Source organism: Achromobacter sp. JUb104 (assembly GCF_024806975.1).
In the GTDB taxonomy this organism is placed as follows: domain Bacteria; phylum Pseudomonadota; class Gammaproteobacteria; order Burkholderiales; family Burkholderiaceae_B; genus Achromobacter; species Achromobacter spanius.
On sequence record NZ_JANUEY010000001.1, the window covers coordinates 619,921 to 733,525 of the forward strand.

The 113,605-nt window shown below is 64.7% G+C and carries 105 protein-coding genes (2 of these 105 running past the window's edge); 52 read left to right on the forward strand and 53 right to left on the reverse strand.

Features of this window, described 5'->3' with window-relative positions; genetic code table 11:
- Positions 1-646: the 5' portion of an AraC family transcriptional regulator gene (locus tag M2361_RS02840; RefSeq protein ID WP_259246130.1), read on the reverse strand. Its footprint begins 389 nt before the window's first position; 646 of the gene's 1,035 nt are visible here — the first part of the coding sequence; its start codon is at positions 644-646; its stop codon lies beyond the left edge, outside the window.
- Positions 647-750: 104 nt separating this feature from the next.
- Here M2361_RS02840 and M2361_RS02845 point away from each other — a divergent pair, with 104 nt between their 5' ends.
- From M2361_RS02845 to M2361_RS02885, 9 genes are all read left to right on the forward strand, one after another.
- The gene (locus M2361_RS02845) at positions 751-2,106 is read left to right on the forward strand and encodes an MFS transporter (RefSeq protein ID WP_259246131.1); all 1,356 of its coding nucleotides are present in this window, start codon (positions 751-753) and stop codon (positions 2,104-2,106) included.
- A gap of 102 nt (positions 2,107-2,208) precedes the next feature.
- Complete coding sequence (locus M2361_RS02850) at positions 2,209-3,498, forward strand: Zn-dependent hydrolase (protein ID WP_259246132.1); 1,290 nt, start codon at positions 2,209-2,211, stop codon at positions 3,496-3,498.
- Between the two features lie 414 nt (positions 3,499-3,912).
- Positions 3,913-5,580: an ABC transporter substrate-binding protein gene (locus M2361_RS02855; RefSeq protein WP_100856456.1), complete on the forward strand. Its 1,668-nt coding sequence runs from the start codon at positions 3,913-3,915 to the stop codon at positions 5,578-5,580.
- Between the two features lie 69 nt (positions 5,581-5,649).
- Positions 5,650-6,603 (forward strand): ABC transporter permease, encoded by a 954-nt coding sequence (locus tag M2361_RS02860; RefSeq protein ID WP_100856455.1) that lies wholly within the window; start codon positions 5,650-5,652, stop codon positions 6,601-6,603.
- A gap of 1 nt (position 6,604) precedes the next feature.
- A complete protein-coding gene (locus tag M2361_RS02865) occupies positions 6,605-7,501 on the forward strand; it encodes an ABC transporter permease (RefSeq protein ID WP_100856454.1) in 897 nt (298 codons plus the stop codon).
- Positions 7,498-8,553: an ABC transporter ATP-binding protein gene (locus tag M2361_RS02870; RefSeq protein ID WP_172616224.1), complete on the forward strand. Its 1,056-nt coding sequence runs from the start codon at positions 7,498-7,500 to the stop codon at positions 8,551-8,553. The genes M2361_RS02865 and M2361_RS02870 overlap by 4 nt, the downstream gene beginning before the upstream one ends.
- On the forward strand, positions 8,550-9,527 hold the full coding sequence (locus M2361_RS02875) for an ABC transporter ATP-binding protein (protein WP_259246134.1): 978 nt from the start codon (positions 8,550-8,552) through the stop codon (positions 9,525-9,527). The genes M2361_RS02870 and M2361_RS02875 overlap by 4 nt, the downstream gene beginning before the upstream one ends.
- Before the next feature lie 104 nt (positions 9,528-9,631).
- On the forward strand, positions 9,632-10,447 hold the full coding sequence (locus M2361_RS02880; RefSeq protein WP_259246135.1) for a DUF2242 domain-containing protein: 816 nt from the start codon (positions 9,632-9,634) through the stop codon (positions 10,445-10,447).
- Positions 10,444-10,869, forward strand: coding sequence for a CopD family protein (locus tag M2361_RS02885; protein ID WP_259246136.1), 426 nt, complete (start codon positions 10,444-10,446; stop codon positions 10,867-10,869). Before M2361_RS02880 ends, M2361_RS02885 begins: the two co-directional genes overlap by 4 nt.
- Positions 10,870-10,901: 32 nt before the next feature.
- On the opposite strand, the gene M2361_RS02890 is transcribed toward M2361_RS02885, so the two are convergent.
- Together M2361_RS02890 and M2361_RS02895 are read right to left on the reverse strand one after the other, a co-directional pair.
- Entirely contained in the window at positions 10,902-11,717 is an 816-nt protein-coding gene (locus M2361_RS02890) for a hypothetical protein (RefSeq protein ID WP_259246137.1), read from the reverse strand.
- Positions 11,718-11,836: 119 nt separating this feature from the next.
- On the reverse strand, positions 11,837-12,217 hold the full coding sequence (locus tag M2361_RS02895) for a hypothetical protein (RefSeq protein WP_310508887.1): 381 nt from the start codon (positions 12,215-12,217) through the stop codon (positions 11,837-11,839).
- Positions 12,218-12,471: 254 nt separating this feature from the next.
- Between M2361_RS02895 and ppk2 the strand changes: the two genes are divergently transcribed.
- Complete coding sequence (ppk2, locus tag M2361_RS02900) at positions 12,472-13,701, forward strand: polyphosphate kinase 2 (protein ID WP_259246139.1); 1,230 nt, start codon at positions 12,472-12,474, stop codon at positions 13,699-13,701.
- 47 nt (positions 13,702-13,748) lie between these two features.
- Here the strand turns inward: ppk2 and M2361_RS02905 are convergent, their stop codons facing one another.
- The 5 genes from M2361_RS02905 to M2361_RS02925 all read right to left on the reverse strand — a co-directional run bounded on the left by M2361_RS02905 (position 13,749) and on the right by M2361_RS02925 (position 16,843).
- Positions 13,749-14,102 (reverse strand): DOPA 4,5-dioxygenase family protein, encoded by a 354-nt coding sequence (locus M2361_RS02905; protein WP_259246140.1) that lies wholly within the window; start codon positions 14,100-14,102, stop codon positions 13,749-13,751.
- A gap of 16 nt (positions 14,103-14,118) precedes the next feature.
- Positions 14,119-14,481, reverse strand: coding sequence for a translation initiation factor Sui1 (locus M2361_RS02910; protein WP_259246142.1), 363 nt, complete (start codon positions 14,479-14,481; stop codon positions 14,119-14,121).
- Positions 14,482-14,486: 5 nt separating this feature from the next.
- On the reverse strand, positions 14,487-14,867 hold the full coding sequence (locus tag M2361_RS02915; protein ID WP_259246143.1) for an RNA-binding S4 domain-containing protein: 381 nt from the start codon (positions 14,865-14,867) through the stop codon (positions 14,487-14,489).
- A gap of 153 nt (positions 14,868-15,020) precedes the next feature.
- Entirely contained in the window at positions 15,021-16,010 is a 990-nt protein-coding gene (locus M2361_RS02920) for a tripartite tricarboxylate transporter substrate binding protein (RefSeq protein WP_259246144.1), read from the reverse strand.
- A complete protein-coding gene (locus M2361_RS02925) occupies positions 16,007-16,843 on the reverse strand; it encodes an amidohydrolase (RefSeq protein ID WP_259246145.1) in 837 nt (278 codons plus the stop codon). The genes M2361_RS02920 and M2361_RS02925 overlap by 4 nt, the downstream gene beginning before the upstream one ends.
- Positions 16,844-16,959: 116 nt before the next feature.
- Between M2361_RS02925 and M2361_RS02930 the strand changes: the two genes are divergently transcribed.
- Complete coding sequence (locus M2361_RS02930) at positions 16,960-17,847, forward strand: LysR family transcriptional regulator (protein ID WP_259246146.1); 888 nt, start codon at positions 16,960-16,962, stop codon at positions 17,845-17,847.
- A gap of 132 nt (positions 17,848-17,979) precedes the next feature.
- Positions 17,980-19,812: an ABC transporter ATP-binding protein/permease gene (locus M2361_RS02935; protein ID WP_259246147.1), complete on the forward strand. Its 1,833-nt coding sequence runs from the start codon at positions 17,980-17,982 to the stop codon at positions 19,810-19,812.
- A 6-nt stretch (positions 19,813-19,818) separates the two neighbouring features.
- On the opposite strand, the gene M2361_RS02940 is transcribed toward M2361_RS02935, so the two are convergent.
- The 4 genes from M2361_RS02940 to M2361_RS02955 all read right to left on the reverse strand — a co-directional run bounded on the left by M2361_RS02940 (position 19,819) and on the right by M2361_RS02955 (position 24,626).
- Positions 19,819-20,622 (reverse strand): aspartate dehydrogenase, encoded by an 804-nt coding sequence (locus M2361_RS02940; RefSeq protein ID WP_259246148.1) that lies wholly within the window; start codon positions 20,620-20,622, stop codon positions 19,819-19,821.
- Positions 20,623-20,809: 187 nt separating this feature from the next.
- Positions 20,810-22,198, reverse strand: coding sequence for an amidohydrolase (locus tag M2361_RS02945; RefSeq protein WP_259246149.1), 1,389 nt, complete (start codon positions 22,196-22,198; stop codon positions 20,810-20,812).
- A gap of 127 nt (positions 22,199-22,325) precedes the next feature.
- Positions 22,326-23,285: a tripartite tricarboxylate transporter substrate binding protein gene (locus M2361_RS02950; RefSeq protein WP_259246150.1), complete on the reverse strand. Its 960-nt coding sequence runs from the start codon at positions 23,283-23,285 to the stop codon at positions 22,326-22,328.
- A gap of 69 nt (positions 23,286-23,354) precedes the next feature.
- The gene (locus M2361_RS02955; protein WP_259246151.1) at positions 23,355-24,626 is read right to left on the reverse strand and encodes a carboxylesterase/lipase family protein; all 1,272 of its coding nucleotides are present in this window, start codon (positions 24,624-24,626) and stop codon (positions 23,355-23,357) included.
- A 460-nt stretch (positions 24,627-25,086) separates the two neighbouring features.
- On the opposite strand from M2361_RS02955, the gene M2361_RS02960 reads away from it, so the two are divergent.
- From M2361_RS02960 to M2361_RS02990, 7 genes are all read left to right on the forward strand, one after another.
- On the forward strand, positions 25,087-27,159 hold the full coding sequence (locus M2361_RS02960) for a type VI secretion system Vgr family protein (protein WP_259246152.1): 2,073 nt from the start codon (positions 25,087-25,089) through the stop codon (positions 27,157-27,159).
- The gene (locus M2361_RS02965) at positions 27,156-28,124 is read left to right on the forward strand and encodes a hypothetical protein (RefSeq protein ID WP_259246153.1); all 969 of its coding nucleotides are present in this window, start codon (positions 27,156-27,158) and stop codon (positions 28,122-28,124) included. The genes M2361_RS02960 and M2361_RS02965 overlap by 4 nt, the downstream gene beginning before the upstream one ends.
- Positions 28,121-31,417, forward strand: a complete 3,297-nt coding sequence (locus M2361_RS02970) for a T6SS effector BTH_I2691 family protein (RefSeq protein ID WP_259246154.1) — start codon at positions 28,121-28,123, stop codon at positions 31,415-31,417. The genes M2361_RS02965 and M2361_RS02970 overlap by 4 nt, the downstream gene beginning before the upstream one ends.
- Entirely contained in the window at positions 31,417-32,217 is an 801-nt protein-coding gene (locus M2361_RS02975) for a DUF6708 domain-containing protein (protein WP_259246155.1), read from the forward strand. The genes M2361_RS02970 and M2361_RS02975 overlap by 1 nt, the downstream gene beginning before the upstream one ends.
- A gap of 67 nt (positions 32,218-32,284) precedes the next feature.
- Entirely contained in the window at positions 32,285-33,085 is an 801-nt protein-coding gene (locus M2361_RS02980; protein WP_259246156.1) for a DUF6708 domain-containing protein, read from the forward strand.
- A gap of 448 nt (positions 33,086-33,533) precedes the next feature.
- Positions 33,534-34,076 carry a DUF6708 domain-containing protein gene (locus M2361_RS02985; RefSeq protein ID WP_259246157.1) on the forward strand — a complete coding sequence of 181 codons (543 nt, stop codon included), beginning with the start codon at positions 33,534-33,536 and terminating at the stop codon, positions 34,074-34,076.
- A 202-nt stretch (positions 34,077-34,278) separates the two neighbouring features.
- Positions 34,279-35,079, forward strand: coding sequence for a DUF6708 domain-containing protein (locus M2361_RS02990; protein WP_259246158.1), 801 nt, complete (start codon positions 34,279-34,281; stop codon positions 35,077-35,079).
- 91 nt (positions 35,080-35,170) lie between these two features.
- Here the strand turns inward: M2361_RS02990 and M2361_RS02995 are convergent, their stop codons facing one another.
- Together M2361_RS02995 and M2361_RS03000 are read right to left on the reverse strand one after the other, a co-directional pair.
- Entirely contained in the window at positions 35,171-36,121 is a 951-nt protein-coding gene (locus tag M2361_RS02995; protein WP_259246159.1) for an adenosine deaminase, read from the reverse strand.
- Positions 36,122-36,200: 79 nt separating this feature from the next.
- Positions 36,201-37,136, reverse strand: coding sequence for a LysR family transcriptional regulator (locus M2361_RS03000; protein ID WP_259246160.1), 936 nt, complete (start codon positions 37,134-37,136; stop codon positions 36,201-36,203).
- 158 nt (positions 37,137-37,294) lie between these two features.
- Between M2361_RS03000 and M2361_RS03005 the strand changes: the two genes are divergently transcribed.
- The 5 genes from M2361_RS03005 to M2361_RS03025 all read left to right on the forward strand — a co-directional run bounded on the left by M2361_RS03005 (position 37,295) and on the right by M2361_RS03025 (position 41,100).
- Entirely contained in the window at positions 37,295-38,014 is a 720-nt protein-coding gene (locus tag M2361_RS03005) for a hypothetical protein (protein WP_259246161.1), read from the forward strand.
- A gap of 53 nt (positions 38,015-38,067) precedes the next feature.
- On the forward strand, positions 38,068-38,430 hold the full coding sequence (locus tag M2361_RS03010; protein WP_259246162.1) for a sel1 repeat family protein: 363 nt from the start codon (positions 38,068-38,070) through the stop codon (positions 38,428-38,430).
- A gap of 162 nt (positions 38,431-38,592) precedes the next feature.
- On the forward strand, positions 38,593-40,197 hold the full coding sequence (locus M2361_RS03015; protein WP_259246163.1) for a lytic murein transglycosylase: 1,605 nt from the start codon (positions 38,593-38,595) through the stop codon (positions 40,195-40,197).
- Between the two features lie 135 nt (positions 40,198-40,332).
- Positions 40,333-40,896 (forward strand): GNAT family N-acetyltransferase, encoded by a 564-nt coding sequence (locus M2361_RS03020; RefSeq protein ID WP_259246165.1) that lies wholly within the window; start codon positions 40,333-40,335, stop codon positions 40,894-40,896.
- Between the two features lie 21 nt (positions 40,897-40,917).
- On the forward strand, positions 40,918-41,100 hold the full coding sequence (locus M2361_RS03025) for an oxidoreductase-like domain-containing protein (RefSeq protein ID WP_259246166.1): 183 nt from the start codon (positions 40,918-40,920) through the stop codon (positions 41,098-41,100).
- Positions 41,101-41,315: 215 nt separating this feature from the next.
- Here M2361_RS03025 and M2361_RS03030 read toward each other — a convergent pair whose 3' ends face one another.
- The 7 genes from M2361_RS03030 to M2361_RS03060 form a co-directional block, all read right to left on the reverse strand.
- Entirely contained in the window at positions 41,316-41,753 is a 438-nt protein-coding gene (locus M2361_RS03030; protein WP_100856430.1) for an acetyltransferase, read from the reverse strand.
- Positions 41,754-41,767: 14 nt separating this feature from the next.
- Positions 41,768-43,507, reverse strand: coding sequence for a peptidase M14 (locus M2361_RS03035; protein WP_259246167.1), 1,740 nt, complete (start codon positions 43,505-43,507; stop codon positions 41,768-41,770).
- 72 nt (positions 43,508-43,579) lie between these two features.
- Complete coding sequence (locus M2361_RS03040) at positions 43,580-44,446, reverse strand: ABC transporter permease (protein ID WP_259246168.1); 867 nt, start codon at positions 44,444-44,446, stop codon at positions 43,580-43,582.
- A 5-nt stretch (positions 44,447-44,451) separates the two neighbouring features.
- On the reverse strand, positions 44,452-45,375 hold the full coding sequence (locus M2361_RS03045) for an ABC transporter permease (RefSeq protein ID WP_100856427.1): 924 nt from the start codon (positions 45,373-45,375) through the stop codon (positions 44,452-44,454).
- A 47-nt stretch (positions 45,376-45,422) separates the two neighbouring features.
- Positions 45,423-46,955 carry an ABC transporter substrate-binding protein gene (locus M2361_RS03050; RefSeq protein ID WP_259246169.1) on the reverse strand — a complete coding sequence of 511 codons (1,533 nt, stop codon included), beginning with the start codon at positions 46,953-46,955 and terminating at the stop codon, positions 45,423-45,425.
- A gap of 54 nt (positions 46,956-47,009) precedes the next feature.
- Complete coding sequence (locus tag M2361_RS03055) at positions 47,010-48,863, reverse strand: dipeptide ABC transporter ATP-binding protein (protein ID WP_310508888.1); 1,854 nt, start codon at positions 48,861-48,863, stop codon at positions 47,010-47,012.
- A 9-nt stretch (positions 48,864-48,872) separates the two neighbouring features.
- Positions 48,873-49,385, reverse strand: a complete 513-nt coding sequence (locus tag M2361_RS03060) for a winged helix DNA-binding protein (protein WP_100856425.1) — start codon at positions 49,383-49,385, stop codon at positions 48,873-48,875.
- Between the two features lie 264 nt (positions 49,386-49,649).
- Between M2361_RS03060 and M2361_RS03065 the strand changes: the two genes are divergently transcribed.
- Complete coding sequence (locus tag M2361_RS03065) at positions 49,650-50,252, forward strand: class I SAM-dependent methyltransferase (RefSeq protein WP_259246170.1); 603 nt, start codon at positions 49,650-49,652, stop codon at positions 50,250-50,252.
- Here M2361_RS03065 and M2361_RS03070 read toward each other — a convergent pair.
- Both M2361_RS03070 and M2361_RS03075 read right to left on the reverse strand, forming a co-directional pair.
- On the reverse strand, positions 50,241-51,983 hold the full coding sequence (locus M2361_RS03070) for an ABC-F family ATP-binding cassette domain-containing protein (protein WP_259246171.1): 1,743 nt from the start codon (positions 51,981-51,983) through the stop codon (positions 50,241-50,243). The two genes, M2361_RS03065 and M2361_RS03070, sit on opposite strands and share 12 nt — an antisense overlap.
- Before the next feature lie 177 nt (positions 51,984-52,160).
- Positions 52,161-52,646, reverse strand: a complete 486-nt coding sequence (locus tag M2361_RS03075; protein ID WP_259246172.1) for an Lrp/AsnC family transcriptional regulator — start codon at positions 52,644-52,646, stop codon at positions 52,161-52,163.
- Between the two features lie 92 nt (positions 52,647-52,738).
- On the opposite strand from M2361_RS03075, the gene M2361_RS03080 reads away from it, so the two are divergent.
- Entirely contained in the window at positions 52,739-54,226 is a 1,488-nt protein-coding gene (locus M2361_RS03080; protein WP_259246174.1) for an aminotransferase class V-fold PLP-dependent enzyme, read from the forward strand.
- 61 nt (positions 54,227-54,287) lie between these two features.
- On the opposite strand, the gene M2361_RS03085 is transcribed toward M2361_RS03080, so the two are convergent.
- Positions 54,288-54,656, reverse strand: a complete 369-nt coding sequence (locus M2361_RS03085) for a hypothetical protein (RefSeq protein WP_259246175.1) — start codon at positions 54,654-54,656, stop codon at positions 54,288-54,290.
- Positions 54,657-54,891: 235 nt separating this feature from the next.
- On the opposite strand from M2361_RS03085, the gene fmdA reads away from it, so the two are divergent.
- Complete coding sequence (gene fmdA, locus M2361_RS03090) at positions 54,892-56,121, forward strand: formamidase (protein ID WP_259246176.1); 1,230 nt, start codon at positions 54,892-54,894, stop codon at positions 56,119-56,121.
- 12 nt (positions 56,122-56,133) lie between these two features.
- Positions 56,134-56,466 carry a zinc ribbon domain-containing protein gene (locus M2361_RS03095; RefSeq protein WP_259246177.1) on the forward strand — a complete coding sequence of 111 codons (333 nt, stop codon included), beginning with the start codon at positions 56,134-56,136 and terminating at the stop codon, positions 56,464-56,466.
- Here M2361_RS03095 and M2361_RS03100 read toward each other — a convergent pair.
- Both M2361_RS03100 and M2361_RS03105 read right to left on the reverse strand, forming a co-directional pair.
- Positions 56,456-57,199 (reverse strand): ABC transporter substrate-binding protein, encoded by a 744-nt coding sequence (locus M2361_RS03100; protein ID WP_259246178.1) that lies wholly within the window; start codon positions 57,197-57,199, stop codon positions 56,456-56,458. The genes M2361_RS03095 and M2361_RS03100 overlap by 11 nt on opposite strands.
- A 72-nt stretch (positions 57,200-57,271) precedes the next feature.
- The gene (locus M2361_RS03105; RefSeq protein WP_259246179.1) at positions 57,272-57,697 is read right to left on the reverse strand and encodes a copper resistance protein NlpE; all 426 of its coding nucleotides are present in this window, start codon (positions 57,695-57,697) and stop codon (positions 57,272-57,274) included.
- A 134-nt stretch (positions 57,698-57,831) separates the two neighbouring features.
- Between M2361_RS03105 and M2361_RS03110 the strand changes: the two genes are divergently transcribed.
- Positions 57,832-58,068 carry a DUF3820 family protein gene (locus M2361_RS03110; protein ID WP_050445110.1) on the forward strand — a complete coding sequence of 79 codons (237 nt, stop codon included), beginning with the start codon at positions 57,832-57,834 and terminating at the stop codon, positions 58,066-58,068.
- Between the two features lie 208 nt (positions 58,069-58,276).
- A complete protein-coding gene (locus tag M2361_RS03115) occupies positions 58,277-58,615 on the forward strand; it encodes a hypothetical protein (RefSeq protein ID WP_259246180.1) in 339 nt (112 codons plus the stop codon).
- A gap of 9 nt (positions 58,616-58,624) precedes the next feature.
- Here the strand turns inward: M2361_RS03115 and tssM are convergent, their stop codons facing one another.
- The 5 genes from tssM to tssH are packed head-to-tail and all read right to left on the reverse strand — an operon-like array spanning position 58,625 to position 68,922.
- Complete coding sequence (tssM, locus tag M2361_RS03120) at positions 58,625-62,458, reverse strand: type VI secretion system membrane subunit TssM (protein ID WP_259246181.1); 3,834 nt, start codon at positions 62,456-62,458, stop codon at positions 58,625-58,627.
- 11 nt (positions 62,459-62,469) lie between these two features.
- Positions 62,470-63,990, reverse strand: coding sequence for a type VI secretion system protein TssA (gene tssA, locus M2361_RS03125; protein WP_259246182.1), 1,521 nt, complete (start codon positions 63,988-63,990; stop codon positions 62,470-62,472).
- Positions 63,987-64,733, reverse strand: coding sequence for a type VI secretion protein (locus tag M2361_RS03130; protein WP_259246183.1), 747 nt, complete (start codon positions 64,731-64,733; stop codon positions 63,987-63,989). Before M2361_RS03130 ends, tssA begins: the two co-directional genes overlap by 4 nt.
- Positions 64,730-66,307 (reverse strand): sigma 54-interacting transcriptional regulator, encoded by a 1,578-nt coding sequence (locus M2361_RS03135; protein ID WP_259246184.1) that lies wholly within the window; start codon positions 66,305-66,307, stop codon positions 64,730-64,732. Before M2361_RS03135 ends, M2361_RS03130 begins: the two co-directional genes overlap by 4 nt.
- A gap of 8 nt (positions 66,308-66,315) precedes the next feature.
- Entirely contained in the window at positions 66,316-68,922 is a 2,607-nt protein-coding gene (gene tssH, locus M2361_RS03140; RefSeq protein WP_259246185.1) for a type VI secretion system ATPase TssH, read from the reverse strand.
- Positions 68,923-69,204: 282 nt separating this feature from the next.
- Between tssH and tssB the strand changes: the two genes are divergently transcribed.
- The 12 genes from tssB to M2361_RS03200 all read left to right on the forward strand — a co-directional run bounded on the left by tssB (position 69,205) and on the right by M2361_RS03200 (position 81,645).
- Entirely contained in the window at positions 69,205-69,714 is a 510-nt protein-coding gene (gene tssB / locus M2361_RS03145) for a type VI secretion system contractile sheath small subunit (protein ID WP_259246186.1), read from the forward strand.
- A 47-nt stretch (positions 69,715-69,761) separates the two neighbouring features.
- On the forward strand, positions 69,762-71,234 hold the full coding sequence (gene tssC, locus M2361_RS03150) for a type VI secretion system contractile sheath large subunit (protein ID WP_259246187.1): 1,473 nt from the start codon (positions 69,762-69,764) through the stop codon (positions 71,232-71,234).
- Positions 71,235-71,246: 12 nt separating this feature from the next.
- A complete protein-coding gene (gene tssE / locus M2361_RS03155; protein ID WP_259246189.1) occupies positions 71,247-71,675 on the forward strand; it encodes a type VI secretion system baseplate subunit TssE in 429 nt (142 codons plus the stop codon).
- 26 nt (positions 71,676-71,701) lie between these two features.
- Positions 71,702-73,468: a type VI secretion system baseplate subunit TssF gene (tssF, locus tag M2361_RS03160; protein ID WP_259246190.1), complete on the forward strand. Its 1,767-nt coding sequence runs from the start codon at positions 71,702-71,704 to the stop codon at positions 73,466-73,468.
- Positions 73,432-74,451, forward strand: a complete 1,020-nt coding sequence (tssG, locus tag M2361_RS03165; protein ID WP_259246191.1) for a type VI secretion system baseplate subunit TssG — start codon at positions 73,432-73,434, stop codon at positions 74,449-74,451. Before tssF ends, tssG begins: the two co-directional genes overlap by 37 nt.
- 68 nt (positions 74,452-74,519) lie before the next feature.
- Positions 74,520-75,878: a type VI secretion system-associated FHA domain protein TagH gene (gene tagH / locus M2361_RS03170; protein WP_259246192.1), complete on the forward strand. Its 1,359-nt coding sequence runs from the start codon at positions 74,520-74,522 to the stop codon at positions 75,876-75,878.
- Positions 75,875-76,951: a type VI secretion system lipoprotein TssJ gene (tssJ, locus tag M2361_RS03175; RefSeq protein ID WP_259246193.1), complete on the forward strand. Its 1,077-nt coding sequence runs from the start codon at positions 75,875-75,877 to the stop codon at positions 76,949-76,951. Before tagH ends, tssJ begins: the two co-directional genes overlap by 4 nt.
- Positions 76,948-78,285: a type VI secretion system baseplate subunit TssK gene (gene tssK, locus M2361_RS03180; protein ID WP_259246194.1), complete on the forward strand. Its 1,338-nt coding sequence runs from the start codon at positions 76,948-76,950 to the stop codon at positions 78,283-78,285. The genes tssJ and tssK overlap by 4 nt, the downstream gene beginning before the upstream one ends.
- A gap of 1 nt (position 78,286) precedes the next feature.
- Positions 78,287-79,114 (forward strand): type IVB secretion system protein IcmH/DotU, encoded by an 828-nt coding sequence (gene icmH, locus M2361_RS03185; RefSeq protein WP_259246195.1) that lies wholly within the window; start codon positions 78,287-78,289, stop codon positions 79,112-79,114.
- A gap of 214 nt (positions 79,115-79,328) precedes the next feature.
- A complete protein-coding gene (locus M2361_RS03190) occupies positions 79,329-80,582 on the forward strand; it encodes an Hsp70 family protein (RefSeq protein WP_259246196.1) in 1,254 nt (417 codons plus the stop codon).
- A 109-nt stretch (positions 80,583-80,691) separates the two neighbouring features.
- Entirely contained in the window at positions 80,692-81,288 is a 597-nt protein-coding gene (locus M2361_RS03195) for an NUDIX domain-containing protein (protein WP_259246197.1), read from the forward strand.
- A gap of 24 nt (positions 81,289-81,312) precedes the next feature.
- Positions 81,313-81,645, forward strand: coding sequence for a 2Fe-2S iron-sulfur cluster-binding protein (locus M2361_RS03200; protein ID WP_259246198.1), 333 nt, complete (start codon positions 81,313-81,315; stop codon positions 81,643-81,645).
- Here the strand turns inward: M2361_RS03200 and M2361_RS03205 are convergent.
- The 7 genes from M2361_RS03205 to M2361_RS03235 form a co-directional block, all read right to left on the reverse strand.
- The gene (locus M2361_RS03205; protein ID WP_259246200.1) at positions 81,642-82,004 is read right to left on the reverse strand and encodes a hypothetical protein; all 363 of its coding nucleotides are present in this window, start codon (positions 82,002-82,004) and stop codon (positions 81,642-81,644) included. The two genes, M2361_RS03200 and M2361_RS03205, sit on opposite strands and share 4 nt — an antisense overlap.
- A gap of 46 nt (positions 82,005-82,050) precedes the next feature.
- The gene (locus tag M2361_RS03210) at positions 82,051-82,752 is read right to left on the reverse strand and encodes a thioredoxin family protein (protein WP_259246201.1); all 702 of its coding nucleotides are present in this window, start codon (positions 82,750-82,752) and stop codon (positions 82,051-82,053) included.
- Positions 82,753-82,830: 78 nt separating this feature from the next.
- Complete coding sequence (locus M2361_RS03215; RefSeq protein WP_100857811.1) at positions 82,831-83,259, reverse strand: SRPBCC domain-containing protein; 429 nt, start codon at positions 83,257-83,259, stop codon at positions 82,831-82,833.
- Positions 83,181-83,654 (reverse strand): metalloregulator ArsR/SmtB family transcription factor, encoded by a 474-nt coding sequence (locus M2361_RS03220; RefSeq protein WP_259246202.1) that lies wholly within the window; start codon positions 83,652-83,654, stop codon positions 83,181-83,183. The genes M2361_RS03215 and M2361_RS03220 overlap by 79 nt, the downstream gene beginning before the upstream one ends.
- Positions 83,655-83,719: 65 nt before the next feature.
- Positions 83,720-84,934, reverse strand: a complete 1,215-nt coding sequence (locus tag M2361_RS03225; RefSeq protein ID WP_259246203.1) for a hypothetical protein — start codon at positions 84,932-84,934, stop codon at positions 83,720-83,722.
- Positions 84,935-84,948: 14 nt separating this feature from the next.
- Positions 84,949-85,677 (reverse strand): helix-turn-helix domain-containing protein, encoded by a 729-nt coding sequence (locus M2361_RS03230; protein WP_100856408.1) that lies wholly within the window; start codon positions 85,675-85,677, stop codon positions 84,949-84,951.
- A gap of 98 nt (positions 85,678-85,775) precedes the next feature.
- On the reverse strand, positions 85,776-86,213 hold the full coding sequence (locus M2361_RS03235) for a gamma-glutamylcyclotransferase (protein WP_259246204.1): 438 nt from the start codon (positions 86,211-86,213) through the stop codon (positions 85,776-85,778).
- Between the two features lie 149 nt (positions 86,214-86,362).
- Between M2361_RS03235 and clpB the strand changes: the two genes are divergently transcribed.
- Complete coding sequence (gene clpB / locus M2361_RS03240) at positions 86,363-88,969, forward strand: ATP-dependent chaperone ClpB (RefSeq protein WP_100856407.1); 2,607 nt, start codon at positions 86,363-86,365, stop codon at positions 88,967-88,969.
- A 102-nt stretch (positions 88,970-89,071) separates the two neighbouring features.
- Here clpB and M2361_RS03245 read toward each other — a convergent pair whose 3' ends face one another.
- Both M2361_RS03245 and M2361_RS03250 read right to left on the reverse strand, forming a co-directional pair.
- Positions 89,072-90,730, reverse strand: coding sequence for an S-layer protein (locus M2361_RS03245; RefSeq protein ID WP_259246205.1), 1,659 nt, complete (start codon positions 90,728-90,730; stop codon positions 89,072-89,074).
- 200 nt (positions 90,731-90,930) lie between these two features.
- A complete protein-coding gene (locus tag M2361_RS03250) occupies positions 90,931-91,578 on the reverse strand; it encodes a TetR/AcrR family transcriptional regulator (RefSeq protein WP_259249225.1) in 648 nt (215 codons plus the stop codon).
- A gap of 177 nt (positions 91,579-91,755) precedes the next feature.
- Here M2361_RS03250 and M2361_RS03255 point away from each other — a divergent pair, with 177 nt between their 5' ends.
- Positions 91,756-92,976, forward strand: a complete 1,221-nt coding sequence (locus tag M2361_RS03255) for a Tm-1-like ATP-binding domain-containing protein (RefSeq protein WP_259246206.1) — start codon at positions 91,756-91,758, stop codon at positions 92,974-92,976.
- An 11-nt stretch (positions 92,977-92,987) separates the two neighbouring features.
- Positions 92,988-93,818, forward strand: coding sequence for a phosphoenolpyruvate hydrolase family protein (locus M2361_RS03260; RefSeq protein ID WP_259246207.1), 831 nt, complete (start codon positions 92,988-92,990; stop codon positions 93,816-93,818).
- Positions 93,819-93,850: 32 nt separating this feature from the next.
- On the opposite strand, the gene M2361_RS03265 is transcribed toward M2361_RS03260, so the two are convergent.
- Positions 93,851-94,840: a LysR family transcriptional regulator gene (locus tag M2361_RS03265; RefSeq protein WP_259246208.1), complete on the reverse strand. Its 990-nt coding sequence runs from the start codon at positions 94,838-94,840 to the stop codon at positions 93,851-93,853.
- 89 nt (positions 94,841-94,929) lie between these two features.
- Here M2361_RS03265 and M2361_RS03270 point away from each other — a divergent pair, with 89 nt between their 5' ends.
- Complete coding sequence (locus M2361_RS03270) at positions 94,930-96,405, forward strand: D-aminoacylase (protein ID WP_259246209.1); 1,476 nt, start codon at positions 94,930-94,932, stop codon at positions 96,403-96,405.
- Positions 96,402-97,361, forward strand: coding sequence for a tripartite tricarboxylate transporter substrate binding protein BugE (locus tag M2361_RS03275; protein WP_259246210.1), 960 nt, complete (start codon positions 96,402-96,404; stop codon positions 97,359-97,361). Before M2361_RS03270 ends, M2361_RS03275 begins: the two co-directional genes overlap by 4 nt.
- A 33-nt stretch (positions 97,362-97,394) precedes the next feature.
- On the opposite strand, the gene M2361_RS03280 is transcribed toward M2361_RS03275, so the two are convergent.
- From M2361_RS03280 to M2361_RS03300, 5 genes are all read right to left on the reverse strand, one after another.
- Positions 97,395-98,768 (reverse strand): sulfite reductase subunit alpha, encoded by a 1,374-nt coding sequence (locus M2361_RS03280; protein WP_259246211.1) that lies wholly within the window; start codon positions 98,766-98,768, stop codon positions 97,395-97,397.
- Between the two features lie 4 nt (positions 98,769-98,772).
- Positions 98,773-99,765, reverse strand: a complete 993-nt coding sequence (locus tag M2361_RS03285) for an FAD:protein FMN transferase (protein WP_259249226.1) — start codon at positions 99,763-99,765, stop codon at positions 98,773-98,775.
- Between the two features lie 82 nt (positions 99,766-99,847).
- Entirely contained in the window at positions 99,848-100,648 is an 801-nt protein-coding gene (locus M2361_RS03290) for a DUF4198 domain-containing protein (protein WP_259246212.1), read from the reverse strand.
- 31 nt (positions 100,649-100,679) lie between these two features.
- Complete coding sequence (locus tag M2361_RS03295) at positions 100,680-101,195, reverse strand: DUF2271 domain-containing protein (RefSeq protein ID WP_259246213.1); 516 nt, start codon at positions 101,193-101,195, stop codon at positions 100,680-100,682.
- 28 nt (positions 101,196-101,223) lie between these two features.
- Entirely contained in the window at positions 101,224-101,850 is a 627-nt protein-coding gene (locus tag M2361_RS03300) for a PepSY-associated TM helix domain-containing protein (protein ID WP_259246214.1), read from the reverse strand.
- 244 nt (positions 101,851-102,094) lie between these two features.
- Here M2361_RS03300 and crcB point away from each other — a divergent pair, with 244 nt between their 5' ends.
- Positions 102,095-102,487 carry a fluoride efflux transporter CrcB gene (crcB, locus tag M2361_RS03305; protein WP_259246215.1) on the forward strand — a complete coding sequence of 131 codons (393 nt, stop codon included), beginning with the start codon at positions 102,095-102,097 and terminating at the stop codon, positions 102,485-102,487.
- A gap of 17 nt (positions 102,488-102,504) precedes the next feature.
- Here the strand turns inward: crcB and hpnE are convergent, their stop codons facing one another.
- The 3 genes from hpnE to hpnC are packed head-to-tail and all read right to left on the reverse strand — an operon-like array spanning position 102,505 to position 105,534.
- Complete coding sequence (gene hpnE, locus M2361_RS03310; RefSeq protein ID WP_259246216.1) at positions 102,505-103,827, reverse strand: hydroxysqualene dehydroxylase HpnE; 1,323 nt, start codon at positions 103,825-103,827, stop codon at positions 102,505-102,507.
- The gene (gene hpnD / locus M2361_RS03315) at positions 103,824-104,687 is read right to left on the reverse strand and encodes a presqualene diphosphate synthase HpnD (RefSeq protein WP_259246217.1); all 864 of its coding nucleotides are present in this window, start codon (positions 104,685-104,687) and stop codon (positions 103,824-103,826) included. Before hpnD ends, hpnE begins: the two co-directional genes overlap by 4 nt.
- Before the next feature lie 16 nt (positions 104,688-104,703).
- Complete coding sequence (gene hpnC / locus M2361_RS03320; protein ID WP_259246218.1) at positions 104,704-105,534, reverse strand: squalene synthase HpnC; 831 nt, start codon at positions 105,532-105,534, stop codon at positions 104,704-104,706.
- 128 nt (positions 105,535-105,662) lie between these two features.
- Between hpnC and alr the strand changes: the two genes are divergently transcribed.
- Both alr and M2361_RS03330 read left to right on the forward strand, forming a co-directional pair.
- Positions 105,663-106,790 carry an alanine racemase gene (alr, locus tag M2361_RS03325; RefSeq protein WP_259246219.1) on the forward strand — a complete coding sequence of 376 codons (1,128 nt, stop codon included), beginning with the start codon at positions 105,663-105,665 and terminating at the stop codon, positions 106,788-106,790.
- A gap of 174 nt (positions 106,791-106,964) precedes the next feature.
- On the forward strand, positions 106,965-107,684 hold the full coding sequence (locus tag M2361_RS03330) for an SDR family oxidoreductase (RefSeq protein ID WP_259246220.1): 720 nt from the start codon (positions 106,965-106,967) through the stop codon (positions 107,682-107,684).
- Positions 107,685-107,756: 72 nt separating this feature from the next.
- Here M2361_RS03330 and hpaI read toward each other — a convergent pair whose 3' ends face one another.
- Genes hpaI through M2361_RS03350 form a run of 4 tightly spaced genes read right to left on the reverse strand, consistent with a single transcriptional unit; the run spans position 107,757 to position 111,230 of the window.
- The gene (gene hpaI, locus M2361_RS03335) at positions 107,757-108,557 is read right to left on the reverse strand and encodes a 4-hydroxy-2-oxoheptanedioate aldolase (protein WP_259246221.1); all 801 of its coding nucleotides are present in this window, start codon (positions 108,555-108,557) and stop codon (positions 107,757-107,759) included.
- Positions 108,558-108,572: 15 nt separating this feature from the next.
- Positions 108,573-109,376 carry a 2-oxo-hept-4-ene-1,7-dioate hydratase gene (gene hpaH / locus M2361_RS03340; protein ID WP_259246222.1) on the reverse strand — a complete coding sequence of 268 codons (804 nt, stop codon included), beginning with the start codon at positions 109,374-109,376 and terminating at the stop codon, positions 108,573-108,575.
- Positions 109,377-109,396: 20 nt separating this feature from the next.
- Positions 109,397-110,152 carry a fumarylacetoacetate hydrolase family protein gene (locus tag M2361_RS03345; protein WP_259249227.1) on the reverse strand — a complete coding sequence of 252 codons (756 nt, stop codon included), beginning with the start codon at positions 110,150-110,152 and terminating at the stop codon, positions 109,397-109,399.
- Between the two features lie 25 nt (positions 110,153-110,177).
- Positions 110,178-111,230, reverse strand: coding sequence for a fumarylacetoacetate hydrolase family protein (locus M2361_RS03350; RefSeq protein ID WP_259246223.1), 1,053 nt, complete (start codon positions 111,228-111,230; stop codon positions 110,178-110,180).
- Between the two features lie 197 nt (positions 111,231-111,427).
- Here M2361_RS03350 and hpaE point away from each other — a divergent pair, with 197 nt between their 5' ends.
- Together hpaE and hpaD are read left to right on the forward strand one after the other, a co-directional pair.
- A complete protein-coding gene (hpaE, locus tag M2361_RS03355) occupies positions 111,428-112,894 on the forward strand; it encodes a 5-carboxymethyl-2-hydroxymuconate semialdehyde dehydrogenase (protein ID WP_259246224.1) in 1,467 nt (488 codons plus the stop codon).
- Between the two features lie 22 nt (positions 112,895-112,916).
- A protein-coding gene (gene hpaD, locus M2361_RS03360; protein ID WP_259246225.1) for a 3,4-dihydroxyphenylacetate 2,3-dioxygenase crosses the window boundary here: on the forward strand, positions 112,917-113,605 show its 5' portion. 163 nt of this gene lie beyond the right edge of the window; only the first 689 of its 852 coding nucleotides appear in the window; its start codon is at positions 112,917-112,919; its stop codon lies beyond the right edge, outside the window.

The following is a 113,605-nucleotide window of genomic DNA, read 5'->3' on the forward strand; positions in this document are numbered from 1 at the left end:
GATGGTCGGCGCGCAGCGCGTCGGAATAGTTATGCGGCAACTGCGTCAGCAGCAAGGCCAGCAGATAGTCGGAAAAGCCCGCCGCCAGCGTCTGCGTCACGCCATCGATGGCGGGGTGCTGGTACAGCCGGCAAAGATAGTCCAGCGTTTCGCGCACGGCGGCCAGGCCGGGGGAATCCGGGCCGACTGCCAGGTCGAAGACCAGCGCGTGCTTGATGGGCCGGTCCAGCAGGCGTTGCAGCTGATGTTCAAGCGCCTGGCGTTCCACGCGCAGGATCAGGTTGCGGCAGTCGCGGCCGATGCTGATGATGCTGGGTTCGGACGGCGACGAAATCGTCAGGCTGCCCGCTTGCATGGCCGCGCTGCGCTTGCCCAGCGTGACCAGGCCCGAGCCTTGCAGCGTGATGCGGATCAGGTAGTAGCTGGCGATGTCGCCCGCGTCGATCTCGACTTCGGCGCCGTAGTGCAGATCAAACAGCGCGGCGTTGCCGAAGAACACGCCGTACAGCCGCGACTGCAAGGGTTTTCCCTGGGCGACGCACATGCGGTGCGACCACAAATGTTGGCTGACCTGATCCTTGACCTCGGCGGCGTTGCCCGAGTTCAGCAAGCAATGGCGGTTCAGCGGATAGGTGTCGTTGAACATGCTTTCCTGCGCGGTGGGAACAGTCGTTGCGCGCGGCGTATAGAGTCCAGCGGCGCAAAGACCTACAAACGATGGACAAAACAAGGACAAGACAAGGGAAAAACATGACTGACGCCACGCTGCCGCCACTGGCCAAAAGACGCTACGCCTACGAGTGGTACGTCGTGGTGATATGCATGCTAGCGTACATATTTTCCTTCGTCGACCGGCAGATCCTGGCGCTGATGATCGAACCGATCAAGCACGATCTGCAACTGTCCGACACGCAGTTCAGCCTGCTGCACGGCCTGGCGTTTTCCTTGTTCTATGCCGTCATGGGCATTCCCATCGCCTTGCTGGCCGACCGCTATTCGCGCCCGAAGATCATCGCGATCGGCGTGGCGTTCTGGAGCCTGGCGACGGCTGCCTGTGGCCTGTCGCGCAACTTTGCGCACATGTTCCTGGCGCGCATCGGCGTGGGCGTGGGCGAGGCCGCCTTGTCGCCCGCCACCTATTCCATGCTTAGCGATATGTTCCCGCGCGACAAGCTGGGCCGGGCGGTGGGCGTCTATTCGATAGGTTCGTTCATTGGCGGCGGCATGGCCTTCCTGATCGGCGGCTACGTCATCAACCTGCTGAAAAGCGTGGACAGCGTGGTGGTGCCCTGGGTGGGTGCGATGCGGCCCTGGCAGGTCACGTTTTTTATCGTGGGCTTGCCCGGCTTGCTGGTGGCGCTGCTGATTCTGCTGACCGTGCGCGACCCGCAGCGCCTGGGCCTGCGCCGCGCCGCCGACGGCCAGGCGCAAAAGCCCAGCATCCGCGACACGTTCCAGTTTCTGGGCCGGCACCGGCGCACCTTCTTCTGCCACTACCTGGGCTTTTCTTTCTACGCCATGGTGCTGTTCGCGCTGCTGAGCTGGACGCCCGCGTTCTACATGCGCCGGTTCGGCATGTCGCCCGTGGATACCGGCTACATGCTGGGCGTGGTGGTGCTGGTGGCCAACACGGCCGGCGTCTTCTGCGGCGGCTGGTTGATGGACGGGCTGGCCAAGCGGGGCTATCGCGACGCGCCGTTGCGCGCGGGCGTGATCGGCGCGGTAGGCATGGCGCTGCCGGCGGTGGCGTTCACGCAGGTGGACAGCTTGTGGCTGTCGGTGGGCTTGCTGCTGCCCGCCATGTTCTTCGCTTCGTTTCCGATGCCGACGTCCACCGCCGCGATGCAGATCCTGCCGCCCAATCAGATCCGCGCGCAGGTCTCGGCGCTGTTCCTGCTGATCTCCAACCTGATCGGCCTGGGGCTCGGCACCACGGCGGTGGCCTTGCTGACCGACCGGCTGTTCGGCACCCCCGGCGCGGTGGGGCAATCGCTGTCGCTGCTGATTGCGGGGGCGACCGTGCTGTGCGTGCTGCTGCTGGCGGCGGGCTGCGCCAGCTATCGGCAGAGCCTTACGCAAGAGCACGGCCAGGCCAACGTCTTGTAAATGGGGCTTGGCAGGGCGCTGGTACACAGCGCAGAATCGGGCGAATCCTAACCAGAACCCGTGCCGCGAGCTTGCGCGGCCGCCATGTCAACAGGAGTCCCCATGAGCCTTGCCCCCGCTACCGAAACGCTGGCCGACCTGCGCGTGGATGGCGCGCGCCTATGGCAGTCATTGATGGATCTGGCGCAGATCGGCGGTACTGAAAAAGGCGGCGTGTGCCGCCTGGCCTTGACCGACCTGGATCGCCAGGGGCGCGACCTGTTCGTGCGCTGGGTAGAAGAGGCCGGCTGTGACGTGCGCGTGGACGCCATCGGCAATATCTTCGCGCGCCGCCCGGGCCGCAACAACGACTTGCCCGCCGTCATGACCGGCAGCCACATCGACACCCAGCCCACGGGCGGCAAGTTCGACGGCAACTACGGCGTGCTGGCCGGGCTGGAAGTGTTGCGCACGCTGAATGACCATGGGGTGCAGACGGAAGCGCCGCTGGAACTGGCCGTGTGGACCAATGAAGAGGGCTCGCGCTTTGTGCCGGTGATGATGGGCTCGGGCGTGTATGCCGGGGCCTTTACCTTGCAGCATGCGCTGGCGCAGCAGGACCGCGAGGGCGTGAGCGTCAGCCAGGCCCTGGAGGCCATCGGCTATGCGGGCCAGGTTGCCGTGCCGCCAGCGCGGCAGGACGGCGTCCCTGCCTATGGCGTAGGCGCCTACTTCGAGGCGCACATCGAGCAAGGTCCCGTGCTGGAAGCCGCCGATACGGTGATTGGCGTGGTGACCGCTGCCTTGGGCCAACGCTGGTACGACGTGGTGCTGACGGGCGTCGAGGCGCATGCCGGCCCCACGCCCATGCCGCTGCGCCGCGATGCCTTGCTGGCGGCGTCCGAGCTGGTGCTGGCGGTGAACCAGATTGCCCTGGCGCACGCGCCGGATGCGCGTGCAACGGTGGGCTGGATGGATGTGTTTCCCAATTCCCGCAATGTGATTCCCGGGCGCGTGCGCCTGACGGTGGACCTGCGCGCGGCGGACGACGACACGCTCTCGGCCATGGACGCAGCCTTGCGCGCGGCGGTGAGTGCCGCGGCCGATAGCCGTGGCGTCACGGCGCAGATCGAGCAGGTGGTGTACTTTGCGCCGCAACCGTTCGCGCCCGCCTTGGTGGAGTCGGTGCGCGAGGGCGCGCGCGAGCTGTCCTTGTCGGCGATGAGCGTGGTCAGCGGGGCCGGGCACGACGCGGTCTATGTTGCCCGCGTGGCGCCTGCCGCCATGATCTTCGTGCCGTGCAAGGACGGCATCAGCCACAACGAAATCGAAGACGCGCGCCCGGATCATCTGGAGGCAGGATGCAATGTCCTGCTGCGCGCCATGCTGGCGCAAGCGGGCGTCGCCAACTGATGCGTTGATGCGCTAATGCGCCGACGCGCTGATGCGCCGACGCGCTGATGCGCGGACATGTGCATGCTGCACCAAGGCGGCGCACGGGGCGCGCACGTCGCGCCGCCTTGGTGCCTGCCGCCCATCTGGCTTCTAGCCCCCCCGTCTCTTGCCCACGTGGCCCCGCACCCGCTGGTATTCCCTTTGCTTTGATCTTCCACGCGCGCACGGATGCGTTCGCACGGCGGGCGGGCTGGGCACCGCGCGCCACGCCGCACCCAGCATCATCACGCCCCACCTTGGGACTATCCCTGACTCTGCCTCCCACCTCCAAAAATGGCACGGATATTGCTTATACAAAATCTGTGTACTAACCCTGTTCACGCGCGCCGCACCCTCGCGGGGAAGGCCTTTTGCAAGACATTGGAGAACCACATGCAGACACGGAGTTTCCGCCTCAAGTCCTATGCCGCCGCGCTTGCGTTGACGGCGGCCGGCGTTGCAGTGATTGCCCCTGGCGCGGCCCATGCCGAAAAGGTATTGCGCATCGGCATGACCGCCGGCGACATCCCCCGCACGCTGGGCCAGCCCGACCAAGGCTTTGAGGGAAACCGCTTCACCGGCATTCCGATGTACGACGGCCTGACGCAATGGGATTTGTCCAAGAAGGACGGGCCCAGCGTGCTGATCCCCGACCTTGCCGTGTCGTGGGACGTGGACGCGGCGGACAAGACCAAGTGGGTGTTCAAGCTGCGCCCCGGCGTGAAGTTCCATGACGGGTCCGACTTCAACGCCGACGCCGTGGTCTGGAACGTGGGCAAGGTGCTGGACAAGAGCGCGCCGCAGTTCGACGCCAGCCAGGTTGGCGTGACGGCCTCGCGCATGCCGACTTTGAAGTCCGCGAAAAAGATCGATGACCTGACGGTGGAATTGACGACGTCCGAGCCGGATTCCTTCCTGCCGATCAACCTGACCAATCTGTACATGGCGTCGCCCGCGCAGTGGAAGAAGAAGCTGGCCGAGGTGCCGGCGTCGGTCACCGATGCGGCCGAGCGTTCGCAAAAGGCCTGGGCCGCCTTTGCCGCCGATGCCTCGGGCACCGGCCCCTTCAAGATGGCCAAGTTCGTGCCGCGCGAACGGTTGGAAGTGGTGAAGTACGACCAGTACTGGGACGAAAAGCGTCGCCCGAAGATCGACCGCGTGGTGATGCTGCCGCTGCCCGAAGCCAATTCGCGCACGGCCGCCTTGATGTCCGGCCAGGTGGATTGGATTGAAGCGCCGGCGCCGGATGCCTTCGACGCCATCAAGAGCCGTGGCTTCATCATCTATTCCAATGAACAGCCGCACGTGTGGCCGTGGCAGTTGTCGTTCAAGGAAGGTTCGCCGTGGCTGGATGCGCGCGTGCGCAAAGCGGCCAACCTGTGTGTGAACCGGGGCGAGCTCAAGCAGTTGCTGGGCGGCATGATGGCCGAACCCAAGGGCACGGTGCCGCCGGGCCATCCGTGGTGGGGCAATCCCAAGTTCGACATCAAGTACGACCCGGACGCGGCGCGCAAGCTGATGACCGAAGCCGGTTATTCCCAAGCCAAGCCGATCAAGGTGAAGGTGCAGACGTCGGCATCGGGCTCCGGCCAGATGCAGCCTCTGCCCATGAACGAGTTCGTGCAGCAGAACCTGAAGGACTGCTACTTCGACGTGAGCTTTGACGTGGTGGAGTGGAACACCTTGTTCACCAACTGGCGCAAGGGCGCCAAGGACCCGTCCGCCAACGGCAGCGACGCCATCAACGTCAGCTTCGCGGCCATGGACCCGTTCTTCGCGATCGTGCGCTTTGTCAGCACCAAGACCTTTCCGCCGGCCTCCAACAACTGGGGCTATTTCGGCAACGCCGAAATCGACGGCTTGATCAAGGATGCGCGCACCACCTTCACCCCCGCCGAACGCGACGCCGCCTTGGCCAAGCTGCATGCGCGCGTGGTCGAAGAGGCGCCGTTTGTCTGGATTGCGCATGACGTCGGCCCGCGCGCGATCTCGCCGAAGGTCAAGGGCGTGGTGCAGCCCAAGAGCTGGTTCATCGATATCGCCACCATGTCGATGGATTGATCCTGAACGCGCTGGATGCCGCCCGCCGACTTGTGCGCGCGGCGTCCAGCGCCCTAGCCGGTGACGCCTATGCTGTCTTACATCTTGCGGCGCATCGTGTACGCCTTGCCCATCATGGTGGGGGTCGCGCTGCTCTGTTTCCTGTTGATCCATCTGGCGCCTGGCGATCCGCTGGTGTCCATTCTTCCTCCCGATGCGTCGGCCGACCTGCAACGGCAACTTATGCAGCTCTACGGCTTTGACCGCCCCTTGATCGAGCAATTCGCCGGCTGGCTGTGGCGCGCGCTGCATGGGGACCTGGGTACGTCCATCGCCACCGGCCGCCCCGTTTCCGCCGAGGTCTTCAAGGCGGTGGGCAACACCTTGCGGCTGGCCTGTCTGGCCACGCTGCTGGGCTTTATCGTCGGCGCCTTCCTGGGTTTTGTCGGCGGCTACTTCCGCAATTCGCCGATGGATCGCGTGGCGTCCTTCGTGTCGGTCATCGGCGTCAGCGTGCCGCACTACTGGCTGGGCATGGTGCTGGTCATCATTTTCTCGACGCAACTGATGTGGCTGCCGCCCACGGGCGCGGGGCCGGGCGGGTCGGGCGAATGGGTGCCGGACTGGGCGCATTTCCGCCACATGATCCTGCCCGCCGTGACGATGTCGGTGATACCGATGGGCATCATCGCGCGCACGGTGCGCGCGCTGGTGGCCGAGACGCTGTCGCAGGAATTCGTGGTGGGCCTGCGCGCGCGCGGCCTGACCGACCTGGGCGTGTTCCTGCACGTCGTCAAGAATTGCGCGCCCACCGCCTTGGCGGTGATGGGCCTGCAACTGGGCTATCTGCTGGGCGGCTCCATCCTGATCGAAACGGTTTTCTCGTGGCCGGGCACGGGCTTCCTGCTCAACGCCGCCATCTTCCAGCGCGACCTGCCGCTCTTGCAGGGCACGATCCTGGTGCTGGCCTTGTTCTTCGTGGTCTTGAACCTGGCCGTCGACATCCTGCAAGGCCTGTTCGACCCTCGCATCGAAAGGAGCTGACATGACCGATTCCGTTGCCAGCCTGGCCGCCACAGCGGTCGTGGCGCCCGTGGCGAGATCGCCGGGCTATTGGTCGAACGTGCTGCGCCGCTTGCGCCGCGACCCCGTGGCGCTGGCCGCAGGCGGCGTCATCCTGGCGCTGATCATCATCGCCATCCTGGCGCCGTGGATCACGCCGGCGGACCCGTTCCATGCGTCCATGCTCAAGCGCCTGCGGCCCATCGGCACCGAGGGCTATCCGCTGGGCGCCGACGAGCTGGGCCGTGACATGCTGTCGCGGCTGATGCTCGGGGCGCGGCTGTCGTTGTTCATGGGCATCGTGCCGGTGATTGCCGCCTTCGTGGTGGGCAGCGCCATCGGCATCCTGGCGGGCTACGCGGGCGGCTGGACCAGCACGCTGATCATGCGAGTGGTGGACGTGTTCTATGCGTTTCCGTCGGTGCTGCTGGCCATTGCGCTGTCGGGCACCTTGGGCGCGGGCATCTTCAACGCCATTCTTTCGCTGACCATCGTCTTCATTCCGCAGATTGTGCGTGTGGCCGAGAGCGTCACCACGCAGGTGCGGCGTAGCGACTACGTGGACGCGGCGCGGGCCTCGGGCGCATCGCCCTTGACCATCGTGCGTGCGCACGTGCTGTCCAACGTGCTGGGCCCCATCTTCGTGTATTCCACCAGCCTGATCTCGGTGTCCATGATCCTGGCCTCGGGCCTGTCGTTCCTGGGCCTGGGCGTGCGCCCGCCCGAGCCGGAATGGGGCTTGATGCTGAACACCTTGCGCACCGCCATCTACACCCAGCCCTGGGTCGCGGCGCTGCCGGGCGTGATGATCTTCATCACGTCGATGTCCTTCAACCTGCTGTCCGACGGACTGCGCTCGGCCATGGAGGTCAAGGAATGAATGCGGTCATCGACGCAGTGCGCGTGGCGCACGAAGACGTGGGCGGCCCCGCCCAGCCCTTGTTGAGCGTGCGCGGCCTGATCAAGCACTTTCCGCTGAAGCGCGATCCGCTCTCGCGCGGCCGGGGCGGCAACTCGGTGCGCGCGGTGGACGGCGTGGACTTCGACGTGAAGAAGGGCGAGACGCTGGGCGTGGTGGGGGAATCGGGTTGCGGCAAGTCCACCACCGCGCGGCTGGTCATGCAGCTGATCAAACAGGACCAGGGCGAACTGGTGTTCGACGGCATGGCGGTGGGCTCGCGCGCGCTGGCGCTGCGCGAATTCCGTCGCCAGACACAGATGGTGTTCCAGGACAGCTATTCGTCGCTGAACCCGCGCATGACGATCGAAGATTCCGTGGCCTTCGGCCCGCTGGTGCACGGCAGCCCCAAGCGCGATGCCATCGCGGTGGCGCGCGGGCTGCTGGGCCGCGTGGGCCTGGATGCGCAGCGCTTTGCGGGCCGTTACCCGCACGAATTGTCGGGCGGCCAGCGCCAGCGCGTGAACATCGCGCGCGCGCTGGCCTTGCACCCCCGTCTGGTGATTCTGGACGAAGCGGTGTCCGCGCTGGACAAGTCGGTCGAGGCGCAGGTGCTGAACCTGCTGCTGGACCTGAAAGACGACTTCGGGCTGACTTATATGTTCATCAGCCACGACTTGAACGTGGTGCGCTACATCTCGGACCGCGTCATGGTGATGTATCTGGGCGAAGTCGTGGAGCTGGGGCCGGTGGATCAGGTGTTCGACGCGCCGCGCCATCCCTACACGCAAGCGCTGCTGCGTTCCATGCCGTCGATGGAACCCGGACAGCGCACGGAATCGGCGCCCTTGTCGGGCGACCCGCCCAACCCGATCGACCCGCCTTCTGGTTGCCGCTTCCACACCCGTTGCGCGTTTGCGCGCGCCGCCTGTGCGGCCGAGGCGCCGGCCATGACGCAGCAGGGCGACCATGCCGTGCGCTGCCTGATCCATCAACCCGATTCCGGCTATGCCGCTTCCGGAGCGCTGACATGACCGCGACTACATCCCCCTTGGTCCGCATCCGTAACCTGGAAGTCGCCTTTCAGGCGGGCGCCAAGACGGTGCATGCCTTAAATGGCGTGAACCTGGAAGTGGCGCGCGGAGAAGCGGTGGCGCTGATCGGCGAATCGGGCTCGGGCAAGAGCGTGACCCTGCGCGCGCTGATGCGGCTGCACCCGCCGCGCCGCACGCGCATCAGCGGCGAAATGACAGTGGATGGCCGAGACGTGCTGGCGATGAACGCCCGCGAGCTTGCCGCCATGCGCGGCCCGGTGGTGTCGATGGTGTTCCAGGAGCCGCTGCTGGCGCTGGACCCGGTCTACACCGTGGGCCGCCAGATTGAAGAGATGGTGCGCCGGCACACCGGCAAGAGCGCCGCCGAGGCGCGTGCCCGTGCCTTGTCGCTGTTCGAGCGCGTGCGCATTCCCAGCCCCGAGCGCCGGCTGCAAGCCTATCCGCATGAAATGTCCGGCGGCATGCGCCAGCGCGCCATGATTGCGCTGGCTTTGTCCTGCAACCCCAAGGTGCTGCTGGCGGACGAGCCCACCACCGCCTTGGACGCCACGGTGCAGATCCAGATTCTGCTGTTGTTGCGCGAGCTGCAACGGGAACTGGGGCTGTCCATCGTGTTCGTGACCCATGACATCGGCGCGGCCGCGGAAATTGCCGACCGGGTGGCGGTGATGTACGGCGGGCGCATCGTGGAGCAGGGCAGCGTGGCGGACCTGTTGCGCGCGCCGCGTCATCCGTACACGCTGGCGCTGCTGAAGGGCCGCGCGCATGGCGCCATGCAAAAGGGCCAACGGCTGGAGACCATTCCGGGGTCGCCGCCCGACCTGGCAGCCTTGCCGCCCGGATGCGCGTTCGCGCCGCGTTGCGGTTTTGCCGAGCCGCGCTGCCAGGCGGCGGTGCCGGACATCGTGCCCGTGGCGGCGGGACACGAGGTGAGGTGTATCCGGGTGAATTAACTGTTTCAACGCATCACCGGCCAGGGGGATCCGGCCGCCAGCCATTCGCCAGCGGTTTCTTTCTGGTCGATAATGCCCGCTTTACGCCAAAAGCTGGACCCCTCATGCCCTGCATTACCCGTCGTCTGCCTGTGTCCCTGTTTGTCTGCCTGACGGCGATCCTGGCGGGATGCACCTCCCCCAAACCGGCCTACGAACGCGAAGACTTCACGCAGAACGACGTGTTCTCGCGCACCTTCCCCACCGCCAGCACCACGGCCTGCGACGCGGGCCGCCGCGCCTTGCTGAGCCAGGGCTACAACATCGATCGCTTCGACCCGGCGCGGGTGTCCGGCCACAAGAACTTCCAGGGTGAAGACGGCTTGCACACGCAGATCAATTTCAATATCGACTGCGCCTCGGACGGCAGCGCCAACCAGCGCGCCACGGTGTTCGCCAATGCGGTGCAAGACCGTTATTCCATCAAGCGCACCAGCAGCTCGGCCAGCGTGGGCGTCAGCGTGTTGGGGCAGGTGTCGATGCCGTTTGGTTCCAGCGACGATTCGCTGGTGAAGACGGCCAGCCAGACGGTGTCGCGGCCGAAGTTCTACGAAGGGTTTTTCCAGCTCTTGCAGCGTTTCCTGCCCGATGCCGAGGCCGCCGCGGCGCCCCATGTTTCGCCCAAGCTTGCGCCCCAGGTTGTGCCGCAGGTTGTGCCCCATTCGGCTCCGCCCAGCCCGGCCGGAGCCACTCAGCCCGTACCGTCCACGCCGCCGGCAGCGTCCAAGCCCGCCGAGCCGCCTGCCGACCCCGTGGTGTCGCCCGACGCGCCGGCCGACACGCTGAACCCGGCCACGGCGAACGGCCCCTCGGGCCCGCCCACCGTCAACGAAAAAGCCGAGCCCGCGCCCGAAGCAAGCAGCGACAAGCCCGCGCCATGACCTATCAACTCTTGAAGATGGCCCACGTGGCGGCCGTGGTTACGTGGATGGTCGGCTCGCTGTTCGTCTCGTTGTTCCTGTTGTCGTCGCAACAGCAGGACAGCGACGAAGCACCCAAAGAACGCAAGATGCTGGGCGCGCTGCGGCGCTGGACGCTGTGGGTCACCACGCCGGCCATGGTGGTGTCTTGGCTGATCGGGCTGCACCTGGCCGTGACGTTCGGCTGGTTCGCCATGAACTGGATCTGGGTCAAGGTGGGCTGCGCGCTGGCGCTGTCGGCCTTGTTGGGCCTGCAAAGCGCGTCGTTGCGCCGGATGGTCAACGGCTCGCTCAAGCGCCCGCCGCTGGTGGACCTTTATGCGCCATTCACCGTGATCGCGTGTGCGGTCATCGTGACGCTGGTAGTGGTCAAGCCGTTCTGACGGGGTGGTGCGGGGCCGCGTCGCAGGAAGGCTTAAGGAAGTACCGCAAACAGGTTTGCCAACTGCTGCTTGCCCAACTGTTCCTGTTCAAGCGCCATCTTGTTGATCTGCACCATGTGCTGGTGAAACCGCTTCAAATCGCCGTCGCGTTCAAACATCAGTTCGTCGTGGTCGGCGTACCAATACTGGCGGTTGTCATCCAGCAGTGAAATCATCTGGCCGAACTCGTGCAGGATGCGCGTTTCCAGCAGCCAGACTTTGCCCAGGCTGTCGCTGCGGCGCGCCAGGGTCGAGGTCAGGGTGCTCATCATTTTCTGCTTTTCGGGTTCGCGGATGGCCAGCGACCGTATCAACTCGGGCATGTCTTGCAGCACCCGTATGCTCTGGTCGCGATACTTCGGCACCAGGCGTTCGGCCTGCTCAAGAATCATCCGGCTTTCCACCAGGCCTGTGTCCAGCGCCAGCCGGTGCGCATCCAGCAGCCGGGGCATGCCGATGTCTTTCAGTTCGGTCAGATAGGCCTTGTGCTGCGCTACCCGTTCACTGGCCACGGTCTTCACGGCCCGTTCCAGTTCGCCATAGAAGCCCTTGGCCTTGGGCGTGGGGTCGATGGACGGCAGCGTGTCGGGCTCGCCTTCGGCGCCCGCCACCATCTGGCTGAGCGTGTCGGCGACTTTGCGGATTTCGGCGGTGGCGACCTTTTCCTGTGCACGTTCGCCCAAGCGGTCATAGCCCTGCGTGGCCACGATGGCCACCAGCACGATCAAGCCTGCACTTAACGCGACGCGCCCGCCACGGTGCGCGCGTAAGCGCTTCCATGGCGAGAGCGTGTTTTCCTGGGAGTTCATGGCGCACCGACAAATGGGGTCATTGGGCTTGACTGTAGTCAGCGGGTTTGACGACGTCAATGAAGGCGATTGAAGGATTCAACGTCAGCAAGTGCCGTGCCAAGCGCCCGCTTGCCGCGCTATGCCCCGGCGGCATCGCGGCGCCAGGCCGCCCATTCGCCTTCACCTTTGAAATGGCGCAGCCCTCGACGCGCGGTGGCCAGCCCGGCGTGCAACACGCCGATGTCCAGCCCGGGCAGGTTGCGCAGCAGCGCGGGCGGCAAGTGGTCGGCGTCCAGCAGCCGGTCATCAATGAACACCCGCATCATGTCGCCGTCTTCGCAGCGCACCCACAGGTACCACAGGCTTTCCATGTAGTCGCCATACCAGGGGTCGGGATAGAGCGCGCGCTGGAATGAAAAGCCGAACTCGTGCACGTCCGCCCAAGGCCAGAACGCTTGCAAGCCCATCGCGCGCGCCAGCTCGCAGTGCCGGGTGAATCCGGCCTCGTCGAAGCTCACGGTTTGCCGGAAAGGATCTTCAGGCGGGGGCGGTCCGGACAGAAAGCGCTTGATGCGTGACCACATGAGAAGCAGGGAGCGATGAGGATTCGGCAGTGTAGCGGCGCCTGGTGTTGTAAAGAATGTTACAACCTTTGATTCTCGTCAATTCCACGCCGCATGCAAGCAGGTAGGGTTGCGCCTTGCCTTAGACGGGCCGCTCTTCCTGGGCTGGCCGGCGGGGGCAGACGACAAGCGCAGCAAGGACAGGATCGATGACAGACAAGACACCGCAAGCCACCCCGGACAATGTTGCCGCAGCGCCGCGCAAGCGCCGCGTTGCGTCGCCAAGCGTCGCCAAACGCAGCGCCGCGACCCGAAGCGCTGCGGCCACGGGGTCGTCCCCTGACAAGGCCGGCAAGGCACGGGTGGCGCGAGGTAAGCAAGCAATGACCCCGGCAGCGACCGAGTCAGTGACCCAGGCAGCGACCCAGGCAGCAGCGCAGGCGGCGGCCCAGGTGGTGGCCCGGGAAGACGCCGCGCGGCAGGAAACGGTGTCGGTGCTGGCGGACATTGCCCGCCGCTATACCGTAGGCCCGGAAGCGCAAGCCCATGAAGCGCTGCGTTCCGTCATCGAGGAACTGTCGGCCGACGACGCGCGCGCCGTGCATCGCGCGCTGTTGGAGGCTAATACGCAGGCGCCCGCCACGCGGCGCAATCCCGACGAAGAGCTGGCGATGGACTGGCGCGAAGGTATCTACCCCTATCGCCACCGCATGTTGCGCCGCAATTACGAAAAGCAGAAGTACCAGTTGCAGGTGGAGTTGCTGAAGCTGCAAGCCTGGGTCAAGGCCACCGGGCAGCGCGTGGTGATTCTGTTTGAAGGGCGCGACGCGGCGGGCAAGGGCGGCACCATCAAGCGCATGATGGAACACTTGAATCCGCGTGGCGCGCGCGTGGTGGCGCTGGAAAAGCCGTCGGACACCGAGAAGGGCCAGTGGTACTTCCAGCGCTATGTGCAGCATCTGCCGACCGCCGGCGAGATCGTGATGTTCGATCGGTCCTGGTACAACCGCGCCGGGGTTGAGCGCGTGATGGGCTTTTGCTCGCAGCAGGAATACCTGGACTTCTTGCGTCAGGTGCCGGACTTCGAACGCCACCTGGTATCCAGCGGCATCCACCTGGTGAAGTTCTGGTTTTCGGTCAGCCGCGAAGAGCAGCGTCGCCGCTTCCTGCAGCGCAAGGTGCATCCGTTGAAGCAATGGAAGCTGAGCCCGGTGGACTTGGCGTCCTTGGACAAGTGGGACGATTACACGCGCGCCAAAGAGGCGATGTTCGCGCATACGGATACCGCGGACGCGCCGTGGATCGTGGTGAAGTCGGATTGCAAGAAGCGCGCGCGCTTGAACGCGATGCGCTATGTGCTGAACCGCCTGCCCTACGAGGGCAAGAGCGGTGAGCCCGGCCTGGCGTTGGACCCGCTGATCGTGGGCCGCGCGCTGTAAGGCCTTGCCCCACGCCCCGTGGGGTCAGCCGCCCCACACCTGTCGGCTCAGCCGCCCAGCGCGTGCAGGTTCAGCACATGGCTGTGCCCGATCCACACCGCGCAATCGCGGTGGTCGCGCAGCGAATCGCCCGTGTTTGGATGCATGAACACGTCCAGCGCACCGTGGTTCAGCGTGAGCCAGGTGGCGATGCCGGCAAGGTGCTCGGGGGCGAACGCAATCTGGTAGCTCCATAGCGGATGCGGGCCGACGGGGCGCTCATGGAAGCGCCCCATTTCCATCTTGCCGTCCCACTGCGCAATCACGCGTTCGCGCAACGCCAACGCGGCGTCGCGGCTGGCCGCGTCGAAGTACACATGCGCGTGCCAACTGGCCACGCTGCTTATTGCCAGATCATTCATGAGTGTCTCGTCCGGTTCAGCCGCCCGCGCGCTTGGCGCGATGGCCGCTGCTTGTCAGGGCGTTGATGATGCGTTCGCAGTGATCGCCCTGTACCTCGATCACGCCATCCTTGGTGGTGCCACCCGAGCCGCATGCCGTGCGCAGTTGCTTGCCCAGGGCCGCAAGCGCTATCGGGTCCAGTGCCAGCCCGCGCACGACCGTGACGCTTTTGCCGCCACGCCCCTTGGTTTCGCGCGATACGCGCGCCACGCCGTCACCCGTGGGCGTGGCGCGGGCGGCGGCTTTGCATAGGCATTGCGCAAGCGCCTGGCGGCATGTCGGGCACATGCGGCCGGTTTCGGTGGAATAGACCAGGCCGCCGGTTGAGCTGCGTTTCATGATGCCTACTTGCCTCGCATCTGGTCGATCAGCCGGCGGTCGCGCTTGGTGGGGCGGCCGGTTTCAATGCCCAATGCGGGTTCCGGCGCCAGGCGCCGCATTTCCGCCGCGCGTTCGCGCGCGGCAATGCTGTCGGGCGTTTCTTCGTACAACAGGCGCGCAACCGGCGCGGGGCCGCGCACGCCGCTGACCGCGACCACCCGCACTTGAAGCGCGGGGTCTTCCTTGCGGATGGTGATGCGGTCGCCGGCCGAGACTTCGCGCGACGGTTTGGCGGCCTGGTCGTTCACGAAAACCCGGCCCTTGCCGATCTCTTGCACGGCCAGGCTGCGCGTCTTGTAGAAGCGCGCGGCCCACAGCCATTTGTCGAGTCGAATCTTGTCCATCTTGCAGCTCTTTGCGATGTGTTTTTCCCAAGCCGCAATGATAGCCCCGAGCGCGCATCCAAAAAAAACGGCGCCCCGTAGGGCGCCGCAAGTCCGGCGGCGTTCAGCAAACCCGGCCAACCCGGCCTATCGTGCCGGCAGGCCAGGCGGGTCTTAATCCAGTTTCAGATTGGCTTCCTTGACGACGCGCTGCCATTTGGCGATTTCAGCGCGGCGGAAGGTGTCCAGTTCGGCGGGGGTCGAGCCGATGGGTTCCGCCCCGATGCCGGCCAACTGCGCGGCAATGGCGGGGTCCTTCAACACCGTGGCCAGCGCTTGCGACACCTGGTCCACGATGGCGGGCGGCGTGCCGGCCGGCGCGAACACGGCGTTCCATTCATAGGTTTCGTAGCCCGGCACGCCGGACTCGGCGATGGTGGGCAGATCGGGGGCGGCCTTGGAACGCTCCGAACCGCCGACAGCCACCGCGCGCAGCTTGCCGTTCTTCACGTGCTGCCACGACGAACCCATGCTGGCGAACATGACGGGCACCTGGCCCGACATGACGTCGATCATGGCCGGGCCGCCGCCCTTATAGGCCACGTGTTGCAGATGCGTCTTGGCAAGCAGGTTGAACAACTCACCGGCCAGGTGCTGCGCCGAGCCGGGGCCGGCCGACGCGAAGTACACCGGTTCCTTGGCATCGGGCTGGCCCAGACGGATCAGGTCAGCCACCGACTTCACTTCATACGAGGGCGTCACGACCAGCACGTTGGGCACGCGCAGCAGCAGCGAGACAGGTGCAAAGGCGGTCAGCGTGTCGAACTGCATCTTGGAATGCAGCGCGGGATTCTGCGCGTGGTTGGAGGCGTCCAGCATCAAGGTGTAGCCGTCGGGCTGCGCCTTGGCCACGACGGCGCCGCCGATCATGCCTCCCGCGCCGCCCCGGTTTTCAATCACCACGGGCTGGCCCAGTTCGGCGGCCAGCTTCGGGCCGATGAGGCGAGCGACGACGTCCACGGTGCCGCCCGGCGGGTACGTCACCACCAGTGTGACGGGGCGTTCGGGATAGGCCGCCGAAGCGGCGCCAGCGGCGCCCGCCAGCAGGCCTGCCGCCATTAGCACGCTGCCACGGTGGGCCAGTCGTTTGAAGAATGAGTTCATGGTTTGTCTCCTTGGAATTGGAATAATTGCAACGGCGTATCCGTGAGCACGCTGCGCCGTTGCGTTGGGTCTTCGATCCACGCGTCCAGCCATTGCGTGGCCGCGGGGTAGGACGCTACGTCGCGATGTTCGGTGTGCGGCCAGTCACTGCCCCACATCAGGCGTTCGGCCGTGTAGGCCTGAAGCAAAAGCTGCGTGGCCTGCCGACCAGACGCGGCGCATTCAGCGCCCACCCAGTTGCGGTAGGGGGCTGACAGCTTCACCCAGACCTGGCCGCTGTCGGCGTGTTGCAGCAGGTAGGCAAAGCCAGGGTCCGACACACCCAGCGTCGGATCGGGACGGCCGAAGTGGTCGACCACCACGCGGCAACCCGCCGCCAGCAACGCGGGCAAGACCTCGGGCAAACGCGCGGCCTGCAAATGGACTTCCACATGCCAGCCCAGCGAATTCACGCGGGCCAGCAGGGCCTGCCAAGGGGCGGCGTGCAGCGCGGGGGCGGGCAGGCCAATCAAATTCAAGCGGATACCCACCACGCCGGCGTCGGCCAGCGCTTGTAGCTGCGCGTCCGTGATGTCCGGCGCCACCACGGCCACTCCACGCAATCGCTCGGGCGCCGCGCGCAGCGCTTGCACCATGTGGCTGTTGTCGGTGCCCAGGAAGCTGGGTTGCACCAGCACGCCATGGCTCAAGCCGTGCGCGTCCAGCAGGGCCAGGTAGTCGGCCAGGGTGGCGTCGTAGTCCGGTGTATGGCGGCGCGTGCCGGCCAGCGCCAGGCCTTGCCGGAATACGTGTGCGTGGGTGTCGACGGCGGCGCCGGTCGAAAGCGGGGGCAAATCAGTCTCCTGTCCGTGGCGCGGGCATGGCCGCGCGCTCTTCTATAGGCCGGATTCTAGGGAGTCGAGGTATAGTTTGCTATTGGTTAAATGTGCAATTTATATATCGGATCAATATGGAAACCCGGCACCTGCGGTATTTCCTGGCGGTGGTGGATCACGGCAGCGTGAGCCGCGCGTCTGAATGGCTGGGCATTGCGCAACCCGCCCTTAGCCAGGCGCTAAGCCGCATGGAAAAAGATCTGGGCGTGCGCCTCTTTGAGCGATCGCGCTTGGGCGCCGCGCCCACGCCGGCTGCGCTGGCCATTCTGGAAGACGTGCGCATCAGCGTGGCCCGCATCGACGCGGCGGCGCACCGCGCGCAAGAGATCGGGCGCGGCAGCGCAGGGCAGTTGACGGTGGGCCTGGTGTCGTCGGCGTTGTTCGATACCTTGCCGCGTGCGTTGCGCGAAATGCGGCGGCAGGCGCCCGGCGTGCGCGTGATTCTGCGCGAGATGAGCAATGCCGAGCAGGCCGATGCCCTGCAAACGGGCGAGATCGACATCGGCCTGATGCACACGCCGGTAGCGGTGGGCGGGCGCATGCGCGAACGGCAACTGCTGCGCGACCGCTTGGTGGCCGCCGTGCCGGACGAGTTCGACGTGGCTGACGACGGCACGGTATCCATGGCGCAGATCGCGCAAGCCGGGCTGGTGATGTATCCGCAGGCGCAACTGCCGGCGTTCTATGCGGGCATTCTGGACGCCATGCGCAAGGGCGGCCACGACGCGCAAGTGGCGCAAGAGGCCAACCGCACGCTGACGGTGCTGTCTTGCGTGGCCGGTGGATGCGGCGTGGCCTTGCTGCCCAGTTGGATCCGCACAATGAATTTTGGCGGCGTGCGCTTTTGCGAAGTGCGCGACGGCCAAGCGCTACCCAGCTTCGACCTGAGCGCCATCTGGCCCGCGCGCTCGGTGCCTGGCTTGGCCGATGTGTTCGCCAATCTGGACCTGGGCACGCGCTGATGCGTCCCATCCTTTCATTCCGCCTTCAGCTACCCAGCCAGAACGCTTAAGCGACGCTTAAGACCGCATTTTTCGTGGAACCCCGAACAAAGGCCCCGTCTAACCAGGATCGGTGTTGATAGGGGCGTGTCGATGGATCTGAACTGGCAGCGGCAATTGGTGGACAGCGCCATCTGGCTGGCGAGCGCGTTTGGCATCACGGCGGTGGCGCTGGCCGTGGTGGCCGTGGTGCTGGCGCGCACGACCGATTGGGGTCGCAAGTTCTGGCGCCTGGCCTGGCCGTATCTGACGCCCCGGCGCAGTTGGCGACCTTTGCTGACGCTGGCCTTGCTGCTGCTGTTGGCCATGGCTGCCGTGCGCATGACGGTGCTGTTTTCGTTTTGGTACAACGGCTTTTACAGCGCGCTGCAAGCGCTGGACCAGACCGCGTTCTGGCGTTTTCTGGGCATTTTTTCGGTGCTGGCCTGTGTGCACGTGGTTCGCGCGCTGGCCGACAGCTACGTGGGCCAGGCCTTCGACATCCATTGGCGCGTGTGGCTTAACGACCGACTCACGCGGGACTGGCTGGGCGCGGGCGCGTACTACCGGGGCCACTTCGTGGATGAGCCCGTGGACAACCCCGACCAGCGCATCGAACAAGACATCTCGATGTTCGTGACCGGGTCGCGCACGCTCGCCATCGGCGCGTTGAGCGCGATTGTGTCCTTGGTGGCGTTCACCGGCATCTTGTGGGGCTTGTCCGGCCCCTTGACGGTGGCGGGCGTGGAAATTCCGCGTGCCATGGTGTTCGTGGTGTTCCTGTACGTCATCGTCGCCACGTGGTTCGCCTTCAAGATCGGCCGGCCGCTGATCAAGTTGAATTTCCTGTCTGAACGGCTGACCGCCAACTTCCGTTATGCGCTGGTCCGGCTGCGCGAAAACGCTGAGAACGTGGCGTTCTATCAAGGCGAAGCGGTCGAGCGCGGCAACTTGTGGACGCGCTTTAGCGCCTACATCGCCAATCTGTGGGCGCGCGTCTATCGGGGTCTGAAGTTCGACGGCTTCAACCTGTCTGTAAGCCAGGTGGCGGTGGTGTTTCCCTTCATCCTGCAAGCGCCGCGCTTTTTCAGCGGGGCGATCAAGCTGGGTGACGTCATCCAAACCTCGCAGGCGTTCGGCCAGGTGCAGGACGCGCTGTCGTTCTTTCGTACGTCATACGACAGCTTTGCGCAGTACCGCGCCACGCTGGACCGGCTGAATGGTTTTCTGGACGCCAACGAAGCCGCGCGTGCGTTGCCCTCGGTGGATACGGAACCCTTGCCCGACGGCCTGGACATCAACGACGTGACGGTCAGGCGCCCCGACGGCCACGCCTTGCTGCAAGGCTTGAACCTGCGTTTGCGTCCGGGGCAGACCTTGCTGATCAAGGGGCCGTCCGGTTGCGGCAAGACCACCTTGCTGCGTGCGCTGGCGGGCTTGTGGCCCTATGCGCAAGGCCATGTGCGGCGGCCCGAGGGGACATCCGCCTTGTTCCTGTCGCAGCGGCCATATCTGCCGCTGGGTGATCTGCGTAGCGCGGTGGCTTATCCCGGGCAAGCGCTGCCGCAAGATGACGCGCGGCTTGCGGGCGCGCTGCGCCTGGTCAACCTGGGGCATCTGAGCCACCGGCTGGACGAGGTAGCGGATTGGTCGCGCATCCTGTCCATTGGTGAACAGCAGCGCGTGGCCTTCGCGCGCGTGCTGTTCAACCGCCCGGCCATCGTGTTCCTGGACGAAGCCACGTCCGCCACGGACGAAGGGCTGGAGCACATGCTGTACGGCCTGCTGCGCAGCGCCTTGCCTGACTGCATGCTGGTCAGCGTGGGGCATCGCAGCACGCTGGACCCGTTCCATACGCATCGGTTGCATCTGGACGGCGCGGGCGGGTGGACGGCGGGCCCGATGGCGCCGCCCCAGGACGAGCCCGCGCTGCGCGAAGCCGCGTGATTCGGCTCAGGTGCCCACGCGCAACGGCCCGGTCAGCTTGCGCAACGCCGCGATGACGCTTTGCGCGGTGATGCGGCCGGTCTTGGGGTTGGCGGACGGAATGTTCTGGATTTCCATCGAGAACATGGCGGCATCCGACACGACTTCCACGCGATGCACGTTGCGTTCCAAGGACGGGTCGGCCCAGATTTCCAGCGTGGTCTTGTCGGGCCCGATGCCCGCCAAGGACACGCTTACCGCCACGTTCAAGTTCGCCGGAAAGCCCGTGGCGGCTTCGCGCGGCGATCCCCGGAAGATCAGGCGCGGTTCGGTCAGGCCTTCAAGATTGATGTTGTTGTCGGTGAGGTAGGGCGCGCCCATCAGGCCGCGCGGCGGCTTGCGGGTGATCATCGTGACGGAGTGGATGACGCCTTCGGCGGCGGCGGTGATGGCGTCCAGCCCCAGGATGGCGCCCGACGGCACCAGGATCTGCCCGTGGTGCGCGCGGGCGAGTTCGATCAGGTCATCGTTACGCAGCAGCGCGCCGGAACTCAGCACGACCATCTTCTTGCCGGCGCGCAAAACGGGCTCGGCAATGTTGCGGAACACCGACGCGGGCGCGCATTCCACCACCACGTCGCAATGCTCGTGCAGCGCGTCGATGGTGGTGAAGACCGGTGCTGCCTGGGTCCAAGCAAAATCGGGCGGGGCATTGGGGTCGCGCACCGCAACGGCGGCAAGGGTCAGGCCGGGTAGCCCGGCATCCAGGGATTGCGCCACGGCCTGGCCGATGGCGCCGAAGCCGGCGATGCCGACGCGGTAGCTGTTCATGGAAATTCCTGGGTTGATGCGGATTGGCCCCGCGCCGTAAACGTACACGTACACCTAAACGCAGACGCAAACGCAAACGCACTCGGGGTAAAAAAGACAACGCCATCGATGTCGATGGCGCAGGGTTGCCGGCCAATGTATCCAGGGCCTGGCCGGGCGTCAATGCGGGATGGCCGCAAGGCGTAGGTCAGGTTCCTTGTTGCGCGCGGGCCAGGTAGTCGATGGTCAGGTTGGACAAGGCGCGCACGCCGTTGATCAAACCCGATTCATCCACGTAAAAGCGCGGCGAATGGTTGGGGGCGGCCTTGTCCACGTCGGTGCCCTTGGGGGTTACGCCCAAGTAGAAGAACATGCCCGGCACCTTTTCCTGATAGAAGGAAAAGTCTTCCGACGCCGTGGACTTGGGTTGCAGGCCGTAGTTGCCTTCGCCCGCCACGCGCCGCAACGTCGCGCCCATTTGCTCGGTCAAGGCAGGCGGGTTGACGGTGGCGTTGTAGAGCTCAACCACGCGCACATCCGCGCGGGCGCCGGCGCTTTGCGCAATCATGTCGGCGGTGCGGGCGATGCGTTGGTGGATGTCTTTCTTCATGCCTTCGTCGTAGGTGCGGATGGTGCCCGTCATGGCCACGCTGTCCGGCACGATGTTCATGCGGTTGCCGCCGTGGATGGCGCCCACGGTGATGACGGCGGGCTCCAGCATGCTGTTGAGCTGGCGGCTGGGAATGGTCTGCAAGCCCAGGATGATCTGCGAGCTGACGACGATAGGGTCAATGCCCGACCAGGGGCGTGCGCCGTGCGTCTGCTTGCCGGTGACGTCGATCCAGAATTGGTCCGCCGCCGCCATGGCGGGGCCGCTGCGCCACGACAGCCAACCCGCCGGATAGGCGCTGGACACGTGCAGGCCGAAGATGGCGTCCACCTTGGGATTTTCCAACACACCTTCCTGCACCATCATCTTGGCGCCCCAGATCTTCTTGCCATCGGGTTCGAAGTCGGCGGGGCTTTCCTCGGCGGGCTGGAAGATGAATTTCACGCTGCCGGGCAACTGGTCTTTCATGCCCGCCAGCACTTCGGCCGTGGCCATCAGGATGGCGGTGTGGGTGTCGTGGCCGCAGGCGTGCATGACGTCGACTTCCTTGCCCAGATACGTGCCCTTGGCTTTCGACGCGAAGGGCACGTCCACCTGTTCCTTGACGGGAAGCGCATCCATGTCGGCGCGCAGCGCGACGACGGCGCCAGGCTTGCCGCCCTTGAGCACGGCAACAACGCCCGTGCCGGCCACGCCTGTCTTCACGTCCATGCCCAGCGCGCGCAGATGGTCGGCGACCAGCTTGGCGGTGCGCGTTTCCTGGTTGCCCAATTCGGGGTGCTGATGAATGTCGCGGCGCCACGCGATGAGTTTGTCCTCAATGGCGCGGGCGCGCTGCTCGATCTGCTCGGACAGCGCCGCATTGGGCGCGGGCATCAACGGGCCTTGCGTACCGGGCGCCGGTTGCGCGGCGGCCGGGCCAGCGAAAAGAAGATGGGCGGCGAGCGCCAGCGGCGCCAGCCGGAACAGCGGTTTGCAAGACGGCATGGGGTGGTCTCCTCGTGGTTGTTAACCTGTTATTGGCTGAGGATCTTACCCAAGCGTGGCGCGGCTGGCGCGTTTGTTACGGATGCTTAAATTCCGGCCCGTTTGATTCCGAGCCGTGAAATTTTCGCTACTGCAATTTGATCCCCAGCTCCTTGATCAGCGGCGCCATATCGGCGCGATCCGCCTTGATCGTGGCCGCGAGTTCCGCAGGGGTACTGCCGATGGGTATCATCCCCAGCGTTTCCATCTGGGCGCGCATCTCGGGTTGCTTCAAGATGTCCGACACGGCTTTCTGAATCAGCGCCACGCGGTCTTGCGGCACGCCCGCTGGCGCCATCAGGCCAATCCAGGGTTGCGGCGCGTAGTCTTTCAAGCCGGATTCCTTCAGCGTCGGCGTGTCGGGCAAGCCGCCGAAACGTTGCGGGCTGGTAATGGCCAACGCACGCAGCCGACCGCTGTCGATCAAGCCCTTCGAACTGGAGGGCGCATCCAGGCCCACATCCAGCTGGCCACCGATCAGGTCATTTTGCGTTTTGCCCGATGACGACGATGGCACGTACAAGGCCGTGATCCCCGCGCGCCGCGCGGTCTGTTCCCACACCAGGTGGAACGCGGTGCCGATCGAAAACGAGCCCACGCTCAGGCTGCGCGTTTTGCTCTCGCGCACAAAGTCGTCCCAGGTCTTGATGGGGCTGTCCTTGGGCACGATGAAAATGAACGGCGTGCGCGCCACCAGTGAAATGGGTTGCAGGTCTTTTTCCGTATCGAACGGCAGGCTGTCGACCGCGAAGGGCACGATGGTGACCGACGAGGCCACCACCATGCCCAGGGTGTAGCCGTCGGGCGCGGACTTGACCAGCGCGCTGGTGCTGATGATGCCGGACGCGCCGGGCCGATTTTCCACCACCACGGGCTGGCCCCAGGCCGCGCCAAGCTTGCTGGCCAGGACGCGCAGCATCACGTCCACCGGCCCCCCCGGCGGATTCGATACGATGATCTTCACTGCTTTGTCGGGATAGGCGGCCTGCGCGGTCTGAACGGCCAATGGCGCCAGCAGCGCAAGCGCCAGCACGGTTTGCTTGAACATGAAATTCCCCTTGTTTTGTGGTTTGGTTTGTTTGCTTTGTCTATTCGCTTGGCTGCGCCGCCCGATGGTTCAGGCCAGCAGTTGCTGATGCGGCGCCATCGGCCAGTCAGGTGCATCGCCGCGTATGAACGCTATCCATGCACGCTGGGTCTGCGCCACCAACTGTTCAGCTTGAGCTTGGCCCAACCCTGCCAGCATGGGCGCATCGGCAAAAGCCGACAGCGTGCCGAACACGAAGGGCAATTCAATGCAATGGCAGGCGCCGAAGCGCACAGAAGGCGCCACGTCAAAGCGCGCCAACCAGGCTTGGCGACCTTGGGCCAACGCCTCTTGCGCCCACAGGCGGGAAGGCGCGCCGAAAACCTCGTCACCCATCTTGCTGCTGGCCGCATCCACGGCATGGCCCGGAAACGCGGCCATTTCGTCGCGGGTATACGCCACCAGCACATCCGCGCGCGACGTGGCCTGGCGCAGTGCCGGCGCAATGTCTTCAGGCAATACCTGTCCATCCAAAACGGGGCCGAATTGGCTGCGGCTGCTGCCTTCGGCGCGTAGCGCGTCGGCCACGGCGGGCGCCTGCTGCGCGGCCAGCAATGCCGACACGGGAAGCGCCCGCGCGGCTTCCAGGGTATCGACGCCGGCGGCTTGTAGAAAGGCACGGCCCAGCGCGTCGGCTTGGGACGCGGTACGAAACCCCCGACCCAGCGCGGCGCTTTGCAGAATCGCGCGCGAAAAGCGCGGGCGGCGCGCCAACATCGCGCAGATGGACGACGCGCCGGCCGATTGGCCCATGAGCGTGATGCGTTCGGGGTCACCGCCCAGGTCCTGGATGTTGTCCAGCACCCAATCAATGGCGGCCTCCTGGTCCAGCAGGCCCACGTTGGCGGTCTGCCCCGGCACATAGAGCCAACCCAACGCAGCCAGGCGATAGTTGACGGCCACGACCACCAGATCACCGCGCGCCGCCAGGCCTGCCCCGTCGTACCAATCCTGCGCGCCGCCACCGCTTTGCCACGCGCCGCCGTGCAACCACACGACCACCGGCCGGCGCTGTTGGTCCGCGGCGGGCGTCCACACCGTCAGGTGCAGGCAGTCTTCGGATTGCGGGGTATCGAAATCGCCCATGGCCTCGCGCAGCCGCGAGGGCAGTTGTGGCGATACCGGCCCTGGCCGGGTGGCGTCGCGCTCGCCGCGCCACGTTGGCGGCTGCGGCGGCGCAAAGCGCAGGCTGCCCACGGGTGCCTGCGCATAGGGAATGGCGCTGTAGCGACACACGCCGCTGGCTTCTCGCACGCCGGTCAGCGTGCCGGCTCGCAGCGCCGCCTGGACGGGTTGACCCATATCTGCCCCTTGCCTTGTTGTGATGTGGCTGGCGCGTAGGGCGCCGTCGCCGGAAGGCTTAATGGTAGGGACGATCGGGGCAGGGAAGGCATGCCGGATTTGATCAAGGCCATGCGGAACACGCATGGCCAGGGGGCGGGGGCGCTATCGCGTCGATCGCGGCCGAAATCGCGGTATATCCGCCTGCTGGGCCAGATTTGACCCGATCGGGCCAAATCTGGCCCGGTGCATATTCATATGAATCAATCACTTAGCAACAAGCGGGTCAAATCTGGCCTGATTTCCCCCGAAAAATGCGCGTTTTCAGCGGTTTTGCGGCCAATTTCTGGCGGAGGATGCCACTCCTGAATCGTAAGTCAATGAATCCATTGCGTTTAATGCCGACAATGGAAAGCTGGCATGGATGTTGCGTTGATGAGTGGGCCGCGAGTATTGCGGTGCGCCTGCCCAGGAACCCACCGTGCCCCACTCATCCGATCTGCGCTTTACCTTCGTGTCGTCCGCTCGCGGCGTGGAATTCGACGTCATTGAATTCACGCTGGACGAAGCCCTGTCCGAGACCTATCGGCTGGAACTGGACTTGTCCAGCTTCAACCCCGCCATCGACTTCGGCGCCATGCTGGACCAGACGGCGCTCTTCACGCTGTGGCGGGGCGATACGGCGGTACGTCACGTCCATGGCATCGTCACCGCCTTCGAGCAAGGCGACACGGGCTTTCGGCGCACGCGCTACCGCGCCGTGCTGGAACCCTCGCTGTCTCGCCTGGCGCTGTGTTCGGACTGGCGCATCTATCAGCAACTGTCCGTGCCGGAAATCCTGGCCGATGTCTTCAAGCGCCACCACATCACCGACTATGAACAGGTCACCACGAACCCGCACCTGCCGCGCGAATACTGCGTGCAAGCCGGTGAAACCGACCTGGACTTCGTTACCCGGCTGGCCGCCGAGGAAGGCTATTTCCATCGCTATGTGCATACCGAACAAAGCCACGGCCTGATCCACGGCGACCGCATCTACATCCACGGCGAAATCGCCGGCGGCCCTATCGTCTACCAACCATTGGCGGGCGGCGACCCGGCCCAGCCCGCGCTGCGCCGCTTCACCTACACCGAGCAACTGCGCACCGCGCGCCAAACCCAGCGCGACTACACCTACACCCACCCGCAGTACGACCAGGAACACACGCACGTTGCCAGCGACCTTCAGCACCAAGACCGCCGCTACGAACGCTATGACTATCCCGGCCGCTACAAGCGCGACGAGGCCGGCAAGCCCTTTACCCAAAGCCGCTTGCTGGGCCTGCGCCGCGACGCGCGCATGGCGCAGGTGCAGGGTGACGACGCCCGCCTGATTCCCGGCGTGGCCTTCGACCTGACCGGCCACCCGCGCGAAGATTGGAACCAGGGTTGGCGGCCGGTACGCATGCGTCATCACGGCGTGCAGCACACCAGCCAGGAAGAAGACAGCGCGGGCGCGGAACACGGCACGCGCTACGGCTACACCGCCGACATCGTGCCCGACAAGGTCGACTGGAAGCCCGCGCCCAGCCGCAAGCCCGTGGTCGACGGCCCGCAGATCGCCAGCGTGGTCGGCCCGCCCAACGAAGAAATCTATTGCGACGAATACGGCCGCATCAAGGTGCAGTTTCCGTGGGACCGGCTGGGCAGGAACAACGAACACAGCTCGTGCTGGATTCGCGTATCGCAGAACTGGGCGGGCGCCGGCTGGGGCCACATGGCCATTCCGCGCATCGGGCAGGAAGTGATCGTCAGCTTTCTGGACGGTGATAGTTCGCAGCCGATCGTCACGGGTCGAACCCACCGGTCGATCAACCCGCCGCCCTACGAACTGCCGCGCCACAAGACGCGCATGACGATCAAGAGCCAGACGCATAAGGGCGAGGGCTATAACGAACTGCGCTTTGAAGACGAACGCGATCAGGAAGAGATCTACGTCCATGCCCAGAAAGACCAGAACATCCATGTGAACCACAACGAAACTACCTTCGTCGGCAACGACCGTGCCGAACAGGTCGAGCACGATGAAACCATCACCATCGGCCACGACCGCCGTGAAACGGTGGGCAACGACGAACAGGTCAACATCGGGCAGGACCGGCGTCACGCCATCGGGCAAAACGACTTCCTGACCATCGACCGCAACCACACCATTGCCACCGGGCGCGACCGCACGGAAGACGTGGGCAACAACCGCCGCGACAAGACGGCCGCGAATCACTGGATAGAAACCGGCGGCCACGTGGAGCACAAGGTGCAAGGCCATTTCCAGGTGCATGCCGGCGAGCGGATCGAAGGCAAGACGGTCACGCTGGAATTGCAGGCAGCGCAATGCGTGGTGATCAAGGGGCCGGGCGGCACGATCACGATCAACGGTTCGGGCATCACGCTTGAAGCGCTTGCCATCAACCTCAAAGGCCCGATTTCGCAGGCGAATGGAGGCGGCAATTCGCTGTCGATGGCGGGTAGCGTGGTTGAGGGGCTGATAGAAGACTGCATGGAACGCACGCGATGACAGCCGCTGTCATGTCCAGCCTGATCGCTGAACGCCGTCATGCTGAAGATGCCATTTATCTGCTGGTGGACCCGCTGGCCGACTGCGCGCCAGAGCAGCTCCTTAGCCTGGCGTCGTTGATGGAGGCATTGGGCGCTGACGCCCTGACCACGGTGGCGCGGCCTGATCTTGCGCACACGCCAAGCGCCTGCCCGGTGTTGATTCGCTTGGCGGGTCCCGGCCAGGAGCCTGCCACGGCATTTATCCGTCAGGTATCGCAACACGCACTGGCCGACGTCGTGCACCGCAGACGCTATATCTGCGGTCTGCTGCTAAGCCCCTTCGACGCCGACGCCTTGGCCGAACATGTCGCCGCACGCTGCATGGATTTTTCAGGCAGCGCTGTGGGCGGCATGTCGCCGTGGTTCGAGCCGTTGCGGCTGGAACTGCTGGCCGCCTCGATGTCCCGGGAGTCGCTGGGCCATCGGCTCTGGCCAATACGCACGTGGCTGTTGCCCACCAGTTGGGGCTCGTTTGCCATCGTGAATGGTGCACCGGGTGGACCGGCTGCCGCGGACGCCTCAAGCGCTCAGGCCGATCCTCTGCCGGCGCTAGCCCGCCAGACGCAACAGGACGCGGTGCTGATCGCAACGCTGTTGGCCGCATGGCGGCGGTCATTGCAACAGCCTTTGGCGTACGCCCCACGGCGTTGGCAGGGCCAGACGCCGCTGCCACCCCAGGCCGCCGCAGAAGCCTTTCGCATGATCCGGCAGGCGCGACAGATTGGCTTGACGGATAGCCGCGACATCATCGTGCTGGCGCTGCATCAAGAGACGATACATCCGCGCTTGCTGCATTACGAGCCACTGCGCCTGGCCTTGAGCCGAACGTCCCCCGGCGGTGCCGCCACCGCGCTGGCGGCCTGTGGCGACCTTGCGTGGCAGCGCATCGCCCATCACCTGAACCTCGCGGAAACCACCTCATGACGCTCAGCCGGCAACTCGACATTACCGTTCAGGAGATGCTGCCTTTGCCGCTGGGCAGTTGCAAAGCCTGCGAGCGCACTGGCATTCCTGTTCTGCTTCTGCGCGAGGCCCCCATTCCCAAGACGCCGGCCCTGAACAAGCACGGCGCATTGACCCATCCCGGCCTGCAACAGTCGCTGCGCGTGCTGCGTAGCGGCTATGTGTACGTGTTGCTGGACGGCAATGTCTGGCAGGCCTATCAGGTCACCGACGCCGGCCACCTACGCCTGTTCGACCCCTACGAGATGGGCAGGGATGCCCCCGAGCCCCTGTCTGAACGATGTGTGCAGCATGCCCACGACCTGCCGGCGTCCTTCATCGGCATTGACGTGGATAAGTACAAGACGGCCTGGATCGCGTATGCGCAAGACCCGTGGCCCACCGCCGTGCTGGATGCGTACAAGTCTGGCGCCACGCCGGCGGCTCAGGCTCGGAAAACCGTCCACCCGTTACGCTTCGTGATCGTGGACCTGACCACCCTGCGGCAAGATCCCACGGCGGGTGGCGCCGCGCTGGCACTGGAACACGCGCATCCACTACATACGCACGTGGCGGAGTACAGCTTGGATGTGCGCGACTTCGGCAGCGTGCATGGCTGGCATTCGCGCGCCCTGCAAGCCACGGGCATGCGCAACTATCTGAAGATGATGGAAAGCCAGCATCGCCTGCCGCAAGGCGTGCCGGGGTTGATATTGCCAGACCCGGTGGGCATGGCGCAGGAACTGAATAACTTTCGATTGGCCGCGTACACGCAGAAGCGGATGTGGGCGGAAGAGCCGCAACGGCGCTATGCCTATCTGACGTCGCAATGTTTGTTGGGCATTGAGCAGCTCTACGCCGCCCAGGCCGATGCCGAGATACCGGCGAGCCCTACGTACCTGCAAGACCTGATACCCACCGCATCCGGCATGGGGCCGAGTTTCTGGGACCCCGCACAGGAGCGCCGCGAACGCGTGGCGCACAAGGTGGCACGGCGGATGGGTCGACTGAAGGAACGCTATTGGGAAACCGACCCGCCGTCCGAGCGAGGCCGGCAGGGCCGCGCCAGTTTTCAAGCGAGCTATGACAAGGAGTGCAAACGTCTGGAGGACGACATCGATGCCTATGGCAAAGACTGGGCGGGGGTTGTGCGCAGCGCCGCCTGGAGGCGGATAGTCGATCTGGACTACAGCGACATCGACGAACGATCACGCCGCTTGCGCCTGCTGATGGTCAGCGCGTGCCTGGACGGCGGTATTACCGACGCGGTGGAAGCGCCTGTTGTCAGCAGAACGGGCGCGCCGGCGGTTGCCCCCAAGCCGGGCCCCACGTCGCAGGCATGGCAGGAGCTGTTGTCCGATCCGCACAGCGCGGTCTATGTGGCGTTGAACGGCCAGCGCAGCGATTTGCAATCCAGCTTTCTGCCCTTGTTCAGCGCGGGCGCGGGCGGCGCGGCCGACGATGCCGCCAAGAAGTACTTCGACGCGGTAAAAGGCGTGGTCAGTAGCAAAGAGGTCGGTGCCTGGCGTGAAGGCTTGGCGGCGGGCGCGGCAGACCAACTGTTGGCCGCCATGCATGGCGCCAGCAGCCGGCTGCACAATCTTCTGAACGAAGGCACCCGCGCGGCGATTGATGCCGTGCACGTCGGCGGCGCATGGTTGTACCGTGGCGCGCAGATGACGCAGGTCGTGATCCAGCTGACCGTCAGCGAACTGCTAGGAATCTACGCCGACGAACTTCAACGTGTCGGCGAGTCCCTGAACCAAGACACCGGCCGCCGAGTACGCGCCTTCATATTTTCCGGCCTGATCAGCGTCCCGGACCCCGCGTTGCACAAGATACTGGTCAACGTGACGATCTGGATGGAAGGCAGCGCGGAACAGATCGCCGAGCGAATAAAAGAACTGAAGACCGGCGCGGCGGACGTGACTCGCGACGTGATGCAAGACGTGCAGGAGGCAATCGGCGGCGTGACACACAGCGCACGCGGCATATCTGGTAGTGCGATGCGCAAGCTGTCAGTGGGCATCAAACACCTGGAGACGCCCGCGGCGCAACTGCTCATCGGTTTGGAACTCAGTGCGGAGCACGCACGGGAGTTCGCCAAGAACGGCTTCGCCAGCTTGAAGCGCTTATCTGTGGGTTCGGGATATGGCGGGTTATCGCTGGTCAGCCTTTATTTTCTGCATGACAGTGTGCGGTCCAGCCTGGATTCCGCGCGCCAGGCGGTAGGCGCGGAACATGCGGAGGCGATGGCCGCGCTGTACGGGGCGGGCATCGGCATGCTGGGCGCGGGTGTGGAGGCCGGTGGATTGGCGCTTAGCGTGGCGGGAGAGGCTGTGCAGCCATTTATGCGCAGGGTTGCGAGCGCCGAGGCGGGGATGGTTGCGAAGGCGATTGGGCTGGGGAAGGGGTTAGTAAAAGCGGGTGGCGCGATTGCGGCTTTGGGGGGAGTGGCGGATGGGGTGGGAAGTTTGGGGGCGGCGATGCGTACTGATGCGGTGGGGGATGGCGATGCGGCCGGGACATACAGAATCGCTGCCTTAGCCTCTTTTGCCGGGGCGGGTTTTAGCTTGCATGGTGTCTTGACCGGCGAGGCATTGTTGGGGTCACTGGGCATTGGGATTGCACTCGGTCTTCTAGCATTCGCCTTCGGACGCGTAGCCAAAAAAAAACAAGATTCGGATGCGTTGGAATTGTGGGCTCGCCGCTCCTATTTCGGTCGTGCTGGGGAAAAGTCTCGCTGGGCAACGGCAGATCAAATGGATGCCGCAATCTCGGAGCTGAATGCCGCACTTATCGGTATGGAGGCGATCCTCGGTTTTCGTTCGGTCGAGCGGCCAATGGATGTCGACTCGCTACTGACGACCGACATACTGCATATCCAGGCAACGGGCGGTATGGAGTCGGGCTCGGAGCTCGGCTATCGAATCGTCCTGCCTGGCTTCGATCCGGAGGTGTCGCGCTATGAATTCCGGCTTCTTGTAACGCGCTTCGGAGTAGACAAAGTCGGGCGACATACTCCGGCGGCGATAGAAGGCGTCCTTGAGTCCGTCCATCACAACAGCGTCCTAAGTGCTCCCAGGCTCGATGAATTTCGGTGGTTGACGCCTAATGACCATGTGTTGCCGACTAAGCAAGCGCCAATGCTAGCGTGCAGTTACTCGCTCGAGCCTTTGCACGGAATCAAGAGTGCCACGGTCAGCATCATCTATTGGTGTGACAAGGACGATCTTTCCGGTTATGCGAGCATCACTCGGACGGAGGTGGCGTGATGGCGCGATCCAAACTCATTCCTTCGTGTGCGGGATGGCAGCGCGATTTGCCGGGCCCGAATGAAAAGCCCATTGTGATGCCAAGCGTAAAAGAGGATGGGCCGAATCACATTGACGACATCTACTTGGAGCTGTCCAGGCGCTCTTCCTCCATACGCGGAATTTTGCTCTTTGTTGCCGTCTTCATCGGCTATTGCGCCGTCATTGAAGCTCCCAGCATCGTTTTGAGTGTGCTGTTCACCAACAGTGTGAGTTTTAGTTCATTTCATCTGTTTTTGGTTTCCTCCGGGCTGTTCATGATGGCGCTATGCGCCTGGACCAGTGCGCTTATGTACCGGACAGACGTCGCGCAACCCCGCGACCTCCCCATCCGCTTCAACCGCGCCCGCCGAAAAATCTACGTCTACGGTTTCCACATGGTCTGGTGGAGACCCTTCTCCCACTGGTACGTCACCACCGCCAGCTATGACTGGGACGACGTTCGAGCCGAAGTCTGGGAACAATGGGGCGCGTCATCCAGTGGAAGCCTGATCATCAAATGGGGCGTGTCACTCGCCATCGTCAAGCCCGGCACCAACGAAGTCATCGAACGTTTCCACCTCAGCACCTACAACCAAGACCTGGACAATCTCTGGGCCTACGTCTGCACCTACATGCAGCAAGGCCCGGAAGCCTTGCCACCGTGCGATATCGAACCGCGTGACGCGAATGACGTGCCGGCATACAACTTGGCGCTGCGTTGGGCGCCAAGGGTTGAATGGCCAGAGGCGATGGATGCCGAATCCCGGAGTGCGCCGTGAAGGGTTGCATCGAGCTGGTTCCAATAGTGCGGATAGATTCTCGGCGCAGACCTATTGGAGAGGCGTGATGGCGCGATCCAAACTCATTCCTCCGTGTGCGGGATGGCAGCGTGATTTGCCTGACCCCAATGAAAAGCCCGCTGTGACGCCAAGCGTAAAAGAGGATGCGCCGAATTACATTGATGACATCTACCTGGAACTTTCCAGGCGCTCATCATCCATACGCGGCATTTTACTTATCGCTAGTTTTATCCTCGGCTATTTTGCCGCCGTTGAAGTCCCACGCAACATTCTCGGTGGGGTGTTGCGCGCACACTCCGGCTCTGCTTCATTCAATCTTTTTAACTTTTCGGTTGGGCTGTTCACACTTTTCGTATGTGCCTGGACCAGTGCTTTCATGTATCGAACGGAGATAGATCAGCCCCGCGACCTCCCGATCCGCTTCAACCGTCTCCGCCGAAAAATCTACGTCTACGGATTCCATATGGTCTGGTGGAAGCCCTTCTCACGCTGGTACGTCACTACCGCCAGCTACGACTGGGACGACGTTCGAGCCGAAGTCTGGGAACAATGGGGCGCCTCATCTAGTGGCAGCCTGATCATCAAGTGGGGCGTATCACTCGCCATCGTCAAGCCCGGCACCAACGAAGTCCTCGAACGTTTCCACCTCAGTACCTACAACCAAGACCTGGACAATCTCTGGGCCTACGTCTGTACCTACATGCAGCAAGGCCCGGAAGCCTTGCCACCGTGCGATATCGAACCGCGTGACGCGAATGACGTGCCGGCATACAACCTGGCGCTGCGTTGGGCGCCAAGGGTTGAATGGCCGGAAGCGATGGATGCCGAATCCCGGAGTGCGCCGTGAAGGGTTGCATCGAGCGCGCCTCAACAGCGGAGATGGACTCTCACCGCAGCCCTATTGCAGGGCGCACGTGCGTTGACCGCCGTCCGATGCTTGTCCCAGGGCCAATGGACGTCGATTCGTTTGTGGCGACCCACATCAATTGGTATGACAAGGACGGTCTTGCCGGATACGCCGGCATCACGATGATGGAGGTGGCGTGATGGCGCGATCCAAACTCATTCCTGCGTGTCCCGGGTGGAAGCGCGATTTGCCCGGACCGAACGATCTGCCCGATGCTCCGCTTAGTCGCGTGACCCCGCCTAATTACGTGGACGCCATCTGTTTGGAACTGTCCAGACGTTCTTCCAGTATCCGAGGAACTTTCGTTGTATCCGTTCCGCTGTGCGTTTGTTTCCTCATTTGGCAGCTAACTATCGCGATTCGCTATGAATGGTTCTCGTCTGGAGACATGACGGATCGATTGCTGGCTATTTTGGTAATGGCCGTTTGTTCAGCAGCCTATTTGTACCTTGCAGCGTTTCTGTTCCACATGGACGTTTCTACACCGGGCGATCTACCTATTCGCTTTAACCGCGCCCGTCGCAGAATTTACGTCTACGGCTTCCATATGGTCTGGTGGAATCCCTTCGCTCGCCGCTATGTGACCACCGCCAGCTACGACTGGGACGACGTTCGCGCCGAAGTATGGGAGCAATGGGGCGCCACTTCTGGTGGTGGCTTGATGATCAAATGGGGCGTCTCAATAGCCATCGTCAAACCCGCCACGAACGAAGTCATCGAACGTTTCCACCTCAGCACCTACAACCAAGACCTGGACAATCTCTGGGCCTACGTCTGCACCTATATGCAGCAAGGCCCGGAAGCCTTGCCACCGTGCGATATCGAACCGCGTGACGCGAATGACGTGCCGGCATACAACCTGGCGCTGCGTTGGGCGCCAAGGGTTGAATGGCCAGAGGCGATGGATGCGGAATCTCGGAGTGCGCCGTGAAGGGATGTATCGAGCGTGTTCCAACAGTGCTGATAGATTCTCGCCGCAGGTGTATTTCAGGACGCGCGTGGATTGATCACCGTCCAACGCTTGTGCCAGGGCCTATGGACGTCGTCGGTTCGCTTGTGGTGACCGACATCTATTGGTGTGACAAGGACGATCTTGCCGGATATGCCAGCGTCACAATGACGGAGGTGGCGTGATGGCGCGGTCCAAACTCGTTCCTTCGTGTCCAGGATGGCAGCGCGACTTGCCGGGGCCGAATGAAACGCCTGTGGTGATGCCAAGTCTGAAAGAGAGTGCGCCAAACCACGTTGATAACACTTACTTGGAACTCTCCAGGCGCTCGTCTAGCATTCGCGGCGTCTTGTTATTCGCTATCCCGTTTACCGGCTACGGGGCCTTTATTGAAATGCCGCGCATGATTTTCAGCGAGTTGTTCGATGGACTATCGAGTTTCAAATCCATTGACCTTTTTATCCTGGCGTCTGCGCTCTTTGCCATGGCCTTATGCACATGGATCACCGTGCTTATATATCGGACTGATATAACTCAGCCCCGCGACCTCCCCATCCGCTTCAACCGTCTCCGCCGAAAAATCTACGTCTACGGTTTCCACATGGTCTGGTGGAAGCCCTTCTCACGCTGGTACGTCACTACCGCCAGCTACGACTGGGACGACGTTCGAGCCGAAGTCTGGGAACAATGGGGCGCCTCATCTAGTGGCAGCCTGATCATCAAGTGGGGCGTATCACTCGCCATCGTCAAGCCCGGCACCAACGAAGTCCTCGAACGTTTCCACCTCAGCACCTACAACCAAGACCTGGACAATCTCTGGGCCTACGTCTGCACCTATATGCAGCAAGGCCCGGAAGCCTTGCCACCGTGCGATATCGAACCGCGTGACGCGAATGACGTGCCGGCATACAACCTGGCGCTGCGTTGGGCGCCAAGGGTTGAATGGCCGGAGGCGATGGATGCCGAATCTCGGAGTGCGCCGTGAAGGGCGGTGTCAGGTATCACCACGGCCACCACCGCCACCGCCACCGCCACCGCCACCGCCACCACCACCACCACCGCACCCACGTCCCTCCTTACTTCACTATCCGCGCATCCAGGCTGTTGTCCGCCAGCGCCTTGGCCTGTTCCTGCGTCATGCCCAGATGCTCATGCAAGGCCTGAAAGTTCTCGTTCACATAGCCGCCAAAGTAAGCCGGATCATCGGAATTTACCGTGACCTTCACACCGGCCTCCAACAGCGACAGAATGTTGTGATCGCGCATGTGTTCGAACACGCGCAGGCGCGTGTTGGACAGCGGACAGACGGTCAGGGGGATCTGTTCGTCGATCAGGCGCGCGATCAGGTTCGGGTCTTCAGCGGCGCGCACGCCGTGGTCAATGCGCAGCACCTTCAGCAGGTCCAGTGCTTCCCAGATGTATTCGGGCGGGCCTTCCTCGCCCGCGTGCGCCACGGCGGGCAGGCCTTCGGCGCGGGCGCGGTCGAATACGCGCTGGAACAGGCGCGGCGGATAGCCCATTTCGCTGCTGTCCAGGCCGACGGCGATAAAGGCGTCGCGGTAGGGCAGGGCCTCGTCCAGGGTGCGCATGGCCTGCTCTTCGGGCAGGTGGCGCAGAAAGCTCAGGATCAATCCGCTGGAGACGCCCAGTTGCTTGCGCCCGTCTTCCAGCGCCCGGCTGATGCCCTCCAGCACGACGGCAAAGGGGATGCCGCGATCGGTATGCGTCTGCGGGTCGAAGAAGGGTTCGGTGTGCACCACGTTCTGCTCGCGGCACTTCAGGAGATACGCCCAGGTCAGGTCGTAGAAGTCCTGTTCGGTGCGCAAGACGTTGGCGCCCATGTAGTACAGGTCCAGGAATTCCTGAAGGTTGCCGTAGTTGTAGGCGCCGCGAAGGGCATCGATGTCGGGCCAGGGCAGCGCCACGCCGTTGCGTTGCGCCAACTGGAACAGCAGCTCGGGTTCCAATGAGCCTTCCAGGTGCAGGTGCAGTTCCGCCTTGGGCAGTGCGTTGAGCCAGTCGTACATAGGTGCTCCGATAAAAAAGGGGCGTATTCAAAGGGGGCTTGAGCGTGGGGCCTAAGCGTGGGGGGCTGAGCGCGGCGGCCTAGGCGGCCAGCGCGGTCTGATCCGCCTGGATGGCTTGCTCCAGGTGCGCCGCAAAGGCGCGCGCCTGGCGGGTGCTGGGGCGATCGCGCCGCCATATCGCGGCAAGGGGCGATTTCTTGATGGCGGGGCGCGCGGGCAGCACGACGAGTTCGCCTCGCGCCTGGCGGACGGCGGCCACGCTGCCGGGCAGCATCCACAGGTAGTGCCCGTCCAGCAGCATTTCGCGGCCGAACTCCAGGGACAGGGCGCCGATCATATCCGGAATTGCCAAACCGGCCTGGCGCAGCGACATTTCCAGTTCGCCACGGATGCGGCTGCCGGGCAACGCGGTAATCCAGGGGTAAGCCACATAGTCGGCCAGCGTAGAGTCCGGCAGCCCCGCCAAGGGGTGATCCGTGGCGCAGCCCAGCACGACGGGGTCTTCCAGCAAGGTGGTGGATCGATACACCTGCGGGTTCACGGTGGACGAAAAGCGGCTGATCAGCACGTCCACCGCGCCCGCGTCCAGGTCTTCGATCAGGCGCTCGTGCGTGCCGATCTCGATGGTGAGCGTGATGCGCGGATAAGCCTGCCGGAATGAACGCGCGGCTTCGGCCACCGGCCAGCCCGCGAACATGGAAAAGCAGCCGACCGTCAGGCTGCCTTCGTCGCCGCGCGACACGGCGGCCAGATCGATCTCGGCCTTGCGGAAGTCGGTAAGCAGCAGGCGGGCATGGCGGCACATGGCGTCGCCCAGCGGCGTGCAGGTCGTGCCCTTGGCCGTACGCTCGAACAGGCGCGCGCCAACCAGCTCTTCGATTTCAGCGATGGCGCGCGACAAGCCCGACTGCGTGCTGTGCAACTGCGCCGCCGCTTTGGACAGATTGCCCAATTCGGAGACGGTCAGCACGATTTCCAGGTGCCGGATGCGGAGTTTGCCTCGGAACGGTGTCATGGGAAGCGGCCGGTGGCGATGTGCCGATTATTCTCTGCCCCGCAACGCTTGGCAACGGCGATGCGGGATTCAGATATAGTTCGTCGCCAAGCGAGGCCTCGAATCCATCGCGCCGCACGCTGCGTAGGCCGCCCGTGCGGCGGCAAGAAAGGCACAACATGCATCCATCCCTATCCGCTATTTCCACACCCCGCGCGCGGCGGCTTGCCCAGTATGCGGGGGCCGGCCTGATGGTGCTTGCCCTGAGCGGCTGCGGCGTTTCCCGCGTGGATGAGGTGTCGGTCAAGTGGCCGTCTTTCAAGAGCGTGACGCCGGTGGTGCTGGCGTCGGACCCGGCCCAATGCCCGGACTTGGGCGGCACCTACCGCGCCCAGGGTGAACTGCGGTCGGGTGAACCCTCCTATTCCCTGAAAGACCTGCGCACTTTTTTCCTGTATCCCTTGGCGCTGCCCGGCATGCGTGACACGCTCTTGCCGGAATGGCGCTCGACGCCCGCCGCGACGGTGTCGCTGTCGCCCAACGGCAAGGGGTGGAACGTGTTGGCCCTGGACGGGCAGGGCGCGCGCTCAGCGGCGCGATTGCCCATGCTGGATGGCGGCGAGGATCCGGCGGCCAAGTCCGGCGAGGGCGGCTTCTATCTGCCCGACGACATCCGCCGCTATACGGGCTGCACGCAAGGCCGGCTGTGGGTCAGCGTGCGGCACGACTGGCGTCAGCATGAATCCATGGGCGTCAGGCGGCACGTGGCAATATTCCGTGCGCAAGCCGGCGGCCTGCTCGTAACCGTGCAACGCGAGTCGGACAGCATCGGAATGTTGCCCTGGTATTCCAACGAAAGCAGCGTGTCGCAGTACTGGTTCGCACCGGTTGCGCGCTGATATTTTTAACTGGGTGATGCCGCGGCTGCGGCTTGCCGATTAGCTTCTGACTCATGACACGTAAAAGCCTGTTTATCTCGACCCTGCTCCTGATTGCGTTCACGCTGCTGGTCGCCTTGTTCTGGCGCCATCAGTTCGCCAACACACCGCCTTCGCTGCGTGGGCTGATCGAAGACCCGGTGGGCAGCAACGCGCACGTCTATGGCGAGTCGCCACGCGAAGACGCCCAGGCCCTGCGAGCCTTGCTGGCCGACGCGCAACGCGGCAACCCCGAGGCGCAGTTCATGCAGGGCCTGATGCTGGAACAGGTGGACATGAAAGAGGCGCTGCGCTGGTACGAGACGGCGGCCGCCCAGGGGCATGAGGCTTCCATCGAGCGCCTGGCGCAACTGCGCGGGCAGGCGGCGGCTCGGTAGGCTTGGAAAATCTTGCGCGGGCTAATTTTTTTTAAGCCCCGATTCCTTAAGTAGGAAGAGGTAGCGCAACGTTACGACCGGCTGCAGGTTCGGGGTTGCGCGTTCGATTTCAACAGCGGGCCGCGGTACGATCCTGGCTGACTTCGATTTTTCAGGAATACCATGCGTCAGCGTTCATCACGCCCTCGAATCGATTCGCTTTCCCGTGTTGTGCTTGCGGCTTGCATCACGGCCGCCGCGGGCACCGCCCAGGCACAGTCGCCCGCGTCCGCCACCGGGTCGCGCGTGCAGACCACGCCTGCGCCGGCACAGCCGCAACCGGCCTTGACGCCCAAGCGCAGTTTTGATGATGTGGTTGCCGCGCAGGAAGCGGCAAAATCTGGTGCCCCGACGGCTGCCCCCGCAGCAGCCGCGCCGGCAACGACGACGGCAACGACGCCTTCCGCGGGGTCTGCAACGCCCACCACCGCACCTTCGGGCTCAGCCGCCGCTGCCGCACCCGCACCTGCCGCCACTGCCGCACCCGCTGCACCCGCCGCCGCCGCAGCAGCCCCCACTGTCATCATCCCGACCGAGCTTGACACCAAGGCGTGTATTGCCAAGTTGCGTAACGGTGCCACGGCCAATGGCCTGACCGTTGCGGATTGGGACAAGTACACCGCCAATGCCAAGCTGCTGCCCACGACCGTGGCGTCGGCCAAGGGTCAGCCGGAAGGGCGCGAAAGTTGGTGGGACTACATCGCCAAGACCGTGGACGATGAGCGCGTCAACGACGGGCTGGCCGTGATGAAGAAGGTGGGCCCGCAACTGTCCGCGATTGGCCAGCAATACCAGGTGGACCCTGCAACGCTGGTCGCCATCTTTGGTATCGAAACCAACTACGGCCGGCAGATCGGCAAGACCGATGTGCTGAACGCCTGGCTGACGCGCGCTTGCACCGAGAACAAGACGCTGTGGGAAAAGAACGCCTATGCGTCGGTGCGGCTGCTGCGCGACGGGACCGTGCCGGCCGACAGCTTTGTTGGCTCCTGGAGCGGTGCGTTCGGCATGACGCAGTTCATCCCGACGTCTTTCTATGAGTTGGCGGCAGACGGTGATGGCGATGGCCGCATCGACCTCTACCATTCGCTGCCCGACGCGCTGGCCTCCACCGCCAACCACCTGCGCAAGCGCCGCGCCAAGTGGACGCACGGCCTGCCCGCCGTGGTGGAAGTGCGGGTGCCGGCTGACGTGGCTGCCGCGATCCCGCCTGAACCCGACGCGGAATACGTGGGCTCGCAAGACCGCCGCACCATTGCGCAATGGGCGCAAGCCGGGTTGAAACAGGGTGATGGTTCGGTCTTGAAGCTGCCGTCGGGTAATGACGAAAAGGCCTATCTGTTTGCGCCCACCGGCGCCAAGGGGCCGGTGTTTTTGGCCACGGTCAACTTCGACGCCATCCTGCATTACAACCAGTCGCGCCGTTACGGGCTGGCGGTGTCGTTGTTGCTGAACCGCTTGCAGGGCCGTCCGGGCATCATCACGGCCTGGCCTACGGATGACCCCGGCCTGTCTCGCGCCCAGATCAAGGAATTGCAAGAGGCGCTTTACGGACGTGGCTACGACGTGGGCGAAGCAGACGGCATTCCCGGCGCCAAAACCCGCGATGCCGTGCGCGCCGAACAAGAGCGCCGCGGCCTGCCGCAAGATGGTCGCGTGGGCAAGCGCATCCTGGACGCGCTCAAGGCCGACAAGCCTGACGCCTTGCGCGCGCGCCCGTCCCAGTAAGTCTGCCGCCCGCATCAGGGCACGGCGAATGTCAGCGTCTGATCGGCGCGGCATTCGTCGTTGATGGGCGGTGGATGCCATACGCGGTCAAGCACCGCTATGATGGATCCCCGCCCTCTCTTCGTGAAGAATGTCATGCCGTCCGCTGGTTTTCCTGACGTTTTCCTGACACCTCGGCTGCGCGCGCAGCGGATGAGCCAGGCGCATCTGCCGTTCATTGAGCAGATGCACGCCAATCCCGATGTGATGGCCACGATGGGCGGCACGCGCGACGGGGCGGCCAGCCGGCTGTACCTGGCGCAGAACGAGGCTCATTGGATGGATCACGGCTACGGCATGTATGTGCTGGAAGATCGGGAAACGGGCACGCTGGCTGGACGCGCGGGCTTGAAGTACACGGTGTCTGATGAGCAGGGCGCCATTGAGCTTGCCTATGCGTTTGCGCCGGAATGCTGGGGCCGAGGCTATGCCGTGGAAATTTCAGCGGCACTGGTCTCGCTGGGCTTCAAGCTGCTGCCGGTCGACGCGCTGTGCGCGGTGGCGATCCAATCCAATACGGCGTCACGCCGCGTGCTGGAAAAGAGCGGCATGCGTTATGTGGGCGAAGCGGCGGGCAACGGCGCCAATGTCAAGGTGCGCTACGAGATCCGTCGCGCGGATTGGCAGGCGCGTCAAAGTACTACCGACTACACGCGGTAGCCCCGGCGTTAACATTCGGCTATGAGCACCACCCCGATTCCCGACGACGATCCCCAGCCCGTCCCCCCCGAACGCCCCGCGCCGGAAGAATGCTGCAACAGCGGCTGCATCCCCTGCGTGTACGACATGTACGACGAAGCCATGGACAAGTACCGCCAAGCGTTGAAAGCGTGGCGGCTAAGGCATGAAGCGGAAGGCACGTAGGATGGGTGTGGCGCGCACGGGTAAATAGAAGAAAGCAGATACCCAGCGCGCAAACCCATCATGCAGCGCATCGCAATGGTGGCGATCGATTGGATGGCACCGGTGTTCGATGGGTTACGCGCGTCCGGCGTTCGTGTTCTATTGGCCAGTCTTTCGCGCTTCACCCATCCTACGATTGGCATGTAGCGGAAATCAGCGCATCGCAATCGTCTGCCTCAACCCGCCAGCTTCATATGGACGATCGGAAACGGGCGGCCAGCGTCGTCGTGGGCCGAGCGGCCGGTGTCGACGAAACCGTAGTGTTTGTAAAACCCGTGCGCTTGCGGATTCTGTTCGTTCACGTCCACCAGCAGGGTGCCGTGCAGCGAACGCGCGAAATTCAGCAGGCGGCGGCCGGCGCCTTTGCCGCGTTTGCTGGCGTCTACGAACAGCATTTCGACTTTGTTGCCTGACAGCCCCATGAAGCCGGCGATCTCGCCGTCTCCGTCCTCACAGACCCACACCCGCACCGATGGCAGATAGGTGTTGAGGACCTGCGGGTACATCGCCTGGATTTCCTTTTCCGTCAGGAAGGAATGCGTGGCGCGGACCGAGCGGAGCCAGATGTCCGCCAAGGCCAGGTCGTCGCCGTGGTTGCGTTCTCGGATATTCATGTTCTTGTTGGTGTTTACAGTCCCGAGCGATACAGGTCGGTCGCGGCCAGGACGGTTTCCATTTGCACAGTATGCGCGAAGACAAAGCGGTCGCCGTAGACGGTTTCATCCGGAAACTCGGAAATCAAGGCCATCGGCAGATCTTCGCGATCCGTCTCCGTGATCTGTACCGGAATGCCGTTCATGACCTCGAAGCCGGTTTCTAGCGCATGCGCGTGAAAGAGTTCCAATTGGCGGGCGTTGAATTCCACCAGCCCGGTCACGTTGGCGGCCAGGCGCGCGGTGACCCCTTCGATCAGCCGGTGCGCGCGTTCACGCCAGCCCGGATGATGGCGCAACACCAGGAAAAACCCCTTGGGTATCGTCCACAGCTCGAAGTTGCGCGGCAGATAGCCGGACAGGGGGCGCGTCCACTCGTGCGCGGGGTAGCCGTGCAGGTTGATATGCAACTGCGCGCCGCTGATCGCCTGCGCCTGATGACGTGCGTCGCGTTCAAAGAACGGTGCATGTTCGCGGTAGGCGATGTCGTCGCCCAGCGCGCTGTAGCGCGAGGCGTGCAGCATGTGGCGCGGATGATGTTCGCGCAGGCGGTTGAACAGCGCGTAGCCGTCGGGGTTTTCGGCGGCGACCAGCGCAAAGTGCGCGTCGCCGCGTTCGGCCAGCGTCTGCGCGGCGCGCAGCGCGCCGACAATGCCCGACGTTTCATTGGCGTGCTGCGCGCCCGAGATGAAGACGGCGGGCCCGGGGCCGCGCACATAGGTGCCCAGCACGGGGCGCCCCTGGCGCGATACCGCCTGGAAGGTGTCGCCGCCAAATGCCGCCACACAGCCCGCAATCTGGGCGGCCGTCAGCGGCTCGCGGCGCTGTGCCAGCGGCCCATCGGGCATCGCGGGCGTAACCGGTGCGACCGGGGCAAACGGCTCAAGCGAAATCTGCACGCGCGCCGCGCCGTCGTGGCGGCGGATGTCCGGAATAATTTGGCCCGGCTGCAAGCCACGGTCTCCCGACGGCCTGCCGGAGTGATGCTGAAAATGTTCCAGCAGCGTGAAGTACACGTCTTCGTGCAGGGCTTCGAAGGTGCTGACGATTTCTTCGTCCACCGGCAGCGCGAAGTCCATGCCGGGCAGGTCCACCCGGATTTCCAGGCGGTCGAAATACGGTTCGTGCGCGCCCCAGGCGTGATTGCGCACGGTGTCGACGATGCTGCGGAACACTTGCTGGTATTCGGTGGCTTGGGCGCCGTCGGTCTGCACCGCCCCGTCGGCATCGCGCACGCGTAGCCATCCAGTGGGCGATAGTTCGGGCGTGCCGTCTTGCGCCGCGCCCAGCACGTTGGGCGCGAAAACGCGGGACTCAACCGTGCGGCCATCGGCGTAGCTCAGGGTGACGTCATAGTGCAGGTCGGACGCACCTTCCTGCATCACGACGCGCACGCCTTCCAGCAACGCGACCAGCGGGTAGGCTTCCAGCGTAAAGCGCTTGGCCAGCGCGTGTTCGTGCAGCGGATAGCGCACCAGCGCCGACACCAGGCCGTCGCGATCGACTTCTTCCAGGAAGTAATGCAGCAGCGGCTTGTAGGCGCTACGAAAGCGCGCGCTGACGCCGGCCTGCGCCAACCGCGCCTCTGCCGCGCGGCGTGCATCAACACCTTCAAACAACCAGCCTTCCACCACCGCGCCACGCCAGACGGGCGCCAGATAGGAATGGGTCCAGGCGTCCAGCGTGCGGTCAAATGATTTTTCAAGCAAAGACATGCGTCGTATTCCTTCGGGGTTCTTGCGGCATCCGGCAAAGAGACAAATGCCCCTTGCGGGGCATCTGATCTTTTACACCTTTCCGGTCGGGTCCAGGCGGTCTCGCAACCAATCTCCCAACAGATTAAGGCCCAGCACGGTCAGCATGATCGCCAAGCCGGGGAAGACGCTGACCCACCACGCGGTCTGCATGTAGGTGCGGCCATCGGCCAGCATGCCGCCCCAACTGGGAATCATCGGGTCCACGCCCAAGCCCAGGAAGGTCAGGCTGCTTTCCAGCAGGATGTTGTTGGCCACGTTCAAGGTCATCAGGATAACCAGCGGACCCAGCAGGTTGGGCACGATGTGATGGCGGATCATGGCCAGGTCGCGCACGCCGAAGGCGCGAGCGGCCAGCACGAACTCGCGCTCGCGCAGCGCCAGCACCTGGGCGCGCACCAGCCGCGCATACTGCACCCACTGCGACACGATCATGAAGAAGATCACGTTGAACAGGCCGCCACCCAGGATGGCGATGAACGTGATGGCCACCAGGATGAACGGCAGCGCCAGTTGCACGTCGGCAAAGCGCATGACGACCATGTCCCAGAAGCCACGGTAGTAACCGGCGATCAGGCCCATGACAATGCCCAGCAGCGCGCCGCCGATGACGGAGGCAAAGCCCACCATCAGCGAGATCTTGCCGCCCACGATCACGCGGGCCAGCACGTCGCGGCCCAAGGGGTCGGTGCCGAAGGGATGCGCGGCCGACGTGAACGGCGCCATCAGGCGCGAGGCCAGGTCCATGGATTCGCCGCCGTCGGGAAACAGCCAGCCGGACGTCAGCACCAGCAGGATCATGACGCCGGTCAGGATGGCGCCCAGCACGAATTCCAGCGAACGGTAGCGGCTGCGCGGCTTGAAGGCCTGGGGCGCGGCGGGGGATGTGGTTGTCTGCATAAGGCTTAGCGCGTGCGGATACGGGGGTCGACGATGCCGTAGGCAATGTCGACGATCAGGTTGACCAGGACGATGACGGCAGCCAGCACGGTGACCGTGCCTTGCAGCACCGGATAGTCGCGGCCGGAAATGGCGTCAAACGCCAGCGTGCCCAGTCCAGGCCAGTTGAAGACCATTTCAATCACGACGATGCCGCCGATCAGGCCGCCGAATTGCAGGCCCAGATACGTGATGAGCGGAATCGCGCAGTTGCGCAGCGCGTGCTTGTACAGCACCACGCGCTCTTTCAGGCCCTTGCTGCGCGCCACCATGATGTATTGCGCCGACAGCGTTTCCAGCATGGTGGTGCGCACCAGGCGGATGTTGGTGGCGCTAAGAATGATGGCCATCGTCAAGGACGGCAGCACCAGGCTGGCCGGGCCGCTCCAGCCCGAAGGCGGCAGCAGCGGGAAGGTGATCGACAACAGCAGCACCAGCATCAGCGCCAGCCAGAAGTTGGGAAACGACAGCCCCACCAGCGACAGGATGCGGATGGCCTGGTCCGTGGACTTGCCGCGCTTGATGGCGGCCTGGATGCCCAGCGGCAGCGAAATCAGAATCGACACGATCAGCGACGTAAATGCCAGCATCAGCGTGGCGGGCAGGGCGTCGCCGATCAGCTTGGCGACCGACGTGCCGCCCATGAAACTGCGGCCGAAATCGCCATGCAACAGGCCTTGCATGTACGACAGGTATTGCTCGTGGAAGGGGCGGTTCAGCCCCAGCGCCTGGCGGATGTTGGCCAGGTCTTGTTCGGTGACGCTGCCCGAACCCTGGCTGAGCATCAGCGCGGGGTCGCCGGTCAAGCGCACGGCATAGGAAACCAGCAGTGTCACGGCGACGATCACGAAGACCGCCTGCAACACGCGTTTGATGAGAAATCCGGTCATGAGGCGCCGCCCCGGCTTCACACCGGGGCGGATCGTTGGGTTAATGCTTAATCGACACTGGTTTCAAGGAAACGGAAGCGGATGTCGCCAGGGACTTCCAGGTTCTTCACGCGCTTGTTCACGCCGACGATCGTGTTCAGGCTGTACAGCGGCATTTCCAGCGCCTGGTCGGCGACGTACGCGGCAATTTCCTGCAGCATGGCTTCGCGCTTCTTCACGTCATAGACGGTGCGTTGCGCTTCCAGCATGCCGTTCAACTTGGCGTCCTTGTCATACGGGTTCCACTTCTGGCCCGTGTGATACATCAGGTACGCGGTGTTGTCGTAGTCATACGTCCAGCCACCCCATTGGTTTTGCCACATCTCGCCCGTCTTGCCGCCCGGGATGATGTCGTTCAACAGCACGCCGGTTTCATACGGCTTGATGGTGGCGCGCACGCCCACGCCTTGCAGGTAGCCCGACACGGCCTGGGCCACTTCGCGGAAGTTCGAATCGCTGCCGCGCACGTCGATCTGCACGGTGGCGCCCGGCTTCACGCCAGCGGCTGCCAGCAGCTTCTTGGCTTCGGCGGGGTTGAAGGGCAGGGGCTTTTGCTCGGGGTTGTAGCCGAACGATTGCGGGCCCTGGAAGCTGGCGATGACTTTCGCCTGGCCCAGCAGCAACTGCTTGACGATGGCCTCGCGGTCCACGGCCATGATCAGCGCACGGCGCACGTCGCGGTTCTGGGTGATGCCGCCCGTGGTTTTGTAGCGCAGCGCGTAGGCGACCGGGCCGCCCGTCGAGATGACGTCGGCGTTGCCGGACTTCTTCACGGTGTCGATCAGGCCCAGCGGGATCAGCGTGGCGATGTCGATGCGGCCGGCTTGCAGCTCGGCCACTTGCGTGCCGGGTTCGCTGATGAAGCGGTACACAACCTTGTCCAGCTTGGGCTTGCCGCCCCAGTACTCGTCGTTGCGCGCCAGCGTCACGTTGACCTTGGGCTGGTAGCTTTCAAACTTGAACGGGCCGGTGCCGACCGGGTTCGTGTTGAAGTAGTCCTCGCCCTTTTCCTTGATGTACTTGGGCGGCACGATCATGGCGCCGTAGCCGGCCAGCTTGGTCAGCAGCACGGGGTCAGGCTGCTTCAGGATGAAATCGACGGTGTATTCGTCCACCACCTTGATCTCGCCGATGGAGTCGTAGTTGGACTTTTGCGGGCCCTTGGCGCCTTCCGCGCCCAGCAGGCGTTCGAACGTGAACTTCACGGCTTCGGCGTTGAAGGGTTCGCCGTTGTGGAACTTGACGCCTTCGCGCAGCTTGAAGCGCAGGCGCTTGTTCTCGTCCAGGTATTCCCAGCTGGTGGCCAGGCCCGGTTGCAGCTTCAGGTCGGCGCCGCGCATCGTCAGGCCGTCGTACAGGTTGCCGCCCACCGAACCCCAGAAGGTCACGAAGGTGTCGATGGGGTCCCAGCTACCCGGGTCCTGGTTGATGGCCACGCTGAGCGTGCCCGCGGCATGCGTGGTCGACAGGACGGCGGGCAGTGCGCCGCCCAACGCCAGGGTCAGGGCGGTGGCGGTGAAAGTGGTGCGGAAAAATTGCATGGTCGCTCCAGGGACGGGAACTCGGATCACACCGAGAAAAAAAGGGGGCTGCTGCTACGCCGCGCGGGCCACTTGATGGCCGGGCGCGAATTCAGTCAGCGGAATGATGGCCGGTTCGTCGCCGACGCGGCGTACCGGGCTGGGAATTTCACCTTCGATCAGCGAGGTATCAATATGGCGGCCGGGCTCGGCCACCGGCACGGCGGCCAGCAGCTTGCGCGTGTAGGCATGCTGCGGCGATTCAAAGATTTGCCGGCGCGTACCCAGTTCCACGATCTGGCCCAGGTACAGCACCGCCACGCGATGGCTCACCTTTTCCACCACCGCCATGTCGTGCGTGATGAACAGGTACGACAAGCCACGGTCTTTTTGCAGGTCCATCAGCAGGTTCAGGATCTGCGCTTGAATGGACACGTCCAGCGCGGAGACGGATTCATCGGCAATGATCAGCTTGGGGTTGCTGGCCAAGGCGCGCGCGATGCACACGCGCTGGCGCTGGCCGCCCGAGAACTCATGCGGATAGCGCGTCGCGTGCTCGGGCTTCAAGCCCACTTGTTCAAGCAGCTCGCCCACGCGGCGGGCGATGGCGTCTTCGCCGTGCAACAGGCCGTGCGTGCGGATGGGTTCGGCGATGCTGAAGGCCACCGTCTTGCGCGGGTCCAGCGATGCGTAGGGGTCTTGGAAGATGTACTGGATTTCCTGGCGCAGGCGCTGGCGGCCGGCGGCATCCATCGAAAAAATGTCCTGGCCGTTGTAGCGCACCGCGCCCGAGGTCGGCGCCACCAGTTGCTGCAAGGTCTTGCCGATGGTGGACTTGCCGCTACCCGATTCACCCACCAGCGCCAGCGTTTCGCCGGGGTAGACATCAAAGCTGACCTCTTCCACCGCATGCACGCGATGCGTGACGCGGCCGAACAGGTTGTGGCCGACGTCAAAACGGGTGGTGAGCTTTTCCACGCGCAGGACGGGTTCGTCGTAGCTGGCGGTGTCTTGCTCGCGGGTTTCGCCCACTTCGCGCAGGGTGTCTCCGTCCAGCACGGTTTGCGGCGTGCGCAGCGGCAGGTCGCGGCCGGTCAGGCTGCCCAGGCGCGGCACGGCGGCCAGCAGCGCGCGCGTGTACGGATGCTTGGGCGCGTTGAAGATCTCATCAACAGTGCCTTGCTCGACCTTCTTGCCGCGCAGCATCACGACCACGTCGTCGGCCATCTCGGCCACCACACCCATGTCGTGCGTGATGAAGATGACGGCGGTGCCCAGGTCGCGCTGCAATTCGCGGATGGTGTTCAAAATCTGCGCCTGGATGGTGACGTCCAGCGCGGTGGTGGGCTCGTCGGCGATCAACAGGCGCGGCTGGCATGACAGCGCCATCGCGATCATCACGCGCTGGCGCATGCCGCCCGACAACTGGTGCGGATAGCGGTCCAGCAGTTGTTCGGCGTCCGGCAGGCGCACCTTGTCCAGCAGCATGCGGGCCGATTGGCGCGCGGCCGAGCGCGACAGTTGCTGGTGCAGCATGATGGCTTCCACGATCTGGTCGCCGATGGTGAACACCGGGTTCAGCGACGTCATCGGTTCCTGGAAGATCATGGCGATGTCGTTGCCGCGTATGGCGCGCATCTGCTCGTCGGTGGCCTGGGTCAGGTCGGTTTCGCGGCCATCGTTGTCGCGAAACAGGATCTGGCCCGTGGCGATGCGGCCGTTGGAATAATCCGTGAGCCGCATGATGGCCATGGACGTTACCGACTTGCCCGACCCGGACTCGCCCACGATGGCCAGCGTCCTGCCCGGCTTGACGTCGAAGTCCAGGCTGTCGACAGCGCGGAACACGCCGTTGTCGGTATTGAAGTCAACCGATACGCCGCGCACGGACAACAGCGGGGCGGTAGAAGAAGCGGTGGTGCTAGACAACGTGGATTCTCACAGCGAGGTGGCGGCGCGGGCGGCTTGGTCGTACAGGCCCGAGAGGGCGCGCAAGGTGTTGGCCAATTGGTGGCTGGCTTCGTCCGCCGCGGGGGAGTCGATGAACGATTTGACGAGACATTGCTCGCGCACTTCGGCGTAGCGCGCAATGGCGGCAGCGCCGGCGTCGGTGGTGGTGTAGATCACTTCCTTGCCCGTCTTGGCGCTTTGGACCACACCCAGCCGCTCCAGCTTTTTCAGCGAGTAGTTCACCAGGTGGGTGTCTTCGACGTTCAGCGTGAAGCAGATGTCGGCCAGCTTCTTGCCGCGTCCACGATGGAACACGTGGTTCAACACCAGGATGTCCAGCGAAGTCAGGTCGGGCAGGCCCGCGCAAGCCATGCAGCGCACCATCCAGCGATTAAACGCGTGGGACGCGATGATCAGGCCGAACTCCACCTCGGACAACTGCGGGGCGGACGTGGCGAGATGGGCGGAAGAAACGATGGCGTCCCGGATGGATGCAGACATGACAGGCGTGTGTAGGGACGGATCGATGATAAAACGTTGGCGAATTATTGACGATTTGTTGTTATGGAGGCATTCGGGATAACCCTGGGTAATAAGGGCTGCCAGGCAGTGCATAAGCGCGGCGCGATTTTTGCTGCTGTCCCTTTTGCTGGGCCTTTGTTAATCGCCTGACGTTGGGGCTAAAAACGGGAGCAAGGGATGCGGGATCTGAATACTCTACTTAAGCGGGCACTGTTCAAGTTGTCCCCTCGGACCGCCGAACGCATGAACATCGATTTCCGGCTGCGGGCGCCAAACCGCGACTTCCTGGAAGAATCGGTGTTCGGCTACCTGAATGAACTGGCCGCCGAATCCGACCACGACATCAAGACTTTGTTCGTGGGCCTGGACAAGCACAACTGGCACTACCCCCGGTTGTTGCGTTGCCAGTTTCACTCGCTGGATATCGAGGCCCGCAAGGCGGTCTATGGGCAGCCGGACAGGCATTGGACGGGCTGCGCCACCAGGATGGCCGAGCACTACGGCCCGAACGCTTTTGATGTGGTGGTGGCGAACGGGTTGGTGGGCTATGGCATCAACAGCGCATCGGATTTCAGGCGTTTGATGACGCAATGCGAGCAGGTACTGAAGCCCGGAGGCCTGTTTGTGCTGGGCTATAACGACCGCCCCGATCGCGCGCCATTTCCGGTGTTGCCCGTGGCGCGCGAGTTCTTCGAATCGTTCGTGCCACCGATTGCCGGCGTGGAACATCACGTACACCCGGTTGATGACGCCTTCCGGCACGTATATGTATTTCTTAGAAAGGCCAGGGCGTCAGCAGGAAAGACCTTTCACGCCGAGCTGCGAAGCGCCGCGTCAGGCCGTTGACCGATCCGCGACAGGCTCGGCGTCTCGCAGTGACCAGGTGCCATCGTCGTTGGACGTCAACCAATGCGTGGGGTCGATCCGTTCCAGGAACACGGCATCGTGCGACACCACCACCATGGCGCCGGGATACTGCGCCAGCGCGTCTTCCAGCGCCTGCGCCGACGCCATGTCCAGATGGTTGGTGGGTTCGTCCAGCAGCAGCAATTGGGCGGGCTGCTTGCGCCATAGCGCGGCGGCCAGCGCGGCCTTGATGCGTTCGCCGCCGCTCAAGGTGGCGGCGGGCGCCTGAACCAGGGAAGGGCCCAGGCCCAGCAGGGCCAGGCGGCTGCGCAATTCGCCCTGCGATAGCGGCGTGCCCAGGGCGTCCAAGGTTTGCAGCAGCGACGCATGCGCGGGCAATGCGCTCGCGCGTTGGTCCAGCATGGCGGTGGGTACGCGCACATCGCAGCGGCCGGAACGGGCGGGCATATCGCCCGCCAGCATCGCCAGCAGCGTGCTTTTGCCGCAGCCATTGGGCCCTTGGATCGCCAGCCGAAAAGGGCCGGCCAGGCTCAAGCTGATCGGTTGCGCCTGTTCCGGATAGGGAAGCCGGGCGTCTTCCAGATGCAGCACGCGCCGTCCGGCAGGCACCGTGGTGTCGGGCAAGGCCAAGGCCACGCCTGGCACAGTGGGCGCCCGCGAGGCGGCCTGCCTGACAGCGTTTTCCAAGGCAGCGCCCGCTTGCAGGCGGCGTAACCGGTCGCGGCCGGCATGGGCTTGAGCATTGGCCTTTTTTGCGCCTAGCAGGATGGGCGCCTGATTGGTCTCGCGGGCATTTCGGCTATTGCGCGCGCTGCGTTGCTGCTGTGCGTCGTGCTGTTGCCGCAACGCGCGCAAGCCGGCCGCGCGTTCGTTGCGGGCATGCTCCAGGGCGGCTTCGGCGGCGGCATCCTGCCTGTCCCGCTGGGCGCGCCAGGCACTGTAGTTGCCGGCGTGTCCGCTAAGCTTGCCGCCGTTGAGTTCAACAATGTTGCCCATGACATCCAGCAGGCGGCGGTCGTGGCTGACGACAATCAGCGCGCCGCGCCATGCGCTGGTTTTTTCGATCAGCCAATCGCGCGCACGGGCATCCAGGTGATTGGTGGGTTCGTCCAGCAGCAGGCCGTCGGCACCTTGCAGCAGCGCGCCCGCCAGGGCCACGCGGGTCAGTTCGCCGCCGCTAGCCACATGGGCGGGGTGAGCGAGCGGCCAGTCCGGCAGGCCGGCGTCGGCAAGCATGCGCGCCCAATCCTGATGGATCAACCAATGACCTTCAGCCAGATCGAAATCGGCGCGATCGATGCTGCCCGCTTCGATGTTGGACAGGGCGCGGACAACGGCGCCCAGACCGGCGACATCGGCCAGCGTGGTGTCGGGGCAGTAGCTTGGCGTCTGCGGCACATGGGCCACGCGCCCGTGGCGCACCACGCGGCCGGACTGCGGGGGCAGCGCGCCAAGCATCACCCGCAGCAGCACCGATTTCCCCGCGCCGTTGCGCCCGATGAGGCCATGGCGCGCGGTGGAGAAGTCGTGGCTGACGTCGTCCAGCAAGACGCGGCCGTCGGGCAGCGCCACGCTGATGCGTTGCAAGCTGAGGAAGGAGGACGCGAGGGCGGGGGATGCGACGGCAGGGGACGTGCCGGCAGGGGACGTGACGAAGGACGAATGCGTCGGGGATTGCGCCGAAGGCGGCGCGCTGGAAGACCGGGCCATGGATAGCTCTCCGAAATAATGAAACGCTTTGCGCGGCGGGCGGCAAAGGGGGATCAGAAGGAGGGCTTAAAGAATCATGGCCTTGCGGGTCTCCATGGTGAGGGCGAAGAGATTCGAACTGAATCGGCCGTCAAAGTTCCCGCCTGTCGCGGTGGGCCGGCAGTCGGGCGGGCAACGTCAGGTTTCCAGCAGCCGCAGATCCGGCGGACGGTTTTCGATAATAGCTTCCATGCTGAAGAAGCCCGTCACGGTTGACAGTTCAAAATCAGTGATCAGCTTCTGATAGAAGCGGTCATAGCCGGCCATGCCCCGGCAGACGACCTTGATCAGGTAATCCCAGTCGCCGCCGATGCGATAGAACTCCGTCACTTCGGGCAGGCGTTCAACGTGCTGGCGGAAACCGTCGGCCCAGGCTTTGGCGTGGTGGCTGGTGCGGATCATGACGAACACGGTCAGGTCCAGCCCCAGCGCCACCAGGCTGACTTCGGCCCGGGTGCCGCGAATGATGCCGCAGGCATTCAGGCGTTGAAGCCGGCGCCAGCATGCATTTTGCGAAAGGCCCACCCGATCGGCCAGCTCACGCTGCGACAGCGAACCGTCTTTTTGCAGGCAAGAGATGATGCTTAGATCAAGTTTGTCTATTTTTTCCAGTTGGTCGTTCATATGACCCATTTGCAGCAGATTTACGCAAAATTACGGTGATGTTCGTTGTTGGCTTCCATCGTATGATATTTCGGATCAATTGGAAGACCATCATGACTACGCTTACCGCCACGGCCTCCGACACCGCAGGACCGTTGCAGCAGTTTCAAGACAGCCTGAAAACCGGCGATATCGCCGCCGCGCTTGCCGACGGCCTGATCGGCAAAGACGCCTTTATCGATGGCCCCTTTGGCCGCAAGCCCCTGGTCTACGCCGACTACGTCGCATCGGGCCGTGCCCTGATGCAGGTCGAGCGCTTCGTCCTGGAACAGGTGCTTCCGTACTACGCCAATTCCCACACCGAAGCGTCCTACTGCGGCGGCTTCATTACGCGCCTGCGCCGCGAGGCCCGCGCCGCAATCGCCCGCTGCTGCGGCGCCAGCGACGCGCATGCGGTGATTTTTGCGGGCTCGGGCGCAACGGCGGGCATCAACCGCCTGGTCCACCTGTTCGGCGTGGATGCGGCGGTGGCGGCGGGCAAGCCGGTTCGCGTCATCATCGGCCCCTACGAACATCACTCGAATATCTTGCCGTGGCGCGAATGCGGCGCGGACATCGTCGAAGTGCCTGAAAGCGCGCAAGGCGGCCCCGACGTGGCGGCGTTGGACGCGGCGCTGGCCGCGCCCGCCGGCACGCTGGTGATCTGCGCCTTGTCGGCCGCGTCCAACGTGACCGGCATCGTGGCGGACGTGGCCGGCATCACCCGGCAGGTCAAGGCGGCGGGCGCGAAAATGCTGTGGGACTACGCGGGCGGCGCGCCTTACCTGCCCATCCAGATGTCGCCCGCCCCGGACGCGCAGATCGACGCCATTGTTTTTTCACCGCACAAGTTCATCGGCGGGCCGGGCGCATCGGGCGTGCTGATCGTGCGGCGCGACGCGGTGCTCGACACCACGCCGACCTGGCCGGGCGGCGGCACCGTCAAGTTCGTGTCGCCCGAGGGCCATGATTACAGCGGCAGCCTGGAATCGCGCGAGGAAGCGGGCACGCCCAACGTGGTGGGCGATATCCGCGCCGCGCTGGTCTTGCTGGTGAAGGACGCGCTGGGCGCCGATTTCATGCGCCAGCGCAACGCGCACTTCGTGCAGCGCGCGCTTGCCGCGTGGCAGGGCGCGGGCCAGTTGGAATTGCTGGGCTCGCTTAGCGCCAACCGGTTGCCCATCTTTTCGTTCCGCGTGCGCAATGCCCAGGGCGGGTTCGTGCACCAGCAATTGGTGACCCGCCTGCTCAGCGACCGCTTCGGCATCCAGGCGCGTGGAGGCTGCGCGTGCGCGGGGCCGTACGTGCACCGGCTGTTGGACATCGACCCCGCCCAGTCGCGGCAGATGCGCCAAGCCATTCTGGATGGTCGCGAAATCGAAAAGCCCGGCTTTGTCAGGTTGAACTTCAGCGTGTTGCTGTCGGATGAGAAGGCCGACTTCATTCTTGAGTCGGTCCTGGCGCTGGCCAATGACGCCTGCCAATTCGAGGCGCGCTACGGCTTCGATCCCAGCCGCGCCATCTTCTTCCCGCAACACACCGAGATGGAAATGTCCATCTGATGCCAAAGGCCTCGCCGCGCTGATTCACGGCGTGGCGACGCCAGGCGCGAGGCTTCAGCCCTCAGTCTTGCATGTGCCTGCCGCAGGTGCGGATCCAGGCGGCCTTCATGTCGGCAAGTTCCTCGGACGCCTGGGTCAGCCTGCGTACGACGGCGTCTGGGAACGCGGCGCCCTGGCGGCGGCACGCTTCAAAATCATCGCTGAGCGCGTAGCGCGCATCCAGCAAGTCCAGGCGGCCTTGGCAAAGATCCCGGTTCAGTTCCAGGTTGTTGGCCGCTTCGTGCGTGCGCTGCACGTCTTGCTTGCGCTTCAAGCTGGTTTCTGCCGCGTCGATGCGGGCAACACAGTCGCTATCGGCGCGCGCCGGTGCGGCGGCGCAAGCCGCGAAGATCAAAAAAATGGCCAGTGGCCGACGGTGCTTTGCTGCCATGCGAAAAACCTTGGTGTGGCGTGGCGTGCATCATAACTGGTGCGAAAAGCGCTCGCGATTCTGTTGCGCCGCACGCCTGCCACTGCATGGAAAACCAGTATGGTGATTCGCGGGAACGGGTCTACCATCGACCACGGCTTCCTGATTCAAAAGACCCGAACCGCAACGGAATCGGGCGCCTGCCTTCCGGCTGAAGTTCTGTTTTATCAACACGTCACGTTGGAGATGAAAGAGAATGACCACACCCCTCATCAAGGTCGATCTGGACCAGTCCCCTTACGAAAACAAGCACATCCACAACCGTTGGCATCCGGCTATTCCGATGGCCGTGTGGGTCAAGCCCGGCGACGATTTCGTATTGGAAACCTATGACTGGACGGGCGGCGCGATCAAGAACGACGACAGCGCCGACGATGTGCGCGACGTAGACCTTTCCACCGTGCATTTTCTTTCCGGCCCGGTGGGCGTGGAAGGCGCGGAGCCCGGCGATTTGCTGGTGGTTGACCTGCTGGACATCGGCGCCAAGCCCGACAGCCTGTGGGGGTTCAATGGCTTTTTCAGCCGCAACAACGGTGGCGGCTTCCTGACCGAACATTTTCCGTATGCGCAGAAATCCATCTGGGATTTCCACGGCATGTTCACGTCGTCGCGCCATATTCCCGGCGTGAACTTCGCGGGGCTGATCCATCCCGGCCTGATCGGCTGCCTGCCCGATAAAAAGCTGCTGGACACGTGGAACCGGCGTGAACAGGCGCTAATCGACACCAACCCCAACCGCGTGCCGCCGCTGGCCAATCCGCCCGCGCCCAAGACCGCCCACATGGGCGCCTTGCAAGGTTCCGACCGCGATCGTGCAGCGGCCGAAGGCGCACGTACGGTGCCGCCCCGCGAGCACGGCGGCAACTGCGACATCAAGGACCTGTCGCGCGGCGCCCGCGTGTTCTTTCCGGTCTATGTGCAGGGCGGCGGCCTGTCGGTGGGGGATCTGCACTTCTCGCAAGGCGATGGCGAGATCACCTTCTGCGGCGCCATTGAAATGGCGGGCTGGGTGCATATGCGCGTGTCGCTCATCAAGGGCGGCATGGAAAAATACGCCATCAAGAATCCCATCTTCAAGCCCAGCCCCATCACGCCCGCCTACAAGGACTACCTGATCTTTGAAGGCATCTCGGTCGACGAAGAAGGCAAGCAGCACTACCTGGACGTGAACGTGGCTTACCGGCAGGCGTGCCTGAACGCCATCGAATACCTGAAGAAGTTCGGCTATTCGGGCGCGCAGGCGTATTCGCTATTGGGCTGCGCGCCGGTGCAGGGCCATATCAGCGGGGTGGTCGACATTCCCAACTCCTGCGCCACGCTGTGGCTGCCCACCGAGATCTTCGACTTCGACATTCAGCCCTCGGCGTCAGGGCCGGTCAAGCACATCCAGGGCGGGGTGGACATGCCGCTCTCGCGCGATCGCTAAAGGAGAGCCGCGATGCCCATGTATGACTATTCCTGCGGCGCGTGCGGCGATTTTGCCGCCCTGCGGCCGCTGGCGCAGTGGCGCGATCCGGCGGCCTGCCCGCAATGCGGCGCCGCGTCGGGCCGCATCATCAGCGGCGCGCCGGCGATCTCCGCGCTGTCGTCCGCCGTGAACCGCGCACGTGCCGTGAACGAACGCAGCGCGAATGAGCCGCGCAGTTCGCGGTCGGGGCATGGCATGAACTGCGGTTGTTGTGGAGGCGGGCGCGCATCAGGCAAGACGCGCACCAGCGCCGATGGCGCAAAATCATTCGCGGGCGCAAGACCCTGGATGATCAGCCATTGACCTGCAACGGCGCCACGGCAGCGCCTTGGATCTTGTGGCGCGACAAGGCGTCCGCCACAAACCCGGATTTCTTCATGGCTTCAACAAAGGCGGCCAAATACGCACTGGCCTTGTCGCCACGGCTCTTGGGCACGCCCATGGCCTGGCGAATCAGCATGAAGTGGCCGTCCAACAGCCGCAACCCGCCCAGGCGCGCGGCGTCGGCTTCAAGCTGCTGCTTCACGCCGGCCGCCACTTCCAGGTTTTCCTGCAAGAAGGTGTCGACCACAGCGGGCGAAGTCGGGGCGCGGAAGATTTCGGCTTGCTTCAATTCGCGCGTCAGATAAAGGTCGTAGGCGCTGCCTTTGCCGACCACCACGCGCACGCCGTCGCGGTCGACCTGCTCCATGGCGGTGACCGGCGAGTCCTGGCGCACCAGGTAAGCCCCTTCGATGACGACATAGGGGGCGGTGAACGCGATCTGCTCGCCGCGCAGCGGGTCAATGGCAAAAAAACCCACGTCCGCTTGTTCCGTAGCCACGGCGTTGACGGATTCTCCGGCTGACTTGAACACCACCAGATCCAGCTTCACGTCCAGGCGCCGCGCCAGTTCCGTGGCCAGGTCCACCGACACGCCGCCGGGCTGGCCGGTGGCCGGGTCGGTGTTCGCCAGGATGGGATTGCCCAGATTGATGGAGGCGCGAAGCGTGCCGGTAGGGGCAAAGGCGGAAAGCAACTCGTGGTCGGTCTTCATGGCTTCCTTGAGGGTGGGGCGCCGGGGTGGGAGCCTGGGGCGCGGTTTGCATCAAGAATAGCTGGAACGGAATCATTGCGCGCGGCGCAGGACGTAGTGCGGGGCCAGCGGGCCGGTGGGGCGGGTGCCGTCGCGGTACAGCATGATCACCTGGTTTTCGGCGACGAAGTAGCGCTGGCTATCGCCCGAGGCGTCCAGCCGGATGGTGCTGCCGTCTGATTCCCAACTGAACGTGCCCGTGACGATCTCGGGCTGCGGCTCGCGGTCCAGGTATTGGGTCTGGCGTTCATAGCGCTCGCCCTTCATCAAGGTCAGCCGCGTCTTGATGCCGGGGCAATCGGCGCAGGGCAGGGTGCCTTCATAGCTGCCCGGCCAGTCCAGCGCGTTGCGCGCGGTGTGGCCATCGGCGGGCGTGTCGCGAGCGTCAGGCGACGAAAAGGGGGCGCAGCCGGCAAGCAGGGCAAGGCTCAGGGTGCAGGTCAGGGTGGTTTTCATCATGGCGAGCTCCTGTTGGTAAACGGGTTCACGATACGGACAGTGAATAGGGTGTGCTGAAACGGGATGTAAGGTGCGCAGCGTGGTCTTGGCAGGCAGGCGGCGCTCTGGTATGGGGCTGAGGTAGACTGCGCGCCATGGATCCCGAACTGCTCAATCTGTTGGTGACTCGCGACATGCCGTTCGGCAAGTACAAGGGACGCCTGATCGCCGATCTGCCCGGCCCGTACCTGGCGTGGTTCGCGCGCAAGGGCTTTCCCCCCGGCGAACTCGGCCGCCTCCTGGCGCTGATGCACGAGCTGGACCACAACGGCCTGTCGTCCTTGTTGGCGCCGCTGCGCGCTTCGCGGCCGGGCGCGGCGCCGAAGCGATAGCAAGCCAGGCTTGGCCACGCGGGAAGCCCGCGAAACCGAGAGAAACATCTCTGCCGTTGCCGGTAGCGTCTTGGCACGCCGGGTGGCGGCGGGCGGCGCTACGATAAGCGGCGCGCCTCTGGGGGCATCCCCCGCTACGCTGTTGTGGATGGCCAGCGGGTAACGCCTGCCGCCCCGGGGCGCCTGCCCATTCAAGAGAGAGGTCTTTATGAAGAAATATTCCGTTCCGGCTTGCCTGCTTGCCGTGGCGTGCGCCTTGGGAGCCGTGAGCGTCTCGCATGCACAGAATGCCGCGCCGGCCACGCAGGAAATGCAGTTTCCCAGCCAGCCGTCCAAGGATGGCAGCCAGTCGCCGCCGTCGACCCTGCGCATGACGGTTACCCCCGCGCCAGGCACCGGCCCCGTGGTGATCCGGGATTCGGCGGAAAGCCAGGCCGAATACGTGCGCTGCCGCGAAGTATCAGACCGCGCCGCCGTCTCCAACGCGCAGATGCAGGCCGGCGTGGCGCAGTGCCTGAAAGAACTGGAGCAGCGCCGCCAGCAGTAGCGCGGCGCGTCAGGCGGGCGCATGGTGCGGCAAGACGTTTGGCTCATCAGCCAGCCTGGGCGCCGCCGCGCCGGCCTTCGGGGGCGATCGGGGCGGGCTCTTCGAGGCAGGCGTTTTCGGGCGAGCCCGTGGCGCCGCAACCGGCGCGGGCTTGGGCGGCGTGGGTTTGGATGCTTCGGCCAGCAAGGTGTCGGGCAGCGCAAAGCCGTCGAAGCTGGCTTGCGTGAACGGGTTGTTGGCCTTTTCGGCGGTGATCCGGTAGCGCATGGCGCCGTCGTTTGCCGAGAAACTCAAATCGACGCTATTGGCCGTTGCGCTATCCAGCCGCGCCTGGCTCAGCAAACGGAACATCGACCAGGACCCGCGATACGCCAGCCCGCTGCTGGTGCCGGCCGCGCTGACCAGCGTGATGCGGCTTTCCGTGGAGTCGCCCAGGTTGTTCGGCCAGATCAGCCCCACGCTGTTGCTGGCGCCATGGCTGTAGCTGATCAACTGGCCTTCCACGCTAAGGACGCTGCTGCGACGGCTGGAAGTCAGCCCCAGCGGCTGGATACTGAACTGCACGCCCAGCGCGCCCCGGCTGTTGAAGAAGGCGTCGCGGATGCGGTCGGCGGCCTCAAGCTGCGCCAGCACATCCATCCGAACCAGATACCCGCCCCGGCGCTCTGAATACAGGGCTTCGAGGTTGTCGTCGAAGAACAGTTTCAGATATTGCTCCTTGAACTGCGCCAGCCTGCCTTGCGGCCCGAACAGCGCGGTGAAGTCCTCAAGCGATGCGTCGATGCGGCTATTCGGGCTGAACGGATAGCGTCCAGCCAGGCGTTCCTGGTAGTAGCGGTACACGTCCGTCTCCCAGCGCCGCTCAAGCTCTTTCAGGGCTTCGATCAACAGCACTTGCGACGATTCGTCGGCCAGCTTTTTTACCTGCCGGTTCAAGGGCTCGGGCAAGCCGACGGCCACGCGCTGCAGGTTGCCGATCGGGTCCGCGCCCTTGAGCGCAAAACGGTCCAGCACCACCGCAAGCGCGGCCTTGCCGGGTTCGGGGCTGTCGTGCACGGTCTTCAGGGTGTCGTGGACACGACTGATGGCGGCCATGCTTTCGTCCAGGTAGGACGGCTTGTCGCCCTTGGCCACCAACAGGTCCGCCAAGGGCGCGAAGGGCCGCGCGATGGCCGCCACCTGCGGCACGTTGGCGCCGGTAATGGCGTTGGCTGCCACGGGTTCGACGGTGTCGCGCGGCTGGCCGGCAGCGGCAACGCCGGGCGATGGCGGGCTCAACACGGTGTTGTCGCGCACTGTTTCTACCAACCGGCGCAGCGGCGCCGCGGGGCTGATCACGTTGCCCAACACGGTCACGGCCTGGCTCAGATCGTTGAAGTCAACGACCTCAAGCTGGTTCAGGCCGCGTTGCCAGGTATCGATGTAGTCGCTGCTGTACAGCGCGCGCACCCGCTCGGCCAACACCTGTTTGTCGGCTTCTGAATAATCAATCCGCTGGCGCTCGCCCAGCGTCCAGCGGTCGATCATGGCAAGGTCGGTGTAGTCCTTGCCATGCGCCGCGAAGTAACCGTGATACCCGGCCGCCGTCAACAAGGGGTCGATGCGGGTTGACGCGCCATCCTGCCCGGCCGTCGCGGTGGGATCCTTGTAGACGATGTCGAACGCGGGGCCGACTTCATTGCGCAGGTCCAGCGGCGAGTGCAGGATCTTGCCGGCCTGCTCGCGCATGGTCATGTAGACGCGCTGCGGCATGGGGATCTGCCGCAGGCGCTGCTGCACCTCGGCAATGCGCGCCTGGTTGCGGGGCAGTTCGGCATCGGCATACTTCATGGCGTAGTCCAGATGACGCATCAGCCCGTTCTGTACCGATCCTTGGCCGGGAAAGGCCGCCTGCCATTGTTGCGTCATCCAGTCTTCCACGATGGGCGGACGGCGGTTCTGGCGGTCTTCGATCATGCGGTAGACGCTTAGCGCCGCCAGTTGCTGGTTGCTGCCGGAAGGCGCACCGTTGATGGCGTTCATGACGCCGTTGGCCAGTTCCGGCAGAAAGCGCCTGGACAATAGCTGGAGATAAGCTTCGTCCACCTTTGGCCCGATCTTGCGGCCTTGGTACAAGCCCAGTTCCGAGACGACGGGCCAAGCCTTGCGGTAGTCTCCCACCACGGCGACGGCGCTGCGGATCTGGTCCAGCGGCTGCAAAAGGTTGCGGCCGGTTGGGTCGCTGCCGCTGTCGATCTTGTGCGCGCTGAACTCGCGGCTCTTCTCCAGCACCGACATCGCCATCTGCCGGTTCACGTCGTGATAGTGATACCAGCCCCCGCCCATCAGCAGGCAACCCAATGCGGCAACGCCAAACCCCACCATCAGCGTGCGCCGCTTGTCGGCCATCACCTTCAGGTTGTCGCCCGCCAGGCCCGCCTCGGGGTAGATGATCCGCTGGAACACCTGCTGCGCGAAATAGACGACGGAACGGCCACTGGGTTTTGCGTGCGCGGTCGGTTTGGTCAGGCCATAAGATTGCGACGCGGCGTTGACGAAGGCGTCGCACAGCAGTCCCTGCTGGTAGACCGATGAGAAGTACACGCCGCGCGGCAAGGCGGGCGTGATGTAGCGGTCACTGCCCAGGACCTCTTCCAGGAAACCCAGCAAAACGGGGCGCATGCCGGCCAACTGGCGCACCAGCGAGAACAGGGCCTCGCGCGCCTCCATCGTGGCAGCGTCGCCCATCGCATCGAATATCTGCTCGTTCAGGCGTTGGATGAAGCCGTCGTAGCGCTCGGCCAGTTCTTCAAGCCAGGCGTCGTAGTCATGGACCGAGTCCAGCGTGAAGGTGAAGCCGAAGATGTCCTCGCGCACGGCGCGGGGCAAGCGTGCAAAGAACGGTTCAAAACCATTAAGCAAGTCGAACTTGCTCAACACCACATAGAGCGGCGGGCGGGTGCCCAGATGCCGGCTCAGTTCGGCCAGGCGCGTGCGCAGCAGAATGGCCAGCGCCTTGCGATCGCTGGCTTTCTGGTTCAGCAGCGTGACCAGGTCCACCATCAGCACCACCCCATTCAAGGGGCGGCGGCTGCGATTGCGTCCCAGCCAGTCCACCAGCCCAGCCCAAAGGCGCGCATGGGCGCCCGGTGGCAACGACACCCGCGCGGCGGAGCGCGCCGGCTCAGGGGTGGTGGCGGCAGGCTGCACGGGTGCGTTGGCATCGGGGGATGCGTCAACATCCGTCTCCGGCACCGGCGCAACGTCAGCCTGGCTGACCAGTTCGCCGGGCGGGTCGATCAGCACCGCCTCGTCGCCCATCCACCAATCAATGTCATAGGCCAGGTCGGGGTCGGCGAAGCTGCGGCGCACTCCCGCCTTGATTTCGTTGCTAAGTGAAAAGCTCTGGCTGGACCGGTTGATGAAGCTGGTCTTGCCGGTGTTTTCCTGGCCCAGCACCAGGTACCAGGGCAGCTCGTAGAGGGCGTTGCGCCCTTTCAGATTGGTGCGTAGCAGCGCCAGGCTTTGATCCAGCGCGCGCTCTTGCGCCTGTACAAAACGCAGCAATGGGTCGTCCTGGCGTTGCGCTACCGCGCCGCGTTCGGCTTCCAGGCGGCGGTTGCGGCGTCGCAGCGACCAGAGCCAGGCCAGCACCGGCACCATCAGGATCACCAACGTGCACACAATTCGCATGGGCAGGTCGGCCAGCGGCTGCTGGCCGCGCCAGGTCCAGTGCGGTCCCAACCACCAGACTCCGATCAGCAGAAACACAATGGCCAGTAGCGCCAGGATGGGCATCGCGCTCTTGAAATGACCCGCCACGGGCAATCCGTAGCGCTTGATGATGGACCAGATATTTTTCATCGCATGACTCCTTAACCCTTGCGTTCCGCGTCGGCGGTGGGGCGCACGGGCATGTACTTGTTCAATTGTTCGGCAAGCTCTGGTTCCCATTCATGGGCAGGCAGCGCGCGTAGCGTGATGGCGACGTTCGTGTAGAGGTTTTCGGCCAACCAGGACAGCCCGCGCGAGGCCAGCAAGTCGGCCGCGATCACGGCGGCGTACGCGCGCTGGCGCGGTGATTCCGAATGGCCTTGTTTGTCTTGCAACCGCAGCAGCACGGTCTCGACGCCGTCGCTGTCCAGTTGCGCGACCAGTTCCTCGCGCAATTCGGCAAACGCTTGCCTGGGGCCGGCGCTGGCCGTGCTGCCGTCGGCGCCACTCAGCCAGGCCAGGGTTTCACTGTCGACAAAGGCGCGCCCATCGCTGAAGCAAAGATCCTGCAAGGCGGGAATGCGGCGCACGAAGCGTTCGGTGGCCAGGCGGATGGCGGCGGCGGCGTCCTTCATTTCAAGGCGGGCGGCGATACCCGCGGCCAGGAAACTGCCCCGTATCCAGTAAGGCGACGCGACCACGCTTTTTTCCACGCGCTGCAACAGCGCGGGGTTCACCGCGTTGCCGGCCAATGCCTCGCCGTAGCCGTCCACGATGTCGACGGGCACCGCCATCAATTCGGTGCGCGTGCCGTTGCGGGTAGTGGGCGCGGCGTGCAGATGCGCCCAGAGCGCGAAGCGGCGTAGCTGATAGCCGGTTGGGTCATAGACGTCCTGTTGATTGATGAATTCCGCCACGCTCAGCAAGGACCGCCGGTTTTCGCGTTCGTCGCCGGGCTGCAACGCCGTGTTGGGTGTGTTGAAGAAGGCTTCGTCGATAGCCTGAGAACGGGCCTGAGAGCCGGCCCGACTTCCGGATTGGCTTCTGGAAGGGTTTCCAGACTGGTTGCCGGACTTGCCGTGTTGCTGGCCGGCGGTGTGGGCCGGCGTCGCTGTGTCGGGAAAGCGGGTTTGTTCGACGCAGCGCGAAAACTGCGCTTCCAGGCGAGTCAGTTGCGTCTGATCCAGCTTGGTGTCGGGCGCGCGGGCTTGGAGGCGGTCCAGCGCCTGTTGTGCACGGGCCTGGTCCGCCTTGTTGAAGCTGTCCGCCGGCAGCGCGTCCAAGGCGTCGCGCAAGCGATCGGCCAACAGCGCCACCAGCCGACGCTTGCCCAGGTACCCGGTGGGGCCGGGCTTGGGGTGGCCGGTTTCCCAGTAGTGCTCGACCATGCCGGCCAGCACGTCAACCGCCTCCGACCAGCGCGGCCACGATCTTGCTTTCAGGCGGGCCGTAATCAAGTGCCCGGCCACGCGGAAATGCTTGCACTGGCCGCCCAGGTATTGGCGAGCGGCTTCATCGACGTAGAGCCAATCCAGGCGTGCCTCTTGCAGGCCGCCCAACTTGATCATTTCGTGGTCGATGGCTTGGAAGGTTTCGTCTTCTTCATCGAAATGGCCGGCCGGCTGGCGCGCGTCCAGCGGCGCCAGCAAGGCCTCGATGTCTAGCGTGGCGTAGTGGGTCACCAGTGACAAGCCTCGCGTTGGCGCGACAACAGCGCTTGCAAGCCACTGGCGTCGAAGGTCAGGCCGTTGAGCTGCGCGTAGTCGCTCTCTATGCGCAGGCGCTGGCCCGCCACGAAGGGACGCAACTGGTCAATGGCGACCAGGCCGCGTCCGGCGTCCGCAACGTTGCCTTCGTCCAGTACGCGCCACGGTCGCGCCGCGGACAAGGGCCGATCATCCATGTACAGCTGAACGGTCATCTGGTGGCGTTCGAAGGGTTTCTCGGCCAACAACTGCAAGCGAGAGATATTGGACAAGCATGTGATGGCCAGATAGATGGGCGGCCGCGTGTTCAGCGCGGGCGCTGAAATCACCACCCGCTGTTGGCCGGCAGGCGGCTCGTTCGAATCCGTCAGCAGGAACGTCGAGTCGCCATCGGATCGCGATGACTCGTTCTGCCGAATGATGTCGGACGCGCGCGACGATGGCGGCAGCAGGTCGGCCGATGCAGCGGGATGCGGCGTCGCGTCGCTGTTGGAGGCGACGGAGGCGGACGTGGCGCTGGCGGAATCGGCATCCGGTGGCATGGCGCTCCTTGGGCTGCTGGGGGCGGGCGGCGTGCCCGCGGCCGCGTCGAAGCAGGCCAGCCGTTCGACGCCGGAAATGATCTGGGTGCAATGGCGCGTGGGTGTATCTGCGGCCAGCGCCGCGTGGCTGGCCGGCGCGGTCATCAACAGCGCAAGCAAGGTGATAACGGGTTTCATGAAGTGTGGTCCTCCCGGTCTAGATTCCACGCCTGGCAGCGGCGCGCCAACGTACGTTTGGGGATGCCCAGGCTTTGCGCGGCCCGGCTGCGAGATCCATTGACCTGTCTCAGTCGTGCCCGGATGACCAGGCTTTGAAAAGCGTCCAGCGCTTGGGGCAGGTTGTCGGTGTGAAGCAGGCCATGCAGCAGGTCGGCGCCCGTGCCGTGCTGGGGCAGGGCGGGCATCTCGGCCTGCGATAGATCAAGCAGGTCTGCGCGTATGGGCTGGCCTTGCGGCGTTCTTTCGGCCGCCACCAACACCAGGCTGCGAAGCTGGCGCACATTGCCGGGCAAGGCGTGGGCCGCCAGCAGCGCCAGGGCGTCGGGGGCAAGGCCGGCGACACGGGTCTGGCGCTCGCGGTTGTGCTGCAGCACGGTGTGGAAGCTCAATGCGGGAATATCTTCCGGGCGCTCGCGCAGGGGCGGCAATGCCAGCGTCAATTGCCGGATGCGGAAGTACAGGTCTTCGCGAAAGCGTCCGTCGCGGATCAGTTGCGGCAGCGGGCGGTGGGTTGCGCAGATCAGCCGGAAATCCGAGCTATGTTCGCGTGTGCCGCCCAGCGGCCGGTACTTCTTTTCATTGAGCAGACGAAGTAGCGTGCCCTGTAGCGCCATGGGCATGTCGCCGATTTCGTCCAGGAACAGGGTGCCGCCATCGGCCTCGGCAACGAGGCCCGTACGGGCCTGCACGGCGCCGGTAAAGGCGCCGCGAACGTTGCCGAACAGTTCAGCCTCGATAAGCTCTTGCGGGATGGCCGCGCAGTTGAGCGGCACGAACTTTCCGGTGCGCGGCGAAGCCTGATGAATCAGCCAGGCGGCGTGGTCCTTGCCGGTACCTGTCTCGCCGGTCAGCAGAACCGCCAGCGTCGAATCGGCAAAGCGCAGCATGTCCTCCCGTATGGTTCGAGCCGCCGCGCTGACGCCGATGAACTCGGCCGCCAACAGGCGCGAGGCGCGCTGCTTGCCTGAATCCGCGGCGGGTGTTTGACGCAGGCTGCGTTGGTAGCGAGCGTCGTCGGCGGCATGAGCCTGCGCATGCAGGCGGGCGAACAAGGATTCGTGCGCGGCATGCAGGGCGCGCCAGACAGGGTCGGCGCGCCAGCGTGACACGGCGGACGCCGGCCCCGCCAAGACCAGCACCGCCAAGGGCTGCCGCCTAGCGTCCAGCATCGGCAGGGCCAGCAGCGCATGCTGCGTACCCAGGCGGTCGCGCAGCCGTTCAAAGCCCAGGCCCACGCCGACCAGCGCGGACATCTGTTCAACCTGGCACGGCTTGCCACTGGTCAGGGCATAGACCAGCGGGTCGTCCAGCGCGTCCATGCTGATGTCGGGCAACGAGCCGCCGGCGGCGTGGTCGACGCCCGCCATCGCCAACGCCACCAGCGTGTCGCCCGTCGCGTCGCGTACATACAGGCAGACAGCGCCGGTTCCGAGAAAGGCGGCGCAGGCGGCCGCGAAGGTACTTGCCAAGGCGTCGGGCCGGGTGGCCATCGCCATGTTGCGGGCAGTGTCCGCTACGGCTAGCGCGTCCATGTCGCGCCTCAATCCAGATGGGCGGCGAATGCGCCCTGCGCCCAATGCAGCCGGGCATCCCTTAATGCCTTGCCCGCGGCCAGTTGCTGCAACACCGCCAGCGACAAGGGCGGCAGCAACTCGTCATCGATGCAGGCGTCCAGCAGGCGCGCGCCATTTTCATGGCGGGTGCAACGGCTGCGCAGTTCGTCGCGGGCGCTGGCGTCAATGGTCAAGGTGGCGTCGTATCGCGTGGCGAATTGCGCGCGCAGGCGTTCCAGGCGGCCGTGGATGATCTGGTCGAGCACGTCTTCGTCCAGGTAGCGGTAGGGAACCAATTGCATCCGCGCCAGCAGCGCCGGCTTGAAGAACGTGGCCAGGCGGGCCCGCAGCGCGTCTTCGGACAAGTCGGCAAGCGCGTCATCGTGCTGATCGAACCCGAGGTTCGAGGTCAGGAAGAACAGCACATTCTTGCAGTCGATGGGACGGCCCTCGCCGTCGGCAAGCTCACCTTTGTCGAAGGCCTGATAGAACAGGCTCATGACCTCGGGGTGCGCCTTCTCGACCTCGTCGAGCAGCACGATGGAATAGGGTTGCCGCCGGATGGCCTCGGTCAGCACCCCGCCTTCGCCATAGCCGACGTAACCGGGCGGGGCGCCAAGCAGGCGCGACACCGTGTGCCGTTCCTGGAACTCGGACATATTGATCGTGGTCAGGAACTGCCGGCCGCCAAACAACGCGTCCGCCAAGGCCAGCGCCGTCTCGGTCTTGCCCACGCCGCTGGGGCCCACCAGCAGGAACGCACCCAACGGCGTGCCGGGCCGACGCAAGTCCGCGGTGGCGGTCAGCAGGTGTTTGTGTATGCGGTCGATGGCCATGTCCTGGCCTTTGATGCGTTCGCGCAGCACGGTGGGCAATTGCGTCAGGCGTTCCATCTGGCCACGGTTGATGGTGGTGGTGGGGATGCCGGTCCAGTCGGCAATGACCTGTGCAACCTGTTCATGCCCCACGTCGGCGTGCAACAAGGCGCCTTCGCGTTGCAAGTTGGATAATTCGGCCACCTTGCGGGCCAGGTCGTGGGAAGGATCTTTGGAATGGCCTGGCGCTAAATCTGGAGCGAATCCCGGGGCAGCGTGCGCAGAATCATCGTCCTCGCCGGTGTCATCCGGCAATGCGGCGCGTAGGTTGACGATCTGGTCCACCAGCGCTTTCTGTTGTTCCCAGGCCTGTTGCAGTTGCGCGATCCGTTCGGAGACGTCCGCGCCGCTGGCGTCCAGCGCGGTGACGCGGCGCGGGTTGGGCTCGCGACCCGCGCGGGCGTCGCGGCGCAACTGCGTCAGTTCCGCCGTGATCTGCATCTGCTCGTGTTCAAGCGCGGTCAGGCGGCGCGGCGGTTCGGCCAATGCCGTGGCGACGCGGGCGCTGGCGGTATCGAGCACGTCGATGGCCTTGTCGGGCAACTGGCGGCCAGACAGGTAGCGCGCCGACAGGGTCACGGCGGCTTGCAAGGCATCGTCGCCGATATACACACGGTGCGCCTGTTCGTAAATCTTGCGCAGGCCGCGCAGGATATGAACGGCTTGTTCCTGCGTGGGCTCGTCCAGCTTTACCAACTGAAAGCGGCGTGCCAGCGCGGGGTCTTTTTCAAAGTACTTTTTGTATTCCGACCAGGTCGTGGCGGCGATGGTGCGAAGTTCGCCACGCGCCAGTGCCGGCTTGAGCAGGTTGGCGGCGTCGCTGCCGCCCGCCGCGTTACCGGCGCCGATGAGCGTATGCGCTTCGTCGATGAACAGGATGATGCGCTGCGCGGAAGCCTTGACCTCATCGATGACGCCCTTGAGGCGCTTCTCGAATTCTCCCTTGACCGAAGCGCCCGCCTGCAGCGCGCCCAGGTCCAGCCCCCAAAGCGCAACGTGGCGCAGCGGTTCGGGCACTCGCTGCTGAACGATGCGCAGCGCCAGCCCTTCAACCACCGCGCTCTTGCCCACCCCCGCGTCGCCCACGACGATCGGATTGTTTTTTCGTCGCCGGGAAAGGATGTCGATCATCAGGTCGATTTCGGCGTCGCGGCACAACACCGGATCGATCTTGCCGGCCCGAGCCTGCGCGGTGAAATCATGCCCGTACTTTGCAAGCGCGGTGTCCGCGGAGTCCTCCGGCGCCATGGGCGCTTGGGCCGCGGTATCCGGTGATTCCGAAGTTTGCGCAAACAGCGATTGGAACGACTTGCGCAGCGCTTCGCGGTTGATGTGTTCGAACAGGGTGATGGCCGGCAGAGGTAGATACCGCCCCGCATTCAGCAGCGCCGCCAGCATCAGGCTGCCACCGCGCAAGCGCGGCTGCGCAAGTTCCAGCGAACCGAGTAGCCAAGCTTCTTGCAGCCACTCAATCAACAGCGGTGAAAACGTCGGGTACTGATCAGGCGCCGCGTCCCGCTCTCGATACGGGTTTGCGTCCGCGAGCGCCTGCCGCACTTCGTCGGCGTCCAAACCCGCATGCGAAATCAGCACGCGCATGTCGGACAAAGGCTGGTCGACCAGTTTGTACAGCACGTGCGCAACGGTAATTTCTGCGCAGTGTTGGCTGATGCACAGGCTGGCGGCTTCTTCCACGGCCTGGCGGCAAATGGGATTCAAGCGATCTATCAGGGAAGAAAGCTCAATTCGGATCATGAGTCGCACACTTCGAACAAAGTGGTAATCCGCAACGAGACCATGCCACGTCGTTTTTATCCATAGGAGGAATCAGAAAGCGGCTTGAATTGCGGCTAGTACGTGGATCAATCGCGTGCGTTCACAAATGTTTTGCCGTTTTCGAATTCCTCCTATTGCGACCGTTCAGCCAGCCCTCTTAGCATCGTTGCACCACTTATCGCGGTTGCCCTGAGCGGCTTCTCCCGATTTACAACAGGAGCTTTCATGTCGAAGAAAATGGTCTCCGTCGCCCCGCCGGAACGCATCAACATCAAGTACGTTCCCGCCACTGGCGACCAGCAAGCCGAGATCGAACTGCCCTTGAAGATGTTGGTCACGGGGGACTTCAAAGGCCACAGTGAGGAAACCGCGCTGGAAGAGCGCCAGGCGGTGCGTATCGACAAAGACAACTTCGATGACGTGATTGCCGAAGCCGGATTGGCCTTGACGATGGAAGTGCCGTCGCGCCTTGGCGAGGCCGGTCAGGAAGACGACACGCTGAACGTGTCGTTGAGCTTCAGGCGCATGAACGATTTCGCACCCGATGCCATTGCGCGCCAGGTGCCCGAACTGAACAAGCTGCTGGAACTGCGCGAAGCGCTGGTGGCGTTGAAGGGCCCGCTGGGCAACGTGCCGGCGTTTCGCAAGCAACTGCAAACGCTGCTGGCCGATGACAAGGCGCGCGTCGCGCTGGCCAAGGAATTGAACCTTGTGTTGGACAAGCCGGCCGCCTGAGCCGTGACCCCATTCGCAATGCCAACCCGCAATAAAAGGATACGAGCATGAAGGCCCAAGCCGCCGCCAAATTGGAAGATAAACAGACGATCGGGTTGCTGGAGCAGATCATGGCCCAGACCCGCATTGAACCCAATCACGAGGGTTATGCGGTGGCCGAACGCGGCGTCGCTGCGTTCATTTCGGAAATACTCCGAACCCAGGAACCGCAACAGCAGGTCAACAAGCAACTGGTGGACCAGATGATTGCGCAGATCGATCGCAAGCTCGGTCTGCAAATGGACGCGATCTTGCATCAACCGCCGTTGCAGGAGCTGGAGTCCGCCTGGCGTGGCTTGAAGTTGCTGGTGGATCGCACGGACTTCCGCGAGAACATCAAGATCGAGATCCTTCACGTCACCAAGCAAGAGATGCTGGAAGACTTCGAGACCGCGGGCGACATCACGCGCAGCGGCCTCTACAAGCAGGTGTACACGGCCGGCTATGGCCAGTTTGGAGGCGAACCGGTTGCCACCATTGTCAGCAACTACACGTTTGGGCCGTCTTCGCCCGACATCAAACTGCTGGCCTACGTGGCTTCCGTGGGGGCCATGTCGCACGCACCGTTCCTGGCCGCGGCCGGGGCTGAATTCCTGAACATCAAGAGCTTCCAGGAACTCCCCAACCTGAAGGAAGTGCGCGATATCTTCGAAGGCCCGCGCTTCACCAAGTGGCGGGGCTTGCGCGAATCAGAAGACGCGCGCTATCTGGGCCTGACGATGCCGCGCTTTCTGCTGCGCCAGCCTTACGATCCCCTGGAAAATCCCGTCACCAGTTTCAACTACCGCGAGACGATCGACGGCGCCCACGAGAACTATCTGTGGGGCAATACTTCGTATCTGCTGGCCAGCCGCATCACTGACAGCTTCGCCAAGTACCGCTGGTGCCCCAACATCATCGGGCCTCAGTCGGGTGGTGCGGTGGATGACCTACCCGTGCACCTGTACGAATCGCTGGGGCAGCTACAGGCAAAGATTCCGACCGAAGTGCTGATATCGGACCGCAAGGAATTCGAGCTTGCTGAAGAAGGCTTCATCGCGCTGACCATGCGCAAGGACAGCGACAACGCCGCGTTCTTCTCGGCCAACTCGGTGCAAAAGCCCAAACTGTTCCAGAAGACCCCCGAAGGCCAGGCCGCGCAGACCAACTTCAAGCTGGGCACGCAACTGCCGTACATGTTCATCGTCAACCGCCTGGCGCACTACCTGAAAGTCTTGCAGCGCGAGCAGATCGGCAGCTGGAAAGAACGCCAGGATCTTGAGCGCGAGTTGAACACGTGGCTCAGGCAGTACATCGCTGACCAGGAAAGCCCGTCGGCCGACGTGCGCAGCCGCCGTCCGCTGCGTGCCGCCAAGGTCATGGTGCAAGACGTTGAGGGCAATCCCGGCTGGTACCAGGTGTCGCTGGCCGTGCGTCCGCACTTCAAGTACATGGGCGCCAACTTCGAACTGTCGCTTGTCGGTCGGCTCGACAAGGAATAAGGAGCCCCCAAGATGCCCAGGTCGCGGGGACAAGGCAGTTTGTTCGAACGGCTGGTTCCGGACGCCGCGCCCCGGCGCACCCGTAGCCGGCACGAGCTGGCGGCCGAACGCATCCACGCGATCAAGCGCCACCTGGAACGCATCTTGAATAGCCGTCGGGGCTGCTCGATGAGCAGCCCCGGCCTGGGCCTGCACGATTTCAACGATGCGGCGATGGGCAGCGCCGACTTGCTGCTGCACGTCAGCCAGGACATCCGCGCATCGGTGGCCGCGTACGAGCCCCGGGTCAAGGTCTTGAGCGTGCATTCGCGGCCTGACCCCGCGCAGCCGCTTAGCTTGAACTTCAGGCTTGAGTGCCTGGTGCCTGTCTTCAATCAGGAAGAGCAGGTAGAGATAGATCTGGTGATTCACCATCAAGACCGGTATACCCGGGTCGTTTGACCCCGGTGCCACGGAGACGGGAAAACATGCCGTTGCGAGGAAAGTTCCGCGAAGAGATCGACTACCTTCGGCGGCTAGGGCGCGAGTTTGCTCGCGACAATCCGCAGTTGTCGCAGTTTCTGGGCGACGAGGCGGCCGACCCCGACGTGGAAAGGCTGCTTGAAGGCTTTGCGTTCCTGACGGCCAAGTTGCGCCTGAAGATTGAAGATGACCTTCCCGAACTGACGCATTCGCTGCTGCAACTGCTTTGGCCGAACTATTTGCGGCCCTTGCCCAGCGCAACCATCATGCGCTTCGACCCCGTTGAACGGGCCATCACGACGCGGCAAGTGATACCCAAGGGCACGCGCGTGCATTCCTTGCCTGTCGACGGAACCCGGTGCGAATTCCGCACCAGCACGGACGTGGTGATCTACCCGCTGGAGATCGTGGACGTGAGTGACGCGCACACGCGCGAAAAGTCCATCATGCGCATCGACCTTGCCCCGTTGGCCGGCAACGCCATCGACTCTTTCGACTGCGACAAGCTGGACTTCCACCTGAGCGGCGACGACACCACCGCCATGACGCTGTATCTATGGCTATCGCGCTATCTGGGTGAGATCCGGCTGGAGGCTCACGGGCAGACACGCATTATTGCCCCGCGCCAGGTGACGTTTCCCGGGTTTTCGCCTGAAGAATCGCTGCTTCCGTATCCGAAGAATGTGTTCGACGGCTATCGGATCCTTCAGGAGTACTTCATTTTTCCGCGCCGCTTCCTGTTCTTCAGCCTGAGCGGCCTGCGCTCGTTGTGGCCCGAAGCAACCGCCCAGGGCGTGCGCTTTGAATTCCATTTCAACCGCCCCATGCCCGCCGACATACGTCTGCGCATTGGCGATCTGGCGTTGTACTGCGCGCCGGCGGTCAACCTGTTCGAGCAGGACGCCGAACCCATCAACCTGAACGGACGAGCCGTGGACCAGCGGCTGCTACCGGGCGGCTATCGCGGCGACGCCTGCGAGATCTTCAGCATTGACGAAGTCACCGGTTGGCAGCGGATCGCGGAGGGGCAGCGCGGGCGCTTCCTGCGGACCTTCCACCCCTTTGAATCGTTGCAACACGAGATCGAGCATGCGCGCGGCCGGCACGCGCTGTACTACCGAAGCCGGATCGAGAACGCGGTTGGCGAAGATGGCGTGGCGCATCGCATCGCCTTCATTCGCGGTGACGAAACCGATTACATCGACGAAGACGAAACGGTATCGCTCGCGCTGACCTGCACCAACCGCGACTTGCCCCTGGCGCTGGGTGTGGGCGACATCTGCGTGCAAACGCAGACCACGCCCACCTTTGCCACGTACAGCAACATCGTGCGTCCGACGCCGCCTTACCGCCCGGTGCTGGACGGCGCGTTGCAGTGGACGTTGATCTCCAACCTGTCGCTGAACTATTTGTCCTTGTTGTCGACTGAACCGCTGAAGGCCGTGTTGCGCGCCTATGACTTCGCGGCGCTGCACGACATCCAGCATGCGCGTGCCGGCAGCAAACGCCTGGACGGCATCGGCGATGCCGTTACGCAGCCAACGGATCTCTTGATGAAGGGCCTGCCGATCCGTGGCCTGAAGACACAACTGAAACTGGACCCGTCCGCGTTCCTGTGCGAAGGCGATCTGTATCTGTTCGGCACGGTGCTGAGCCACTTCTTTGCGCTGTACGCCAGCATCAATTCCTTCCACTTGCTGGAAGCCACCAATACCGGTAACAACGAGCACTACGAATGGCCATTGCAGACCGGAAAACAACCGCTGATCTAGCGGACCGCTTGCTGGCCGATGCGAAGAACTACGACTTCTTCAGGTTGCTGGAGCAACTGCACGGCCTGCACGACGACGACCTGGAGTCGCGGGATAGCCACGAGCCCGAGCGCCAGCGTGTACGCCTGAGCAGCTATGCCGGCCTGGGGTTTCCCGCGTCCGACGTGGCCTTGGCCGAGCGCATGCCGGCCGGCGCGCGCACCGACTACCACGTACAGGCCACATTTTTTGGCCTGCATGGCCCGGATTCCCCACTGCCCGGCCATTACCTGGACCGCCTGGCCTATGAGTACGGCCAAGGCGTGGGCATACGCCCGGCCTTCCTGGACTTCTTCAACCACCGTTTACTGACGCTGTTGCATCAGGCCTGGCGCAAGTACCGCTATTACGTGCGCTTTCGCCGCGAGGCGCACGACCGCTTCTCGCGCTATGTGTTTTCGATGGTGGGCTTGGGGGACGTCGAGTTGCGCGGCGCAACCCCCATACCCTGGAGCCGCTTGCTGAGCTATGCCGGCGTGATCGCCAGCCGCAGCCGATCGCCGCAGGTGGTGGCGGGCATCGTTGCGCATTGCTTTGACTTGAAGCAGGTGAGGGTGCGGGAGTTCGAGCTGCGCTACATGCATGTGGCGTCTGGCCAGCAGTTGCGCCTGGGGCGCCGTAATGGCGTGCTGGGCGACAGCTTCGTGGTCGGTGCGCGAGTCCGCACGCGCTACAGCAAGTTCTCCATTGTTATCGGCAACCTGGATCAAGCCCGATTCCGCGAGTTCCTGCCCAGCGGCGAAAACTACGAAAGACTGCGCAAGCTGATCGACTTCCTGCTGCGCGACCCGGCCGCCTACGACCTGGAGCTGGGTCTGCGGCACGACCAGGTGCCGCCCTTCAACCTGGGTCGCGAAACCGGCGCCCACCTGGGTTGGACCAGCTTTGTCCAGCACACGGCGGTGCGCCGGCCATTCACTGTCCGCATCAAGGCCCGTCTATGACCTATACCGACGCTCCACCACCCCTTTCACCAACCCATGCCTCGTCGCAGCCACCGCCTGTGCCACGCTTGGCGCTCGTCGTCGCCAACCCCGGCGCGCTCGAGCACGGCAGCACGCCGCGCCACAGTTTCACCCCCGCGGGAGGCACCATCGGCGGCCAAGGGGCCAACTGGATGCTGACCGACAAAGCGGGGCGGGTTGAGTCCATACACAGCGAAATCGTCTACGAGGATGCCGCCTTCTGCGTGGTGGACCGCAGCGGCTTGACCCGCATGAACGACGCCAATGCCCCGCTGGGAAAAATGGTTGGCGCCCGGCTGCGCGAAGGCGATGTCCTGCACATCGGCCCGTTCCACGTGACCGTGCATCTGGACAGCCCGCACCAGGAACAGCTTGATGCCTCTCGCCATCTGGCGCAGTACGAGCTGGATGAACTGCTGGTAGGGGAGTCGGGCGGCCATGACGGTTTGCCGACCGGATCCTACGTTTTTGACGCTGACGCTACGCCCCTTGCATCTGACCGCGATTTCATGGCGCTAAGCGCACCGTTCGATGCGCGTGCCGACAACGACCCCTTGCGCGCATTGGATGAGGCGGATCGTGCCGCCGCGCACGCGCCCGTCTTGATGGAGCCTTGGGACGTGCGGCGCGGTGGTGCCGCCGCGCCCACCCAGGCCGATCTAGCCACGACCCGATTCGAAGCCGTTACCGGTTCGCCCCTGCCATTTTCCGGAGTATCCCCCATGCCGAAGTCAGCTGGAAACCCGTCGACCCTTGCGTATCGCTTGAACAACAGGCAAGCCATGGTCGGCGACCCGAGCGAGGCGGCCGAGCTATTGATGCAGGGCCTTGAAGTGCCCCTGGGCCCCTTGGATGCGCAAGCGGGGCAGGCGTTGTTGCGTGAAGCCGGGCAGGCGCTGAATGCGGCGATCAAGGGCATTGCCGACGTCTATGCGGCGCACGGCGGCGACGCGCAACCACGTCGACTGTTGGGGCGCAACTTGCAACCCATTGAAGACAATCCGCTGCGGCTGGGTTTGGATTACCCCGAAACGGTGCGAGCGATGTTCGCCAGCGACCGCAGCGTGGTGCATTTGTCGCCCAAGGCTGCCATGGATGAAAGCCTGGCCCAACTGCGCGCGCATCACGGCGCGGTGACGCAGGCCATTGAAGCGGGCCTGCAGGCGGTGTTGCGCAGCCTGTCGCCCGCTTTGCTGCTGCAACGCTTTGAACGCTACCGACCCGAGCACGAGCCGCAGGCGGACGCCAATGGCAATGCGGCGGCCAATGCCAACGACAGGGCCTGGCAGATGTACACGCACTACTACGAAGAGTTGGCCTCGACGCGCCAACGCGGCTTTGAGAAGCTGTTCTGGGACGTATTCGAACAAGCCTACGACCGGGTGTTGCGGGCGGAGGCCGAATGAAGCGGATTGTGCCCCTGCTGCTGTTGACGTCTTTGCTGGCTGCTTGCGGGTCGGTGGGCGACGTGCTGACCAAGACCGGCCAGATCCTGATGGATCCTTCCATCCCGATCGGGCCGCCCGACGAGCACCCGTCACAGGTGGGTTTGAGCCTGTACGCGGCGCCAGACGTCAACCCCAACCCCGCCAGCATGCCCGACGACGACGAAGCCGCCACCAGCGCCGCCACGGCATCCAACCGCGAAGCGGGTCCCTACGAGGTCAGACTGAAAAGCGATGATCGCCAGGATTTGATCGAGAGCCTGCGCGGGTTGTTGGAAGAGCTTGAAGACGGGCGCCCATCCCTGCATCCCCTGCGGCGGGTGGACACGGGGCCGTCGACGATCTTGCGCGATCCGGCCGAGCCGGAGCCGGCCCCGCCTGCCGAAGACACCATCGTGATGCGGGACTTGATGCTGAAGCTGGGCGTGTCCACGGATTACCTGCCCGGCCGGCAGTTTGGGTCGGGTCCGCAGGTGATTGAGCAAGGTTACTCGGGCGTGCCCTTGCCCGTGGGCGGTGGGCTGGCTGCGCCCTCGCCGCAAGGTGCGCTTGCCACGTCCGCGCAGGAAGGGGCGGGCGTAGGGCCGGTATCGGGCCTGGCCCTGGGGCTGGGCCAATACAGCCGTGCTCACAGCCTGCCCCCCGCGGAACCCGCGCCGCCGCCGCGCGGCGCCGCCACGCCGATCGCCTTCAAGGTGCTACAGCTTAAAGACGATTCGCTGCTGCTCAACGTTGACCCGGAACAACTGGCCAAGGACTTGAAGAAGGCGCTGGGCAGCACCTACATCACCGAGGACGACTACGTACTTCAGCCCGGCCAGTTCAAGTTCATCGACTTCGCCCGTATCGACAAGGCCACGCGCTACGTCGCGATCGTGGCGGATTTCCATGATCAGAACGGCGCGGTCTGGAAGCAGGCGTTCAGGCTGGAACCCAATGGCCGCCGGTACGCACTATTGATGACGCTGCACGGCAACCGTGTCGCCATCGTCGATGAAAGCTACCGTCCGCCGCAACCGAGATCCCAACCATGACTACACGCAACCCCGTCATCTGGAACGAGGGGCTGTTCGTCAAACCCCAACATTTCCAGCAGCAAGCCCGTGCCTTGGAACACCATGCGAACCAGCGCATTGGCGGCGTCAGTGAACATCTCTATGGTTTGACCGAGCTGGAGCTTAACCAGGAATACCTGAGCTTTGGCAAGATCGCCATCGTGCGTGCACGCGGCGTCATGCCGGACGGCACGGTGTTCGACATTCCCAATGACCAGCCGCCGCCCGTGCCGTTGGCCGTCACTGATACCTCTTCCGTCAACCAGACGGTATACCTGACCCTGCCGTTGCGGTCGGACGGGGTACTGGAAGTGCAATGGCCGGACACCTACGCCAAGGCGCGCTACGTGATGCGCAGCGAAGAAGTGCGCGACACGCACAGCCAGGAAGGCGACTACGTGGCCATGGACCTGGCCGCGCCCAACCTGCAACTGACGCTTGAACGCGAAGACCGAAGCGCGTTCACGGGCGTGGCGCTGTGCCGGCTGCTGGACCGTCGGCCCGATGGCAGCCTGCTGCTGGACGACGCCTTCTACCCCACCGGCATGTCGCTCAACGCCATCCCGCCGCTCAAGCGCTACCTGGGCGAGATCGCGGGCCTGATGCGCGAACGTGCGAAGAACATCGCGGAACGCATCGGATCACCGGGCCAGGCGGGTGTGGCGGACGTAACCGACTTCAACTTGCTGTTGGTGTTGAACCGCTTGCATCCGTGGTTTTCGCACCTGTCCCGTCTGCGGCATGTACACCCTGAACAGCTATACGTCGCCTTCAGTCAGGCCTGCGGCGAGCTGGTGACGTTTACCGAAGAAGGGCGCTTGCCGCAAGAGTTTCCGGCCTACCAGCACGACGATCCCAGGCAGTCGTTCCGGATGCTTGAAGACACCTTGCGGCGCGCGCTCAGTACGGTGCTGCAACCGCGCGCGGTGTCGCTGCCCATCGAGCGCCAGCAATATGGCGTGTTGACCGCGGCGGTCCATGACCGCAGCTTGTACGCCGACGCGGACTTTGTGCTGGCCGTGCGCGCGCGCATGCCACTGGACAGGTTGCGCCAGCAGTTCATGCAGCAAACCAAGGTGGCCTCGATGGAAAAGCTGGGCGAACTCGTCAGCCTGCAGTTGCCCGGCATTCCCTTACAGCCGCTGCCGGTGGCGCCCCGCCATCTGCCGTTCCATGCGGGCTTCACCTATTTCCAATTCGACCGCAGCCATCCGTCTTGGCAAATGCTACGGGATACCGCCGGCTTCGGCCTGCACATTGCCGGCGATTACCCCGAGATGGAATTGCAACTGTGGGCCATCAGGAGCCAATGACATGAATACTCCCGCCACCGCCGAGCGCGTCGAATCCGAATTCCTCCGAACCAGCACCACCGCCGAGGTGATCGACAAGGCGCGCATCGGTTTTGACACGATCGGCCATATCGACCGGGACGAAGACCTGGGCTTTCAGTTGCGCGGGCACGGCTACAACCCGCTGGTGGACGGCGCGCTGCCGCTGTTCGGGCTGGTGATCCGGCTGCGCGGCTTGTCTGAATACCAGGATATTCAAAACCTGTACGCCACCGTGCGTGACCAGATCTCAGCGCTTGCCGAAGAGATCCGCCAGTACGGCTATGACGGCGCCACGCAACTGGCCTACCGCTATGCGCTGTGTACCTTCATCGACGAGGCCGTAATGGGAACGGCGTGGGGCGCGCATTCGCCATGGGCCGAGCGCTCGTTGCTGAGCATCAACCATAGCGAGACCTGGGGCGGCGAGAAATTCTTCACGGTGCTGTCGCGCATGATGATGGACGCGCCCCGGTACCGCGACGTGCTCGAGTTCAAGTACTTGTGCCTGTGCCTGGGTTTCAAGGGCAAGTACGGGCTGCAGCACAACCAGAACGAGGCCTTGCAGGTCATCATCGTGAAGCTGCACCGCATGTTGCGCGAGCTGCGCGGCGAAACCCCGGAAACCCTGACCGATGCCAGCACCAACGTCGCGTCGCGCCGCTATCGTGTGGGCCGCCAATGGCCATGGTGGACCCCATGGGTCAGCGCCGTTCTTGTGCTGGCGGGCGTCTATGCGGCCTTTGCGCTAAGCCTGGGCAGCACCACGGAAATCGTTCTGCATTCGCTGGACGGCATATTGAAGAACTGAGTTGAAAAGCTGAGGGCGGCCATTATCCTGGCCAAATGACGGCCGGGGCTGGCGCAAACCCAAGCTTCGCAGTGAAGCAGGGCAACCCCATGAGGAGAACCAAATGAAGGCACCAAATGAAGGGGCCGGATGAGCTTGAACCGCGCATGACGCCCCCGTCCCGGCGAAGCGAGTACACTTGTCCGCCGTTTTGCTTTCAGCCCCAGAATTCTCCATGATCTCCACCGCATGCGGCGTCGACTTCGGCACGTCCAACTCCACCGTAGGCTGGAGCCGCCCCGACCAGCGCGCGCTTCTCGCCCTGGAAGACGGCAAGACCACCTTGCCGTCGGCCATTTTTTTCCACGATGAAGACGCGGAGGTCAGCTATGGCCGCGCCGCGATCTCCGACTATCTGGCGGGTTATGACGGGCGCTTGATGCGGTCGATGAAGAGCCTGTTGGGCAGTTCGTTGATCGATGGGTCCACGGAAGTCCAGGGGCGTTCGATTCCGTTTCGCGTGCTGTTGACCCGTTTCATCGCCGAACTGAAGCGGCGCGCCGAAACAGCCGCCGGCCGCGATTTCACGCGGGCCGTGCTGGGCCGACCGGTGTTCTTCGTGGATGACAACACGGCCGCCGACCAGACCGCGCAAGACACGCTGGGCGAAATCGCGCGCAGCGTGGGGTTTACCGACATCGAATTCCAGTTTGAACCCTTGGCTGCCGCCTTTGATTACGAATCGCAGATTGATCGCGAAGAGTTGGTTTTGGTCATCGACATCGGCGGGGGTACATCGGACTTTTCCTTGATCCGTCTGGGGCCGGGCCGCGCCGCCAAGGCAGATCGGCGGGACGACATCCTGGCTTACGGCGGGGTACATATCGGTGGGGTGGACTTCGACAAGCAGTTGAGCCTGGCGCACGTCATGCCGCTGCTGGGCCTGGGCAGCCAGTTGCGCAGCGGCAAGGACGTGCCGTCAACCCAATACGGCAACCTGGCTTGCTGGCACACCATCAACCAGGCGTACACCCGCAAGGCCGCGGAGCACTTTGCCTATATTCGCGCCGAAGCCGGCGACCGCGACAAGATCGACCTGTTGCTCAACCTGGTGAAGCAGCGCGCCGGCCACTGGGTGGCAGTGCAGGTGGAAGAGGCCAAGATCGCGCTGTCGGAAAACCCGTCGGCACGCATCGACCTGTCGCGGATTGCGCCGGAATTGGCGGTGGACGTGACACGCCCGTCGTTCGATGCCTGCGTGGGCCGCTTGATCGAAAAGGTCGAGACCACGGTGGGCGCGTTGCTGCGTGATGCGGGCGTGGCCACCGCGGATGTGGACACGGTGTTCTTCACGGGCGGTTCCAGCCGTGTGCCGCGTTTGCGCGAAACCGTATCCGCGCTGGTGCCGGGCGCGCGTAGCGTGGAAGGCGACCTGTTCGGCAGCATTGGCGCCGGCCTGGCGCTGGACGCCAAACGCAAGTTCGATTGAGCCATCGGCCGGGCAAGCGGCCGTGCGGCGTCCAGCGGCGGTGGTAAGCTGCAAGGCTTGCCCCGGGGCGGCTTGCCGCCCGCCTGTTTCAAGAGACTAAGACGCCGTCATGACCCGCCCATCCGCTGAAAGCGATACGCATCTTGTTGAAACGCTGGTGACCCGCGAAGCGCCGTTTGAAGGCAGTTTCCTGAAGGTTCGCCGCGACACCGTCAGCCTGCCCAACGGCAACACCGCGACGCGCGAATACATCGTGCATCCGGGCGCCGTCGTGGTGATCCCGTTGCTGGACGACGGCAGGGTGCTGCTTGAACGCCAGTTCCGCTATCCCATTGGCCGCGTGATGACGGAGTTTCCGGCGGGCAAGCTGGATCCGGGCGAAGACCCGCTGGTGTGCGGCAAGCGCGAATTGCTTGAAGAAACCGGCTACACCGCCGACCAGTGGGCGCACGCCGGCGCCTTGCACCTGGCCATCGCCTATTCCACCGAGATCATCCACATCTTCTTTGCGCGCGGCTTGCGCGCCGGTCCTCGGCAGTTGGATCAGGACGAGTTCCTGGACGTGATCAGCGCGGACCCCGCCGAGCTTCTGGCCGCATGCAGCAAGGGCGAGGTCACCGACGCCAAGACGCTGACCTGCGTATTGTGGATGCAGAATGTGCTGTCGGGCGCCTGGAAGCTGGACTGGCAGGACAACGCCGGCTAAGGCGTCGTCCGCACATTCGTCGTCATGGCCGCATTTTCCATTCTGATCGAACCGGCCGGCCTGCGTTTTGACGCGGACGCCGGCAGTTCGGTGCTGCTTGCGGCGCAGGCGGCCGGTATCAAACTGCCCAGCTCTTGCCGCAACGGTACCTGCCGCGCCTGTATGTGCTTGATGCTGGAGGGTTCCGTGACGTATTCCGTGGAATGGCCGGGGCTGTCGCGGGATGAAAAGGAAGAGGGCTGGATCTTGCCCTGCGTGGCGCAGGCCACGTCCGCGCTGACGATTCAGGCGCCGCTAGCTGCGCCGATGGCGCCCGCCGCGCCGGTGGAGCGCCCGCTGACCGGGGCGCGCCGCTAAACACGGCCAGTGGCGGCCAAAGGTAAGAGCGCGGCCGCCGACCCAAGCGCCATACCCACCGCCATGCCCAGCACCAGGCCGGCAAATATCGGCGCGCCCGCGCCCAGCGCCGTCACCACGCCCAACCTTGCACCCAGGACCATGCCGACGGCCATGAGCCCGGCGCAAAGCACACGTTCGGTCAACGGGGGCGCGGCGGGCCAGGGGGCCAGGGCGGCCAGCGCCATGGCGGCGCTGGTGACTGGCATCAGCATGGCGTGCCGCCACGCCATGTCCAGCAAGCCGCCCGGCGCGCCGCATTCGCTGGCCAGCAAGGCGGCGGGCGTGTGGCGGGTGTCGACCAGCAGGCCGATCAGCATGGCCGCTACACAGGCAAGCCATGGGCCGGTTATCGCGCGCAGCCGTTTAGCCGCAGACGTGGCAGTTGGCGGCGTTGGCGTGGTCGTACCGGTCATGATGGCGCACCCAGTCAGTCACGTCGAAATTCGGGCCGTTCTCATTGCGGCCCAAGGGGGCGAAGTCCAGATAGTTGTAGGCGCCCGCCAACCTTTCCACGCCACGTTCAAAGGCGGAGTACGTCAGGAAGATGTTGCCGGCGGGATCCCGGGCAAAGGCACTGGCGCCGGGCCGGTCTTCAATGCTGCCGTCGGCGTTGGGCACCGATGCGTGCATGTCGCCATTGAAGTCGCAACCTTCGGATGACAGCCAGGTAAAGCGCCAACCCATGCGCCGCTTGAACGCGTTCAGTTTAGCCAGCGGCGCGCGCGATACAGCCACCACCGTCACGTCATGATGGCGCAGGTGCACCAGCGCGGCGTCCAGGTGGTCGGCCAGGAATGAACACCCCACGCAGCCTTCGTCCCATTCGGGCGCATACATGAAGTGATAGATGATCAACTGGCTATTGCCGCCGAACAGCTCGGCCAGGCTCAGCGGCCCGTGTTCGCCTTGAAACTGGTAGCGCTTTTCAACGCGCATCCAGGGCAGGGCGAGCCGGTCGCGGGCCAGCGCGTCCTGGCTGCGGGTCAGGGCTTTCTCGCGGACCAGCAGGGCTGCGCGGGCAGCTTCCCATTCCGGGCGGGATACAACGGCGTGATCGGTGTGCATGGTGCGTCTCCTGAGTGGCGGGCGCTGAGACCCGCAACGGGGCGGGCCTTGCGACCCGCCAGTGGGGCAAGCGGCAAGTCAGACCGGGCTTGCCAGGTGATCCGCGAGCCGGTCCATGGCGCCCGCCCAGCCGGTTTCGTGGCCGTCTCGGGTGGCTTGGTCGACAAACGGGGTTTGCAGGAAGGCCAGCTCGGTGCCGCCCTGCACGGGGGTGAATTCAAGGGTGATCAGCGAAGTGTCGTCCGGCGTATCGCGCCAGGCCCAGGTGAACACCAGGCGGCGCTGCGGCTCGACCTCCTGGTATTCGCCGCTGGCGTAATGCGCCTGGCCGTCTTCGGTCACAAAGCCCACTTGATAGGCGCCGCCCACGCGCACGTCGGTGTCGGCCTGCAGCACGCGCTGGGTGCCGGCGGGGCCGAACCATTTCATCAGCGCTTGCGGGTCGGTCCACGCGCGCCAGAGCCTGTCGGCGGTGGCGGTGAAGCGTCGGGTGAGCCGGAGCTCGATGGGGGTGTTGCCCTGGGCGGGGCCGGGGGCGGGGGTGTTGCTGGGGGCGGTGGACATGGGTGGATCTCCTCGTCGTGATACAGGTAGCGGGCCAGCGAATCGAGTTGGCCGGTCCAGAACTTCTCGTATCGCGCCAGCCAGTCGGATGCCGCCTGCATGGGTTGGGGCGATAAGGTGCAACTGACTACGCGGCCGTCTTTGGCGCGTGCGATCAGGCCCGCGTCTTCCAGCACGCGCAGGTGCTTCAGGAAGGCCGGCAGCGACATGGCGTGCGGACGCGCCAATTCGCTGACCGTCGCGGTGCCTTGTTCCAGGTCCGCCAGCACGCGGCGGCGGGTGCCGTCGGCCAGGGCAGAGAAAACGCTATCCAGCGTGTCGTCGTTTAAGTTAACCATAAGGTTAAGTATCTGCCCGCCACAACGCCGGCGTCAAGGTGAAGCCGTCAGGAATTTCCCTAGGTCTATTTGCCGCGCGGCTTGATGATGTCGCAGGCGGCTGCGCGCTCGCCCGTCTGGGCGCCGAAGCCCAGCAGGGCCTGGGCGCCGCAGACCGAGCCGAACATGCGCTTGCTGTCGTGCCCCACGCCGCCCACTTCAAAGCTGCTGTGATGCAGCGGCACGGGCTTGGCGCCGCGTGCGGCCAGCACATGTTCGTATTGCACGTAGCCGGTGCCACGGGCCAGGCGGGTGGCGCCCTGCGCCTCGGCGCCGCAGGTCTTGTCCAGCAGGCGGTGTTCGGGGTTGTTGTCCGCGCCGCCCAACAGATAGGTGACTTCGCGCGAGGCATAGCGCACGAACAGCCGGCTGTCGTCGGTGTCGCCCGCGTAGGCGGGCAGCTTGTCGGTGCCGTACTTGTATTGGTTGTAGGTGGGGCAGATGCCGCGCTCGTAGCGGGCGTAGCCCTTGCCGTCGGCACGCGGCCGCTCGTTGCTCAGGTACAGGTAGGACGAGGGGTTGGCGACCACGTAGCGCAGCGACAAGCCGTCGCGCCGCAGCGTGCCGTCGATATTGTTCAGGATGGCGTAGCGGTGCACCAACTGCGCGCCCGCCGAATGGCCGGCCAGCACGATGCCGGCCAGGGTGGGCAGGCGCTTGCGGTCATCCAGGCTGCCAAGCAGATCGTCCAGCACCTGGAAGGACGTGACGGGGGCGGGCCGGCCGCTGGCCTTGACGCTTTCGCCGCCGTCTTCCCAGTCGGCTTTACGCCATGCCGCCACGCCGCCAAACCCGGAGTCGATCGAGCCCGAGAAGCGCGGCGCCAGAATCAGCGTGTTGCGCGCCCGATCCGGGTTGTGCGTGAGCAGTTGCGCGACGGTCTCGAAGTAGCTGTCGGCATCCCGCTTGACACCGTGCACCACGATCACGATCTGCTTGATGTCCCGCAGGTCATCCTTGGCCAGGTTGCGATTGGCGTAGACCGGCATGTTGTAGCGGTGGCCTGGCTTGCCCAGTTCCACGGTCTGCCACCGCAGGGGCGCGGCGCGCTGGGGCGTGGGGACGGGCTCGTCGTAGTCGTATGGTGGAGGCAGTGGGGTCTGGGCATGCACGGCCCAGGGGGCCAGCAGCGCGGCCAGTGTAGCGGACAGCACCAACGCCGCGTCCAGCCGACGCCCACGGGCCGGGCGCGTGGCGCCAGGCCCTACGTGGAATAAGGAAGGTGCGGGCGCGCAACGCATGGCGCGAAGGGCGTTCAGCAGCTCTCTTGGCCCAGCAGTTGCTTCAGGGCGGGCAAGTCCAGGATGCGGACCTCGCGCTGATTGATCTTGATCAGGCCTTCGCGCGCGAAACGAGAGAACAATCGGCTGACGGTCTCAAGGGTGAGGCCCAGGAAATTGCCGATTTCTTCGCGGCTCATGCGCAGCACGAACTCGGTCGACGAATAACCCAGCGAGGCATACCGCTGCGACAGGTTCAGCAGGAAAGCCGCCAGGCGCTGTTCAGAGCGCATCGACCCCAGCGACGCCAGCATTTGATGCGAGCGCGTGATTTCACGGCTCATCAGGCGGCGGAACTGTTGTTGTAACGAGGGCAGGTGCGCGGCCACGCGGTCCACTTCGTTCAGGCGGATGACGCAAACCTCGGAGTCTTCCAGCGCCACGGCCGCCGACACGTGCTTGCCTTCCAGCATGCCGTCCATGCCGACGATTTCGCCGGGCAGGTGGAAACCGGTGATCTGGATTTGGCCGGTGGCGTCTTCCAGTTGCGTTTTGATGCTGCCAAAGCGCACGCCATAGACGGCGTCAAGGGGATGATCCAGCGAATACAGCATCTTGCCTTTTTCAAGGCGCACGCGCTCTTGCACCAGTTCGTCCAGCTTTTCCACTTCGGCGGCGGCCATGCCCACGGGCACACACACGTGACCCAACATACACGTGGAACAGTGGGCGGCATCCGGGGCAACGGGAACCCGTTTTTGCATACGATGACCTTTATAGTGCCCGGCGCGCCGGGAAGGCGCGCACGGGTGTACAAGCGTGAAGACAAAATCCATTGTAGTCGGTTGTTACTACGGGTGTCTTACGGGCCGAGGGGTGCCGGACGCGCTTGCCGGTAGGCGACCCAGTCGTCTTCCGAAATGTCCACGGCCAACGCCCGGTGCGCTGGATCAATCGGATAGTACTGGCAGGGCAGGTCGAGAGCACCATCAAGCGGCGTCTCCAGCCGCGCTGTGATCTCGCGGCGCACAAAGCAGCACGGCTGCCCGGGGACGTATTCCTCAATCTCGTCCATCAGGGCGATCAGGGCCGGGTCCACACAATAGACATCGCCGCGCACCCGGCGCCCATCAGCCACGGGGATCAGCCCCGGCCACTGGCCAAAATCCACCAGCATGCCGGGCACCGTGGCGCGTCCCGTCCATTGGGCGGGGGGCAGGCCGCGCCGCGCGGCGGCTTGCGCCAGATCATTGATTTCGCCCGCGCGTAGGGTGCCGTAGATAAAAACGTATATGCTCATAAATCGGTTCTTCAAGCCGTCGAAGCCCAGCACGTCGATGCAAACCATGGGGCGGCAGGTGTTGAAATTCTCTCATCCGGCCGCATATTCAGGATATCGAGCCAGCCGGCACGTATCGGTCAGGCTCTCCAACAAGCCAAACGACCATTATGCGATTCGACAAACTAACCACCAAGTTCCAGCAAGCCCTGGCCGACGCTCAAAGTCTGGCCGCCCGTAACGATCATCCCTATATCGAGCCCGTGCACGTGCTGTCGGCTTTGCTGTCCGATCCGGACAGTGGCGCAGGTAGCCTGCTGGCGCGCGCCGGCGTGGCGGTCAACCGCCTGCAGCCCGCGCTGGAAGCCGCCATGAAGTCCTTGCCGCAAGTGCAGGGCGACGACAACGTGCAGGTGGGCCGCGACTTGAACGCGGTGCTGACCCGCACCGACAAGGAAGCCGCGCGCCGGGGTGACACCTATATCGCCAGCGAATTGTTCCTGCTGGCGCTGGCCGACGACAAAGGCGAGGCCGGCCGCATCCTGCGTGAAGCGGGCTTGCAGAAGAAAGCCCTGGAAGCCGCCGTCGACGCCGTGCGCGGCGGCGAAAACGTCTCGGGCGCCGAAGGCGAGTCCAACCGTGAAGCCTTGTCCAAGTACACCCTGGACCTGACCGAGCGCGCCCGTCAGGGCAAGCTGGACCCGGTCATCGGCCGTGACGACGAAATCCGCCGCACCATCCAGATCCTGCAACGCCGCACCAAGAACAACCCGGTCCTGATCGGTGAGCCCGGCGTGGGCAAGACCGCCATCGTCGAAGGCCTGGCGCAGCGCATCGTCAACGACGAAGTGCCCGAGACCCTGCGCGGCAAGCGCGTGCTGTCCTTGGACCTGGCCGCGCTCTTGGCCGGCGCCAAGTTCCGTGGCGAATTCGAAGAACGCCTGAAGGCCGTGCTGAAAGAGCTGGGCCAGGACGACGGCAGCAACATCGTCTTCATCGACGAGCTGCACACCATGGTCGGCGCGGGCAAGGCCGAAGGCGCGCTGGACGCGGGCAATATGCTCAAGCCGGCGCTTGCGCGCGGCGAGCTGCACTGCATCGGCGCGACCACGCTGGACGAATACCGCAAGTACATCGAGAAAGACGCGGCCCTTGAACGGCGCTTCCAGAAGGTGCTGGTCGACGAACCCGATGTGGAATCCACCATCGCCATCCTGCGCGGCTTGCAGGAACGCTATGAAATCCACCACGGCGTTGAAATCACTGACCCGGCCATCGTCGCGGCGGCCGAGCTGTCGCACCGCTACATCACCGACCGCTTTCTGCCCGACAAGGCCATCGACCTGATCGACGAGGCCGGTGCGCGCATCCGCATGGAAATCGATTCCAAGCCGGAAGTGATGGACAAGCTGGACCGTCGCATCATCCAGTTGAAGATCGAGCGCGAAGCCGTCAAGAAGGAAACCGACGACGCTTCCAAGCGCCGCCTGGGCGTCATCGAAGACGAACTGGAAAAGCTGCAACGCGAATACAACGACTTCGAGGAAATCTGGAAGGCCGAGAAGGCCGCCGTGCAAGGCACCCAGGCCATCAAGGAAGAGATCGACAGCGTGCGCGCCGAAATGGCCGAACTGCAACGCAAGGGTCAATTCGACAAGCTGGCCGAACTGCAATACGGCAAGCTGCCTGACCTGGAATCACGCCTGAAGGCCGCCGAAGTGGGCGCCGCGCAGGCCGCCGAAAACGCCGAAGGCGACGGTAGCCGTCCGCGTCTGTTGCGCACCCGCGTGGGCGCGGAAGAGATCGCCGAAGTGGTGTCGCGCGCCACCGGTATTCCGGTGTCCAAGATGATGCAGGGCGAACGCGAGAAGCTGCTGCAGATGGAGGAATTCCTGCACAAGCGCGTGGTGGGCCAGGACGAGGCCGTGCGCCTGGTGTCCGACGCCATCCGGCGTTCGCGCGCGGGTCTGGCGGACCCGTCGCGGCCCTACGGTTCGTTCCTGTTCCTGGGCCCCACCGGCGTGGGCAAGACCGAGCTGACGCGCGCGCTGGCTGAGTTCATGTTCGACTCCGAAGACCACATGATCCGCATCGACATGAGCGAATTCATGGAGAAGCATTCCGTGGCGCGGCTGATTGGCGCGCCGCCGGGATACGTGGGCTACGAAGAGGGCGGCTACCTGACCGAAGCCGTGCGCCGCAAGCCGTACAGCGTGGTGCTGCTGGATGAAGTTGAAAAGGCGCATCCGGACGTGTTCAACGTGCTGCTGCAAGTGCTGGACGACGGTCGCCTGACCGATGGCCAGGGCCGCACGGTGGACTTCCGCAACACGGTGATCGTGATGACGTCCAACCTGGGCTCGCATCACATCCAGAGCCTGGCGGGTCAGCCTTACGACGTGGTCAAGGAAGTGGTGTGGGGTGAACTCAAGGAAACCCTGCGCCCCGAATTCCTGAACCGTATCGACGAAGTGGTGGTGTTCCACGGACTGGAAGCGCAGCACATCGAGTCCATCGCCCGCATCCAGTTGCGCCGCCTGGCCGCGCGGCTGGAAAAGCAGGAAATGCGGCTGGAAGTCACCGAGCCCGCGGTGGCCGAGCTGGCTCGCTCCGGCTTCGATCCGGTGTTTGGCGCACGCCCCTTGAAGCGCGCGATTCAGCAGCAGATCGAAAACCCGGTGGCGCGCATGATCCTGGAAGGCAAGTTCGGGCCACGCGACGTGGTGCCGGTGGATTGGCAAGACGGCGAATTCATCTTCACCCGAACCTTGCAGTAAGCAGTAAGCAAAAGCAGTAAGCAAAAAGCCTGGCATTGAAAGATGCCAGGCTTTTTTTTGTGCCGCGTCCGGCGCGGCTGGGTTTTACTGACGGAGGCTACTTCACTGCGCAACCGTCACGAACACCGGATTCGAGTAGAACCACAGGTCGTTGTAGTTGCGCGCGTTGATGGCGTTGAAGCGCGCAACGTTGTCGGCCAGGTCCACCTTGGCGTCGGGCAGCGGCTCGCCGGCGGCGGTTTCGCCGGCCACGTCCACGCCCAGGTTGGTACCGCGCAGGCGCAGATACTGGCTCTTGTCCGCCGTCACCGTGGTCTTGATGACGTTGTAGCCGTCGGCGTCCACCGTCCAGTCGGCGCGCGTGAAGCGGGCCAGCACGCGGGTGGACGGGTTGGTGTCGGCGTCGTAATCGGGCGTGCCGGCGGCGGCGCGCGCGCCCACGTCGCCCACGATCAGGTCCACGTGGTTGACGGTGGGTTTGACGTAGGTGGGGTTGCCGCTTTCGATGGGGTATTCATAGTTGTTGCTGTCCGGGCTGCGAAAGCGGATGGTGACTTCCACCTTTTCGCCCTTCGTGGCTTGCAGTTCGCCGCCCATGTGCACGGTGCCGGACGCACCTTGTGCCTGGAAATCCAGGGCGTCGATCAGGTCGCCGAACACGCCGAATACGCGGCCGCTCTTCAGGCCGGCCACCACCGCCGCCATGTTGTCGCCGTCTTTCCACACATGCGTCTTGGCGTATTCGCCGGGCGCATAGCCCGAGCTATACAGGCCCGAGGCCGTGCGGAAGTGGTAGTCGGAATCCGCCACCGTCCAGATGCGCCGGCCTTCACCCAGCAGCGCGTCCCAGGTGCCGCCCAGATGCGCCACCAGGTAGTCCACGCCGCCATAGGTGCGGTTGGGCAGGAAGGCGTTGGTGTAGGCCGAGGCATAACCGCCGCGATCCGGCTCCATCTGGTTGCCGACCATGCCTTCGATGGCGAAGAAGACGTTGGGCGCCAGGTCGTTCATCTCGCGCAATTGCGCCACGGTGTACTTGCCCGCGTAGCGCGAGGGGTGGTTCAACAGCATGTAGCTGTCGGGATGCTTGTCGCGCAGCCACTTCAACGCCGCCAAGGAATCGGCATGCGTGGTGTAGGCACGGGTTTCACCAGACAGGCGCGACACCAGCAAGGGGGCGAACAGGGCGGGGTCGCGGTTGGTGAACAGGTATTCGAATTCGGCCACGGCCGTGAGCGACTTGTCCGACAGCGGGTCATCGGTACCAATGCCGATGTTGACGTGGTCATGCGTGGGCATGTCCCATTCGAAGGACGAGAAAATAATCTTGCCGGCATAGCGGCCGGCAGCCTGCGCGGTCTTGATGAAGGGCACTTCATACAAGGCCATGCCAGTGGAAAACGGAATGGCGCCGCCGGCCAGCGCCGTGCCGGTATGGTCGCGCCCCGACAGCCGCAGATGGTTCGAGAGTGCGGCCCAGTCCAGCTTGTAGCGGTCAAAAGCCTGGTCCAGCGCGCTTTCCAGGCTGACTTGCGCGTCGTCCGATTGGTAGGTGTGCACGTGCAGGTCGCCTGTGGTCCAGGCGCCGGTTTCGACGGGCTTGGGGTCCACGGGCGGGGCGGGCTCGGTGACGACCGGGGGCGTGGGTTCGACGACGGCTTCATCGTCGTCATCGTTACCGCCGCAGGCGCTCAACAGGGTGACGCAAGCCAGGGACAAGGGCATGATGGCCCGGCGCAAGCGGGATACTTCGAACTGCATGGACACACTCCAACGTCGCGCGGCCCGCGAAGGCAGGCCGCAAAACGCGGAACTATGCCCGTGGCGGGTGACGCGGCCGTGACAGCAAGGCGTGGGCGTTCACGCAGCTACTACACGCAGCCACTACATGCCGCCACTACATGCCGCTACGACACCCATGCGCCACACGCATTGCTACGCGCAGCTGCTACACGCACTCGCTACGCATTCGGCGTGCGTGCCTCGGCCAGCGCTTGCTGGATGATGGCGTTGGCGGTCCAGCGCACCACGTCCGTGACGGCGGGCAGGTCCAGGTGCCAGATGTCTTTCAAGACCAGGAACACTTCGGTGCCGTAGACCAGCGACAGCGCTTGCGCCACGCGCTCTTGCTGCGCCGGGGTCAGCTCGCTTGCCAAGGGCGCGATGGCGCGCTTCAGGATGTCGACGCGGTGGCCGCGCACCAGCCTGGGGTCGGCGGCGGGCTTGCCTGCATTGGCTTCGGCGTGCTGCTGTAGCGACACCATGATGGCCGCGCGCAAGGGCGCCTCGTGCGAGGCCAGCCGGGGGTAGGCGAAGCGCAGCAGTTCGTCGACGCGGGTGGCGGCGTCGGGCGCGTCGGAATCCCAAGCCAGGATGGGCCCCAGGCTTTCGTCCACCACCGCCGCGATCAACGCGCTTTGGCTGGGAAAGTAGCGATACGCCGTGGCGCGTGACACCTGGGCGTGTTCGGCCAGTTCGGCGACCGATGGCGTGATGCCTTGCGCCATCAACTGCTGGGCGGCGTCCAGCAAGGTTTTGCGCATGCGCGCGCGCGGGCCGTGCGGCGGCTCGCCGCTTGCTGCCGCCTGCGGGCTGGCGGGCGCGATCAGGCGCGCCGCCGAGGGCGAGCGGGCAGGGGTCGAGGTTTGACGTGAGACTGGTGTCTCAGTATGATTCTTTCGTCTCATTTCTTGATTCTACTGGCCTGTTTGGACCTTCATCGGGACCTTACATTTAGGCCTCACATATCGAGGCGCGCACCGAGTGTAGCCGCCCACGGAGGAGCCATGACGCATTCAAATCAGCAGGTCTTTGTTGCCGCCACCTATGACACCAAGGGCCAGGAAGCCGAGTACGTGGTGAACCTGCTCAAGCGCGAAGGGCTGGACGTGGTGTCGGTGGACGTATCCACCACAGGCGCCGCCAGCACGGCGCAGATCCAGGCGCGCGACGTGGCGGCCAGCCACCCGGGCGGGGTGGACGCCGTATTCACCGGCGACCGGGGCACGGCCATCGCGGCCATGGCGCTGGCCTTTGAACGCTACGTGGCCAGCCACGCGGGCATCGGCGCCATGTTGGGCCTGGGCGGCTCGGGCGGTACCGCGCTGATCACGCCCGCCATGCGCGCGCTGCCGATCGGCACGCCCAAGGTGATGGTGTCCACGATGGCCTCGGGCAATGTCGCGCCCTATGTCGGCCCGTCGGATATCGCCATGATGTATTCCGTGACGGACGTGGCTGGCCTGAACCGCATATCACGCCGCGTGCTGGCCAACGCGGCGGGCGCCATCGCGGGGGCGCACCGCATGGCCGCCGCCAATGCCTCCGCCGGCGACGACGACAGCCGCCCCGCCGTGGGCATCACCATGTTCGGCGTCACGACAGATTGCGTGCAGCAGGTGACGCCGCTGCTGGACTCGCGCTACGACTGCCTGGTATTCCATGCCACGGGCACGGGCGGGCAGTCGATGGAAAAGCTCTTGGACAGCGGCCTGCTTGCCGGTGTGCTGGACCTGACCACCACCGAAGTCTGCGACTTCCTGTTTGGCGGCGTGCTGGCCTGCACCGAAGACCGCCTGGGCGCCGTGGCCCGCACCGGCGCGCCGTATGTCGGCTCGTGCGGCGCCTTGGACATGGTGAACTTCGGCGGCATGGACACCGTGCCCGAACGCTATCAGGGCCGCACGTTCTACCCGCATAACCCGCAGGTGACGCTGATGCGCACCACGGCCGAAGAGAACACGCGGCAGGGCGAATGGATTGCCGCGAAGCTGAACCAATGCAACGGGCCGGTGCGCTTTTTGATACCGGAAGGCGGCGTGTCGGCGCTGGATGCGCCGGGCCAGGCATTCTGGGACCCCGAGGCGGATGCCGCGCTGTTCGCCGCGCTGGAAAAGCACGTGGTGCAGACGCCAAACCGCCGCCTGGTGCGCGTGCCCTGCCATATCAACGACCCCTTGTTCGCCCAGACAGCGGTCGACCAATTTCTTGAAATCGCTACCCGCTAAGGATCGCCGCCATGCCGCGTTTTGACCGTAATGAACTGCTGGAAAAGTTTCGCGCCATGGTGCGCGCGCGCACGCCCATCGTGGGCGGCGGCGCGGGCACGGGCTTGTCGGCCAAGTGCGAGGAAGCGGGCGGTATCGACCTGATTGTCATCTATAACTCGGGCCGTTACCGCATGGCGGGCCGGGGTTCGCTGGCGGGCCTGCTGGCGTATGGCAACGCCAACGAGATCGTGGTCGACATGGGCCGCGAAGTGCTGCCCGTGGTGAAGCAGACGCCGGTGCTGGCGGGCGTGAACGGCACGGATCCGTTCTGCGATTTCGATGTATTCCTTGACGACCTGAAGCGGCAGGGCTTCTCGGGCGTGCAGAACTTTCCCACCGTGGGCCTTATCGACGGCACCTTCCGCGCCAATCTCGAAGAAACCGGTATGGGCTACGCGTTGGAGGTCGACATGATCCACCTGGCGCATCAGAAGGGCATGCTGACCACGCCCTACGTGTTCAACGAGAACGACGCGGTGGCCATGGCGCAGGCGGGCGCGGACATCATCGTGGCGCACATGGGCCTGACCACGGGCGGCTCCATCGGAGCGGAAACCGCGCAGACGCTGGACGGCTGCGTGGCGGCCATCGACCGCATCGCCGCCGCCGCGCTGGCGGTGCGGCCCGACATCATCGTGTTGTGTCATGGCGGCCCCATCGCCACGCCCCAAGACGCCGCCCACGTGCTGCGCGCCTGCAAGCATTGCCACGGCTTCTACGGCGCCAGTTCCATGGAACGCCTGCCCACCGAACAGGCGCTGACCGCCGCCACGCGCGAGTTCAAGAATCTGAGCTTTTGATTCAGGCTGTTGATGCATGCGGTGGATTCAGCCTATTGACTAAGACCCGGCTCCGGCTTCGGCCTGCCGGGAATTTCTCGCACCCGCTTGCAGCCGGCGGGCAGCGTCGCCGTGCGCAGGTAATCATGAATAGCGCGGATCAGCGCCTGGCTTGCCGGGCTTAGCGGATATTCCTTGTGCCGGATGATGCACACCGTACGCACGACCGTCGGGCGCGCCAGCAGCGCATAGGCCAGCCCGGGTTCCCGTACACGTTCGGCGGCCAACGCGGGCAGCAGGGCCACCCCTAACCCCGCCTTGACCAGCGCCGCCTGCGACGTAGTGCTGGACGCTTCATAGAACGGCGCGCCCGCCTCAATCGGCAGGTCGGCGCGGGCGCGCAGCAGCGCCATGATGCCGGTTTCGTCCACCACCCCCACCAGCTTGCGCCCCGCCAGGTCCGACCATCGCATGGTGCCGTCGCGGCCCGGCCGCAGGCTGTCGTCATCGGCGCGGTACAGCACGCCAAAGCGGTCTTCCAGCAAGGGGTCAAAGCGTAGCCCCGGCGCATCGGCCCAGCGGCTGGTCAGGCCGAAGTCCACCTCGCGGGCGGCTACCTTGCGCTGGATGCGGCCGGAATTATCGTCGCTAAGGTAAAGGCGCACGGCGGGGTATTGCGCGGCGAAGGCCGTGGCGGCGGGCGCGATGATCTGCGTGATGGCCGATGGCGCCGCCGCCACGCCCACGCGCCCGCGCTCAAGCGCGCCAAAGCGCACCACGTCTTCGATCACGCCATCAAAATCCGCCAGCAAGCGCATCACGCGCGGCAGGAATTCTTCGCCCGCCGCGGTCAGCAGCACGCGCCGGCTGGTGCGCGCAAAAAGCTGCGTGGCCAAGGCGTCTTCCAATTGCCGCACCAGGCTGGTCACGGATGATTGGGTCTGAAACAAGCGCTTGGCCGCGTGCGTAAAACTGGATTCCTGCGCCACCGCGACGAACGCGGTCAGATGCTTCAGGGTGACGTGCTTGGGTAGGCGATTCATTTCAAATCACGATAGATAGATCAATAAAAACAATTTTTCCAGATTGATCGCGCCGACGATACTAGGGGCTTCATCCAGGCGGGACAATCATGCGGCAGGAACAGTGGGATTTGATTATTGAAGGCGGCTGGGTCATCGATGGCCTGGGCGGCCCCAGGCGGCGCGCGGACGTAGGCGTGGCCGGAGAACGTATCGCGGCCATCGGCGACCTGTCGGGCGTAAGCGCCACGCACCGGGTGGCGGCGCACGGCAAGATCGTGGCGCCGGGCTTCATTGATTCACACGGCCACGATGACCTGATGTTCGTGGAAAAACCGGGCCTGGAATGGAAGACCAGCCAGGGCATCACGTCGGTGGTGGTGGGCAATTGCGGGGTCAGCGGCGCGCCCGCGCCCTTGCCCGGCAATACGGCGGCGGCGCTTGCGCTGCTGGGCGAAACGCCCTTGTTCGCCGACATGCACGCCTATTTCGACACCTTGCGCGCGCAGCAACCCATGATCAACGTGGCGGCGCTGGTCGGCCACGCCAACCTGCGCCTGGCCGCCATGCGCGACCCCACCACCGCGCCCAACCCGGCCGAGCAGGACGCCATGCAGCGCATGCTGGCCGATGCGCTGGCGGCGGGCGCGGTGGGATTCAGCACGGGGCTGGCCTACCAGCCGGGCGGCGTGGCCGAGCAAGCGGAACTGGACGGCCTGGCACGTGTGGCCGCGGCCCACGGCGCGCTGCACACCAGCCACATCCGCAACGAGGGCGACGAGGTCGAAGCCGCGGTGGACGAAGTGCTGTCCGTGGGCCGCAACACGGGTTGCGCCACGGTGCTGTCGCACCACAAATGCATGATGCCGCGCAACTGGGGCAAAAGCCGCGCCACGCTGGCCAACATCGACCGGGCGCGCGCCGAGGGTATCGACGTGGCGCTCGACATCTATCCGTACCCGGGCAGCTCAACGATCCTGATTCCCGAGCGCGCCGACAGCATCGGTGACATCCGCATCACGTGGTCGGTGCCGCATCCCGAATGCAGTGGCGAAACGCTGGCCGATATCGCGGCGCGCTGGGGTTGCGATAAGACCGAAGCCGCGCAACGCCTTTGCCCCGCCGGCGCTATCTATTTCGCGATGGACGAGGCCGAAGTGCAGCACATTTTCAAGCACGAATGCTGCATGGTCGGTTCTGACGGCCTGCCCAACGACGCGCATCCGCACCCCCGCCTATGGGGCAGCTTCACGCGGGTGCTGGGCCGCTATGTGCGCGAAGCCCAACTGCTGACGCTGGAAGCGGCCGTGGCCAAGATGACGGCCTTGCCCGCGCGCGTGTTCGGCCTGACCGAACGCGGGCAACTCAGCGTCGGCGCCTGGGCGGACATCGTGGTGTTCGACGCGGATACGGTGGCCGACTGTGCCACCTGGGACGCGCCCACGCTGCCGTCCATTGGCGTTGAACACGTGCTGGTCAATGGCCAGCCGGTGTTTCCCGCCACGCCGGGCATGACACGGCCCGGCAAGATATTGCGGCGCGAGGCCGCTCACAACAACAACCCCAAGGAGATCAACCCATCATGATGCGCAAGACATTGATTGCCGTGGCGCTGGCCGCCGTGTTGCCCACGGCCCACGCCGCGTTTCCGGACCATCCCATTACCTTGATCGTGCCGTTTCCCGCCGGCGGCCCCACCGACATCGTCGGGCGGGTGGCGGCGGCGAAGGCGGGCGAGATCCTGGGCCAGCAGATCGTGGTGGAAAACCGCACGGGCGCGTCCGGCACCATCGGCATGATGGCCACCGCGCGCGCCAAGCCGGACGGCTACACCCTGGGGCTGGCCACCGTCAGCACCCACGGCACCGCGCCGCACCTGTTTCCCAAGCTGGGGTATGACCCGGTCAAGGACTTCACGCCTATCAGCAACCTGGTCACCAGTCCCAACATTCTTAGCGTCAACCCGAAATACCCGGCGAAGACCCTGGCCGAATTCGTCGAACATGTGCGCGCCAATCCGAACAAGGACGGCTACGCCAATGCCGGCGCGGGCGGCGTGAATGACCTGGGCATGATCTGGTTCATGCAGTTGATTGGCGGCAAGATGAACAGCATTTCGTACCGGGGCTCGGCGCCTGCGCTGACCGACACGGTGGGCGGCGTGGTGCCGGTGATCTTCGACAATTTCCCGTCGTCGCTGCCCTACATCAAGAGCAAGCATCTGCACGCGCTGGCCATCACGGGCGCCCAGCGCAACCCGCGTCTGCCGGATGTGCCGACGTTTGCCGAGCAAGGCTACAAGGATTACGACGTTACCGCCTGGTACGGCGTGGTGGGCCCGGCGGGCATGCCGGCCGACGTGCGTGACAAGTTGGCGCAGGCCTTTGCACAAGCCATGCGGGACCCGGCCACCGCCGCCAAGATGGAAGAGACGGGCGCGTTTCCGCTGGGTAATAGTCCAGCTGAATTCGGCGAGCAGATACGCACCGAACGCGACCGCTGGAAGACGGTGATCGACCGCGCGCAGATCAAGCTGCAATAAGCAACGCGGGTCGGGGCACGTACCAAAGCGTGGCTAGTACACGTCGCGCCGGTAACGGCCGGCGTGTAGCAGCGCTTGTAGGGGCTCCGCACCCAGAATGTCTTCCAGCGCGGCGTCCACGCCAGCGGCCATGCCTTGCAGGCTGCCGCAGACATAGATCGCGGCGCCCGCCGACACCCATTGCCGCAAGCTGTCGGCTTCCTCGCGCAACACGTGCTGCACGTACCGGCGTTGGGGCTGGTCACGCGAATAGACCGCGTCCACCCGTTCCAGCGTGCCGTCTTCGCGCCAGGCGCTGATGTCGTCGCGGCAGAAGGCGTCGTGCGCGGCGTTGCGCTCGCCAAATATCAGCCAGTTGCGACGATGGCCCGCCGCGCAGCGCGCCTTGATCAGCGCGCGCAGCCCGGCCAGCCCGGTGCCGTTGCCCACCAGGATCATCGGGCGCGCATCGTCGGGCGCATGAAAGTTGCGATTGCTTCGCACGCGCAGGTCGATCTGTTCGCCGACCTGGGCCACGTGGGTCAACCACCCGCTACCCACGCCCAGCCCGCCATCCGCGCTGCGCATCTGGCGCACCAGCAGGTCGATGGCGCCGTCTTGCGGCAGCGACGCAATGGAATATTCGCGGTGCGTTTGCAGCGGCCCGCCGCGCTCCAGGCGCGGACCAATTTCCGCGATATCGCCGGCCTGCCAGTGCGCTGCCTGGCCGGTCGGCGGCGTCAACGTCAGCAAGTAGCAAGGTCCGCCCTGGCTGCCGGGATTCAGCAGTGTGCGCGCCGCCAGCCGCCAGGGTTCGTAGACCGGGGCTTGCCAGTCGGGCAGGTCGCTACGGCCGGCCAGCAGGCCCAGATGATGTTGCCAGTGGCGCAGCGCGGCAGGGTCGTCGTTGTCCACTTCCACCAGGTCGAACAGCGGCGTGGCGCCTTGCGCATGCAGCCAGTCATCAAGCTGATGCCCAAAGCCGCAGAAATGCGCGTATTCGCTGTCGCCCAGCGCCAGGACGGCGGTTTGCGCGCCGGCCAGCGCGCGCGTGGGCGGCGCCTGCATCTGGCTGGCGAACGCGGCAGCCGAGTCGGGCGGATCGCCTTCGCCATAGGTGCTGACCACGAACAGCATGCGGCGGTAGCCGGACAGGCGGGCCAGGTCCAACTGACCAAGCTCGGCCACGCGCACCGTCAAGCCGCCCGCGCGCAGGGATTCGGCGGTTTGCGCCGCCAAGGTTTCGGCATAGCCCGTCTGGCTTGCGTAAGCGACCAGCAGCGCATCGTCGGCGGTGGGAGCGTTCAGGGCTTGCAGCGCCAGGGCCTGCCGCGCCTTGTGTTGCTGTGCACGGCGCCATGCCCACAGGCACAGCAGCAGCCATAGCGTGATGACGCATGCGGCTGCGATCAGGCGGGTAGTGCTCATTGGATCAGCGCGCTTGGGCCAGAGCTTGGGGCGGGCTCGGGGGCAGGGTCTGGACCAACGCCTCGAATGCCGGAGTCGCAACGACGCGGTAGTCGTGGGCGTCGCGCAGGATGAACAAGGCCGCCAGGTTGTGGCGGCGGGCATAGGCCAGGCCGTCCGTTTCGCCCAGCGCCGTCAACACGGTGGCCAGCGCGTCGGCCTGCATGCATTCGGGGTGCAGCACCGATACCGACGCCACGTTATTGCGTACCGGCCGGCCGGTGCGCGGGTCGATGGTGTGGGCATAGCGCGCGTCGCCGCTGCCGGCGTGGCGTCGATAGTCACCCGACGTGGCGATGCTGTGGTCTTGCAGCGGCAAGGCCAGCGCGTGGTCGTCGCTGGCATCGGGCACTTCAATCGCCACGCGCCAGGGCTGGCCGTCGGGCCGCTTGCCGCGCGCACGTAGTTCGCCACCCACTTCCACCAGGTACTGCGTAATACCCAGCGCGTCCAACGCCAGCGCGGCGCGGTCGACGCCATAGCCCTTGGCAATGGACGACAGGTCCAGATACACGCCGCCCGGCTGATACGCCGCCTGCCGCGCGGTATCCAGCCGCACGCGCTGCCAGCCGCAGCGCGCGCGGGCGGTGTCGATGGCGGCGGGCGAGGGCGGTTCGAAGGCGCGCTGGTGCGGACCAAAGCCCCAGGCATTCACCAGCGGACCCACCGTGGGGTCGTAGGCGCCGCCGCTGTCCTCGGCCAACAGCATGGCATGGCGCAGCACATGGAAGAATCCATCCGGCAGTGCCAGCCAACCGGGCGCGGCCTGGTTGAAGCGCGTGATGTCGGACACCGATTCCCAGGTGCTCATCTGCGCCACCACCTCGTCCAACGCGGCCTGGATGGCGCGCCGCGCTGCGTCCTCGCGGCACCCGGCGGGCAAGGCCATGCGCGCTGACCAGGTGGTGCCCATGGTCACCCCCGCCAGCGCCGCCAGGGCGGGCAGGGGTGAGGGCATGGCGCCATAGGCCACGCGCACGACGGGGGCGGCCGTGCCGCCAGGCGCGTAGGACGGAACAACCGGCACGCGATCGTCCTGCTTAGGGTTGCAGCACTTCGACGGTGCCGGCGTAGGACAGGCGGCGCTTTTTCGCTTGCGGCACGCTGACCTTGGCGTCTTCCATGCCGGCTTCAATCCAGTACAAGCCGGGTTGCGGCCACTTGACCGAGAACTTGCCGTCCTTGTCGGTGGTGAGCTTGATCTCGCCGACCTTGTCGCGATAGCGGCTGCCGCCGGGCACGACGTTCACTTCCAGGTTGGCGGCGGGCTGGCCGTCCAAAAGCATCTGGAAGGTGGCCGCTTCGTCCGTGAACAAGTCGTTCGGGTGGGTGACAGGCGCCAGTTCCAGGCCGCGACCCACCGGCTTGACGGTGCTGGGCTTGCCCGCCGTGACGAAGGTTTCCACGCGGCCCAGGCTTTGCGATACCTCAAGCTCTTGCGCGTTGGCGGGCACGGCTTGCGCCATGCCTTCCACCTTGCCGAAGTAGCGCTTGTTCTTGCCGTCTTCCTTCCAGCGCGCGAACACGCCGTCGTTGACGACGGCCACGCGGTAGGTGCCGCTTTGCTTCAGTTGCAGGTCGAAGGTGCTGCGCAGCTTGCCGCGGTTGATGTTCTCGGCCTCGGCGGCGCTGCCGTCCGGCGCGATGACGGCCAGGCCGTCCAGGCGCAGCGGCGCGTGGTTGAAATAGAACTTGTCGTTGCCGACTGCGGCGTCAACGGTGATCCAGCTATCGGTGCCCGACAGCACGGTCGACGACGGCACCATCCACACATCATGCGCGTGGGCAGCGAAGGGCAGGCACAGCGCCAGGGCGGCGGCCAGTTTGGCGGCGGATTTCATGTTCGTGTTCCTTGAAGGCAAGGGGTGGGCATCAGGGTTTGAGGTTGAGCGCGATAGCGCCCAGTTCGTGTTCGCCTTGCGCAGTCAGTTGCTCCGCCTTTTGCGGCGGCCACTGGAAAGGAATGCGCAGCAATTCGCGGCCGCCAACTTCGCGCGCCGCTTCCACCACCACGGCGTATTGGCCGGGCTTGAGCGAGGCCAGCGGCTTCGAGGATGCGTCGAAGTTCAGTGCATGCTTGCCCACGGGCTTGGTCGCGCCGCTGACGCCATCCACCGGAAACTGCTGGTTGCGGCCGCTGCGGCGCCACCACTGGCGCATGTCCTTGAGCCACTCGGTGCCTTCGTTGTTCTTCTTGGCCACGTCGTACCAGACGGCCAGGTCGGCGGCCACGCTCTGGTCGGCGTTTTCGATCCAGATCGCCACATAAGGGCGGTGGTACTCCGCCACATCCAGGCGCGGCACTTCGATGGACAGGCCGATGTCGGCCGCATTGGCCGTTCGGGCGATGGCACCGGCCAGCAGGGCCGACAACAACAGTTTGCGCATGGAAATCTCCAGGGGCGGATCGAAGGAATCAGTGGATGAAGAGCAGCGCCAGGACGACGGGAATCACCACGCCCAACCCCACCATGGGCCAGGTCGCGCCACGGTTGCCGGCATGCATCTTCAACAGCACCAGCCCGGTCAGCGAAAAGACCAGACAGGCGACGGCGAAGATGTCCAGGAACCAACTCCAGGCAAGGCCGGTATTGCGGCCCTTGTGCAAATCGTTCAGGTAGGAAACCCAGCCGCGATCGGTGCGTTCGTATTCGACGTCGCCGCTGGCCAGGTCGATGGACAACCAGGCGTCGCCGCCCGCGCGGGGCAAAGACAGATAGACCTCGTCGGCCGACCATTCGGCGGCTTTGCCCGCCGCGCCGGCATCGAACGTGTCGTCCAGCCATTGCGCCACGGGGGGCGGCAAGGGCGCCTTCTTCTGCTTGGGCGGCGCCGTCAACTGTTTGAGCACGGCTTCGGGCAAATGCGCCTGGCGGGTGGTAACCACCGGCTTCGATTCAATGTGCGAGGCGTTGTTCAGCGTGAGACCGGTAATGGCAAACAGCAGCATGCCCAGCAGGCATAGCGCCGAACTGATCCAGTGCCATTGATGCAAGGTCTTGAGCCAGTAGGCCCGGCGCTTCGGAGTGGGTTGACTGTCCATGCGGGATTCGGTTTGAAGCGGCGGATTCTAACATTTAATGAGAATTACTCTTATAAAAGGCAGGGCTGCGCGAGCAAGGAAATTTCAATCGATTACGACGTGGCGGGGTCGCGAAACCCCTGGGGGATCAAGGGCCGAACAGCGGCGAAGAGCCTGAGTTTTTCAGCCAGATTTGAGGAAGCGCGGGTTATGCTGCTGCTGGTCTTTTGCTTGGCGCCCGGCCCGCCCGGACGCCCCGACGCTCATGTCCATTTACCAAACCTTGATTCCGCTGAACTTCCTGGCCGTGGGCCTGGGCGCCGTGCTGGGCGCGTGGACGCGCTGGCTGGTCAGCATGTGGTTGAACGTGGAGTCCTGGCCCTGGGGCACGTTCACCGTGAACCTGGCGGGTGGCTATCTGGTGGGTGTGGCGCTGGCGCTGGTGGCGGGCCACCCGGAATGGCCAACATGGATCCGGCTGGGGGTCATCACCGGCTTCATGGGCGCCTTGACCACGTTTTCCACGTTCTCGGCCGAAACCGTGTCCATGCTGGAGCGCGGCGCCTATGGCACCGCATTGGGCTATGCAGGTATCAGCCTGGTGGGGTCGCTGGCGTTGACGGCGGCGGGCATCGCCACCGTGCATCTATTGCGCTGAAAGAATAGCGGCGCGACTCAATCCGCGCGGGGATTCAACACGCGAGCTGCCTGCAGGCCGCTTTGCACCGCGCCTTCCAACACACCGGGGTAGCCCGTATCCGTCCAGTCGCCCGCCAACGCCAGGGTCGGCCACGGCGTGGTATTCAGCGGGCGGGTCAAGCCAGGCACCGCGGCGAAGGTGGCGCGCTTTTCAATCAGGAGTTCGGCGGCCGTCACTTCCGGCATGGCGGGCAGGCGCGCGGGGTGGCGCGCCGCCTGTTCAGCGACTTGATCAATCAAGGCTTCAATGACCTGGCGGCGATTGCGTTCCGCGATGCGGGTAGCGGCGCTGGCCACCACGGCCAGTTCGCCGGCCTTGGTGTCGCCCGCCAATTGCGCGCGGTCGAACACCCACTGCCCGACGTGCCCGCGCGCGGCTTCCTCGCGCAGCATCATCATGGGTTCCGGCAAGCGCCAGGGTTCGGCCAGGCGTACGTTCAGCGTGGCGATCGGCAGGTAGTCGAATGCCTTCAGCGCTTCCAGCAGGCCGATGGCACCGGCCTCGCGCAAGGGCGCGTCCAGCAGCCGGGCGGCATAGGTGGGTGGCACGGCCAGCACGGCGGCATCAAAGCGTTCCTGGTTGACGACAATGCCGTCAGCCGAGGGATGCAGTTGGCGCACCGTGTTGCCATAGCGCATGGTGACCTGGCGCGCCGCGGCGTCGGGCCAGAGTGCCGACAGGTCGGTGCAGGGCAGCAGCAGGTCGCTGTCTTCGCGGTCGCCGGCCAGGCTATCGCGCAGCACGCGCGCAAACAGCGCGGCGCTGGCGGTGGCGCAAGGCGTGTTCAGCGCGGCCAGGCACAGCGGTTCCCAGAGCAGGCGGATCAGCACATCGGATTGCGCGTGATAGTGCAGCAGTTGCAGCACGGTCCAGTCGCGCGGGGGCGACCACGACATGGCTTTCAGGCCACGCATCAGGCGCAGCGCGGCATAGCGGTCGGCCCAGGTCAGGCCGCGTGCGCGCAGGATGGCAACCGCCATGTGCAAGGGCGCGGGCAGCCGGGGCGCGGACAAACGGAAGCGGCCGTCCAGGCTGGCCAGCCGCAGCGGCCGGCGCATCAGCAGGGCGTCGGGGTTGCGGCCCACGCGGCGCATCAGCGCCAGCGTTTGGCGGTACGCGCCCGCCAGCAGGTGCTGGCCGTTGTCCAGCGGGGCGTCGAAAGACTCATGGAATACGCGGCGGGCGCGGCCGCCGGGCGTGTGGCCGGCTTCAAACACGGTGACCTTGGCGCCGGCTTCGCGCAGGGCGATGCTGGCCGCCAAGCCGGCCCAGCCCGCACCGATAACCGCCGCCTTCACCGCGCCAACCGGCGGACCAGTCCGCGTCCGCCGCCCACCCAGGTTTTCCAGGCCAGCCACAGCTTGCGCAGCGGCGTAAGCGAGATGCGTTGGTGCAGCACCTGCCAGTTGTCGCGTTCAATTTCATCAAGCAGCGCGTGGTAGATCGCGGCCATCATCAGGCCCGGGCGTTGCGAACGGCGGTCCGCTTCGGGCAGATTGCTCATGGCCTCGCGATAGAGTTCGCGGGCGCGGTCGGCCTGGAACTTCATCAAGGCGCTGAAACGGTCGGAGTATTCGCCATTCAGGATGTCCGACGCCTTGACCTCGAACTGCTGCATGTCGTTGACCGGAATATAGATACGGCCACGGCGCGCATCGTCGCCAACGTCGCGGATGATGTTGGTCATCTGAAACGCCAGGCCCAGCTTTTCGGCATAGACCAGCGTCTTGGGGTCGCTGTAGCCGAACACGCCGGCGGACAGCTCGCCGACCACGCCGGCCGCGTGCCAGCAGTACTTGCGCAGGCCGGGCCAGTCCAGGTAGCGCGTCTGGTCCAGGTCCATTTCCATGCCGTCCACCACGGCCAGCAGGCGCTCGCGGGTGATCGAACAGCTTTCCAGGTGCGGTTGCAGCGCGCGCGTGACGGGGTGGTCGGGCTTGCCGTCGAACATCTGGTCGACCTGCGTGCGCCACCAGGCCAGCTTGATGCGGGCCAGCGACGGGTCGGTGCATTCGTCGACCACGTCGTCCACTTCGCGGCAATAGGCGTAAAGCGCCGTGATCGCGCGGCGGCGTTCGGGCGGCAGGAACAGGAATGAGTAGTAGAAGCTGGAACCGCTTTTGGCGGCTTTCTCCTGGCAATATTCGTCAGGGGTCATAGATAGGCAGGGCCTGTTACTTGATAGAGCGCCACAGCATGATGGCCCAGTCTTTGGCGCCCAATTCGGGGCGGTTCATGAATACATCGTAGCTGCTTGCCTCGATACGCTCCAGCACGCGCAGCCCGCCTTGCACCACAAGGCGCAGCTCCAGGCCGATGCGGCCGGGCAGGCGGCGTGCCAGCGGAGCGCCGAAGTGTAGCAGTGCCCGCGTGCGTTCAACCTGGAAGGCCATCAGTTCGCGCCACTGCGGCGTGAGGCGGCAGGCGGCAAGGTCGTCTTCGGTGACGCCGTGGCGGCGCAGGTCTTCCTGGGGCAGGTAGACGCGCTGCTTGTGCCAGTCGACCCGCACATCCTGCCAGAAATTCACCAGTTGCAAACCGGTGCAGATGGCATCGCTTTCGGCCACGTCTTGCGGGCTGGCGGCGTCGAAAAGGTGCAGCATCAGGCGGCCGACCGGGTTGGCCGAACGGGTGCAGTAGTCGGCAAGCGCGGCGTAGTCTTCGTAGCGCTTGACGGTGATGTCCTGCTCGAAAGCGGACAACAGGTCGTAAAACGGGGTAATGGGTAGTTGATGCCGGGCGATGGTGCGCGCCAGCGGCGTGAAGATGTCGGCCAGCGGCGGCAGGCCCGGCGGGGGCGTGTTGCCCGGTTCGGCGCCGATGCGGTGTAGCTCGGTGCGATAGGCTGCCAATTGCGCCAGGCGTTCTTCGTCGGTGGCGCTGCCTTCGTCGGCGATATCGTCCGCGGCGCGGGCGAAGCGGTAGATATCGGTCACGGCGCCGCGCAGCCTGCGCGGCAGCAGCAGCGAGGCGACGGGAAAGTTCTCGTAGTGATCGATGGACATGGGTCGTGGTGCAAAGGGCGGCCCCGGAGCGGGTTCGCACCATTTTAGAGTAGTCGCCTTTCGGGGCGAGATGCCGTGCCGATGCCGGCGGCGATCAGTTAGACTTAAGCGCCACAGGATCTCACACCATGCCGCGCCCCATATCCGCCACTGTCTCCGTTTCCGCGCTTGCGCACAATCTTGCCACCGTGCACCGCCACCTTGAACAGACGGCACAGGCCGCCTCGGGGCTGCCGCCTTCGATATGGGCGGTCATCAAGGCCAACGCCTACGGCCACGGCATCGAGCAGGCCGTGACGGGGTTTTCCAAGGCGCAGGGCTTGGCCATGCTGGACCTGGACGAAGCCGTGCGCTGCCGCGAGGCGGGCTGGGGCGGCCCGATCCTGCTGCTGGAAGGGTTTTTCAAACCCGCCGACCTGGATCTGATCGACCGCTACCACCTGAGCACCACGGTGCATAACCGGGAACAACTCGACATGCTGGCGCGCGCCCGCTTCACTCGGCGCGTGGACGTCATGCTCAAGCTCAACAGCGGCATGAACCGGCTGGGCTTCAGCCCCGCCTCTTACCCCGCCGCGCATGAACGCGCCATGCTGTTGCAGCAGCAGGGCACGCTGGGGTCGGTGGGCAAGATGACGCACTTCGCCTGCGCGGACGGCCCCCAGGGCGTGACCGAGCAATTGGCGCTGTTTAATTCGGTGACGCATAAGATGCCGGGCGCCATCAGCGTCTGCAACTCCGCGGCCACGCTGCGTTTTGCCGACATCGCGGTGGGCTCGCCCACGCAGACGCATTGGGTGCGCCCGGGCATCTGCCTGTATGGCGCCTCGCCCTTCGCTGATGCCGAGGCCGCGTCCTTCGGCCTGCGCCCCGCCATGACGCTCAGTTCCGAGATCATCGCCGTGCAAGAACTCAAGGCGGGCGATTCGGTGGGCTACGGCGCCATCTTCCGCGCTGAACGCGCCATGCGCGTGGGCGTCGTGGCTTGCGGCTACGCCGACGGCTACCCGCGCCACGCCACCACCGGCACGCCCGTCGTCGTGGCCGGCATTCGCACCCAACTGGTTGGCCGCGTGTCGATGGACATGCTGATCGTCGACCTGGACCCGATTCCCGCCGCCGGTGTCGGCGCGCCCGTGGTGCTGTGGGGCGAAGACGGCCCCTCGGTGGACGAAGTGGCCCAGGCCGCGGGCACCATCGGCTACGAATTGCTGTGCGCCCTGGCGCCGCGCGTGCCGGTCAGCCGCGACGCCTGACGGGCGTTTTTCGCATTGCGCGCGCCGCCCGCCGCTCTTTTTCGGCGGGTGTCCGGTGCGCAAGAATTGCTACGCAATTTACAAGACAGCCATCTCAGGATGGTGTCTACTTGGAACACCGGGCGCCCACGCGCCCGTTTTTGACCGAGCAATCTGACTACGAGGTTTCAATCCATGAAGGACAAATGCGTGCTCATAACGGGCGCCACCAAGGGCATAGGCTGGGCGCTCACGCAGCGGCTGTCCGACATGGGCTGTCATGTGGTTGGCATCGCGCGCAATACCAACGACGTGGATTTTCCCGGCTACCTCTACCCCTGTGACCTGGCGGATGCCGGCCGCACCGAAGAGGTCTTGCGCGAAATCCGCGACAAGTTTCCCGTGGACGCGGTCGTCAACAATGTGGGCATCGCGTCGCCCCAGCCGCTGGGTGAAATCGACCTGGCCACGCTGTACAACGTGCTGGACCTGAACGTGCGCGTGGCGGTGCAGGTAACGCAGGCCTTTATCGAATCGATGAAGGTGCGCCGCGCCGGCCGCATCGTGAACGTGGTCAGCCGCGCCATCTACGGCGGCCTGGACCGCACGGCCTATTCGGCCGCCAAGAATGCGCTGGTGGGCTGCACCCGCACCTGGGCGCTTGAGCTGGCGGAATACGGCGTCACCGCCAATGCGGTGGCCCCTGGCCCGATCGAAACGGAAATGTTCCGCGCCACCCGCCCGGCGGGTAGCGAAGGTGAAAAGCGCGCGCTGGCCTCGGTGCCCATGAAGCGCCTGGGCACGCCGGCCGAAGTGGCGGCGGCCATTGCTTTCTTGTTGTCGGATGATGCCGGATTCATTACGGGGCAGGTGCTGGGCGTGGACGGCGGCGGCAGCCTTGCCGGACGCTCCTGATTGCACTGGGGCGAAAACAAAATGGCGCACGTTTTGACGGTGCGCCATTTTTTTTGCCTTGGCTTTTTTGCCTTAGTACGGCCCCTTGCCCGCCACCACGCTCTTCACGTCCTTGAATTCCCCCGCCAGCTTTTCCGCCGCGCGCGCCAGCAGCACGGCGTCCACGCCGACCGCCACGAAGGTTGCACCCAGCGACAGGTAATGCTTGGCCTGCGCCACGCCGCTGTGCAAGATGCCGGCGGCCTTGCCGGAGCGCACGATGCGCGCAATGGCCTGGTCGATGGTGGCCAGCACTTCGGGGTGGTCCGGTTGCGCCAGATACCCCATGCCCGCCGACAAATCGGCCGGGCCGATGAAGGCGCCATCCACGCCGTCCACGGCCAGGATGTCGTCCAGCGCGTCGATGCCGGCCGGGGTTTCAATCTGCACCAGCACGCACATCTGGTCGTTGGCGCGTTCCAGGTAGTTGGGGATGCGGTTCCAACGTGACGACCGCGCCAGCGCGCTACCCACGCCCCGGATGCCGGCGGGCGGATAGCGCACCGCGGCCACGGCGGCGGCGGCTTCCTCGGCCGACTGGATCATGGGCACCAGCAAGGTCTGCGCGCCGGTGTCCAGAATCTGCTTGATCTGCACCGGGTCATTCCAGGCCGGCCGCACCACGGGGGCCACCGGATACGCCGCCACCGATTGCAGTTGCGACAGCGTGGTCTGCAAGGTGTTCGGCGCATGTTCGCCGTCGATCAGCAGCCAGTCGAAGCCGGCGCCCGCAATGATTTCAGAGGTATAAGCGCTGGCCAGTCCGGCCCACAGGCCGATCTGGGGCTCGCGGTTGCGCAGGGCTTCTTTGAAGGTATTGGTCAGGATGTCCATGGACGGCGTGCCGTGTTAGTTGAAATGACAGTTGACGGAACCCAGCACGCCGTAATCGACGTGGAAGGTGTCGCCCGGCCGGGCGGCCACGGGGCGGGTAAACGAGCCCGACAGAATGATCTCGCCCGCCTCAAGCGCCACGTCGTGGGCGGCCAGCTTGTTAGCCAGCCATACTACGCCATTGGCCGGGTGATTCAAGACGCCCGCGGCCACGCCGGTTTCTTCGATGACGGCATTGCGCGACAGGATCGCGCCGGCCCAGCGCAGGTCGATATCGCCCATCTTCACCGGCCGTCCGCCCATCACCACGCCGGCGTTCGCGGCGTTGTCGGCAATGGTATCGAACACCTTGCGCGGCCGCTGGGTGTCGGGGTCGATGCCGTGCGAGCGCGCATCGATGATCTCCAGCGCGGGGATCACGTATTCAACGGCGTCATACACCTGGAACAGCGTCACGTTCGGGCCTTGCAGCCGCTTGCCCAGCACGAAGGCCAGCTCCACTTCCAGGCGCGGCAGGATGAAGCGGCCGGCCGGAATGGCGCCGCCGTCTTCAAAGAACATGTCGTCCAGCAGCATGCCGAAATCAGGCTCGTCGATCTGCGATGACTGCTGCATGGCGCGCGAGGTCAGGCCGATCTTGTGGCCGCGCTTGACGCGGCCCGCCGCCAGCTTGATGTCCATCCAGGCGCGCTGGATGGCGTAGGCATCGGCGATGTCGATGTCGGGGTGGTCCAGCGATATCTGGCGGATTTGCGTGCGCGTGCGCTCGGCCTCGTGCAGGCGCGCGGCAATGGCGCGTACGGTTTGGGTGTCTAGCATGGGGAGTCCGGAAGTGGGTGTTATGACGGGAAGGCGGCCAAGGTATTGACCAGTCTTCCGATTCCTTCGATTTCAGTCACGACCTCGTCGCCGGGCATCACGTTGACGATGCCGTCCGGCGTGCCGGTCAGGATCAGATCGCCGGGCGACAAGGTCATGAAGCTGCTGAAATATTCGATCAGCGCGGGCACGTCGAACACCATGTCGCGCGTGTTGCCGCGCTGCGTTTCAACGCCGTTGACGGTGGTGCGCAGGTTCAGGTTCATGGGGTCGGGCACGTCGTCGCGATCCACCAGCCAAGGCCCCAGCGGCGTGCAGGTGTCGCGGCTTTTCACGCGCAGGTTTGGCCGATACCAGTTTTCCAGGTAGTCGCGCAGCGCGTAGTCGTTGGCGACGGTGTAGCCCGCCACGTAGTCATAGGCATTGGCGCGCTTGACGCGCTGCGCCGTCTTGCCGATGACCACCGCCAATTCGCATTCGTAGTGCATGAACGCGACGTCGGCCGGGCGCAGCGTGCGCGCGCGATGGCCGACGAAGGTGTTGGCGGCTTTCAAAAAGCCCAGCGGTTCGTCGGGGGCCTTGAACGCCAGTTCCTTGGCGTGGTCCGCGTAGTTGATGGCCAGTGTGAACGTCGTGCGGGGCTCAATGGGCGGCAACCAGGTAACGGCGTCTTCGGCCAGAACGCGCCCATCCGGCAGCAGGACGTGACCGGGGGCGCTGTCCGCCTCGGTGACGCGGTGGATGGCGCCTTCATAGGCGATGCGTGCGTGTTTCATGGTGGCGTGTTTCATGGCAGATTCCTCAGGTTGCGGCGGCGGCCAGCATGTTGCCCAGCGTACCCACCTGCACGATGCGGATGTCGTAGCGTTGCCCGGCGCGCACGCGCGGTGCGTCGTGGGGTGCGCCCACCAGCAGCATGTCGCCGGCCTCGAAGCTCATGAACTGCGTCACGTCGGCAATCAGCCGCGCCACGGGGCGCACCAGATCAGCCGTGGTGGCGCGTTGCACCACCACGCCGTCCACGCTCACTTCGATGTCCAGCGCATCGGGGTCCGCCACGGCCGAGACCGGCGTCAGCGTGTCGCCCATCGGGCAAAAGCCGTCGCGGCATTTCTGTTTGAGCGCGGGGCGGAAGTAACTGGCGTGCGGCACCGACAAGTCCGCCACAACGCGATAGCCCGCCACATGGTCCAGCGCGTTCGCTTCGCTCACGCGCGTGGCGCGCCGCGAGAACACCACGCCCAGGCACGCGCCGACCTCGATTTCATCCACGTCGGCGGGCAGGGCGATGGTGTCGCCGTCGCGCGCATAGGTGTTGGCCGGTTTGATGTAGAGCACGGGCGCGTGGGGCGCCGCTTTGTAGGGCGGCGCGTTGACGCTGTCGCCCAGTGCGTCCAGCGACTGGCGCGTATTGAGCGCGGCGCCGACCACGGTGCGGGGCGGTCCGGCCAGGGCGGCGTTGGCCTGCGCGGCGCGCGCGGCCAGGTAGTCGCGGTAGTTGTTCTGCTTGTAGTTCAGCACCGCGTCCGCTTCTTCGATCTGCATCGAAATGCCCAGCGGCCGCATGGCCATGTGCGGCGCCAGCGCGGCGCTCAGCGCCTTGAAAACGCGTTCACCCAAGGCGGCTTTTTGCGCATCGCTGCGACCATGGCCAATGCGCAGCACGACGTGGACAAAGGCGTTGTCGGGGTGGCCGTCGACGATCAGGCAATCGTCCACGCGCAGGGCACGGGTGCGTGCGCCGGCCAGGGGGAACAGGCTGCCGTCGCCGACGGCGGCGTCCTGCACCGTGCGCATCAGTGCGTGCGTATCCAGGGCCAGATTGCCCGAATACTCAATCCAGATATGGGGCATGGAGTCATCCGCCAAAATTGTTAGCATGTTAATTAGAATAGCGGGAAAGACAATCGGCGGCAACGAATGCATAGGGCCGCGTCGGGCAAACACAGCGTCGTTGACAGCGCCATCTTGCCGGCATAAAGTTAACGTGTTAATTAAAAGTGGCGGCGACCGACAACGCCGTGGACCACGATCAAAACGAGGAGCCGCACGTGAGCATCAAGCATTGGATCAACGGCAAAGAGGTCGATAGCGACGACCGATTCGTCACCTATAACCCCGCCACGGGTGAAGCCATCGACGAGGTCGCCGCGGGCGGCCAAACAGAGATCGACGCCGCCGTGTCCGCCGCCGCCGAGGCTTTTCCCAAATGGGCCAACACGCCCGCCAAGGAGCGCGCCCGCCTCATGCGCCGGCTGGGCGAACTGATCGACGCCAACGTCCCCCAATTGGCCGAACTTGAAACGCGGGACACCGGCCTGCCCATTTCGCAAACCCGCAAGCAACTGATTCCGCGCGCGTCCGAGAACTTCAATTTCTTTGCCGAAGTCTGCACCCGCATGAACGGCCACACCTATCCCGTGGACGATCAGATGCTGAACTACACGCTGTACCAGCCGGTGGGCGTATGCGCCTTGGTGTCGCCCTGGAACGTGCCGTTCATGACGGCCACCTGGAAAACGGCGCCGTGCCTGGCCTTGGGCAACACCGCCGTGTTGAAAATGTCGGAACTGTCACCGCTGACGGCCGACCAGTTGGGCCGCCTGGCCCTTGAAGCCGGCATCCCCGCGGGCGTTCTGAACGTGGTGCAGGGCTACGGCGCCCAGGCGGGCGACGCGTTGGTGCGTCACCCGGGCGTGCGCGCCATCTCGTTCACGGGCGGCACGGTGACGGGCAAGAAGATCCTGGCCAGCGCGGGCGGCATCAAGAAATATTCGATGGAACTGGGCGGCAAATCGCCCGTGCTGATTTTTGACGACGCCGATGTCGAGCGCGCGCTGGACGCCGCCTTGTTCACGATTTTTTCGCTGAACGGCGAACGCTGCACGGCGGGTTCGCGCATTTTTGTCCAGCAAAGCATCTACGATGATTTCGTGCGCAAATTCGCCGAGCGCGCGCAGCGCCTGATGGTGGGCGACCCTACCGACGAGGCCACCCACGTGGGCGCGATGATCACGCGCCAGCATTGGGAAAAGGTCACCGGCTACATCCAGCTTGCCGAACAGGAAGGGGCGCGTATCCTTGCGGGCGGCGCGGGCAAGCCGGCGGGCTTGCCGGCCCACCTGGCGGGTGGCAATTTCGTGCGGCCGACCGTGCTGGCCGACGTGGATAACCGGATGCGTTGCGCGCAGGAAGAAATCTTCGGGCCAGTGGCCTGCCTGATCCCGTTCAAGGACGAAGCCGAAGGCCTGGCGCTGGCCAACGACGTCAAGTACGGGCTGGCCTCCTACATCTGGACCAGCGATATCGGCCGGGCGCACCGCCTGGCGCGCGGCATCGAGGCAGGCATGGTGTTCATCAACAGCCAGAACGTGCGCGACCTGCGCCAGCCGTTCGGCGGCACCAAGGAATCCGGCACGGGGCGCGAGGGCGGGGAATACAGCTACGAGGTATTCGCCGAAATAAAGAACGTGTGCGTGTCGATGGGCAGCCACCACATCCCCAAGTGGGGTGTGTGAATGCGTAAAGGAGACAACCATCATGGGTAAGCTTGCACTGGCGGCCAAGGTGACGCATGTGCCGTCGATGTATCTGTCGGAGCTACCCGGCAGGCACCATGGCTGCCGCGAGGCCGCCATCGAGGGCCACCGCGTGATCGGCCAGCGTTGCCGGGACCTGGACGTGGACACGATCGTGGTGCTGGACGTGCATTGGCTGGTGAACGGCGGCTATCACGTGAACGCCAACCACGCCTTCAAGGGGCGCTACACCAGCAACGAACTGCCGCATTTCATCAAGGACATGGACTACGCCTATGGCGGCAATCCCGAGCTGGGCCGCCGCATCGCCGAATGCGCCAATGCGGCGGGCGTGGGCACGCGCAGCCACGAAATCGATAGCCTGGAACTTGAATACGGCACACTGGTGCCCATGCGCTACATGAACGGCGACGGCCGCTTCAAGGTGGTGTCGGTGGCCGCGTGGTGCGCCTGGCACGCGCTGGAAGACAGCCGGCGCTTTGGCGCGGCCTTGCGCCAGGCCATCGACGCCGGCGACAGCCGCGTGGCGGTGCTGGCCAGCGGGTCCTTGTCGCATCGCTTCAACGACAACAACAGCCCCGAAGCCGCCATGCACCAGATCAGCCGCGAGTTTTTCCGCCAGGTGGATTTGCGCGTGGTTGAACTCTGGCGCCAGGGCGACTGGAAAACCTTCTGCGCCATGCTTCCCGA

Coding starts and splice junctions, on each gene's coding strand:
- M2361_RS03225 (WP_259246203.1), bottom strand. CDS start 84,934: ATGCGTTGCGCGCCCGCACCTTCCTTATTCCACGTAGGGCCTGGCGCC.
- M2361_RS02920 (WP_259246144.1), bottom strand. CDS start 16,010: ATGAACTCATTCTTCAAACGACTGGCCCACCGTGGCAGCGTGCTAATG.
- M2361_RS03030 (WP_100856430.1), bottom strand. CDS start 41,753: ATGAATATCCGAGAACGCAACCACGGCGACGACCTGGCCTTGGCGGAC.
- M2361_RS03020 (WP_259246165.1), top strand. CDS start 40,333: ATGCCGTCCGCTGGTTTTCCTGACGTTTTCCTGACACCTCGGCTGCGC.
- tssJ (WP_259246193.1), top strand. CDS start 75,875: ATGAAGCGGATTGTGCCCCTGCTGCTGTTGACGTCTTTGCTGGCTGCT.
- alr (WP_259246219.1), top strand. CDS start 105,663: ATGCCGCGCCCCATATCCGCCACTGTCTCCGTTTCCGCGCTTGCGCAC.
- M2361_RS03130 (WP_259246183.1), bottom strand. CDS start 64,733: ATGAAACCCGTTATCACCTTGCTTGCGCTGTTGATGACCGCGCCGGCC.
- M2361_RS02910 (WP_259246142.1), bottom strand. CDS start 14,481: ATGAAACGCAGCTCAACCGGCGGCCTGGTCTATTCCACCGAAACCGGC.
- M2361_RS02985 (WP_259246157.1), top strand. CDS start 33,534: ATGACGGATCGATTGCTGGCTATTTTGGTAATGGCCGTTTGTTCAGCA.
- M2361_RS02990 (WP_259246158.1), top strand. CDS start 34,279: ATGGCGCGGTCCAAACTCGTTCCTTCGTGTCCAGGATGGCAGCGCGAC.
- M2361_RS03005 (WP_259246161.1), top strand. CDS start 37,295: ATGCATCCATCCCTATCCGCTATTTCCACACCCCGCGCGCGGCGGCTT.
- M2361_RS03045 (WP_100856427.1), bottom strand. CDS start 45,375: ATGACCGGATTTCTCATCAAACGCGTGTTGCAGGCGGTCTTCGTGATC.
- M2361_RS03205 (WP_259246200.1), bottom strand. CDS start 82,004: ATGCTGATCGGCCTGCTGGTCGACACCCGCCACACGCCCGCCGCCTTG.
- M2361_RS03260 (WP_259246207.1), top strand. CDS start 92,988: ATGCCGCGTTTTGACCGTAATGAACTGCTGGAAAAGTTTCGCGCCATG.
- M2361_RS02890 (WP_259246137.1), bottom strand. CDS start 11,717: ATGAACTCCCAGGAAAACACGCTCTCGCCATGGAAGCGCTTACGCGCG.
- M2361_RS03345 (WP_259249227.1), bottom strand. CDS start 110,152: ATGAAACACGCACGCATCGCCTATGAAGGCGCCATCCACCGCGTCACC.
- M2361_RS03245 (WP_259246205.1), bottom strand. CDS start 90,730: ATGCAGTTCGAAGTATCCCGCTTGCGCCGGGCCATCATGCCCTTGTCC.
- M2361_RS03095 (WP_259246177.1), top strand. CDS start 56,134: ATGCCCATGTATGACTATTCCTGCGGCGCGTGCGGCGATTTTGCCGCC.
- M2361_RS03350 (WP_259246223.1), bottom strand. CDS start 111,230: ATGCCCCATATCTGGATTGAGTATTCGGGCAATCTGGCCCTGGATACG.
- tssF (WP_259246190.1), top strand. CDS start 71,702: ATGCCGTTGCGAGGAAAGTTCCGCGAAGAGATCGACTACCTTCGGCGG.
- M2361_RS03270 (WP_259246209.1), top strand. CDS start 94,930: ATGCGGCAGGAACAGTGGGATTTGATTATTGAAGGCGGCTGGGTCATC.
- M2361_RS02995 (WP_259246159.1), bottom strand. CDS start 36,121: ATGTACGACTGGCTCAACGCACTGCCCAAGGCGGAACTGCACCTGCAC.
- M2361_RS03110 (WP_050445110.1), top strand. CDS start 57,832: ATGGATCCCGAACTGCTCAATCTGTTGGTGACTCGCGACATGCCGTTC.
- M2361_RS02935 (WP_259246147.1), top strand. CDS start 17,980: ATGGATCTGAACTGGCAGCGGCAATTGGTGGACAGCGCCATCTGGCTG.
- M2361_RS03300 (WP_259246214.1), bottom strand. CDS start 101,850: ATGGACAGTCAACCCACTCCGAAGCGCCGGGCCTACTGGCTCAAGACC.
- M2361_RS03285 (WP_259249226.1), bottom strand. CDS start 99,765: ATGCCCTCACCCCTGCCCGCCCTGGCGGCGCTGGCGGGGGTGACCATG.
- tssK (WP_259246194.1), top strand. CDS start 76,948: ATGACTACACGCAACCCCGTCATCTGGAACGAGGGGCTGTTCGTCAAA.
- M2361_RS02865 (WP_100856454.1), top strand. CDS start 6,605: ATGACCGATTCCGTTGCCAGCCTGGCCGCCACAGCGGTCGTGGCGCCC.
- M2361_RS02970 (WP_259246154.1), top strand. CDS start 28,121: ATGACGCTCAGCCGGCAACTCGACATTACCGTTCAGGAGATGCTGCCT.
- M2361_RS03115 (WP_259246180.1), top strand. CDS start 58,277: ATGAAGAAATATTCCGTTCCGGCTTGCCTGCTTGCCGTGGCGTGCGCC.
- M2361_RS03010 (WP_259246162.1), top strand. CDS start 38,068: ATGACACGTAAAAGCCTGTTTATCTCGACCCTGCTCCTGATTGCGTTC.
- M2361_RS02860 (WP_100856455.1), top strand. CDS start 5,650: ATGCTGTCTTACATCTTGCGGCGCATCGTGTACGCCTTGCCCATCATG.
- M2361_RS03070 (WP_259246171.1), bottom strand. CDS start 51,983: ATGGCCCGGTCTTCCAGCGCGCCGCCTTCGGCGCAATCCCCGACGCAT.
- M2361_RS02915 (WP_259246143.1), bottom strand. CDS start 14,867: ATGGACAAGATTCGACTCGACAAATGGCTGTGGGCCGCGCGCTTCTAC.
- M2361_RS02850 (WP_259246132.1), top strand. CDS start 2,209: ATGAGCCTTGCCCCCGCTACCGAAACGCTGGCCGACCTGCGCGTGGAT.
- M2361_RS02980 (WP_259246156.1), top strand. CDS start 32,285: ATGGCGCGATCCAAACTCATTCCTCCGTGTGCGGGATGGCAGCGTGAT.
- M2361_RS02845 (WP_259246131.1), top strand. CDS start 751: ATGACTGACGCCACGCTGCCGCCACTGGCCAAAAGACGCTACGCCTAC.
- M2361_RS02905 (WP_259246140.1), bottom strand. CDS start 14,102: ATGAATGATCTGGCAATAAGCAGCGTGGCCAGTTGGCACGCGCATGTG.
- M2361_RS03280 (WP_259246211.1), bottom strand. CDS start 98,768: ATGAGCACTACCCGCCTGATCGCAGCCGCATGCGTCATCACGCTATGG.
- M2361_RS03275 (WP_259246210.1), top strand. CDS start 96,402: ATGATGCGCAAGACATTGATTGCCGTGGCGCTGGCCGCCGTGTTGCCC.
- M2361_RS02945 (WP_259246149.1), bottom strand. CDS start 22,198: ATGCCGTCTTGCAAACCGCTGTTCCGGCTGGCGCCGCTGGCGCTCGCC.
- M2361_RS02975 (WP_259246155.1), top strand. CDS start 31,417: ATGGCGCGATCCAAACTCATTCCTTCGTGTGCGGGATGGCAGCGCGAT.
- M2361_RS03015 (WP_259246163.1), top strand. CDS start 38,593: ATGCGTCAGCGTTCATCACGCCCTCGAATCGATTCGCTTTCCCGTGTT.
- M2361_RS03220 (WP_259246202.1), bottom strand. CDS start 83,654: ATGGTTAACTTAAACGACGACACGCTGGATAGCGTTTTCTCTGCCCTG.
- hpaI (WP_259246221.1), bottom strand. CDS start 108,557: ATGGACATCCTGACCAATACCTTCAAAGAAGCCCTGCGCAACCGCGAG.
- M2361_RS03060 (WP_100856425.1), bottom strand. CDS start 49,385: ATGTCTGCATCCATCCGGGACGCCATCGTTTCTTCCGCCCATCTCGCC.
- tssE (WP_259246189.1), top strand. CDS start 71,247: ATGCCCAGGTCGCGGGGACAAGGCAGTTTGTTCGAACGGCTGGTTCCG.
- M2361_RS02950 (WP_259246150.1), bottom strand. CDS start 23,285: ATGTTCAAGCAAACCGTGCTGGCGCTTGCGCTGCTGGCGCCATTGGCC.
- hpnD (WP_259246217.1), bottom strand. CDS start 104,687: ATGACCCCTGACGAATATTGCCAGGAGAAAGCCGCCAAAAGCGGTTCC.
- M2361_RS03085 (WP_259246175.1), bottom strand. CDS start 54,656: ATGGCAGCAAAGCACCGTCGGCCACTGGCCATTTTTTTGATCTTCGCG.
- M2361_RS03190 (WP_259246196.1), top strand. CDS start 79,329: ATGATCTCCACCGCATGCGGCGTCGACTTCGGCACGTCCAACTCCACC.
- M2361_RS03255 (WP_259246206.1), top strand. CDS start 91,756: ATGACGCATTCAAATCAGCAGGTCTTTGTTGCCGCCACCTATGACACC.
- ppk2 (WP_259246139.1), top strand. CDS start 12,472: ATGACAGACAAGACACCGCAAGCCACCCCGGACAATGTTGCCGCAGCG.
- M2361_RS03135 (WP_259246184.1), bottom strand. CDS start 66,307: ATGGACGCGCTAGCCGTAGCGGACACTGCCCGCAACATGGCGATGGCC.
- M2361_RS02875 (WP_259246134.1), top strand. CDS start 8,550: ATGACCGCGACTACATCCCCCTTGGTCCGCATCCGTAACCTGGAAGTC.
- M2361_RS03000 (WP_259246160.1), bottom strand. CDS start 37,136: ATGACACCGTTCCGAGGCAAACTCCGCATCCGGCACCTGGAAATCGTG.
- M2361_RS03195 (WP_259246197.1), top strand. CDS start 80,692: ATGACCCGCCCATCCGCTGAAAGCGATACGCATCTTGTTGAAACGCTG.
- M2361_RS03050 (WP_259246169.1), bottom strand. CDS start 46,955: ATGCAATTTTTCCGCACCACTTTCACCGCCACCGCCCTGACCCTGGCG.
- clpB (WP_100856407.1), top strand. CDS start 86,363: ATGCGATTCGACAAACTAACCACCAAGTTCCAGCAAGCCCTGGCCGAC.
- M2361_RS02940 (WP_259246148.1), bottom strand. CDS start 20,622: ATGAACAGCTACCGCGTCGGCATCGCCGGCTTCGGCGCCATCGGCCAG.
- M2361_RS03330 (WP_259246220.1), top strand. CDS start 106,965: ATGAAGGACAAATGCGTGCTCATAACGGGCGCCACCAAGGGCATAGGC.
- M2361_RS02965 (WP_259246153.1), top strand. CDS start 27,156: ATGACAGCCGCTGTCATGTCCAGCCTGATCGCTGAACGCCGTCATGCT.
- M2361_RS03290 (WP_259246212.1), bottom strand. CDS start 100,648: ATGAAATCCGCCGCCAAACTGGCCGCCGCCCTGGCGCTGTGCCTGCCC.
- tssC (WP_259246187.1), top strand. CDS start 69,762: ATGAAGGCCCAAGCCGCCGCCAAATTGGAAGATAAACAGACGATCGGG.
- M2361_RS03265 (WP_259246208.1), bottom strand. CDS start 94,840: ATGAATCGCCTACCCAAGCACGTCACCCTGAAGCATCTGACCGCGTTC.
- tssG (WP_259246191.1), top strand. CDS start 73,432: ATGGCCATTGCAGACCGGAAAACAACCGCTGATCTAGCGGACCGCTTG.
- M2361_RS03080 (WP_259246174.1), top strand. CDS start 52,739: ATGACTACGCTTACCGCCACGGCCTCCGACACCGCAGGACCGTTGCAG.
- M2361_RS03025 (WP_259246166.1), top strand. CDS start 40,918: ATGAGCACCACCCCGATTCCCGACGACGATCCCCAGCCCGTCCCCCCC.
- M2361_RS03065 (WP_259246170.1), top strand. CDS start 49,650: ATGAACATCGATTTCCGGCTGCGGGCGCCAAACCGCGACTTCCTGGAA.
- M2361_RS02955 (WP_259246151.1), bottom strand. CDS start 24,626: ATGGGTCAACCCGTCCAGGCGGCGCTGCGAGCCGGCACGCTGACCGGC.
- hpaH (WP_259246222.1), bottom strand. CDS start 109,376: ATGCTAGACACCCAAACCGTACGCGCCATTGCCGCGCGCCTGCACGAG.
- M2361_RS03100 (WP_259246178.1), bottom strand. CDS start 57,199: ATGAAGACCGACCACGAGTTGCTTTCCGCCTTTGCCCCTACCGGCACG.
- M2361_RS02870 (WP_172616224.1), top strand. CDS start 7,498: ATGAATGCGGTCATCGACGCAGTGCGCGTGGCGCACGAAGACGTGGGC.
- crcB (WP_259246215.1), top strand. CDS start 102,095: ATGTCCATTTACCAAACCTTGATTCCGCTGAACTTCCTGGCCGTGGGC.
- M2361_RS03105 (WP_259246179.1), bottom strand. CDS start 57,697: ATGATGAAAACCACCCTGACCTGCACCCTGAGCCTTGCCCTGCTTGCC.
- M2361_RS03035 (WP_259246167.1), bottom strand. CDS start 43,507: ATGTCTTTGCTTGAAAAATCATTTGACCGCACGCTGGACGCCTGGACC.
- fmdA (WP_259246176.1), top strand. CDS start 54,892: ATGACCACACCCCTCATCAAGGTCGATCTGGACCAGTCCCCTTACGAA.
- M2361_RS02885 (WP_259246136.1), top strand. CDS start 10,444: ATGACCTATCAACTCTTGAAGATGGCCCACGTGGCGGCCGTGGTTACG.
- M2361_RS03230 (WP_100856408.1), bottom strand. CDS start 85,677: ATGCAAAAACGGGTTCCCGTTGCCCCGGATGCCGCCCACTGTTCCACG.
- M2361_RS03295 (WP_259246213.1), bottom strand. CDS start 101,195: ATGCGCAAACTGTTGTTGTCGGCCCTGCTGGCCGGTGCCATCGCCCGA.
- tssB (WP_259246186.1), top strand. CDS start 69,205: ATGTCGAAGAAAATGGTCTCCGTCGCCCCGCCGGAACGCATCAACATC.
- M2361_RS03235 (WP_259246204.1), bottom strand. CDS start 86,213: ATGAGCATATACGTTTTTATCTACGGCACCCTACGCGCGGGCGAAATC.
- M2361_RS03075 (WP_259246172.1), bottom strand. CDS start 52,646: ATGAACGACCAACTGGAAAAAATAGACAAACTTGATCTAAGCATCATC.
- M2361_RS02880 (WP_259246135.1), top strand. CDS start 9,632: ATGCCCTGCATTACCCGTCGTCTGCCTGTGTCCCTGTTTGTCTGCCTG.
- hpnC (WP_259246218.1), bottom strand. CDS start 105,534: ATGTCCATCGATCACTACGAGAACTTTCCCGTCGCCTCGCTGCTGCTG.
- M2361_RS02930 (WP_259246146.1), top strand. CDS start 16,960: ATGGAAACCCGGCACCTGCGGTATTTCCTGGCGGTGGTGGATCACGGC.
- tssM (WP_259246181.1), bottom strand. CDS start 62,458: ATGAAAAATATCTGGTCCATCATCAAGCGCTACGGATTGCCCGTGGCG.
- icmH (WP_259246195.1), top strand. CDS start 78,287: ATGAATACTCCCGCCACCGCCGAGCGCGTCGAATCCGAATTCCTCCGA.
- M2361_RS03210 (WP_259246201.1), bottom strand. CDS start 82,752: ATGCACACCGATCACGCCGTTGTATCCCGCCCGGAATGGGAAGCTGCC.
- M2361_RS02855 (WP_100856456.1), top strand. CDS start 3,913: ATGCAGACACGGAGTTTCCGCCTCAAGTCCTATGCCGCCGCGCTTGCG.
- M2361_RS03200 (WP_259246198.1), top strand. CDS start 81,313: ATGGCCGCATTTTCCATTCTGATCGAACCGGCCGGCCTGCGTTTTGAC.
- M2361_RS03040 (WP_259246168.1), bottom strand. CDS start 44,446: ATGCAGACAACCACATCCCCCGCCGCGCCCCAGGCCTTCAAGCCGCGC.